Annotated in this window: 107 protein-coding genes, 1 tRNA gene, 2 pseudogenes and 1 other annotated feature (2 of these 111 cut by a window edge); of the genes and pseudogenes, 22 read left to right on the forward strand and 88 right to left on the reverse strand. The window is 48.0% G+C overall.

The features are described from left to right. The 8 genes from DESLBE_RS04340 to proC form a co-directional block, all read right to left on the reverse strand. Positions 1 to 632, reverse strand: the 5' portion of a protein-coding gene (locus DESLBE_RS04340) for a sigma 54-interacting transcriptional regulator (protein ID WP_144675261.1). The gene continues 1,459 nt to the left of window position 1, outside the view; the window shows 632 of its 2,091 coding nt (coding positions 1–632); it begins with the start codon at positions 630 to 632; the stop codon falls past the left edge of the window. Between the two features lie 257 nt (positions 633 to 889). Beyond that, the gene (locus DESLBE_RS04345) at positions 890 to 1,201 is read right to left on the reverse strand and encodes a hypothetical protein (RefSeq protein ID WP_144675263.1); all 312 of its coding nucleotides are present in this window, start codon (positions 1,199 to 1,201) and stop codon (positions 890 to 892) included. A gap of 250 nt (positions 1,202 to 1,451) precedes the next feature. Then, positions 1,452 to 3,152, reverse strand: coding sequence for an FAD-dependent oxidoreductase (locus tag DESLBE_RS04350; protein ID WP_348981680.1), 1,701 nt, complete (start codon positions 3,150 to 3,152; stop codon positions 1,452 to 1,454). A 541-nt stretch (positions 3,153 to 3,693) separates the two neighbouring features. Beyond that, positions 3,694 to 4,692 (reverse strand): hypothetical protein, encoded by a 999-nt coding sequence (locus DESLBE_RS04355; protein ID WP_005816680.1) that lies wholly within the window; start codon positions 4,690 to 4,692, stop codon positions 3,694 to 3,696. 73 nt (positions 4,693 to 4,765) lie between these two features. Next, a complete protein-coding gene (locus DESLBE_RS27225) occupies positions 4,766 to 4,894 on the reverse strand; it encodes a hypothetical protein (RefSeq protein ID WP_015944067.1) in 129 nt (42 codons plus the stop codon). Between the two features lie 126 nt (positions 4,895 to 5,020). After that, positions 5,021 to 6,274, reverse strand: a complete 1,254-nt coding sequence (locus tag DESLBE_RS04360; protein WP_058491323.1) for a glutamate-5-semialdehyde dehydrogenase — start codon at positions 6,272 to 6,274, stop codon at positions 5,021 to 5,023. 119 nt (positions 6,275 to 6,393) lie between these two features. After that, complete coding sequence (gene proB, locus DESLBE_RS04365) at positions 6,394 to 7,503, reverse strand: glutamate 5-kinase (protein ID WP_144675267.1); 1,110 nt, start codon at positions 7,501 to 7,503, stop codon at positions 6,394 to 6,396. Then, positions 7,500 to 8,303, reverse strand: coding sequence for a pyrroline-5-carboxylate reductase (gene proC / locus DESLBE_RS04370; RefSeq protein ID WP_144675269.1), 804 nt, complete (start codon positions 8,301 to 8,303; stop codon positions 7,500 to 7,502). The genes proB and proC overlap by 4 nt, the downstream gene beginning before the upstream one ends. Before the next feature lie 49 nt (positions 8,304 to 8,352). Then, positions 8,353 to 8,545: a binding site (T-box leader), on the reverse strand. Between the two features lie 209 nt (positions 8,546 to 8,754). On the opposite strand from proC, the gene DESLBE_RS04375 reads away from it, so the two are divergent. The 6 genes from DESLBE_RS04375 (at position 8,755) to DESLBE_RS04400 (ending at position 16,205) form a co-directional block, all read left to right on the forward strand. Continuing rightward, on the forward strand, positions 8,755 to 12,003 hold the full coding sequence (locus DESLBE_RS04375; protein WP_144675271.1) for a DEAD/DEAH box helicase: 3,249 nt from the start codon (positions 8,755 to 8,757) through the stop codon (positions 12,001 to 12,003). Positions 12,004 to 12,029: 26 nt separating this feature from the next. Then, a complete protein-coding gene (locus tag DESLBE_RS04380) occupies positions 12,030 to 12,749 on the forward strand; it encodes an ABC transporter ATP-binding protein (protein WP_018307285.1) in 720 nt (239 codons plus the stop codon). After that, positions 12,746 to 13,975 carry an ABC transporter permease gene (locus DESLBE_RS04385; RefSeq protein ID WP_144675273.1) on the forward strand — a complete coding sequence of 410 codons (1,230 nt, stop codon included), beginning with the start codon at positions 12,746 to 12,748 and terminating at the stop codon, positions 13,973 to 13,975. The genes DESLBE_RS04380 and DESLBE_RS04385 overlap by 4 nt, the downstream gene beginning before the upstream one ends. A gap of 278 nt (positions 13,976 to 14,253) precedes the next feature. Continuing rightward, positions 14,254 to 14,463 carry a helix-turn-helix transcriptional regulator gene (locus tag DESLBE_RS04390; protein WP_018212895.1) on the forward strand — a complete coding sequence of 70 codons (210 nt, stop codon included), beginning with the start codon at positions 14,254 to 14,256 and terminating at the stop codon, positions 14,461 to 14,463. Next, positions 14,453 to 14,899, forward strand: coding sequence for a DUF6773 family protein (locus tag DESLBE_RS04395; RefSeq protein WP_005816706.1), 447 nt, complete (start codon positions 14,453 to 14,455; stop codon positions 14,897 to 14,899). Before DESLBE_RS04390 ends, DESLBE_RS04395 begins: the two co-directional genes overlap by 11 nt. Positions 14,900 to 15,041: 142 nt before the next feature. Continuing rightward, positions 15,042 to 16,205: a DUF4317 domain-containing protein gene (locus DESLBE_RS04400; RefSeq protein WP_144675275.1), complete on the forward strand. Its 1,164-nt coding sequence runs from the start codon at positions 15,042 to 15,044 to the stop codon at positions 16,203 to 16,205. 231 nt (positions 16,206 to 16,436) lie between these two features. Here the strand turns inward: DESLBE_RS04400 and DESLBE_RS04405 are convergent, their stop codons facing one another. Genes DESLBE_RS04405 through DESLBE_RS04420 form a run of 4 tightly spaced genes read right to left on the reverse strand, consistent with a single transcriptional unit; the run spans position 16,437 to position 18,806 of the window. Beyond that, positions 16,437 to 16,829, reverse strand: coding sequence for a VOC family protein (locus tag DESLBE_RS04405; RefSeq protein ID WP_005816710.1), 393 nt, complete (start codon positions 16,827 to 16,829; stop codon positions 16,437 to 16,439). A gap of 59 nt (positions 16,830 to 16,888) precedes the next feature. Beyond that, positions 16,889 to 17,797, reverse strand: coding sequence for a YafY family protein (locus DESLBE_RS04410; protein WP_015944061.1), 909 nt, complete (start codon positions 17,795 to 17,797; stop codon positions 16,889 to 16,891). Between the two features lie 44 nt (positions 17,798 to 17,841). Continuing rightward, entirely contained in the window at positions 17,842 to 18,471 is a 630-nt protein-coding gene (locus tag DESLBE_RS04415; protein WP_005816714.1) for a DUF2812 domain-containing protein, read from the reverse strand. Then, positions 18,468 to 18,806, reverse strand: a complete 339-nt coding sequence (locus DESLBE_RS04420) for a helix-turn-helix transcriptional regulator (protein ID WP_015944060.1) — start codon at positions 18,804 to 18,806, stop codon at positions 18,468 to 18,470. Before DESLBE_RS04420 ends, DESLBE_RS04415 begins: the two co-directional genes overlap by 4 nt. Before the next feature lie 1,068 nt (positions 18,807 to 19,874). Between DESLBE_RS04420 and DESLBE_RS04425 the strand changes: the two genes are divergently transcribed. Both DESLBE_RS04425 and DESLBE_RS04430 read left to right on the forward strand, forming a co-directional pair. Further along, entirely contained in the window at positions 19,875 to 20,324 is a 450-nt protein-coding gene (locus DESLBE_RS04425; RefSeq protein WP_144675277.1) for a hypothetical protein, read from the forward strand. A 34-nt stretch (positions 20,325 to 20,358) separates the two neighbouring features. Continuing rightward, on the forward strand, positions 20,359 to 21,747 hold the full coding sequence (locus DESLBE_RS04430; protein ID WP_144675279.1) for a 4Fe-4S binding protein: 1,389 nt from the start codon (positions 20,359 to 20,361) through the stop codon (positions 21,745 to 21,747). A 176-nt stretch (positions 21,748 to 21,923) separates the two neighbouring features. On the opposite strand, the gene leuB is transcribed toward DESLBE_RS04430, so the two are convergent. The 8 genes from leuB to ilvE all read right to left on the reverse strand — a co-directional run bounded on the left by leuB (position 21,924) and on the right by ilvE (position 31,071). Beyond that, the gene (gene leuB / locus DESLBE_RS04435) at positions 21,924 to 22,982 is read right to left on the reverse strand and encodes a 3-isopropylmalate dehydrogenase (RefSeq protein ID WP_144675281.1); all 1,059 of its coding nucleotides are present in this window, start codon (positions 22,980 to 22,982) and stop codon (positions 21,924 to 21,926) included. Then, positions 22,975 to 23,463, reverse strand: coding sequence for a 3-isopropylmalate dehydratase small subunit (leuD, locus tag DESLBE_RS04440; RefSeq protein WP_144675283.1), 489 nt, complete (start codon positions 23,461 to 23,463; stop codon positions 22,975 to 22,977). The genes leuB and leuD overlap by 8 nt, the downstream gene beginning before the upstream one ends. Then, positions 23,463 to 24,728: a 3-isopropylmalate dehydratase large subunit gene (gene leuC / locus DESLBE_RS04445; RefSeq protein ID WP_144678610.1), complete on the reverse strand. Its 1,266-nt coding sequence runs from the start codon at positions 24,726 to 24,728 to the stop codon at positions 23,463 to 23,465. Before leuC ends, leuD begins: the two co-directional genes overlap by 1 nt. Before the next feature lie 248 nt (positions 24,729 to 24,976). Continuing rightward, complete coding sequence (gene ilvC / locus DESLBE_RS04450; RefSeq protein WP_005816729.1) at positions 24,977 to 25,978, reverse strand: ketol-acid reductoisomerase; 1,002 nt, start codon at positions 25,976 to 25,978, stop codon at positions 24,977 to 24,979. A 231-nt stretch (positions 25,979 to 26,209) separates the two neighbouring features. Continuing rightward, positions 26,210 to 26,689 carry an acetolactate synthase small subunit gene (gene ilvN / locus DESLBE_RS04455; protein WP_005816731.1) on the reverse strand — a complete coding sequence of 160 codons (480 nt, stop codon included), beginning with the start codon at positions 26,687 to 26,689 and terminating at the stop codon, positions 26,210 to 26,212. Between the two features lie 5 nt (positions 26,690 to 26,694). Next, the gene (gene ilvB / locus DESLBE_RS04460) at positions 26,695 to 28,380 is read right to left on the reverse strand and encodes a biosynthetic-type acetolactate synthase large subunit (RefSeq protein WP_005816732.1); all 1,686 of its coding nucleotides are present in this window, start codon (positions 28,378 to 28,380) and stop codon (positions 26,695 to 26,697) included. Positions 28,381 to 28,386: 6 nt separating this feature from the next. Continuing rightward, complete coding sequence (ilvD, locus tag DESLBE_RS04465) at positions 28,387 to 30,078, reverse strand: dihydroxy-acid dehydratase (RefSeq protein ID WP_144675285.1); 1,692 nt, start codon at positions 30,076 to 30,078, stop codon at positions 28,387 to 28,389. 111 nt (positions 30,079 to 30,189) lie between these two features. Beyond that, positions 30,190 to 31,071 (reverse strand): branched-chain-amino-acid transaminase, encoded by an 882-nt coding sequence (gene ilvE / locus DESLBE_RS04470; protein WP_018212906.1) that lies wholly within the window; start codon positions 31,069 to 31,071, stop codon positions 30,190 to 30,192. A gap of 357 nt (positions 31,072 to 31,428) precedes the next feature. On the opposite strand from ilvE, the gene DESLBE_RS04475 reads away from it, so the two are divergent. Both DESLBE_RS04475 and thrB read left to right on the forward strand, forming a co-directional pair. Then, positions 31,429 to 32,724 carry a homoserine dehydrogenase gene (locus DESLBE_RS04475; RefSeq protein WP_144675287.1) on the forward strand — a complete coding sequence of 432 codons (1,296 nt, stop codon included), beginning with the start codon at positions 31,429 to 31,431 and terminating at the stop codon, positions 32,722 to 32,724. Between the two features lie 39 nt (positions 32,725 to 32,763). Beyond that, complete coding sequence (gene thrB, locus DESLBE_RS04480) at positions 32,764 to 33,657, forward strand: homoserine kinase (RefSeq protein ID WP_005816738.1); 894 nt, start codon at positions 32,764 to 32,766, stop codon at positions 33,655 to 33,657. A 146-nt stretch (positions 33,658 to 33,803) separates the two neighbouring features. Here the strand turns inward: thrB and DESLBE_RS04485 are convergent, their stop codons facing one another. From DESLBE_RS04485 to DESLBE_RS04495, 3 genes are all read right to left on the reverse strand, one after another. After that, on the reverse strand, positions 33,804 to 34,514 hold the full coding sequence (locus DESLBE_RS04485) for an SDR family oxidoreductase (protein WP_144675289.1): 711 nt from the start codon (positions 34,512 to 34,514) through the stop codon (positions 33,804 to 33,806). A gap of 43 nt (positions 34,515 to 34,557) precedes the next feature. Next, the gene (locus DESLBE_RS04490; protein ID WP_144675291.1) at positions 34,558 to 35,241 is read right to left on the reverse strand and encodes a YjjG family noncanonical pyrimidine nucleotidase; all 684 of its coding nucleotides are present in this window, start codon (positions 35,239 to 35,241) and stop codon (positions 34,558 to 34,560) included. A 242-nt stretch (positions 35,242 to 35,483) separates the two neighbouring features. Next, entirely contained in the window at positions 35,484 to 36,365 is an 882-nt protein-coding gene (locus tag DESLBE_RS04495) for an FAD-dependent oxidoreductase (protein WP_005816742.1), read from the reverse strand. Positions 36,366 to 36,609: 244 nt separating this feature from the next. Between DESLBE_RS04495 and DESLBE_RS04500 the strand changes: the two genes are divergently transcribed. After that, positions 36,610 to 36,981: a potassium channel family protein gene (locus DESLBE_RS04500; RefSeq protein ID WP_144675293.1), complete on the forward strand. Its 372-nt coding sequence runs from the start codon at positions 36,610 to 36,612 to the stop codon at positions 36,979 to 36,981. Positions 36,982 to 37,009: 28 nt separating this feature from the next. Here DESLBE_RS04500 and DESLBE_RS27230 read toward each other — a convergent pair whose 3' ends face one another. From DESLBE_RS27230 to polA, 16 genes are all read right to left on the reverse strand, one after another. Continuing rightward, positions 37,010 to 37,141, reverse strand: coding sequence for a hypothetical protein (locus tag DESLBE_RS27230; RefSeq protein ID WP_282433410.1), 132 nt, complete (start codon positions 37,139 to 37,141; stop codon positions 37,010 to 37,012). Further along, a complete protein-coding gene (locus tag DESLBE_RS04510; protein WP_243131225.1) occupies positions 37,142 to 38,116 on the reverse strand; it encodes a (4Fe-4S)-binding protein in 975 nt (324 codons plus the stop codon). A 16-nt stretch (positions 38,117 to 38,132) separates the two neighbouring features. After that, positions 38,133 to 39,086 (reverse strand): cysteine synthase A, encoded by a 954-nt coding sequence (gene cysK, locus DESLBE_RS04515; protein WP_144675297.1) that lies wholly within the window; start codon positions 39,084 to 39,086, stop codon positions 38,133 to 38,135. A 73-nt stretch (positions 39,087 to 39,159) separates the two neighbouring features. Next, positions 39,160 to 39,939, reverse strand: coding sequence for an ABC transporter permease (locus DESLBE_RS04520; RefSeq protein WP_005816751.1), 780 nt, complete (start codon positions 39,937 to 39,939; stop codon positions 39,160 to 39,162). Positions 39,940 to 39,958: 19 nt separating this feature from the next. After that, positions 39,959 to 41,032, reverse strand: a complete 1,074-nt coding sequence (locus DESLBE_RS04525; protein ID WP_144675299.1) for an ABC transporter substrate-binding protein — start codon at positions 41,030 to 41,032, stop codon at positions 39,959 to 39,961. A 46-nt stretch (positions 41,033 to 41,078) separates the two neighbouring features. Beyond that, on the reverse strand, positions 41,079 to 41,969 hold the full coding sequence (locus DESLBE_RS04530) for an ABC transporter ATP-binding protein (protein ID WP_072774227.1): 891 nt from the start codon (positions 41,967 to 41,969) through the stop codon (positions 41,079 to 41,081). 68 nt (positions 41,970 to 42,037) lie between these two features. After that, the gene (locus DESLBE_RS26885) at positions 42,038 to 42,706 is read right to left on the reverse strand and encodes an ABC transporter ATP-binding protein (RefSeq protein ID WP_243131226.1); all 669 of its coding nucleotides are present in this window, start codon (positions 42,704 to 42,706) and stop codon (positions 42,038 to 42,040) included. 3 nt (positions 42,707 to 42,709) lie between these two features. After that, positions 42,710 to 43,918, reverse strand: coding sequence for an ABC transporter permease (locus DESLBE_RS04545; protein ID WP_243131227.1), 1,209 nt, complete (start codon positions 43,916 to 43,918; stop codon positions 42,710 to 42,712). Continuing rightward, the gene (locus DESLBE_RS04550) at positions 43,890 to 44,336 is read right to left on the reverse strand and encodes a DUF4418 family protein (protein WP_243131228.1); all 447 of its coding nucleotides are present in this window, start codon (positions 44,334 to 44,336) and stop codon (positions 43,890 to 43,892) included. Before DESLBE_RS04550 ends, DESLBE_RS04545 begins: the two co-directional genes overlap by 29 nt. A 212-nt stretch (positions 44,337 to 44,548) precedes the next feature. Beyond that, positions 44,549 to 45,718: a mandelate racemase/muconate lactonizing enzyme family protein gene (locus DESLBE_RS04555; RefSeq protein WP_144675305.1), complete on the reverse strand. Its 1,170-nt coding sequence runs from the start codon at positions 45,716 to 45,718 to the stop codon at positions 44,549 to 44,551. A gap of 462 nt (positions 45,719 to 46,180) precedes the next feature. Continuing rightward, the gene (locus DESLBE_RS04560) at positions 46,181 to 46,780 is read right to left on the reverse strand and encodes a lytic transglycosylase domain-containing protein (protein WP_005816766.1); all 600 of its coding nucleotides are present in this window, start codon (positions 46,778 to 46,780) and stop codon (positions 46,181 to 46,183) included. A gap of 181 nt (positions 46,781 to 46,961) precedes the next feature. Beyond that, entirely contained in the window at positions 46,962 to 47,564 is a 603-nt protein-coding gene (gene coaE / locus DESLBE_RS04565; RefSeq protein ID WP_005816768.1) for a dephospho-CoA kinase, read from the reverse strand. A gap of 29 nt (positions 47,565 to 47,593) precedes the next feature. After that, positions 47,594 to 48,250, reverse strand: coding sequence for a sporulation membrane protein YtaF (gene ytaF / locus DESLBE_RS04570; RefSeq protein ID WP_015944052.1), 657 nt, complete (start codon positions 48,248 to 48,250; stop codon positions 47,594 to 47,596). A gap of 67 nt (positions 48,251 to 48,317) precedes the next feature. Next, on the reverse strand, positions 48,318 to 50,180 hold the full coding sequence (locus DESLBE_RS04575) for an ABC-F family ATP-binding cassette domain-containing protein (RefSeq protein WP_144675307.1): 1,863 nt from the start codon (positions 50,178 to 50,180) through the stop codon (positions 48,318 to 48,320). Between the two features lie 744 nt (positions 50,181 to 50,924). Beyond that, a complete protein-coding gene (gene mutM / locus DESLBE_RS04585) occupies positions 50,925 to 51,746 on the reverse strand; it encodes a bifunctional DNA-formamidopyrimidine glycosylase/DNA-(apurinic or apyrimidinic site) lyase (RefSeq protein WP_005816814.1) in 822 nt (273 codons plus the stop codon). A 97-nt stretch (positions 51,747 to 51,843) separates the two neighbouring features. After that, entirely contained in the window at positions 51,844 to 54,465 is a 2,622-nt protein-coding gene (gene polA, locus DESLBE_RS04590; protein WP_144675311.1) for a DNA polymerase I, read from the reverse strand. Between the two features lie 220 nt (positions 54,466 to 54,685). Between polA and DESLBE_RS04595 the strand changes: the two genes are divergently transcribed. From DESLBE_RS04595 to DESLBE_RS04605, 3 genes are read left to right on the forward strand one after another with little or no spacing between them, the layout of a single operon-like run. Beyond that, on the forward strand, positions 54,686 to 55,192 hold the full coding sequence (locus tag DESLBE_RS04595; protein WP_005816820.1) for an RNA polymerase sigma factor: 507 nt from the start codon (positions 54,686 to 54,688) through the stop codon (positions 55,190 to 55,192). Then, the gene (locus tag DESLBE_RS04600; RefSeq protein WP_015944050.1) at positions 55,185 to 55,733 is read left to right on the forward strand and encodes a zf-HC2 domain-containing protein; all 549 of its coding nucleotides are present in this window, start codon (positions 55,185 to 55,187) and stop codon (positions 55,731 to 55,733) included. The genes DESLBE_RS04595 and DESLBE_RS04600 overlap by 8 nt, the downstream gene beginning before the upstream one ends. Before the next feature lie 6 nt (positions 55,734 to 55,739). Then, a complete protein-coding gene (locus tag DESLBE_RS04605) occupies positions 55,740 to 56,519 on the forward strand; it encodes a hypothetical protein (protein WP_005816824.1) in 780 nt (259 codons plus the stop codon). 61 nt (positions 56,520 to 56,580) lie between these two features. Here the strand turns inward: DESLBE_RS04605 and DESLBE_RS04610 are convergent, their stop codons facing one another. Beyond that, positions 56,581 to 57,060: an HD domain-containing protein gene (locus DESLBE_RS04610; protein WP_144675313.1), complete on the reverse strand. Its 480-nt coding sequence runs from the start codon at positions 57,058 to 57,060 to the stop codon at positions 56,581 to 56,583. Between the two features lie 196 nt (positions 57,061 to 57,256). Here DESLBE_RS04610 and DESLBE_RS04615 point away from each other — a divergent pair, with 196 nt between their 5' ends. Then, the gene (locus DESLBE_RS04615; protein WP_018307279.1) at positions 57,257 to 57,634 is read left to right on the forward strand and encodes a RidA family protein; all 378 of its coding nucleotides are present in this window, start codon (positions 57,257 to 57,259) and stop codon (positions 57,632 to 57,634) included. A 184-nt stretch (positions 57,635 to 57,818) separates the two neighbouring features. Here DESLBE_RS04615 and DESLBE_RS04620 read toward each other — a convergent pair whose 3' ends face one another. The 10 genes from DESLBE_RS04620 to DESLBE_RS04665 all read right to left on the reverse strand — a co-directional run bounded on the left by DESLBE_RS04620 (position 57,819) and on the right by DESLBE_RS04665 (position 71,006). Then, on the reverse strand, positions 57,819 to 59,054 hold the full coding sequence (locus DESLBE_RS04620; RefSeq protein WP_144675315.1) for an MFS transporter: 1,236 nt from the start codon (positions 59,052 to 59,054) through the stop codon (positions 57,819 to 57,821). Between the two features lie 164 nt (positions 59,055 to 59,218). Further along, on the reverse strand, positions 59,219 to 59,692 hold the full coding sequence (locus tag DESLBE_RS04625; RefSeq protein WP_144675317.1) for a MarR family transcriptional regulator: 474 nt from the start codon (positions 59,690 to 59,692) through the stop codon (positions 59,219 to 59,221). Between the two features lie 230 nt (positions 59,693 to 59,922). Then, complete coding sequence (locus DESLBE_RS04630; RefSeq protein WP_144675319.1) at positions 59,923 to 61,344, reverse strand: tryptophanase; 1,422 nt, start codon at positions 61,342 to 61,344, stop codon at positions 59,923 to 59,925. A gap of 97 nt (positions 61,345 to 61,441) precedes the next feature. After that, positions 61,442 to 62,830, reverse strand: coding sequence for an amino acid permease (locus DESLBE_RS04635; protein ID WP_144675321.1), 1,389 nt, complete (start codon positions 62,828 to 62,830; stop codon positions 61,442 to 61,444). A gap of 225 nt (positions 62,831 to 63,055) precedes the next feature. Further along, entirely contained in the window at positions 63,056 to 64,090 is a 1,035-nt protein-coding gene (locus DESLBE_RS04640) for an ABC transporter substrate-binding protein (RefSeq protein WP_172625368.1), read from the reverse strand. A 71-nt stretch (positions 64,091 to 64,161) separates the two neighbouring features. Next, entirely contained in the window at positions 64,162 to 64,959 is a 798-nt protein-coding gene (locus tag DESLBE_RS04645) for an ABC transporter ATP-binding protein (RefSeq protein WP_144675325.1), read from the reverse strand. 17 nt (positions 64,960 to 64,976) lie between these two features. Further along, positions 64,977 to 66,062, reverse strand: a complete 1,086-nt coding sequence (locus DESLBE_RS04650; RefSeq protein WP_144675327.1) for an iron ABC transporter permease — start codon at positions 66,060 to 66,062, stop codon at positions 64,977 to 64,979. After that, positions 66,037 to 67,842, reverse strand: a complete 1,806-nt coding sequence (locus tag DESLBE_RS04655; protein ID WP_144675329.1) for an ABC transporter ATP-binding protein — start codon at positions 67,840 to 67,842, stop codon at positions 66,037 to 66,039. Before DESLBE_RS04655 ends, DESLBE_RS04650 begins: the two co-directional genes overlap by 26 nt. Positions 67,843 to 67,861: 19 nt before the next feature. Continuing rightward, positions 67,862 to 69,613 (reverse strand): ATP-binding cassette domain-containing protein, encoded by a 1,752-nt coding sequence (locus DESLBE_RS04660; RefSeq protein WP_144675331.1) that lies wholly within the window; start codon positions 69,611 to 69,613, stop codon positions 67,862 to 67,864. A 19-nt stretch (positions 69,614 to 69,632) separates the two neighbouring features. After that, a complete protein-coding gene (locus DESLBE_RS04665) occupies positions 69,633 to 71,006 on the reverse strand; it encodes an ABC transporter substrate-binding protein (RefSeq protein ID WP_144675333.1) in 1,374 nt (457 codons plus the stop codon). A gap of 522 nt (positions 71,007 to 71,528) precedes the next feature. Between DESLBE_RS04665 and DESLBE_RS04670 the strand changes: the two genes are divergently transcribed. The 3 genes from DESLBE_RS04670 (at position 71,529) to DESLBE_RS04680 (ending at position 76,653) form a co-directional block, all read left to right on the forward strand. Continuing rightward, positions 71,529 to 73,262, forward strand: a complete 1,734-nt coding sequence (locus DESLBE_RS04670) for a radical SAM protein (RefSeq protein WP_144675335.1) — start codon at positions 71,529 to 71,531, stop codon at positions 73,260 to 73,262. Positions 73,263 to 73,336: 74 nt separating this feature from the next. Then, positions 73,337 to 75,511, forward strand: a complete 2,175-nt coding sequence (locus DESLBE_RS04675; protein WP_172625369.1) for a YcaO-like family protein — start codon at positions 73,337 to 73,339, stop codon at positions 75,509 to 75,511. Between the two features lie 17 nt (positions 75,512 to 75,528). Next, positions 75,529 to 76,653: a radical SAM protein gene (locus DESLBE_RS04680; protein WP_172625370.1), complete on the forward strand. Its 1,125-nt coding sequence runs from the start codon at positions 75,529 to 75,531 to the stop codon at positions 76,651 to 76,653. An 88-nt stretch (positions 76,654 to 76,741) separates the two neighbouring features. On the opposite strand, the gene DESLBE_RS04685 is transcribed toward DESLBE_RS04680, so the two are convergent. The 12 genes from DESLBE_RS04685 to DESLBE_RS27390 all read right to left on the reverse strand — a co-directional run bounded on the left by DESLBE_RS04685 (position 76,742) and on the right by DESLBE_RS27390 (position 88,580). Continuing rightward, entirely contained in the window at positions 76,742 to 77,251 is a 510-nt protein-coding gene (locus tag DESLBE_RS04685) for an N-acetyltransferase (protein WP_144675342.1), read from the reverse strand. A gap of 129 nt (positions 77,252 to 77,380) precedes the next feature. Then, the gene (locus DESLBE_RS04690) at positions 77,381 to 78,331 is read right to left on the reverse strand and encodes a GGDEF domain-containing protein (RefSeq protein WP_144675344.1); all 951 of its coding nucleotides are present in this window, start codon (positions 78,329 to 78,331) and stop codon (positions 77,381 to 77,383) included. A gap of 448 nt (positions 78,332 to 78,779) precedes the next feature. Continuing rightward, on the reverse strand, positions 78,780 to 79,415 hold the full coding sequence (locus DESLBE_RS04695; protein ID WP_005816849.1) for a TetR/AcrR family transcriptional regulator: 636 nt from the start codon (positions 79,413 to 79,415) through the stop codon (positions 78,780 to 78,782). Between the two features lie 59 nt (positions 79,416 to 79,474). Beyond that, on the reverse strand, positions 79,475 to 80,650 hold the full coding sequence (locus tag DESLBE_RS04700) for an efflux RND transporter periplasmic adaptor subunit (protein WP_144675346.1): 1,176 nt from the start codon (positions 80,648 to 80,650) through the stop codon (positions 79,475 to 79,477). 31 nt (positions 80,651 to 80,681) lie between these two features. Then, a complete protein-coding gene (locus DESLBE_RS04705; protein WP_144675348.1) occupies positions 80,682 to 83,060 on the reverse strand; it encodes an ABC transporter permease in 2,379 nt (792 codons plus the stop codon). Further along, the gene (locus tag DESLBE_RS04710; protein ID WP_144675350.1) at positions 83,060 to 83,764 is read right to left on the reverse strand and encodes an ABC transporter ATP-binding protein; all 705 of its coding nucleotides are present in this window, start codon (positions 83,762 to 83,764) and stop codon (positions 83,060 to 83,062) included. Before DESLBE_RS04710 ends, DESLBE_RS04705 begins: the two co-directional genes overlap by 1 nt. Before the next feature lie 456 nt (positions 83,765 to 84,220). After that, the gene (locus DESLBE_RS04715; RefSeq protein ID WP_144675352.1) at positions 84,221 to 85,447 is read right to left on the reverse strand and encodes a histidine kinase; all 1,227 of its coding nucleotides are present in this window, start codon (positions 85,445 to 85,447) and stop codon (positions 84,221 to 84,223) included. A gap of 239 nt (positions 85,448 to 85,686) precedes the next feature. Continuing rightward, positions 85,687 to 86,070 carry a hypothetical protein gene (locus DESLBE_RS04720; protein WP_144675354.1) on the reverse strand — a complete coding sequence of 128 codons (384 nt, stop codon included), beginning with the start codon at positions 86,068 to 86,070 and terminating at the stop codon, positions 85,687 to 85,689. A gap of 229 nt (positions 86,071 to 86,299) precedes the next feature. Then, the gene (locus DESLBE_RS04725; protein ID WP_144675356.1) at positions 86,300 to 86,740 is read right to left on the reverse strand and encodes a GNAT family N-acetyltransferase; all 441 of its coding nucleotides are present in this window, start codon (positions 86,738 to 86,740) and stop codon (positions 86,300 to 86,302) included. A 291-nt stretch (positions 86,741 to 87,031) separates the two neighbouring features. Further along, positions 87,032 to 87,982, reverse strand: coding sequence for a hypothetical protein (locus DESLBE_RS04730; RefSeq protein ID WP_144675358.1), 951 nt, complete (start codon positions 87,980 to 87,982; stop codon positions 87,032 to 87,034). 269 nt (positions 87,983 to 88,251) lie between these two features. Beyond that, the gene (locus tag DESLBE_RS27385) at positions 88,252 to 88,425 is read right to left on the reverse strand and encodes a hypothetical protein (RefSeq protein ID WP_348981617.1); all 174 of its coding nucleotides are present in this window, start codon (positions 88,423 to 88,425) and stop codon (positions 88,252 to 88,254) included. Beyond that, complete coding sequence (locus DESLBE_RS27390; RefSeq protein WP_348981618.1) at positions 88,422 to 88,580, reverse strand: hypothetical protein; 159 nt, start codon at positions 88,578 to 88,580, stop codon at positions 88,422 to 88,424. Before DESLBE_RS27390 ends, DESLBE_RS27385 begins: the two co-directional genes overlap by 4 nt. Positions 88,581 to 88,719: 139 nt before the next feature. Here DESLBE_RS27390 and DESLBE_RS04740 point away from each other — a divergent pair, with 139 nt between their 5' ends. Continuing rightward, a complete protein-coding gene (locus DESLBE_RS04740) occupies positions 88,720 to 89,136 on the forward strand; it encodes a hypothetical protein (RefSeq protein ID WP_144675360.1) in 417 nt (138 codons plus the stop codon). 77 nt (positions 89,137 to 89,213) lie between these two features. Continuing rightward, positions 89,214 to 89,786 (forward strand): annotated as a pseudogene (locus DESLBE_RS26890) (site-specific integrase). Positions 89,787 to 89,924: 138 nt separating this feature from the next. On the opposite strand, the gene DESLBE_RS04755 reads toward DESLBE_RS26890, so the two are convergent. From DESLBE_RS04755 to DESLBE_RS04810, 11 genes are all read right to left on the reverse strand, one after another. After that, a tRNA-Leu gene (locus tag DESLBE_RS04755) sits at positions 89,925 to 90,011 on the reverse strand. A 68-nt stretch (positions 90,012 to 90,079) separates the two neighbouring features. Further along, the gene (locus tag DESLBE_RS04760) at positions 90,080 to 91,039 is read right to left on the reverse strand and encodes an acetyl-CoA carboxylase carboxyltransferase subunit alpha (protein WP_005814659.1); all 960 of its coding nucleotides are present in this window, start codon (positions 91,037 to 91,039) and stop codon (positions 90,080 to 90,082) included. Next, the gene (gene accD / locus DESLBE_RS04765) at positions 91,039 to 91,953 is read right to left on the reverse strand and encodes an acetyl-CoA carboxylase, carboxyltransferase subunit beta (RefSeq protein WP_144675366.1); all 915 of its coding nucleotides are present in this window, start codon (positions 91,951 to 91,953) and stop codon (positions 91,039 to 91,041) included. The genes DESLBE_RS04760 and accD overlap by 1 nt, the downstream gene beginning before the upstream one ends. A gap of 2 nt (positions 91,954 to 91,955) precedes the next feature. Further along, positions 91,956 to 92,156, reverse strand: coding sequence for a hypothetical protein (locus DESLBE_RS04770; RefSeq protein ID WP_011459626.1), 201 nt, complete (start codon positions 92,154 to 92,156; stop codon positions 91,956 to 91,958). A 139-nt stretch (positions 92,157 to 92,295) separates the two neighbouring features. Next, on the reverse strand, positions 92,296 to 92,787 hold the full coding sequence (gene coaD, locus DESLBE_RS04775) for a pantetheine-phosphate adenylyltransferase (RefSeq protein ID WP_144675368.1): 492 nt from the start codon (positions 92,785 to 92,787) through the stop codon (positions 92,296 to 92,298). Positions 92,788 to 92,813: 26 nt separating this feature from the next. Further along, positions 92,814 to 96,386, reverse strand: a complete 3,573-nt coding sequence (locus tag DESLBE_RS04780; protein WP_144675370.1) for a DNA polymerase III subunit alpha — start codon at positions 96,384 to 96,386, stop codon at positions 92,814 to 92,816. Between the two features lie 151 nt (positions 96,387 to 96,537). Further along, positions 96,538 to 97,851 (reverse strand): DRTGG domain-containing protein, encoded by a 1,314-nt coding sequence (locus DESLBE_RS04785; protein WP_005814651.1) that lies wholly within the window; start codon positions 97,849 to 97,851, stop codon positions 96,538 to 96,540. A gap of 136 nt (positions 97,852 to 97,987) precedes the next feature. Continuing rightward, positions 97,988 to 98,194, reverse strand: a complete 207-nt coding sequence (locus tag DESLBE_RS04790; protein WP_144675372.1) for a small, acid-soluble spore protein, alpha/beta type — start codon at positions 98,192 to 98,194, stop codon at positions 97,988 to 97,990. 335 nt (positions 98,195 to 98,529) lie between these two features. Then, a complete protein-coding gene (locus DESLBE_RS04800; RefSeq protein WP_015944010.1) occupies positions 98,530 to 99,231 on the reverse strand; it encodes a metal-dependent hydrolase in 702 nt (233 codons plus the stop codon). 42 nt (positions 99,232 to 99,273) lie between these two features. After that, the gene (locus tag DESLBE_RS04805; protein WP_144675374.1) at positions 99,274 to 100,320 is read right to left on the reverse strand and encodes an MraY family glycosyltransferase; all 1,047 of its coding nucleotides are present in this window, start codon (positions 100,318 to 100,320) and stop codon (positions 99,274 to 99,276) included. A 56-nt stretch (positions 100,321 to 100,376) separates the two neighbouring features. Continuing rightward, a complete protein-coding gene (locus DESLBE_RS04810; RefSeq protein ID WP_015944009.1) occupies positions 100,377 to 100,844 on the reverse strand; it encodes a tRNA (cytidine(34)-2'-O)-methyltransferase in 468 nt (155 codons plus the stop codon). A gap of 278 nt (positions 100,845 to 101,122) precedes the next feature. Here DESLBE_RS04810 and DESLBE_RS04815 point away from each other — a divergent pair, with 278 nt between their 5' ends. Continuing rightward, positions 101,123 to 101,620, forward strand: coding sequence for an Lrp/AsnC family transcriptional regulator (locus DESLBE_RS04815; protein ID WP_144675376.1), 498 nt, complete (start codon positions 101,123 to 101,125; stop codon positions 101,618 to 101,620). Beyond that, a complete protein-coding gene (locus tag DESLBE_RS04820) occupies positions 101,617 to 102,780 on the forward strand; it encodes an aminotransferase class I/II-fold pyridoxal phosphate-dependent enzyme (RefSeq protein WP_144675379.1) in 1,164 nt (387 codons plus the stop codon). The genes DESLBE_RS04815 and DESLBE_RS04820 overlap by 4 nt, the downstream gene beginning before the upstream one ends. 142 nt (positions 102,781 to 102,922) lie before the next feature. On the opposite strand, the gene DESLBE_RS04825 is transcribed toward DESLBE_RS04820, so the two are convergent. From DESLBE_RS04825 to DESLBE_RS04895, 15 genes and pseudogenes are all read right to left on the reverse strand, one after another. Beyond that, positions 102,923 to 104,137 carry a hypothetical protein gene (locus tag DESLBE_RS04825; protein WP_144675381.1) on the reverse strand — a complete coding sequence of 405 codons (1,215 nt, stop codon included), beginning with the start codon at positions 104,135 to 104,137 and terminating at the stop codon, positions 102,923 to 102,925. After that, complete coding sequence (locus DESLBE_RS04830) at positions 104,118 to 105,011, reverse strand: ABC transporter ATP-binding protein (RefSeq protein ID WP_144675383.1); 894 nt, start codon at positions 105,009 to 105,011, stop codon at positions 104,118 to 104,120. Before DESLBE_RS04830 ends, DESLBE_RS04825 begins: the two co-directional genes overlap by 20 nt. 153 nt (positions 105,012 to 105,164) lie before the next feature. Beyond that, entirely contained in the window at positions 105,165 to 105,857 is a 693-nt protein-coding gene (locus DESLBE_RS04835; protein ID WP_144675386.1) for a response regulator transcription factor, read from the reverse strand. Next, on the reverse strand, positions 105,854 to 107,254 hold the full coding sequence (locus DESLBE_RS04840; protein ID WP_144675387.1) for a HAMP domain-containing sensor histidine kinase: 1,401 nt from the start codon (positions 107,252 to 107,254) through the stop codon (positions 105,854 to 105,856). Before DESLBE_RS04840 ends, DESLBE_RS04835 begins: the two co-directional genes overlap by 4 nt. Before the next feature lie 303 nt (positions 107,255 to 107,557). Then, complete coding sequence (locus DESLBE_RS04845; RefSeq protein WP_172625373.1) at positions 107,558 to 108,067, reverse strand: DinB family protein; 510 nt, start codon at positions 108,065 to 108,067, stop codon at positions 107,558 to 107,560. 59 nt (positions 108,068 to 108,126) lie between these two features. Next, the gene (locus DESLBE_RS04850) at positions 108,127 to 108,444 is read right to left on the reverse strand and encodes an SRPBCC domain-containing protein (protein WP_144675391.1); all 318 of its coding nucleotides are present in this window, start codon (positions 108,442 to 108,444) and stop codon (positions 108,127 to 108,129) included. A 142-nt stretch (positions 108,445 to 108,586) separates the two neighbouring features. Beyond that, entirely contained in the window at positions 108,587 to 109,642 is a 1,056-nt protein-coding gene (locus DESLBE_RS04855; protein WP_348981619.1) for an acyltransferase family protein, read from the reverse strand. An 83-nt stretch (positions 109,643 to 109,725) separates the two neighbouring features. Further along, a pseudogene (locus DESLBE_RS04860) lies at positions 109,726 to 109,884 on the reverse strand (DUF3102 domain-containing protein); the annotation flags it as partial. A gap of 155 nt (positions 109,885 to 110,039) precedes the next feature. Further along, on the reverse strand, positions 110,040 to 110,666 hold the full coding sequence (locus DESLBE_RS04865; RefSeq protein WP_144675395.1) for a C39 family peptidase: 627 nt from the start codon (positions 110,664 to 110,666) through the stop codon (positions 110,040 to 110,042). 175 nt (positions 110,667 to 110,841) lie between these two features. After that, the gene (locus DESLBE_RS04870) at positions 110,842 to 111,540 is read right to left on the reverse strand and encodes an amino acid racemase (protein WP_144675397.1); all 699 of its coding nucleotides are present in this window, start codon (positions 111,538 to 111,540) and stop codon (positions 110,842 to 110,844) included. 72 nt (positions 111,541 to 111,612) lie between these two features. After that, a complete protein-coding gene (locus DESLBE_RS04875) occupies positions 111,613 to 112,314 on the reverse strand; it encodes a hypothetical protein (protein WP_144675399.1) in 702 nt (233 codons plus the stop codon). 216 nt (positions 112,315 to 112,530) lie between these two features. Further along, a complete protein-coding gene (queG, locus tag DESLBE_RS04880) occupies positions 112,531 to 113,628 on the reverse strand; it encodes a tRNA epoxyqueuosine(34) reductase QueG (protein WP_243131230.1) in 1,098 nt (365 codons plus the stop codon). A gap of 153 nt (positions 113,629 to 113,781) precedes the next feature. Next, positions 113,782 to 114,141 carry a DUF5412 domain-containing protein gene (locus DESLBE_RS04885; RefSeq protein ID WP_015944004.1) on the reverse strand — a complete coding sequence of 120 codons (360 nt, stop codon included), beginning with the start codon at positions 114,139 to 114,141 and terminating at the stop codon, positions 113,782 to 113,784. Between the two features lie 28 nt (positions 114,142 to 114,169). After that, positions 114,170 to 114,820, reverse strand: coding sequence for a flavin reductase (locus DESLBE_RS04890; RefSeq protein ID WP_015944003.1), 651 nt, complete (start codon positions 114,818 to 114,820; stop codon positions 114,170 to 114,172). A 5-nt stretch (positions 114,821 to 114,825) separates the two neighbouring features. Beyond that, a protein-coding gene (locus tag DESLBE_RS04895) for a CCA tRNA nucleotidyltransferase (protein WP_144675403.1) crosses the window boundary here: on the reverse strand, positions 114,826 to 115,343 show its end. The gene runs 1,078 nt beyond the window's last position; the window shows 518 of its 1,596 coding nt (coding positions 1,079–1,596); the start codon falls outside the window, past its right edge; its stop codon occupies positions 114,826 to 114,828.

The following is a 115,343-nucleotide window of genomic DNA, read 5'->3' on the forward strand; positions in this document are numbered from 1 at the left end:
GAGTCGTGGGACAAGGGAAAATCAATATGGTAACTTACAACCAGGTAGCCGATTATTTCGTTATCCTCATTGGTCAGAGGTGCTGCAGATGTACAGGAATTTTGAAAGACAGTACAGTAGTGTTCGGGCCCGACAATATATACCGGCTTCTTTAGATGCATACTTAAAACATGAGCACAGGTACCGACGGTTGCTTCCGACCATACCTGGCCTACTATGGAGCTCTCCGGGTGATCCTCAGAAATTAACTTGATCTTTTCTCCTTCATGACTCAGCAAGACACCATTCTTATCAAATAAATAAAGTGCATAATTGGAAGTCATAATATCCTTTATTTTTAAATCAACAAAAACGGCTTTGGTAATGCCAATCAGGTCTTTGTTTTCAGCCAGGATCCTGGCTATTTCGTTGGAATTCAAATGCTCGGCAAGACTGCTTTTATAAGGATTGACTCCTAAATCATGAGAGCGCAACCAGGATTCGGCTACTTCAAGCCTAATACAAGCGTATTCCCTGGGATCAAGGGTCTGGTTTTTTAAAAAGAATTTTTTACATTCCAGTAGTTGCTCCCAACCTGTGTTGGTTAGAATTAAATTATGTGCATCATGCAAATTTTCTTTAGTATCTGGCATTCCTTATCCCCCTTAAATTTTTTCGATACTCTACAAAATGCATGGCCATCGTGAAAGTTATCTCTAGTTCAATGGCGAAGAATATTATCCCGCTCATTGTTTATTTTTAATTCTAACATAATTTTTGGACTTTTTACAAAAAACTTACTAATGTGTTGCATGTTATTGAGACAGGTGCTGTTGCCACAGAGTAAATAAACCAGACCTTTAACTATGAGTTGAAAGGTCTGGTTTATCGTTATTGTTTCATCTAGGTTCTACTCAGTCAGCCAGCCATCACCAAAAACCCACTTGATGGCGTCTAATACAGATGGGCTAAGTCTAGCTCTCTTAAATTCATATCGTTTGGTTAATTCCACAAACTGATCGGCTTCACTTTTGAGAACTTTGGCAAAGAAAGCGTTTTCATGATCAGCATCCCTAATAATCAGCGGATTAAGAGAGCTCTCGTTTAACGCTGACTTTAGCTTGTAGAAACTTCTCCGATTTTTTCCTACAAAATACCCGTAATTGGGGTGATCCCTTACACAGTCTTCCTGAAAGTCTGAGCGACTCAGAACTTCTGGCATATGATTCACACACCTTCCCAACATGATCTTGACCATGACAGAAACTAAAAAATGCTCTATTCCATTATACCTATCTTTTGTAAGATAAATGTTATGTGTTTTTTAAGATTGGTTGAAGCATTACAAAATGAAAACCAGACCTCAGATTGCTCTGAGGTCTGGTGATAGTCCTTTAGAAGGGAATTTGAAACTTATTTTCTTCTGATAACTTTGATGAACCATCACAGCCTCACTAAAGACTCGTCAGCTGCTACTCCCAAGAGCTCTCTTTAGCGGCATTCTCCCCGGCGATGCGGGCAACAGTGGCATAGTTCCCCAAAGAACCATGAGGACGTCTCCACCCCATGACATTGCCTAACTCCCCTGCAGCATAGAGATGAGGAATGACTTTTTCCTGGTCAATAGAGATGCTTTCGTCAACTGCTTTGCCGCTGTATCCGGCAAGTTGGTCAGCCTGTTCAATGACCTGGGATTTTGTATTAACCCGGACACCATTGCGTTGGGTATGACGGATCAAGGATGCTTTCAACCCGTAAAAAGGTGGTTTGGCAATTTTAAACAGGGCGGTTTTGCCAAAGTCTTCATCCTTGCCTGCACCCACGAAACCGTTGTAACGGCTGATGGTCTTTTCCAATTCTGCCGCAGGAATTCCCATCTTTTCAGCCAGTTCAGGAATACTGTCGGCTATGGCGATGCAAGCCGGGTCAAACATAAGACCCTTTTTGGGGTTAGGATTCTTCAAATCCTCAATTGGCCACTTCAAGGCTGCCGCACTTTCGGAGTCGGCTATCGCCCAGACATTCCGAGGATGGGGCAGACTAAGATATTTCGCAGTATAGGGCCATTCGGGGTTCTCATTAATACTTCCCGCTTCACCTTTAGCAGGATCAGCTTTTCTGGCCCCTTCCATTTCGTTAATATAACGGACACCGTCATTCTTCACCAAAATAACCCGCTCAAAGAATGCGGCAGGACGGGGAATTCCCTTGCCATCGGCATAATACGCTGCTGTTTTAAAATCGGGCGGTTCCCATCCCCAATAGGACCGGGAGCCGTAAAAGAGATAAATATAGGAAGTAAAGGACATATCGCTGAAACCGGCTCCTACTTCCGCAGCGGCAAAGTGACCGTCCCCGGCGCTGTCCACAAACAGTGTGCCGTCAGCCGGGGTGCCGCCGTCACCGAAGCAATCCGGCCCCACGACCCGCGGATCCCAGGCCTGAGCCATGCGATGATTGTCGGTCCAGGTTCCTGTACAAAGGATGACCCCTTTACGGGCTTTGATATTAATCGTACCTTCGGGAGTTTCTGCAGATACGCCCAGAACCGGACCGCCGGGCTCGCGATAAACTTTCTTCATCCGGTGTTTGAAAAGAATCGGAACCCCCATTTCCTGCAGCTTTTTCTCCCAGACTGTGGTCCAGGCCAAACCAAAGCTCATGGGGCTGTTGGGTTTAGCATCATAAACATCAGGATTGGCTGCCGGATAGTGGGAGCGGCCCACCCGGTGCACTTCCGGACTGGAATTCCCTACAGTGGGGTACCATTTAAAGCCCATAGATTCCATCCATTCGATGAGCTCCGGCCCTCTTTCAACATACGTGCGAATCAGTTCCGGAACGCCCCGGTATCCACTGGCTTTCATTTCATCCTCAAACCAGTCTTCCAACGAATCCTGCATTCCCGCTTCCTTTTGAATCCGTGTACCGCCCAAAATAGCATGACCTCCGGCGGTTTTATACAGTCCGCCTACCCAGTCATTTTTTTCAAGGATGATCACATCTGCTCCCGCATTTTTAGCCTCAATCGCCGCGGCTAAACCGCAACCGGTACCGACAACGACGACATCCGTCTCCTTATCCCATTTTTCCGGCAGCCAGGGCTTTGCTTCAGCGGCTTGAGGTTTTGCTTCGGTTCCCCCTTGTGCGTCCTGGCTGCAGCCCGAGAGCAGGAAGCCGGCACCGACAGCTGTACCGGCAGTCATAATACCTGCATTCTTTAAGAAATCCCGACGAGAAAGTCTTTCCCTTTTCAGTTCTTCTTTCTTTTCTTTAGACATTGTTAAGCCTCCCTTATCTTTTTAGGTACCCGTTGCCACGTCCTTGACTTCCGGCCACCACCTCCATTCATCGTCAATTCATTGCCAAAGAAGGCGAATCAGGGGCTCTTTACCATCATGTTCACTAAAACTATTGATAATTTATAGAGGTTCGGTTCTTAGAATAATTAGTGATTGATTTAATTTTCACATGAACTTTATTGTATATGCCATAACCAATACTTTTAAGATTAGGATTCAATACTATTTATTTTGATTTTAAGCAGCGATTAAAGTTGATTATTTAGAAATTGTTGCTAATCTGAAACTTTACATGATGAAGATACACTATCCTTGCCGATAAAGTCAATATTACCTAGTTAAAAATTTCACACAATATGTGTTGTTTTAACTGACAATAGTTTTCTTTTCTGCATCATTTGCTAATTCTCTATTAATTCAAACAAGAGTTGCCATCTTTCTTCACTTCTTTACTGCTCTTTATTTGATTAATACTAAAGGGATCCAGGGTGCTTACCCGATTGATAAAGCGCTCTTCAAAGGAGTAGGGATAAATATTTAAACTGGTATCCTTTTTGCCTGAAAACTCTTCGATATAGAACTCAGCGGTCACCAAGCCCTGCTGACTTAAAATCTCCAGAGTAATCAAAATATCTTTGTGCCTGTTTTGATGATGATCGAGAATCTTGACCGGATACCAGCAGTAGTCATCTTCCAGGATTTCAAACTTCTCTGAGTCGAGCCGTGTATAGCTGGACATGCATTCTTTAAAGGTCAGCCGGGAGCCAATATTGGGGAAGCCTCCCTCTTTGGAATCAAAAAAAGAAAGGTTGATACGCAGGTTTTTAAAGGGCAGCGGAAAACCCAAATAGACCTTGGAATCCACCATCCGAATACAGGAGGAGATGGCGGCCAAAGTTACCACACTTACCCCTAAGTTGACGCGATCCGCATCCACGATTTCCTCCACGGTTGGCAGGCGGCCTACTTTGCTGGTACTTTTAAGCTCCTCAAAGATTTTCAGAATAAAGTAAAGGGTAAACGAGACCGTTAAAAGCCAGCCGCTGAAGATGAAGGCTTTTTCAAAAAGAGGGCGCTCCGACATAATTAAACTGAAACCCATCGTGGTCCAGATCAGGATGCAAAACCCCAGGGCGTATTGGACAAATTGGATGATAATCTTGGAAAAGCCATGTTTTTGGTTGATGATTTGTTCATAGAGAATGAAGCTGCGGAAGACTTCTTTGCCAATAGTGCCTTTCTCATGAAATAAATTCTTCTCATAGGGCAACGCAGCCAGGGTCCAGAGGATTTCCCGGCTGCGCTGCACATTATGTTGACTGTTCATGGAGATAAAGATGGACATAAGCCCTACCAGGGACAAAATCCCCGTCCCAAAGCTAAGCAGAATAGTAAGTGTTGAACCAGTCATGACTGTACTCCTTCAAAAACGGCATAGTATAATAACTTTCCTAGTCTTTCCGAAGGTGAGTCATGTCATCCATCTAGTTTCTATAATTGCCCTCCTGCTCTTCAGGCAGGTTAACAGGATACGGGATCAGGTCCAAGAAGAATTCTTGCCCTTTAACATTTTTGTAGAACTCTTTGACGCTTTCCAGGATTCTCTTATCCATTTCAATTCCTCCTTAATCAATAGACAAGACACCCATATGAAATGAAACTCTAAAAATAGTATGGGTGAGTCTGAGTTCTATTATTTAGGGAATTGAACCCATGGTAAGAGTCTCCATGGAAATTTTTTAAGTTACAATTTGATCCTCACCATAGATCATATATTTCATAGTGGTCAGCGCTTGCAGCCCCATAGGTCCCCGGGCGTGAAGCTTCTGGGTGCTGATGCCGATTTCCGCTCCGAAACCGAAGCGGCCGCCGTCGGTGAAACGGGTAGAGGCATTGACATAAACAGCCGCGGCGTCCACCTCATTTAAGAATCGCTGAGCTGTGGTGTAGTTCTCGGTGATAATCGTCTCTGAATGCTTGGTTCCATACTGATAAATATGGTCCATGGCTTCATCCACACCTTGAACCACCTTGGCACTGATGATCAGATCCAGATATTCTGTTCCCCAATCCTCTTCCTTGGCTTTGGCAGCGTAAGGCAGGATGGCACAGGTCTTTTCACATCCCCTTATTTCCACCCCATAATCCCGGAATTTTTCCCCCAGCAGAGGCAGAAATTCCTGAGCTACCGCCTCATTCACCAAGACAGCCTCCAGAGCATTGCATACGCCGGGTTTTTGGGTTTTGGCATTGAAGACAATGCTGACCCCTTTAGCCAGATCGGCTTCCCCATCGACATAAGCATGGCATACTCCGGTACCGGTCTCAATGACGGGAACAGTGGCTTCCTTGACTACAGTCTCAATAAGCCCTGCCCCCCCTCTGGGGATGATGACATCCACATACCCGTTCATTTTCATGAGCTGCTGAACCCATTGCCGATCCGTATTCTCCAGGAGTTGAATGCAGGCTGTGGGCATGCCCTGGCTTTCCGCTGCCCCAGCGATCACCTTGCTCAGAATCTTATTGCTCTCAATAGCTTCGGAGCCTCCCCGGAGAATGACCGCATTGCCGGACTTCAGGCAGAGAGCCGCCGCATCCACCGTCACATTGGGGCGGGCTTCATAGATCATAGCCACCACACCTAAGGGGACCCGGGTACGCTGAATGCGCAAACCATTGGGACGGGTCCAGAACTCCCCTTCCCCTACCGGATCGCCTAAATTCACCACTTCTTTAAGGGCATCACTCATTTGGCGAATTCCTTCAGAGGTCAAAGCCAGGCGATTGACCAAGGATTTTTTGGTTCCCTTTTGAATAGCTGCCTCTACATCTTTCCGATTGGCCTCCAAAATTTCTTGTTCATGATTCAGCAGAGCCTCCGCCATCGCCAGAAGAGCCTTGTTCTTAGCGGCGGTGCCGGCATAAGCCAGCTTGCGGGCGGCATCTTTGGCTTTTTGGCCGATTGTGATCAGTTCCGGTGCAAAATCCATCCTCATCGACTCCTTTCAATCTGAATTCAGTTACCCAACCCCAGCAGTTTTTCCATCCCCTGCTGGTATATCCTCGGCAGGTACAAAGAAAACTGAAAAACGGGACCTGTCCCCTTGATTCATTCGATCATCAAGGTCATATTATCGCGATGAACGACCTCTTCACCCTCTAGATTGGGGATGGTGGCCAACATCTCTTCCGAGTGCTTGCCACGGACTTTCTCTAACTCTTCACTGCTCAGCTCCACTAAGCCGCGAGCCACCTCAATTCCGTCCGGGTTATTGATGCGTACCAGCTCTTTTCGTTCCCAGATGCCGTCGATGCCGGTAATGCCTGAAGCCAGCAGGCTTTTTCCTTTGAGTAAAGCCTTTACGGCCCCCTCATCAATAAAGATGCTCCCTTCGGATAGGCCGCCATAGGCGATCCAGCGTTTCTTGCCCATAATGCGGTGGGCGGCAGGGAAAAAGTAGGTACCTAAAGGCCGTTCTCCTTGAATCAATTTGGTGATTTCTTCTATGCGCTTGGAGTGCAGGAGGAACATCCCCATACCAAAACGGGTGGCGATCTCCGCTGCCTTTAGTTTGGTCACCATCCCGCCTGTACCCATGGAGCTGCCCGCACCTCCGGCGATGTGCATAACTTGGGTCAAATCCTCCACTTCCTCAATGAGCTCTGCCTGAGGATTGAGTTTGGGATTGGCCGAATAGAGTCCGTCCACATCCGTGAGAATCACCAGCAAGTCTCCATGAACCAAACCCGCCACCAGGGCGGAAAGGCGGTCATTATCCCCGAAACACAGCTCTTCCACCGCCACAGTATCATTTTCATTGATAATCGGAATCACCTGATAACGCAGCAGCTGCTCTAAGGTGTTTTGAGCATTGCGATAACGGGAGGCCTCAGCTAAGTCAAGGCGGGACAGCAGGACCTGAGCGCAGACCAAGCCCCGTGCCTCCAAAGCAAGGGCGTATTTCTCAATCAAAACCCCCTGACCTACAGCGGCAACCGCCTGTTTGCCGGCCATATCCTTAGGCTTGGTTTTTAGACCCAGCTTCCCCACCCCGGCAGCCACTGCACCCGAGCTGACCAGGACACATTCTACACCAAGCTGGCGGATCCCGGCAATGACCCCGGCAATCCTCTGAATAGCTTGATCATCAAGACCGCCTTCAGGATGGTTTAAACTGCTGCTCCCCACCTTGATCACGATTCTACGCAGGTCACTCACCCCAAATACTCCCTTTCCATTGCTTGTGCACGATGCTTGCAGGCTTTAGCGGCCTGGGCCACAAGCTCTTCTAACCCCTGCTCCCGGAAGACCTCCAAAGCCTCCTGGGTGGTTCCTTTGGGCGAGGTTACGGCCACCCTCAGTTCACCGGGGGATTTCCCGCTCTGAGCCAGCATCTTAGCTGCTCCCATTAAGGTTTCTTTGGCCAGGTTCTCGGCTACCTCCTGGCTGAAGCCCATATCAACCCCTGCCTTGACCAAAGCTTCAGTAAAAAGATAAAAATAAGCCGGCCCGCTTCCGCTCATGGCGATGAGGGGATTAATCTGTTCCTCAGTTATCCAGATATATTTCCCAACCGCCCCAAAAATATCTTCCACATCCCTCTGCTTCTCTTCATTGACACCCTGACCTTTGACCAAGCCGGTCATGGAATGCAAGACGGCGCTTGAGGTATTGGGCATAGCCCGAATAATGGGACAATGAGGCAAATGTTTTTCCAGCAAGGCCAGGGGAATTCCTGCCGCCACGCTGATCAGGAGCTGGTTTGAGCTTATATCCTCCCTGATTTGGGCCAACGCTTCCCCAACATCCTTGGGTTTCACTGCTAAAAGGATGATCTCCGAATCCTTGACCACTTCCCTAAAAGAGACGGGAATGACCCCATAGTCCTCTTTCATTTGGGCCAGCTTAGCCTGGTTAGAGCGATTGGTCACCCGAATTTCGTAGCTTCCCGTCACCATCAGCCCTTTGATAATGGCCTCAGCCATGTTTCCTGCCCCGATAAAACTGATCTTTTTCATTCGAACCGCCCTCCCTTTCTATGTAAAAAAAAGACCCTTTCATCCCTTTGCCAAGGACGAAAGAAGTCTTCCGCGGTACCACCTTTATTGCCATACGCCACTTAAACCCGATAACGGCGGGAACCGTTTGATTCATCATCAAAGCCTCACGATTGGGTTCAGCCACCACATTTCAGGAAGTCGCACCAAACCTTCCCTCTCTTGCCAAATGAGTGACCTACTGGATCGTTCCTCGGCAGTATACCTCATTAAATTAGATCTATTGTAGCATAACACCTTGTTATAATCCAGTACTCTGTACCACCTAATTCTAATTCCTCATATTCCTCACATTTCCGACGGTTAACTTCCCGTGACTGCATTGTCGTAATTTCCATTTAATTTGACTGGCTTAAGTGTGCTGAGGTATGCTATTTCTATAGTTCTTAAAACACTTGGAGGAATCCATAACATGCCTTTTCCTATTATTAACGAACTGGAGATACGCACCCTGGCCTCCAGCAAAAAAGCCTACGAGCTGGGAGTGGCCTATGCCCTTAAGGGCAGGGTAAGCCAATTGTCTCACGATGGGGAAAGAAACCTGATTTCTGCCGTCGTCATGGGCACCTGGCTTTACGAGGTTGAGATTATCCTGAGCAGAAATGGTTCAATTCATTCCTGTCATTGCACTTGTCCGGCCTTTGCCGAATATCCCGGAGCCTGTAAACATGTGATAGCCGCCCTGAAAGCCGTCCAAAGAAAGCTGACCGGTTCTCAGCCAAGATTGGCTGTTGTCAAAGAATCCGTAGCTGATTTTATGGCCTTATTTGCGAACCCCGACCCCAAATCTGTTCGCGAAACTTTAAATCTTGAGTTTGAACTCCAAATAGAAATCCATCGTCGGGTCCACGCTCAGCTGCAAATCAAGGTAGGGCAAAACCGTCTTTATATTGTAAAGAATTTAGAAGAGTTCTTAGCCGCAGTCCAAGGGGGACACCTACTGACATTCGGCAAGCAATTCACCTATGATCCCTTCCTGCACACCTTCAGTGATGAGGATCATACCATTATCCACATGCTTCAGGAAATGTCAAAGCAATATGAAGCCTTCAATGAGCAGCGGAGCTTCCACTACGCATCCCCCTTCAGCCAAAAACCTTTCGTTTTGACTGAATATTACTTAGGCAAATTCTTTGATGCTTTAGGCGCTAAACACTTCTCTTTAGCCCTCACCTCCTCAAGAGGCGGGTTACCTGAACTTTCCCCCTCCCTCCAGATCATACGCCAGGATATTCCCTTGGATTTTGCCGTCCAGTCTAAAGAACAGGACCTGACTCTGGCTTTGCAAAGCAAGCTTCCCCTGCAGCTTACCGATGATGGACGCTACTATCTTTACGATCAGAATATCCACCAGGTCTCACCCGTGCAACAGTCCTACCTGCCTAACCTCATTAAAGTTATGTCGGGAAAAAAACACCAAACCCTTACCTTTCCAGATCATCAGAAAGATTTTTTTGCTTCTGAAGCGATACCCCTTATCGAACAGATGGGTTCTGTTGCCATCGACCCCCAACTGGCTGAAAAATTCGTACGGGAAGAACTGCAGGCCAGGATCTATTTTGATAGGATGGGTGAATACGGCATCCGAGCCCGCCTGGAATTCCATTACGGGGATCATATAATCAATCCCTTTACCTCTCAAACAGGGGCTAATCGCCAGGAGGCGGCTGACTCGCAAATTCTTATCCGCAATATCGAGAGAGAAAGAAAAATACTGGGGATCTTTGAGCAAGCAGAATTTATCGTTTCTCAAGGGGTAATAAGCTTGGAAGATGATGAAAAGCTCTTTGATTTTATTACCACCTGGCTTCCTCAGCTGCAGGATTGTGCGGAAACTTTCTATTCCGATGACTTCAAGCTTACCATTCGCACCTCCACCAGCTTTTCCGGCCGGGTGCGTTTGGATGAATCATCAGATCTGCTGGAGATATCCTTTCAATATAGTGATATCGACCGGGATGAGCTGACCCAAATCTTTCATTCTTTGCAGGTGAAGCGGAACTATTACCGGCTGCGGGACGGCTCCTTTCTCGACCTGAGGCAGCCTGAACTGGAATCCATGGCCATGTTTCTTGAGCATTTAAACCTCAGGGGGGAGGATTTGAACGAACAGACCCTAAGGCTTCCCAAGTTCAGAGCCATGTATATCGACAGCTTTTTGCGTCAAGCCAATTTACCTGGAATTCAGCGCAATAAAGCCTTTAAACAATTAGTCCAAAGCATTCTTGAGCCCCAGGACGGGGAATATGATCCGCCGCCATCCCTTATGAGTGTACTGCGGGATTACCAGAAGACGGGATTCCGGTGGCTTAAAACCCTGGCTGCTTATGGTCTGGGCGGCATTCTGGCCGATGATATGGGACTGGGAAAAACCTTGCAGACCCTGGCCTTTATCTTGTCCGAAAAGCTTTCCTCCCCTGCTCTGGTGGTTGCCCCCACTTCTCTCATCTATAACTGGCAGGCGGAAGGGGAAAAATTCGCGCCGGGCTTGCATATCCTGGTGGTCGATGGCTCACCCCAAGAACGCCAGGAGCAATTAAAGGGCCTCGTTCAAGCTGATTTAGTCGTCACCTCCTATGCTCTGCTCAGACGGGATATCGAGACCTTTGCCCAGGTTGACTTTTCCTACTGCTTCCTGGATGAAGCTCAGAATATCAAGAATCCCCAGACCTTGAACGCCAAATCTGTTCAGAGAATTAAAGCGAAGAGTTATTTTGCCCTGACCGGCACGCCCATAGAAAATTCTCTTGCCGAACTTTGGTCCCTCTTTAATTTTTGTCTGCCGGGCTATCTGCTCTCTCACCAGGAATTTCAGAAAAAGTACTCCACGCCGATCATTAAAGACGGCGATCCCCTGGCCCTTAGGGAATTAAGCCGGCATATCAAGCCTTTTATCCTGCGCAGGCTTAAAAAAGACGTTCTGAAAGAACTGCCCCCGAAGATCGAGACGGAAATCAAAGCCGCCTTAACCGAGGAGCAGCGCAAAATCTATCTGGCCTATCTTCAGCAGACCAAAAGCCAGATTGCTCAAGAACTTGCCACTCATGGTTTTGCCAAAAGCCAGATCCAAATTCTCGCTGCCTTAACCAGACTAAGGCAGATCTGTTCCCATCCGGGAATGTTCATCGACAATTATACGGGGGAAAGCGGAAAAATGCTCCTCTTCCAGGAACTCTTAGAGGATAGTTTAGCCGGCGGCCACCGGGTGCTGGTTTTTTCCCAGTTTACCTCCATGCTGGATATCATCGGGGAGTATCTCCACTCTGAAAACATCGACTATTTTTATCTCAGTGGGTCCACAAAAGCTCTTGAACGTTCACGTATGGCCGCTTCGTTCAATAACGGCGAGGGTCAGGTTTTCCTGATCTCCTTAAAAGCCGGTGGAACGGGGTTAAATCTGACCGGTGCCGACACCGTAATTCATTTCGACCCCTGGTGGAATCCGGCTGTTGAAGATCAGGCTACAGACCGGGCCCATCGCATTGGACAGCAGAATTCTGTCCAAGTGATTAAGCTCCTCACCCAAGGGACTATTGAGGAAAAAGTCAACGCCCTGCAAGCTAAAAAGAAAAAGCTCATTGATTCCGTCATCCAACCCGGTGAAACTATGCTCTCGAAATTGACGGAGGAGGAATTGCGAGAGCTTTTCGAGTTAAACTAAATAAGTGAAGCCAAAGAAAGGAGGCTGTGCCGAGATTGAATTTAGTTCAAGCCAACATCACGTCCGGCGGATACCTAAAGAAGGACCTCATCCTCAAGGATATTTCCTTTGAGGTAAAGCCCGGTGAGCTTGTCGGATTAATTGGGCCTAACGGTGCGGGAAAAAGCACGATCCTCAAGGCGATTATGGGACAGCTTCCTTATCTGGAGGGAAAGGTTGAATTTGAGAATGCCCACACCCATTATGCCTATATTCCGGAACAACCGGTCCTCTATGATAATCTCACCTTGTGGGAGCATTTAGAGTTCGCCGCAGCCGTGGGAAAAATGAGCCAGGAAACCTTTGTGCCCAGAGTTGAAGAATTGCTGAAGCTCTTCCGCCTCCATAAGGAGAAACACCAACTCCCTGTCACCTTTTCCAAAGGAATGCAGCAAAAAGTCATGCTCATTCTCGGCTTTTTGCTGCGCCCTCCTTTATATATTGTAGATGAGCCTTTCATTGGCTTGGATCCCCACGGCATGCGGGACTTTCTCCAGCTCGTGGACCAAGTGCGTCAGGATGGGGCGGGTATCCTGATGTCCACCCACTCCCTGGATACGGCGGAAAAGATCTGCACTTCTTTCATCCTTATTCATGAAGGAACCATCATCAGTCAGGGAAATCTGGAGGATATACGCCGGCAGAGCCGCTTGCCGGAAGGCTCTCTCTTCGACTGCTTTATCAACCTCCTGGAGATACAGCCATGAACAATGTCCACCGTCTTTTCCGGCATCGCCTTTTTGCCGACTGGAAATTTCAATATTCTATTTGGAAGCTGGTGGTGGATTGGATCGTAGCCCTCTATATCGTCATCCCCGGCTTAGCTCTTTTCCTGGATACCTATGTGGACTGGTGGCAGGAACCCCCTTCCCTCTTTTTCGCTTTGCCTTTGACCATCCTTTTGCCCATTGCTGTGGTGTTTTGCCGGTCAGGCACCTTACGAATCTTTGTGGAAGAAGCAGATCAGCTCTTCCTCTTTCAGCACCGTTCCTGGCTCAAGGGGCTCGTGGCCTACAGCATCGCTTTTCAGATCTTAGCCAATCTCCTCATCACCGGTTTGCTGGCTTTTCTCTGTGCACCTTTTCTGCTGGCTGTCCATCATGTCGATCTGGCCGGTTTCTTTTGGTTCTTTCTCCTCCTCTTGATTTGCCGCATCAACTCTGGTCTCTTCAAGCAATGCCTTCAGCATCGCTGGGAAGGCTGGCGCTACATTCTGGCCCAGATCCCCTTGCTCGGGTTTTATACGGCTCTCTTTTGGGCAGCCCTTGCTTCTATAGGCAACCGGCCCCTTTATTTTCTGCTCACCTTCCTTCTCCTTCTGCTGCTGATCCTGCTGATCTTTTACAGGCTGTCTCTGCCAGCCACCTTACTTAAAGATATTTCCCTGGCTCAAACCGAAAAAATGAAATTTGCCAATGTGTTCTTGAAATACATGGGGACCTATACCAAAAAGCCAATACGCTTAAAAAAGCATCCCTGGCTGTTTAAAAACTCCGGCCGGCTCTTTAAAGAACGAAGTGCTGATAAAGTCCTAACCGAAATTGGCCTCAAGGGATTTTTGCGCCACCGTTCCAATATGCTCTTTTATCTGCAAGTCGTGGGTATCTATGGAGCTTTTCTCACCATCTTGCCTTCTCTATGGCAATGGATCCTCTGGGGTGGGGCCATCTTCTTTTTGGCCTCCCTGGGAAAACTACAGTGGCTTGAGTGGATCAACTCTCCCTTCGTCTCCTTATTTGTCCTGGACCGGAAAATAAAGCAAAAAGCCGCCGGCCGGTTCCTCTTTTTCTTCATTTGTCCCGGGCTTATCTTTTTGGGGTTGGCGGTCACCCTCTTGACACAACAATGGTTTTTAGGGCTGGTGTTGCTGCCCGTTGGGATTTTCCTCAGCAAAATTACTGCGGATAGCCTGACGTTCTTTCAAAGCAACTAGACATTCAAGGCTCCATCTATAGTACAAAAGGCATTGCTCTATCTTGATAATAGCCCTCTTGGGCTTCGATAATATTCTGGAGATCCAGCCGTCCTAGGTCACTGGATCTTTTTCTTTTCTCTTTTCAGCCTTTCTTAAAGTCTTTACCTTTACTTTAATTCTTTAATTGAACATCGAATTTCTTTCTTCTTTAATTGACTTTGACTTACTATAATGCAATATATATTTGACATTAAGATTATTTTACTATACTATATGTATTAAAGGGGGAGTGACTATTGAAGAATCTTCGCTTAAAAGCGGCACGTGCCGGCTTGGATATGTCCCAGGAACAATTGGCCACAGCCGTGGGGGTAACGCGCCAGACCATCGGCATGATTGAAGCAGGTAAATTCAACCCATCTTTGCAGTTATGCATAGCCATTTGTAAAGCGCTTGGCAAAACCTTAAATGACCTTTTTTGGGAGGATGATAAAAATGAAAGATGAACGAATCCAACAAGCCCAGAATAAAGTTCGCAGTGAACTGGCTGTGATCACCTATCTGGCCATAGTCTTATCTTTTCTTGTCAAAACCTTAGCCTTTGACATGAGTCTTGCTGAATGCCTCACGGAATATCTGATCCTGATCCTCTTTCCCCTTTATCAGTTTATCCGTATGCATACCATGAAGATCAGCCTCTATAGCTCTCCCGGCAGTAAGCAATATCGTCATAATCTCTTGTTCGTTGCTGCAATCTTGCTGATTACAGCCGCTTTGTCTGTTTTCAGCATGTTAAACCGCTCCACTATCGTCGATTTTCATAAGCCAGTCCTTTTCCTGGTTTTGTTTATGGTCCTGTTCGTTGTTGTTTACTTTATTGCCAACGGATACAATCGGCACAAAGCCCATAAGTATGAAGCAGAGTTTGATGAGAAAGATTAACGCTGAGCACCTCCTGGTCTGTGCATACCACTGTCACAGACTGAGAGGTGCTTCTTTGTTCCCCCATGATAAGGTGACTATTGACTAGAATCCCTAAAATTTGCTACCTTTATAGGAGTGCTAAACAGAAGGAGCAATCGAGATGAATAAGAATGATGTAGCAAGTATCCGCAAAGAATTTAAAGTGGATAATACGAAACTAAAGATCGCCGAAGTCGTGAGCATTTATGTCAAAGGGGATTTAAAGCAGGTCATCGGCATCGAAAAAGAGTATTTCGAAAGAATGGATGCCCAAAAGCAGGATCTCTATCTTAAGAATTTTAAGAAACTCCTCACCGGGCCTCTTGATGCTAAAGTTTTTGAGCTGGAATTTACCGATAACAAATTGGGGCAAAATCCCAACCAAAGGGCGCTCATCGAAACCTTACAACCCCATCATTTCGCTAAGGGAACTGAAGAAATCGCTCATAGAATTATTGAAAACTGCCATTATGAAGGGGATTATATGCTGACCTTTTTACGGGGTGAGGTCTATAAGCCCTCGAAAAGAAGCTCTGCCGGGGATGATTCAGGGCTGGATGACGTGGTGTTTTCCTTTGAATTTTTCATGGGGAGTATTAATCCCGTCATGCTTCCCAAGACCGCTCTTAAATTCGATTTTGAGGACAGGGTGTTCAAAGCCGATATCCCCATGGATGTAACCATCAATCTATCGGCTCCTTTGGATGGGTTTATGTTCCCGGCCTGGCATGATGATGCGGCGGATGTGAATAAAGTGGTTTATTATTCCAGCAAAGCCAATGCCCCCAACCCGGAGTTTCTCTCCCAAGTGTTGGGATGCGATTTTCAGAGGACGGCACAAACGGAAAAGGAGCAATTCCTGGAGATCGTTCAGGAAGTGGCGGGAAAAGAAATCGAAGCGGAGAAGATCGCTGATATCTATGAAAATCTCAACACCCTGATCACCAGGAATGAAGAAGAGGAAAACCCTGAAGCAGCCAGTGTTGGGGTAAAGGATATGGAAAAAATTCTTCAGGCCAGCGGGGTGGGCAACACCCAGGGACTGGAAACCGCTTTCCTGAAGGTTACGGGTACGGAGAAATACGAATTTAAGGCGGCCAATATCGCACCTAACTTTAAGGGAAAATCCCTGAAAATCGAGAACAACACCGTGAGTATTTCTGTAAACCCTCAGGATTTACGCTATATCAAACAGGTCAAGCGGGACGGCAAACGGTATTTGCTGATTGAAATTGATGAGACCGTCAATCTTGAGGGCTTTGAATTAAGCACCGAAACATTTTAAACTGAAAATTTGCTTTATGTAAATTATAAACCGGCCAAATTCTAAGGAGTTGTCAGGCAACAACATCTGCCCGGTTAACGCAAAAAAAGAGAGGGTGGCTTAGCATCCACACTCCTGATTAAAGAAATATTTCTACAGCAAAACAGCCTGGCCGGTTTTGGCTAGGCTGTTTTGCTGTCTGTTACATTCATGGGGTTCTTATTCTTGGCAATGATACTATGTTTTTTTCAGTTATGCCTTTACAAAAGAGGAGATTTCAATCAAATTTCCATCCGGGTCAGCAACATAACTGGTCCTTTGCCCCCACGGTTCATCCGTAGGAGGAAATACCGGCGTAGCCCCGGCGTTTACGATTCTTGCATACTCAGTATCGACTTCGGCAAAATCAGCAACATCAAAGGCCAATTCTACCGTACCGTTTAATCCAGTGGGATAGGTATAGCTTTTTGATGTCATTTCCTCAAAGTCTTTTCTGCTGAACATGATTAACCGGAATTCGCCGGAATACAACTCAGCATTGGCTTCTCCCGCCCAATCTGTTTTCATGCCCATCACATCCCGATAGAAAGAAACCATTGTTTCCATATCCTTTACAAATAGGCCGATTGCATCTAGTTTAAGCATTTTTCATCCCTCCTTCTAAACACAATATAACAGCAGTAACCGGACAGCAGTATGTCTTGTTAGTCATCTTGCCTCAGCATATTTTTGGCATGTTCCTGGATGTTTGCCTTTAATTCGGGGGGCTCGATCACTCTCACCCTATCTCCGAAACTCAAGAGCCATTGCAGCAAATACTCTGGATTAGAAAACGATCGTTGAAACAACAGTTTATCAGGTTCGGAAACAGTAAAACATTCCGGTCCATATTCTTCTATCAATCGGTATTTCGCTCTTGCGTCAAACAGGGCTGTCAGTCTGATTTCTTCTGTTTGAAAATATCGCTCAAATTCCAATTTTCCTTCCGGAATATTTCGTGGGATATAAGTAAGGTTGGTGTTTTTTAGTTTCCATAAACGATTTAATTTAAAAAGCCGATATTCGTTTTTCGTAAGGCAATAACCATAGACATACCAGGCCGCCCATTTGAAGAGGATAAGATAGGGTTCGATCAAACGTTCACTTTCACCTTTATCTGAATAGTACACGAAAAATACCTTTTCCCGATTAAAGATCGCCTGTCTAAGTTGTTCTATTTTATCTGAGAGGCTGTCCTGATACCATGATGCCAAATCAATTAAAATCATGTCCTGTTCAGCTAAAACAGCCGCTTTTCCGTTGGCGAATTTCTCGATAAGGGTTTGTCCATATGTGGTTTTGGAAATGCTGTCAATGCTCCTGATACCTGTTAAGATCGCTTGCAATTCTTTTTTGGTAAGGACGGTTTTATCAAGTTTATAGCCATCCGCGATGGAAAGCCCCCCGCCATATCCTTGCCTGGATACAATAGGAATACCGGCTTGACCTATAGCATCAATATCACGCTGGATAGTCCTGCATGAAACCTCAAATCGCTCCGCCAGCTGTGGAATCGTTGCTCTTTCTTTTTGCAAAAGGATTGTAATGATTCCGATCAGACGGTCTATTTTCATATGCCCACCTCTTTGCCATTATGGCCAAAGCCGCCAAGCCCTTCCTATTCGAACAGTTTGCTTTCCTCTTTTAATCTGCCGACTAATGAAGCATAGCTTATCGCCGGGATAATAAACAAAACGCCAAGGCCGGCCAGGAGCATTCTGAACACCCATGTCATAGTACCAGACATTGACGATACATTGGGGATAAAGGTTATGGCAACCAGCCCAAGCAGCAAAAGAACAGTCCAAGCATAAGCGTACACAACATTCTTGTAAGTATGCAATGTATCACTCACATCGGTATGCAACTCAAAGGGTTGGCCATCCCTCTTTTTTTCCAAAATCAAAAGCTCTTTGTTGTACCCTCCAGGCGCTGTGGCAATCTGCCCCATGCCCTTCCCATAGGGCCGCCACCTTACTTTCCCTAATGAATAATTGAGATTGATGTTTTTGGTAAAGGTACGAAAACCCATGCTTTCAAGATATTCACGATAAGCTTTGGCTTTGGTATAGGCTTTCTCCCCGACAAACTCAACGGCATATTCATATTCATTTGGTTGGCACTGGTCGAAAGTATAGGCTATCCTGCCGCATTTCTTTAACCGGTAGCCGCGCCCGGCCATGCTGTTCAACCATTTCTCCTGTCCGTCTAAAAAATCAAAAAAGTAACGAAAGAAGGTTTTGCTCATTGATCCTCATCCTCCCTTATTATTGTGGATGCCAACCGCAGGACTTCGTCCATACGTCTCAACTCTTCTGCCACTTTCTGTTTTCCGGTGTTGGTGATGATATACGCCTTTTTCTTGCCGTCCGCTTCATCACCATAAGGTGCGATCCATTGCTTCTTTACCAAAGCATTGATAGCGCCATATAAGGTGCCTGCACCCAGAGTGACCCGCCCTTTGGTCGCAGTTTCAATAAACCGCATAATACCGTATCCGTGGTTGGGTTGATAGACAGCCAGTAAGACAAGAAATGTTGTTTCTGTCAGCGCACCGCCTTTGATATTGTCTCTGATAGAAATCGCTCCCCTTCCTTATTACGTTTACTGTAATATAAATTATATCACTAAACGTAATAAAATCAATAGCTAACATATATTTGTAGGAAAAACACCTTAATGAGCTCATACTAAGATGTCCCAAAACGCGACAACGTTGTCGTGTTTTGGGACATGCAGCGGGGACTATGGAGTATTTGTTTTTAGAGTAAGATTTGACTACTCTCCTGAATTATTTTGTTTTTCCGATTGCTTGGCATTCTTTTTGGTTTTCTTACTTTTGTCGCTCATCCTAAATCCCCCCCTTTTCAAATTCATCAGTATTCCTAAATATCAATTCGTTCATTCAACCCTCTAGATTGAGCAAATAAATAACCCTCCCCATGTCTAAATAGATAGAATGGAAAAGGTTTTAAGAAGAGCACGCAATGATCTACCTTGCACCAAGTGAGATAACTTATTACCCAAACATAATCTTGCGACTATGGCTAAGCAGAATCGCCACCCCAAATGATGGTTCGTTCGACCATACTGGATATCTACCCAGCCTAATTTAACCTTACGGCTAAACTAGACCGAAAAATTTATATATAGCAATGCACCTTTGGAGTGTATCTCTATATATAAAAAATCTTCCAAAACCCAGCATGATCTTAGCTCGACCTAAGCAGATAAGTTGGAACCCTTAGTTAATCAAGGTTAGTCGACTAACGAAAAGCTTTTCCCTACCCACAAAAATCTTCTCTCCGACAATTTATAAACGGACGCCTATAAATCATCTTTGACCGACCTATATATACCCCTATTACGAAGCACATATAAATCTTGGCTCAACCATTACGTACCCTTCGACATTATAATGTGCTTTTAGCGAGTGAAATATTCAATTCTGCTTAGCCAATAAAAACCATAATTGGTAAACTTCCATGCCATTGAATGCATCTGCACCACGCAAGTTTAAGTATTCATTCCTGGTTTTAATTCCTCAAATCCTCTCTTCATTAAAAAGTCATAGGATATTTACAAGAAAATCAAATTATTAAGATAAAATTCCACTTGTATTTCCTATTATTTTGATCGGAGGAATTAGTTTTGAAGAAAAAAAGGATTCTGATTGGAGGGATAAGCTTAGTGCTGTTGTTTCCATTTGCCTCTGTAGCCATAGCTGAGGAAGTGACTTTCGCGGCAAGTCAAAGCACCGTACAAGTCGTCGCACGAGCAGCAGCACAAGCTCAATCCCCGGCTGAAGCAAATGACCGTATTACCGTGGGAATGGCCGGTATGAAAGGCGGCTCGATTGATAGCAATTCAACGGATATAGACTTAAATGAAACCTCCCATGACATGGATATGGATAAGCCGGATGTGCAGGAAGACGGGCAAAAAGCTGAGGAAGACGGACATGGCCAGTCGGAAAAGACTCAAGGCAAGGAACACGGTGAAGAGGAGCCGGTAGGGGTTAATTGGCCTGTGGTTTGGGGCTTTTTAGGCCTTAACTCACTTGTTATTGTCAGCGCGGGAATTCTCAAGTTTATGAAATAGGTGATAAAATTTTCTAGGTAAAGGAGTAAAATTGATGGCAGTCAATAAAAAAGCAGATCCAGTCAGACATCCGGGTTTACCCAAAAAGAATTTGCTTGATCATAAGATAATCAAAGCTATGCTTAAGAGCCGGTGGTTTCCAGGAATCATTCAGTGGCCGGTTTTATTCGTTTTTGCACTTATTGTTTTTGAGCTTATGGCCGGACCAGGTTCGGCCCATGATAATTTCGGTACGGCAGGAACCTGGGTACTCTGGTGGCCGTTGATCCCGATTATTTTTTTGCTTCTGGGACGTTTTTGGTGTGCTATTTGCCCTTTTGCCACTGTAAGCGACTGGATACAAAAATTTGTCGGCAATAATCGTCCTGTTCCTAAATTTTTAAAGAAATATGGCATCTGGCTGATTGATATTTTCTTTATACTAATCACATGGGCGGACCATACTTTTGGGGTCGTTGAGAACCCCAGAGGCTCGGGTGTACTGTTACTTATCATCACAACGGGTGTGATAATCAGCGGAGCGTTCTTCGAACGACGTACCTGGTGCAGGTATCTGTGTTTTCTCGGCGGCTTATCGGGTAACTATGCCCGGTCGGGTTCCCTTGAGCTTCATGCTACTCCTGAAAAATGTGCACAATGTACGACTCAATCCTGTTATAAGGGAAATGGCAAAGTTGCCGGCTGCCCCATGTTTGAATTTCCCCGTACCATGGATAGCATGGCAAGATGCAATCTCTGTGCCAATTGTATTAAAACCTGTCCCAATGATTCGATTCAATTAAGTACCCGTGTCCCGACCAAAGGATTATGGTTTATTAAAAAACCCAAATTTGAAGAATCTTTCTTAGCCATTATCATTATGGGAATTGTTTTTGTACAGAATATTACCATGCTGGAAGTCTGGGAAAAGATGCTTGCTTCCCTGGAGAACTTTGTTGGAACAGATAATTACTTTGTAACCTTTACCATCACCTTTATTATTGCTATGGCCATTCCGGTATTTGCATTATTTGCCAGCAGCTACTTTGCTAAACTCTCCAACAAGAAAAGCACTATCCAAAACTTTGCTATCTTTGGCTATTCTCTGATACCATTGGATCTAGCCGGGCACATTGCCCACAATCTGTTTCATCTTCTGGCTGAAGGCAAGTCGATCATCTTCACCTTCCTGGCCTTATTCGGAGTTGAAACTCACGGTGCTTCAGCTGCTATCTTCAGTAATTCAACCATTCAAATACTTCAGTTTGGTTTAATTGGACTGGGTACCCTGGGATCAATCTATACAGCTTATCGAATCTCGAAATACAATTTTGCAGCAGAAGGAAAAACTTTTGCCAGCTTTATGCCTTTCGCGGTACTAAGTGTTATTCTGGGGATTGTCAATGTCGGTCTGTTTATCCTCCCCATGGCTATGCGCATGTAAATGAAGCTAAGGGGCCAACGACGGACGAAGCACAAGCGAACCGGGGTAAATCCGAGGTGAATCGAAAGCCCCAGGGATAATGACCCTGGGGCTTTGCGGTGAGCATATTATATTGATATGGAGATATGGAAGTTTGTTTTATAACTTCTTTGTCGGCAAAAGGTACTAAATAAGCTTTACAGTGCAGCCAGCACTGCATCGCCCATCTCTATCGTTCTCACAACCTTATCCCCTGCCTGGGCCAGATCCCCGGTCCGATACCCTTGCTCCAGGACCTTTTCCACAGCGCTCTCAATGCGTAATGCTTCGGCCTCCATACCAAAAGAATAGCGAAGCATCAAAGCTGCGGAAAGAATAGTGGCCAGAGGATTAGCCAGGTTCTTACCGGCGATATCGGGGGCAGAACCATGAGCCGGTTCATACATCCCCTGGGTGCCGCTCAAGCTTGCTGAGGAGAGCATACCGATGGAGCCGCCCAACATGGAGGCCAGATCGGTGAGAATATCCCCGAACATGTTCTCCGTGACGATGACATCGAATTGCTTGGGGTTGCGGACCAATTGCATGGCCGCATTATCCACATACATATGCGTGAGCTCCACTTCAGGATACTCTTTAGCTAATTCATTGGCTATCTCTCTCCAAAGGCGGGAGGTTTCCAGAACATTGGCCTTATCCACGGAGCAAAGCTTTTTGCTGCGGAGCATAGCTGTCTCAAAGCCTTGGATCAGGATGCGCCGAATCTCTTCTTCTGAATAGGTCATCTTATCGTATGCTGAACGAGGGTTATCTGAACGGCCTTTTTCCCCGAAATAAACCCCTCCGGTCAATTCCCGGATAACCACCATATCCACCCCGTCCAGCACGTTCTCTTTAAGGGTAGAAGTGGCCAGCAGGCTGGGAATCATGCGCACAGGGCGGATATTGGCATAGAAGTTCAGCCCTTTGCGCAGACCTAAAAGAGCCGCTGTTTCCGGACGTTCCGAGGCAGGGAGATGATCCCATTGATGTCCCCCTACGGCACCTAACAGAACCGCGTCAGCTTCCCGGCAACCCTGCAAGGTCTCATCCGGCAGGGCTTTCCCCACCAATTCGATGGCCGCTCCCCCGACGGGATAGTCCTGGAATTCAAAGTCAGCATCCGTTTCAGCCAAGACTGCTTTCAGCACCCGTACGGCCTGGGGAATAATTTCCTGCCCGATGCCATCGCCGGGCAATACTGCAATTTTAGGCATGTTCTTGTCTCCCCTTCACATATGGAATAAGTCCCCCTGCTTTGATCAGATCCTGCATAAAGGGTGGGAAAGGCCGGGCTTCAAACTCAGTATTTCTGGTCAGATTAACGATCTTTCCGGTCTCCAAATCCACAGAGACCTCATCCCCTGCTTCGATTCCTTGAACTGCCTCAGGGCATTCCAGAATAGGCATACCGATGTTAAGGGAGTTCCGGTAAAAAATCCGGGCATAAGAATCGGCGATGACCGCTTTTACTCCTGCCGCCTTAATGGCTACCGGAGCATGTTCCCGGGAAGAACCGCAGCCAAAGTTTTTGCCGCCGATGATCACATCTCCGGGCTTTACCTCTTTGGCAAAATTGGTGTCGGCGTCTTCCATGCAATGAGCCGCTAAATGCTCGGGAGTGTTTTGATTTAAATAGCGTGCCGGTATAATGACATCGGTGTCGATATCATCTCCGAATTTCCAGGCCTTGGCCATTATAACACCTCCTCTGGATGTGAGATTTCCCCGGTCACTGCCGACGCTGCCGCTACAGCCGGTCCGGACAGATAGACTTCACTTTCCGGATGTCCCATCCGTCCGACAAAGTTCCGGTTGGTGGTGGAAAGCGCCCGCTCCCCTTTGGCCAGAATTCCCATATATCCGCCCAAGCAAGGTCCGCAGGTAGGAGTGCTGACCACAGCTCCCGCATCGATAAAGATATCGATCAGTCCTTCCTGCATGGCTTGCTTATAAATATCCTGAGTTCCGGGTATGACAATTAAGCGTACATCCCCATGGACTTTTTGGCCCTTGAGGATCTGAGCCGCCACTTGCATATCTTCCAGACGGCCATTAGTACAGGAACCGATGACCACTTGATCGATTTTAATTCCTTTCCCTTCACTGACGGGTCTGGCGTTCTCCGGCAGATGAGGAAAAGCCACTTGCAAAGGAATATCTGCCACATCCCATTCATAGACTTCCACATACTGAGCATCGGGATCGCTGTGATAGACTTTATAAGGGCGTTTGGCCCGTTCATTCACATAAGCCAGGGTCTTTTCGTCGGGAGGGATAATACCGTTCTTGGCTCCCGCTTCCACAGCCATATTGCACATGGTTAAACGGCCGTCCATGGACAAGGCGGCGATACCTTCCCCGGTGAATTCCATGGCCCGGTAGCGGGCGCCGTCCACCCCGATTTTGCCGATGGTGTAAAGAATCAAATCTTTACCGCTGACCCAGGGCTGGAAGTTCGTTCCTTTAAATATGAATTTTATGGATTCCGGAATTCTGAACCAGGCTTCCCCGGTAGCCATGCCGGCGGCTAAATCTGTGCTGCCCACTCCTGTTGCAAAAGCACCCAAAGCGCCGTAGGTGCAGGTATGGGAATCGGCGCCGATGATCACATCACCGGGCAGGGTCACGCCTTGCTCAGGAAGAAGACAGTGCTCAACACCCACTCTTCCCTGCTCCCAATAATGAACAATCCCTTGTTTTTTGGCAAATTCTCTTAAAGCTTTGCTTAATTCTGCAGAAGCGATGTCTTTGTTGGGGGTAAAGTGGTCGGGAACCAAGGCGACCTTGGTCTTATCCCAAACGGTTTCCACACCAAACTTCTCAAATTCCCGGATGGAGACCGGACCGGTTATATCATTGGCCAAGGCCAGGTCCAGCTGGGCGGTAATCAATTGACCGGGTACCACCTTATCCAGACCGGCATGCTCGGCAAGAATTTTCTCAGTGATGGTCATTGCCATATCTCTCATTTCCTTTCCTCTTGTATAGAACCACTTATATAGAACCATGCGCTTTGTCATTACAAACAAAGCGCATGTCATTATCTGATAAACAAGTTTGATGCAATGAGCAAATAAATTTCGTAACGCTCCGTGGGTCGGGTCAAACTCTTTCCGGGAGAAAGGTGAGCTGTGGTGGTTGGGGTGGGAGACGGCTAAAGGTCCGGGTCGCTGAAGGAGACTTTCCCCCGAAGGAGATTCATGTAGGATTATTCACCGGGCTTCTTAATAAAGGGCATCATGGCACGAAGCTCAGCTCCCACTTTTTCGATAGGATGCTCGGCGTCTTTACGCTCGATAGCATTAAAGGAGGGGCGGTTGATTTGGTTCTCTAAGAGCCAGTTCTTGGCAAAGGTGCCATCCTGGATTTCCGCCAGGACTTTTTTCATTTCTTTGCGGGTTTCATCGGTGATGATGCGTTTACCGATCATCATATCCCCATACTCAGCGGTGTCGGAGATGGAATAACGCATCCGGCTGATGCCGCCTTCATAGATGAGGTCGACAATCAGCTTCAATTCATGCAAGCACTCAAAATAAGCGCTCTCCGGCTGGTAGCCGGCTTCCACTAAGGTATCAAAGCCTGCTCGGATCAATTCGGATACCCCGCCGCAAAGTACGGCCTGCTCACCAAAGAGGTCGGTTTCCGTTTCTTCCTTGAAGGTGGTCTCCAGAACTCCGGCCCGGGTACAGCCGATTCCTTTGGCATAAGCCAAGGCCAGATCATAAGCACGGCCGCTGGCATCCTGGTGAACGGCTATCAATCCGGGTACGCCGGCTCCTTCTTCATAGGTTCTGCGCACCAGATGTCCGGGGCTTTTGGGAGCGACCATGAAAACATCCACATCAGCGGGAGGTACAATCTGACCAAAATGAATATTAAAGCCGTGGGAGAACACCAAGCATTTGCCTGCTGTAAGATGGGGTTTGATTTCTTTCTCATAGACGGAGGCCTGGCGCTCATCAGGGAGAAGGATCTGAATCAGATCGGCTTGAGCTGCAGCTTCAGCCACAGTTGCAACTTTCAAACCGGCTGCTTCAGCTTGTTTCCAGCGGCGGGAATCGGCACGAAGACCGATGACCACATTGAGACCGGAATCTTTTAAGTTCTGAGCCTGAGCATGACCTTGGCTCCCATAACCCATCACTGCAATGGTTTTGCCTTGGAGTAATTCCAAGCTTGCATCAGAATCATAATACATTTTTGCCATGATAAAACGCTCCTTTTTGAATCCCCTGAAGATTACCTTTTAACCTGAGGATTACCTTATTAATATAATGTTTTGCCAGCCTAAGCCGCATTTCTAAAATAGTGAAATGTACGGATGTGATGTACTATCTCATGATAGCACAAAGAATCCTGTTGTACAACAGAAAACGGCAACTTAGGCGGTTTTATAACAACTCTGTATATTAGAAATATTTAGATAAAGACAGTCTGATTAGCTTTCCAAACGGGTTATAGCAATCTTCCCAGTCCTCACCAGTTCCATCAGCCCAAAGGGGCGTATGGTTTTCACGAAGGCATCGATTTTTTCTTCGTCCCCGGTGAGTTCTACGGTCAGGTTGCTTCGTCCCATATCCACTACCCGGCCCCGGAAAACGTCCACGATTTGCAGGACTTCCAGGCGGGTATCCGCTTTCACCTTGATGCGGATTAAAGCCAGCTCCCGATCCACCACCGTCTCATTGGTCAGGTCTGTTACTTTATGGACCACCACCAGCTTATGCAGCTGTTTGGAAACCTGCTCAATCACTGTATCATCCCCATCGACGACGATGGTCATCCGGGAAATGCCGGGATGCTCCGTCTGACACACTGAGAGACTGTTGATATTGTAGGCCCGCCGGGCGAACAATCCGGCCACTCTGGTCAATACACCAGGGTTATTTTCGACAAGAACCGCTAAAGTATGCAGCATTTTCCTCACCACCCCAACATTTCTGTGAGTCCCTTCCCTGGGGGAACCATCGGGGAGACCACTTCATCTTCGGATATAATGAAATCCATGAGAACCGGACCGGGATGATTAATAGCTTCCAAGAGAGCGTTGCGGACTTCGGAAGTCTCCGTAACGCGAATTCCGCGAATGCCGTAAGCTTCGGCAATCTTGATAAAATCCGGGTTGGCGGTAAGCTGAATCTGACTATAACGCTCATCGCAAAAGACCATTTGCAGCTGGCGCACCATACCTAAAACCCCGTTATTCATGAGGATAATCTTTACCGGAAGCTGGTATTGCACGGCGGTAGCCAGCTCCTGAATGCTCATCTGGAAGGAGCCGTCCCCTGTAACCAGAAAAACGGTGCTTTCAGGAGCAGCGACTTGAGCTCCGAGAGCTGCAGGCAATCCAAAACCCATGGTGCCCAGACCGCCGCTGGTGATAAAATGCCGGGGAGCTGGAACCGGATAGCCTTGGGCTGCCCACATCTGATGCTGGCCCACATCGGTGGTGACGATGGTTTCTTCTCCGGCAATTTCGCCCAGGGTCTCAATAATCACCTGAGGATTAAGATTGGGATTATCGGTCTTGAGTTTTTCTTCCTGCCACAAGCGGATTTGCTCCCACCAAGGAGAAATTTCCGGTTTGCTGACTTTAGAGAGAAGCTCTTCCAAAACCAATTTGGCATTGCCGACAATGGGGACCTTGGTTCTTGCAACTTTGCCGATTTCGGCGGGATCAATGTCGATATGAATGATTTTGGCTTTCGTGGCAAAACGATGGCCTAAACCGCTGGTGACCCGGTCGTCGAAGCGGACCCCTATAGCAATCAGCAGATCACAATCATCTACTGCATAATTTGCCGTCACGGTTCCGTGCATCCCTACCATCCCCAAAACATTGGGGTGGTTTGTGGGCAGGCTTCCTATCCCCATCAGGGTAGTGACCACCGGAAGGTTGGCCCTTTCCACGACTTGCTGAAGGATTTCACTGGCTCCGGCCGTGATCACTCCTCCCCCGGCATAGAGAACCGGCCGCTGGGATTGGGCGATGACCCGGGCTGCTTCTTCGATCTGCCCGGCATTCCCCTTGGTAAAGTATTTATAGCTTTTCAGATTCAATTCTGCCGGGGCCGGGCGGACATCCGTTGCGGCCAGAACGTTTTTGGGCAAGTCGATTAAGACGGGGCCGGGACGTCCTGTGCTGGCAATATAAAAAGCTTCCTTGACAATCCGCGGGATCTGCCGCGGGTCCTTGACCAGATAAGAATGTTTGGTGATGGGAAGGGTAATCCCTGTGATATCCACCTCTTGGAAGGAATCCGTCCCCAAAAGGCTGGTGGGGACTTGCCCGGTTAAGATCACAACGGGTATGGAATCCATATAGGCATTGGCAATCCCTGTGACTAAATTCGTTGCTCCCGGTCCGGAAGTGGCCAGGCAAACCCCTACTTTGCCGCTGACCCGGGCAAAGGCGTCGGCGGCATGAATGGCAGTCTGCTCATGCCGGGGCAGCAGATGCCGGATCGGGCTGTTGATCAGGGCATCATAGATGGGCAAAACAGCTCCGCCGGGATACCCAAACATGACCTCTACTCCTTCCTGGACCAAAGAATCCAGCAAAAGAGCCGCCCCTGTGGCATAGGTAGTACTCTCCTTCTCATTCCCCAAATGTTATCACTCCTTTACTCGTCGTAAGGCCGCTCCTTTAGAAGCAGATTGTACGAAATAGGCGTACCGTCCCAGGTAGCCTTTGCGTAGTTCAGGCTTGAGATGATCGGGCTTAACTGCCATGGCTGCAAATTCTTGTCGGCGCTGTTCTCTTTCTTCTTCAGATACGATCCACTCAAGACGGCCTTTACCAATATCAATGCGAATTTTATCCCCATCCTTTAAGAGAGCGATGTCCCCTCCCAAGGCGGCTTCCGGTGAGACATGACCGATTGATAGACCGCGGCTGGCGCCTGAGAATCGTCCGTCTGTGAGCAAAGCCACATCGGAATCCAGGCCCATACCTGCTAAGGTCGCTGTCGGTCCCAGCATCTCCCGCATACCCGGCCCGCCTTTTGGCCCTTCATAGCGAATGACCACTACGTCGCCGGCTTTGATCTCCAGGTTGCGGATAGCCTCGGCGGCGGGAACCTCTCCATTGAAGACCTTGGCTGATCCTTCAAAGACAAAGTCCTGGCTGCTTAAAGCACCTTGTTTAATGACCGCTCCTTCCGGAGCCAGGTTGCCGAAGAGGATGCGCAATCCCCCTCTTTGGGAGAAGGGGTTAGATTGGGGGCGGATAATTTCTGTGTCCACAACTTTGGCATCCTTTAAGCGTTCAGCCATAGTCACGCCGGACACGGTCATGGTCGATCCGTCGATCAATCCGGCATCCAAAAGCTGTTTGAGAACCGCACTGACTCCGCCTGCTTCATGGAGCGCAGCCAAAGGTGTTTCAGAAGCCGGGGCGAGTTTACAGATTTGGGGGGTTTTTTCACTGACTTCATTAACCTTGCCCAGATCCCAGTCTATATCCCCTTCGTTAGCGATGGCTGGTAAATGGAGGATAGTGTTGGTGGAACAGCCTAAGGCCATATCCACAGCCACGCCATTTTTCAGAGTGCTTTGGGTGACAATATCTCTGGGTTTAAGGTCTTGACGATAAAGCTCCATGACCTGATAGCCGGTTTCTTTAGCAAGTACTAAACGCTCGGAATAGACTGCGGGAATGGTACCATTGCCCGGTAAAGCCATGCCGAGAGCTTCGGTTAGACAGTTCATGGAGTTGGCGGTAAACATACCGGCACAGGAACCGCAGGTCGGGCAGGCTTTAGCTTCCAGTTCATGAAGCCAGGCTTCATCCTTTTTGCCGGCATGGACCTGTCCCACCCCTTCAAAAACTGTACTCAGGGTTACAGGATTGCCTTCGAACCGGCCAGGCAGCATAGGACCGCCGCTGACCACAATGGCCGGGATATTTAAGCGCATGGCGGCCATCAACATCCCGGGAACCACCTTGTCACAGCTGGGGATTAAAACCAAAGCATCCAACTGATGACCCTTGGCCATGACTTCAATGGCATCGGCCACGATTTCACGGCTGGCCAGAGAATAATGCATCCCCTCATGCCCCATGGCAATTCCGTCACAGACCGCTATGGTGGAAAACTCAAAAGGGGTTCCTCCGTTTTCCCTGATCCCTGCTTTCACGGCTTCTGTGACTTGTCGAAGATGCATATGACCGGGCACCAGCTCGGTAAAAGAATTGACCACACCGATAAACGGTTTGCGGAGTTCACGATCCGTCAGTCCCAAAGCTTTTAAAAGGGAACGATGGGGCGCCCGGTCAATTCCTGTTTTTATGGTATTGCTGTTCATAGTTTTTCCTCCACTATTTTTCTGTTCAAACTATCCATATCTATAGTATTTGCCTTTTTTCAGAATTGTCCTTCTTAATCCGTCCTCTGATCGATAACCTTTCGCCGGAGATTATGCTTTATTAATCGGCACCCCGTCCACTAAGGTTAAATCCCGGAAATCCTTGAGAAGATCTTTAAAAATTTCACCAGGCTGACCATCGGCGATGACGCGGCCGTCGGCTTTGACCACAGGAATTAATTCGGCTGCCGTACCTGTTAAGAAGCATTCCTCTGCGTTATAGACATCATGGCGGTTAAACAGCTCTTCCCGGACTTCAAGCCCTCTCTTTTTGGCCAGTTCGATGACGGCGTTGCGGGTAACACCCTCTAAACATCCTGATGACAGAGGGGGGGTGAGCAATGCTCCCCGGCGGAGGATGAAAATGTTATCGGCGGTGCCTTCCACCACATAGCCTTCTTGAGTCAGCATAATGGCTTCCACCACACCGGCTTGGGTGGATTCGATTTTGGCCATAATATTATTGAGGTAATTCAAGGATTTCACCCGGGGGCTAAGGGAATCCGGGTTGGTCCGGCGTACGGCCACGGTTTTGACGTCCAATCCCTGCTCATACATTTCCTGGGGGTAGATTTTAATTTGGTCCGCTATACAGATAATGCTGGCGCCGACACAGTTATTGGGGTCGAGCCCCAAGTCCCCCACTCCCCGGCTCACAACCAGACGGATATAGCCGTTATCCAGGTTATTCTTGCGCAGGGTGCTGCACAGGACTTCTTCCATCTCCTCTTTGGAAATGCCGATATTCAGCATGATGGTCTTAGCCGACTCATATAAACGGTCAAGATGTTCTTTACATTTAAATATGCGGCCATGATAGGCCCGAATACCCTCAAAAATGCCATCCCCATATAAAAAACCATGATCAAATACCGAAATTTTGGCCTCAGCTTGGGTTACAAATTCACCATTAAGATAAATCAGTTTTTCCATACAAAATCTCTCCTTTAAATATCTTAAAACTGTTTATAATAGAAGATTCTCTGAATATTATAGAAAACCGAGCGGTGTTCCTACCCTCTCGAGGAACTTTCCGCTCGGGTATTTTCTGCCCACGGTGTAAATCCATGCTCTGGATTTTGTACCGCTCGGACCAGACGGAGCAGCTCCCGGAACCCTAGGTACACTTCCTGCTGTTATAATACATTCTTTCATTTATAACTAAGTTTATAATACACAGTTGGCAGTGTCAACCCATTTTGAAAAAGTCTTGTCAAAGAAAAAAAACCATATTATAATGTCCACAACGCAAACACATTTGTTTTCACAAAATGGATTGGAGGAGAATTGATGCAGGTCGTTAAGATTGGACTGCTGGGTCTCGGAACCGTCGGCAGTGGCGTAATTCAGATCCTTGAGCAAAATGCTAATGATATACAGAACCGTTCCCTAAGTCAGATTAAAGTCTCCAAGGTCCTGGTGCGGAACCTTAAGGCTCCCCGCTCAATCGCAGGGGATTTTACTCTAACCGATCAAGCCGCCGATGTTCTCACCGACCCCGACATCAGTATCGTCGTCGAAGTGATGGGCGGCATCGAACCGGCCAAAACCTATATATTAGAAGCTTTTAAACAAGGGAAGAATGTGGTGACCGCCAATAAGGACCTTTTGGCCCTTCATGGGCAAGAGCTTTTGGATGCGGCTAAAGAAGCTGGCAAAGATCTTTATTTTGAAGCCAGTGTAGCCGGCGGCATTCCTATTATCGCCGCCCTGAAGCAGTCTCTGGCCGGGAATAGAATCTCTGAAGTCCTGGGGATTATTAACGGCACCACCAACTATATCCTGACCGCTATGACCGAGCAGGGCCGGGATTATCAGGAAGTCCTGACGGAAGCTCAAGAGTTAGGTTATGCGGAAGCCGACCCGACCGCAGATGTGGACGGACTGGATGCCGCCCGCAAGCTGGCCATCCTCGCCTCCATCGCCTTTAACTCCCGGGTCACCGTCAATGATGTCTATGTGGAAGGGATCGCCAAGATCACCTCCGAAGACATCGCCTATGCCCGTGAACTCAATTCCACCATCAAACTTCTGGCTGTGGCTAAAGCTCAGGCCGACGGCATCGAGGTTCGTGTCCACCCTGCCTTCGTCCCCGACAGCCATCCCCTGGCTGCCGTCAGCGGAGTTTTTAATGCCATCTATGTGGTGGGAGACGCCGTTGGCGAAACCATGTTCTATGGCCGGGGTGCCGGTTCCCTTCCCACCGGAAGTGCCGTTGTCTCCGATATCATTCAAGTGGTCCGGAATATCAATGCGGATTCTACAGCCAATATTAATTGCACTTGTTACAATGAATTAGCCATCAAAAGCGAACAGGATTTTAAAAGCGCTTTCTATATCCGGCTGCGGGTCAAGGATGAACCCCGGGTTCTGGCTACCCTAGCCCTGCTTTTCGCCGAAGCCGGGGTGAGCTTTGCTTCCATCATTCAAAAACAGAAAAAACGCCAGGAAGCGGAAATCGTCCTGGTCACCCACCCCACTCAGGAATCCTGCTTGCGTGAAGCTCTGGATTCGGTCCGGGCCTACAGCAAAGTGCTCTCCATCCACAATGTGATTCGTTTTGAATCAGGTGAGCATTACGACTAGGCTCCAGGAGGAAGTCAATAAGAATTAAGGAGGATCATCATGGTTCGTGTCAGAATACCGGCCACCTCTGCTAACTTAGGGCCAGGCTTTGATTGTCTTGGTATGGCCCTTTCTTTATACAATGTTGTCCAAATAGAAGCTGCTGACTCTTTTCAGATCGCTTTAAAAGGGGATTATACTGCAGGCATCCCTGGGGATGAGACCAATCTCGTTTGGCAAAGTATGTGCAACCTATGGGAGGCCATTGGCTTTGAGATACCAACGGTTTCCTTGGAATTGGAAAACAACATCCCCCCCACCCGCGGCATGGGAAGCAGCTCCGCAGCCATCGTCGGCGGCTTGGTAGCAGCCAATGAATATGCGGGAGGAGTCTTGAGCAAGCAGCAAATCCTTCAGATCGCCAATCGGATCGAAGGGCATCCCGATAATGTGGCTCCGGCACTTTTAGGGGGAGTTACCCTGGCCGTCACCGCAGAGGCCTCCGTCATTGCCAGGACAGTGCATTCCCAGCCTCAATTCATGGCCTTAGCCATCGTTCCGGACTTCTATCTGTCCACCGAAAAAAGCCGCAATGTGCTGCCTGCCTCCATTTCCCGGGCAGATGCCGTCTATAATCTATCCCGGACAGCCCTGCTGGTGGAAGCATTGATCCACGAGAATCACGAGCTTCTTAAGGAAGGTATGCAGGATCGGCTGCACCAAAACCAGCGGGCAGGCCTCGTCCCCGGCCTTGGGGAAACCTTGCAGGTGGCACTGGATTCCGGGGCCTACGGTTCCGCTCTCAGCGGTTCCGGCCCTACCATCCTGGCTTTGGTCTCTTCCCACAGGGCTGAGCAGGTTTCCCAAGCCATGGTAGACTCCTTGGCAGCTCATGGCTTGACAGCCAAGGCCTACCTCCTATCCGTCGACTCGGAGGGGGCGGCGGTTATTTAAAGGGTTATCATCTTTATAGAACAGTTAAAAGGCGTCCTGATTTTGACCAGTGCCTGAGAAGAAAGGCAGTTGCCAGTGAACTTTAAAGTTCCTTGGCAACTGCCTTTTCTTATTGGGCAAATTACCAATCGGTTGGTAATTTAAATTTATTTCGAATATAAGCTTGACGAGGATACTCCTCCGTCAACGGGAAAAGCACCGCCTGTTATATACCCGGCCTCCCCGCTCACAAGAAAAGCCACCATGTTGGCAATATCCTCCGGTTCCCCAATCCGCTTTAAAGGCACACGCTCCGCGCAGCGGACAGCGGTTGCTTCATCGGGAAAACTCTTTTGCAGGAGAGGGGTATTGATTGGCCCTGGCAATACACAATTGACCCTCACTCCGCAATCTGCATATTGCTGGGCAAGGCATTTTGTCAGCATAATAAGCCCCGCTTTTGTGGTGCAGTACAGAGGAGATGTTAGTTCGGGCACAAGTCCCAAACACGAAGCGATGATAATGACCGAGCCTTGTCTTTCTTTGATTTTAGCAAGGGCATTGCGTGTCATCAGATATGTTCCTTTAATATTGATATCCACCATGTTGTCTATTTCTTCATTAGTGGTATCCTCCAAATATCTCTCAAAATAGATCCCGGCATTATTCACTAAAATATCCAGTTGAGAGATATGGGATAGTGCTGACTTAATCTGGCCATCATCACGAATATCAACATGATAGAAGGGAAACTCCTCCGGCGGCTTTTGAATATCAAAGATAATGACCTCTATCCCCGCCTCTTTCAGCCTCCCAGCAATGGCCAATCCCATTCCGGAACTGCCGCCTGTGACAACCGCTGTTTTTTTACCTTTCATAACCATCACCTATCATCAAAAATTTCCTGACTGTGAAAATATATCAGATCACCTGCAGTATGTCTTTAAGCTGCAGCAAATCTGAAATAATATAATCAATCTCAACATCAGAATCCGTGTTCCTATGCTTGGGATTATACCAGCAAGAGTCCATCTTGCTGTTTTGGGCCCCGACCATATCCGCTTCAAGGCTATCGCCGATGAGCAGCACCTCGCTGGGCTTCAACCTGCTTCTTTGCAAGCACTCCTCAAAAAACCGGACACTGGGCTTTTCATGGCCGATATGGTCAGAGACAAATACATCTGTAAAATACGGCAATAAGCCGGCTAACTCCAGACGCTTCAACTGGGTTTTCAAAATACCGTTGGAGGTCACAAAGAGTTGGTAGCGAGCGCTTAAATAGCCCAGGGATTCTGCCGCATGGGGTTCAGTGAAAAACTCTTCCGCCAATCTCTCCTGGAACATCGTCTGCAAAGGGATATGAGAACACCCAAGCTGGAGCTGTTTAAATAATTCTTGAAATCTAAGATTGATGACATCTTGAACGGTAAGTTCGCCTTGCTTTTGTTGAAGCCATAATCGCTGGTCTATGCTGCGGAACAGCTCGTAAACGGTGTCATCGTAGTCCATACTGAAATGACGGAATGTCTTGCCCAGTGCTTCCCTGCTGCACTGTTCGAAATTCAGCAGGGTATCATCCACATCAAAGAATAAAGCTTTATACACTGAGCTATCCCCCCTGAGTTATCTATTTTAGCCAATAGCCCCAAGGGCCCTATATCTCATCTTCAGTATAACAGGTATAACCTCTCGGACGAAGCGCTTTTGATCTTCAGTTTTTGGAGCTAAGCACGTTTCCTGACAAGGTAAAAAACAACAGATTTATAGCTAAAAGGCCGCCCCTAATACGAAGGTTTATTCATATTGGGGCGGGCCTTTACTTATGAGAGAGATATTTCGCTCCCGGTCTATCCTTTTTTCATCTCATCCAGATATTTAATGGCACTAAGAGCCGCCGTTCCTCCTTCCCCTACCGCTTTGTTCAGCTGATAGGGCTGTCCGGAGCAGTCCCCGGCGGCAAAGAGTCCCGGGATACCGGTCTCCAGCTCCCGGTTCACCTTGATGGCGCCTTTGTCCATTTCCAAGCCCGGAACGATCTGCTCCGCCGGCAGGCTTTCCCGGAGCACGAAGACACCGTCTACTGAGATCTCTTCGTTATCCAAGACCAGCTTTTCTACCTTTTGAGTGCCGGAAATCTCCTTAACCCTGGCTTTTTTTTGAATGATTCTGGAATCAAGCTGCCCTACCTCTTTGTAGAAAGGCAGATAATAGACTTCAGCGCAGATCTCAGCCATGAAATTGGCTTCGGCTTCTCCTTCGTGGCTGTAGGAAACAATGGCCACCTTTTTCCCTTTGTACAAAGGTCCGTCGCAAGTGGCACAATAGCCCACTCCCCTGCCCAGAAGCTCTGTCTCCCCGGGAAGAAGCTTGGTAGGCGATACCCCTGTGGCCAAAATCACCGCATCGGCTTCAAAGGATTCATTATTGCCCACCAGGGTGAAAGGCGGTCCGGGATAAATATTGAGAACTTTCCAAGGTACAACCTCAATGCCCATGGCTTTTACGTGGTTTAGAAAATTCTGCCGCAAGTCCTCCCCTTTGATTTCATGAAAACCCAGGTAATTATCAATCTGGGGAGCTTTAGCTAATTTGGGACTGCAAAAGTCACTTCCCAAAAGAATAAAGTCTTTATTTCGAATTTTGGCATTTAAGGCGGCAGACATCCCGGCGGGACCGCACCCGACAATAGCCAGTTGATAACGAGATTTTAATTGAAATCCTTCACTCATCTTCTATAACCTCCTTTGTTATCCTTTCATATTCTCCAGAAACTATCGGAATCCCTTTTCTCTCAGCAAGACCAATTTTAAGATTATTTAAAACCAACCTTTGACAATAGTTAGTATCGGCAAAGACGATAAGCACCAACCATAAAAATTTTAATTGTATCGGATTAATCTTTTATGATAAAATTTGTTTTACTGTATTTAACCATTGAAGCTATCACTAAACTTGAGAAAAGGGAGAAACACCATGATTTCTTTTATTCTGACCTTAAAACGATTACTATCCGCTGTTTATCGCATAATGAAGGAAAAAGCCTTTAAATCTTTACTGGTATCCTTGGCATTGATTTTGCTTTCCGGCACTCTTTTCTATAAACAAGTCGAAGGATGGTCCTTGCTGGATTCTTTCTATTTTGCTTTTGTCAGTCTGATTCCCACCAGTGTCTCTACCGGTTTTGTTCCCCAAACCGATCTAAGCAAGTGGTTCACGATGATTTATCTTGTTGTCGGTGTCGGGGTTATGCTGATGATATTAATCATGATCGGCTTTGCCGTTGTTAATTTTGAAAAATCGGAGCAGGAAGAGTTTAAGCAGAAAATAATTGATAAGGTGGATTAGGACTTCTCATCCAGCAAAAAACCACGCTTCATTTGAGGCGTGGTTTTTCATCTTCCGTGTTCAAGTCATTCACCTTGAGCTGCTCTGTGCGAATCCACTGATTAACATGACTTCTTCCCCCATTATAGGTGGCCAGGACCAGCTCGATATCGCTTTTCACTCAGTCCCGAAAAGCATTCTGGAATTTACGTGTCAGAGCTCCGCGCTTTTCCAGATGGGCCAGGCAGGCGCGCAGGCAGCCCTGACCGACGCACAGCCCGGCAGGAGAGTGGAAATACTGCTGGGCGTTGCGGGCATAGCTTACCTTGTCATTGACATTGGCTGCGATTTCCTCTCTGCTTGGGCGCGGCTTTCCGTCTGCGGTATGGGTCTTGGTGCCGTCAATGATATTTTGCGCATAGGCCTTGACTTCGTCCGGTGCGAAGGGGCTGAGGGCCCCGCTGCCATGAGCAAGGGCGCATTTCCCTTCGTCCAGGGAGAAGCGTTTGATAAGGGTTACATTGGGGACGTCCACGTCGTCCTTTTCGTTGCTGAGCAGGGCTTTGGCGGGGCAGTGACGGACGCATTCCCGGCACCCGTCGCAGATGGGCGTTTGCAGGATGGGACTCGGCGTCAACGGGGCGTCTGTGATCAAGAAAAAAATACGCTGGGCAGGGCCAAATTCCGGCGTCAGCAGAACGCGGCTGAGACCGATCTGCCCAACGCCGCACAACACACCCGCGATGCGGTGGTTGATAAAAACATCCGGAGCCGGCTTTGCCGTTCCGTCCCCGCCCAGGGCCGGTTTTCCCGGGGGCGTCGTTAAACGGCTGCTGCTGTACATCACGGTGGTTGCTTCATAGCCGTGGTCTTCAATAAAGTTGGCCAATTTGCGCTGCACCATGGGGGCAAAGATATTATTGATATCTGAAAATCCCGTCAAGGTGTAGGCGCTGAAGTAGGTGCCCTCTTCCACACCGCGATAGGAACCCCTGTGGACCCGAAAACCAATGCAGATCACTGATTTCGCTTTGGGCATAATTGTTCGGGGATGATTTTCAACAGGCGCCTGATCCCAGCGGTCGATGGAGCCGATGCCAACCAGATCCGCTCCGTATTCACGGGCGGCGCGCTTTACCTCTTCTGCATTTAGCATAATCACACCTCTGATCTTAAAAATGGTTGGATCCCTCATCGTACGGAAACAGCGGCGTTGACAAGTAACGTTCACCGGTATCCGGCAGAAGCACAACGATTTTCTTGCCTTCCAGCTCTCTTCTGGCTGCAATCCTGGTGGCCGCATAGAGGGCGGCACCGGATGAGACTCCGACCAGGAGTCCTTCCGATTTCGCCACTTCTCTGGAGGCTTCAAAGGCTTCCTCGTTTTTGACCCGGAATATTTCATCCACGAAGCTTGGGTTGAATACTTTGGGAATAAAGCCGGCGCCAATTCCCTGAATCGCGTGAGGGCCCGGCTGTCCGCCCGAAAGAACGGGAGAATTATAAGGCTCAACAGCCACAACCTTGATTCCGGGATTTACCGCCTTCAGGGCTTCTCCCACGCCGGTAACCGTTCCACCCGTACCTACTCCGGCTACAAAGACGTCTACCTTCCCTTCGGTATCCTCCAGTATTTCCCTGGCTGTCGTCTCCCGGTGAAAGGAAGGGTTGACCGGATTGCTGAACTGATCCGGAATAAACGATTTACTTATTTGTTCTTTTAGTTCTTCGGCCTTGCGGATGGCGCCGCCCATGCCCTGAGTGCCCGGCGTCAGCACCAGGTCCGCGCCCAGCGCCCGCAAAAGCCGCCGCCTTTCCACGCTCATGGTATCCGGCATGACCAAGACAATCCTGTATCCCTTGGCTGCCGCCACAAAGGCAAGGCCGATGCCGGTATTGCCGCTGGTCGGCTCAATAATCGTCGTATCCTGATCGATAGCACCCTGTTTTTCGGCATCCTCGATCATGGCGTAAGCGATTCTGTCCTTAACACTGCTCTGCGGATTGAAGTATTCCAGCTTGGCGATGATTTCAGCGAATAGATTTTTGCCTTTTGAATACCGGTTCAAGCGCAGCAGCGGCGTTTTTCCAATTAAATCCGTCAGATTATCTGCGATTTTTGGCATAGGGTTCCTCCCTCTTTCATTGTTGTGTCCTTACAGGCAAGGTTTTTCAAGGTGGTCGGGCGCCTCCGCAGCCTCATGGCGTATCCGCTCCGTCCCGCCAGCGGAAGCTGCGCTTTTCAACCTTTTCAAGAGTATAATTAAGGGTTACGCCGAACACGGCCATGACGATCAGGACAGCATACATTTCCGGGATTTTAAAATTGGACTGATAGAAGAAAAGCGCATAGCCAAGCCCCTTGCTGGCCCCCATCATCTCTGCGGCGATCAGGATCAGGATGGATACGGTGGCGGAGATGCGCATCCCTGCAAAGATATAGGGCAGGGATGCGGGCAGGACAACGGTTCCGAAGAGCCGCAGGCTGCCGACGCCCATGGAACGCGCCGCCTTAATGAGCTGAGGGTCTACATTGCGCACACCGGCTATGGTGTTGAGGAGGGTCGCCCAGAGAACCCCCCACAAGATGACCATGGTTTTGGAAAATTCCCCGATGCCGAAAAACATGACGAATACGGGCAAAAGGGCCAGGGTGGGCATGTTCCGGAACACTTGGAGAAGAGGATAGAGGAATACCTCTGCCTTTTTAAACCATCCGATGACAAGCCCCAAGGGAATAGCGACAAACATTCCCAGAGTAAAGCCGCTGAGGGAACGCATCAGACTGATTGAGCAGTGTTTCCACAACTCACCGCTGGCGGCCAGGCCGTATAATGCTTTAACCACCTTGGAAAACGGGGGGAAAAACACCGGATTGAAAATCTCAAGGCGCGCGCAGATTTCCCATATCAAGATGAAGACAATAATGGCAAGGGATGAGTTGAAGAGGTGTGTTGCCTTTTTTGTAAATTCTTTCATAGATATACTTCCCTACTGCTTACTTTCCTATAGTGGCATCGGAGACGGGGACGTCCTCGGGAACAAATTGATTGGTGTAAACTTCTTCAGGGCTGATATCCCCGTGTTCCCAAAGCCCCATCGTTTCAGCAATCTCAAACCAATCCTCGATATACGCCGGGTCGATGCTTTTGTTTTGGTCAAAATTGTTGGAGCTTAAATCGGCCGGATCCAGCTTCAGATATTCACCGGCCTCTTGCTTGGCGTAATCCAGGTTGTTATTAATAAATACTCTGGCGCGGTACATGGCGTTAACAAATCCCTGCACAACGTCGGGATGAGCTTCGATAAATTCATCGGAGAAAGCCCGGGCTGAGAAGCCTGCTCCAGGGCTATGGAAAATATCCCAGCTTGTGGCAAGCAGACGTACATCACCCTGTCTGAGCGCCACACCGCCATAAGGTGTATGGGAAGTGGTAACGTCGATCAGTCCCTGGGTGACGGCTTGTTCCGCCTGACCCGGCTGGTTCATCGTCACAAATTCAACGCTGTCAGGATCAAGACCCTTGTTTTTAAGATAATACTTGATGTATCCGTCCGTGCAGACTCCGCTGAAGCTGACGCTCACCTTTTTCCCCACCAGATCGTCCAAAGTCTTAAGGGGGCTGTCTTTTTTGACGAGATACATGATATGGGGGTTATCGGCATCGTCTACAAAGCCGGGGGCCACCTGGGTTATCTTGACACCCGCCAGACGCGCCTTCGCAATATCAGCCGGATGCCCCTGAGTGACCACATCAATAATACCCTGGGCCAGGGCCTGATATTGGGTCACCCCCTGTCCCAGTGAACCGACATACTCGATTTGAATGCCTTCGTCTGCAAAAAATCCCAGCTTATCGGCGATGATCGTGTCGCTAAAGGTGGTCTGCGTAACCACTTTAAGTACGAAAGGTTTGCCCTCCGCTGTCGCTCCCGGTTCTGAAGAACCATGGGGTGCCGGCTGAGGGGCGCTTGCCGACGAAGTGCAGCCTGAAAGTACCAGGGTCAGCGCCATGAAGAAGGTGAGGACGAGAGAGCTGAATCTTTTTTGTTTTAAAAGGGATTTTTTCATTTTAATACCTCATTTCTTTGTCATTGCAGTTTGCATATTGATTAGGTTACAAAAGCGCTGAAGGAGAAATTTCATCAGCAATGCTCCCATGGCTGTGATGTTTCCCGGGTTGCTCCACATCGTTGAGAATTTCCCAGATAAATCGGGTGATGGAGCTGTAATCGGCCGAAGCGCGCATATCTCCTGCAGTGCGCGGACGGGGAAGATTGATATCCAGGATTTTTTTGATTCTGCCTGGATGTTTGGTCATCACCACTACCCTGTCCGAAAGCAGCACAGCCTCCTCAATGCTGTGGGTGATAAACAAAATGGTTTTTTGCGTTTTTTCCCAGATGCGCAAAAGCTCATCCTGGAGAACCTCCCGGGTCTGCACATCCACCGCCGCAAAGGGTTCATCCATCAGAAGAACCGCCGGATCATAGGCAAGGGAACGTGCGATAGCAACCCTTTGACGCATCCCACCGGAAAGTTCATTGGGATAGCGATTTTCGAAGCCGTTCAGCCCCACAAGGTCGATATATTTTTTGACAATAGCCTCCCGCTGCTTTTTCGGTACGCGCTTGACTTCCAGACCGTATTCCACATTCCTCTTGGTGGTGCGCCAGGGGAAAAGGGCGTATCCCTGCATGATAAAGCCGCGGTCCAAGGCGGGACCGGTAGCCCGCTTGCCGTCGATATAAATTTCACCCTCCTTTGACTTGGTAAGTCCCGAAACAATGTCAAGAAGGGTGGATTTCCCGCAGCCCGAGGGACCGACGATGGATACAAATTCCCCCTGCCGGATGGACAGGCTGAAATTTTCCAGTGCCACAAATTCCTCCACACTCTTTTGTCCCGGATTGCGTATAAAGAAACTTTGCCTAAGATCCTTGAGCACGATTTTGGCATCTTCTCCGCTGTTTGAGGCCGAACCTCGCTTCTCCACCGCTACTGACATATACATTCTCCCTTTCATAAGTTTTCTCTGGATAGCCCCGGACGTTAATCCGGAGCCCCCCTCCTTTTTTAAGCGGGCTCAACCAGCCGCCCCCTCTCCATAATCCAATGTCGATTGCCGTATGGGATAAATTCAGGATTATGGGTGACAAGGACGATAGCCACACCGCTCCTCGCTACGGAGGAAAAGAGCTTCATAACCTCACCCCCTGTTTCAGGATCAAGATCTCCTGTCGGTTCGTCTGCCAGAAGCAGAGCCGGAGAGTTGATCAGGCCGCGGGCAATGGTGATCCTGCGCAGTTCTCCACCGGAAAGCTCCCCGGGGTAGGCGTTTCTCAAATGGGGAATGCCCATTTGCTCCAGCAAGCCCCAGGCCTTATCCACGGGCCCTTGCCCAGAGCGGTAAAAGCGGAACGGCAGCAGCACATTATCGAGAACGGTTAAATTCGGGAGCAGGCTCTGGCCCTGGGGAATGAAGCCAATCTGTTCGTTGCGCAGCCGGGACAGCTCATCGTCCCTGAGGTTGGAAAACTTCTGTCCGTTGAAAACAACCGTTCCCTGGGTTGGCGGCAACAGACCTGCCAGCAGGTTTAAAAGCGTACTTTTGCCGCTGCCCGAGCGCCCGGTTATCAAGATAAAATCCTCTTTGCCAATGGCGAGGCTGACATCGTTGAGGGCTAAAAAAGGTTCTCCGCCTCTTTTATATTCCTTCTGGAGATTTTCGGCCTGTAAAAGCATCGGTCAATCACCTCCCGGCCGGAGCGCTTTGTCCGTCAGGCTGCCTATTCTGGCCGAGGAAACAGCTGAGGTAAGAAGCCCCACAGCAACCGCTATCACAAATCCGCTCAAAATAATGAGGAGGCTGCTTAAGTGCCCGGGTGTTATATAAGGCAGTGATAGCTCCCGTTCAATCAGCGGACGGAATGAAAAAGCCAGAACACCGAATACCAGCACACCCGTCCCAGCTCCCGCGATACTGGTCAGGAATGTTTCCGTCAGGATCAGATGGGTCAGCCACTTTCGGGAAGACCCCAGCGCTCTGTAGATGGCAAACTCCCGTTTTCTTTCATTGAGTGTGACGGAAAATACAATCATCAGAACCCCCACGGACACCCCCCACAAGATGAACAGTAACGCGAGACAAAAGGCGAGCAAGGCATTGATATTCTGGGTCAGGCTGCTGATCATGTTTTTCGTGAAGATGAATTCAAGGCCGCTCCCCCTGTATTTGTCGTTGATATAGCGCTGAAATTCGGTGGTATAGCCTCCGGGAATATCGGCGGTCACCACAGATACGGCGTGAGCCTGATCCGGGATCTGAACGTCAGTGTAATAAACGTATTCCTTAAGGGCCGCCCTGGCGGTTTCCATGTTGAAAAAAACTGACGTGTCAAAGCCCATTCCTGTTTGCTCAAGCTTGGCGACCACCTGGTAATAGGAATCAAAAAAAAGCAATTGATCCCCGATATCAGCCTGGATATTCGCGCCAATCACGATATCCCTGAATCCCAGCTTTTGAGGCCTGGCGGAGGATAGCCACGGCCCAATCACAAAGTCGGTATCAGGATCATAGCCGATAAGCTGAACAGGAAAAGCGCAGTGGTCCGAGTCCAGGGTGGCTATAAAAAGCTGTGGCGATGCTTGGGCGAAGTCGCCGCTCTTAAGCACTTGCTCGGCCCTATCCCCATCAATGTAGAACGTACTGGGTTCCCCCTGGAGCAATACACCTTCCGTTTTCTGTTCATAGCCTTTCGGTACAACGAGCACATCCGCTCCCAACCGGGAGGAAACACTGTCCAAACCGTTGAACAGGCCATAGGAGAGCATCCCTCCGGCAATCAGCGAAGAGGACAGAAGAGCGACAAGTGCAATCAGGCCTATGCTGCGAAATGGCCTCCGGCGCAGGTTTTTTAAGGATAGGTCAATCAAGCTTGGGGAAAACATGCGCATCAGGAACGGACTCCTTCCTGTATTTTACGAAAAGAAACCCGGTGCTCCCGGCAGAGATGATGATGGAAAGGATGGTGAGTATGTTCAGGGCCGGAAGAGTTACAACCCGGCAATCCATAGTCGCTTCTCCGCAGACCCCAATCAAAAAATTCGGGATCAGAAAAGCCAAAATACTATTGAACAATATTGCCAAACTAAGTCCGGCCAGAAGGGGTGTGCTTTTCAAAAAGATGACCGCAGCGCCCAGCAAAGCAATGACTCCCCCCACGCCAATAAGAGCTCGTGCCGTCCAAAAGCAGGCTGTTGTTGTACCGTGATGCTGTTCGCAGATCTTGAAAATATACTGCGGACCCAAAGCAATGAGGATACCCAGGATAAGAATGGAGATGCCAAGCACCAGCCGGGAAGTTCTTTTCATAATCATTTTGCCCCCTTTTTCACCTTTGTCTGAAACGAGCCGGTCTGCCCAATAAAATAACCAGAGGACGTTGTGTTGTTCAAGCAACACGCGGGCCTCTGGTCTTTCCAGTCAACTCATTGCATATAATTCATATATGTTTTATATGTATTATATATGTTATAACGTCAAAACTTTGTTTTGTCAATACCTATATTTTTATATATTAGAAATTACTCCACCGTCACCCGAATGCTGTTGGCGTAGACATACTCGGAAATCTCATTGCCAAGCCCCGGCAGCTCAGGTACCGTTAAATAGCTGTCTTCAGGCTGATAATCGTGGATGCAGAGCTTGCGGTTCAACCCATTCGGAAAATGATGCTCGTGAATTAAAAAATTGGGAATCACCGTCTCCAGATGCAGAGCGGCGGCGATGGCAATCGGGCTGCCGCAGACATGAAGCTGTACGCTTACGTCATAGACATAGGCAGCATCGCAGATTTTTTTGCCTTCCGTAATGCCGCCGGTATTGCCCAGGTCCGGCTGGATAACCTGCAGAGAGCTGTTTTCAAAATACGGCGCGTACTGCCACCGGGAATAGATGCGCTCCCCGCTGGCCAGGGGAAGATCCAACCTGCTTGAGATATAGGCAAAAGTCTTCGGATTGGGCGTGGTCGGTTCTTCATAATAGAAAATATTATATTTTTCAATGCGTCGCCCGATCTGAATGGCGGAAAGGGCATCGGTGTTGGCATGATTCTCCACAATGATGTCCACATCCGGCCCCACCGCCTCCCGGGTCGCCGCCACACGCTCCTCCACCAGATTCAGGTAATGGGAGGAGAGCAGGCGGGTCTGCTTTTCACTGGTCAGGCGGACACCCTTTTCATCATAAGTGAAAAAATCCACCTTGACAGCGTTGTAACCCTCCGCCACCACCTCTCTGGCGACCAGCCCGTAATCCTCGGCTTTGTAAAGGGGGCCTCTGGTTTCACTCCATCCGAACTGAAGCTGGCTGGCGTAAGTGCGCAGCTTTTCCCGCTTTTTGCCCCCGAGAAGCTGATAGACGGGCTTGCCGTAAGCCTTGCCCTTAATATCCCACAGGGCGATGTCGATGGCCGAAATGCCTGCAAATACCACCGGACCGCCGTTTTGCCCCCAAAAGGTGCCTTTGTAGAGCTTATCCCAGATGACCTCGTGTTCCAAAGGGTCAAGGCCAATGATCAGGGAGGCGAAATCTTTGACCATGCCGAAAGCCGCCGGTGCCGCCGTCGCATAGGCAAGGGCCGCCTCGCCGTCTCCATAGATGCCTTCATCTGTAAAGATGCGGCAAAGAATGGGTCTCCAGTGCTTATTTTCCGCTGTGTCAAGTTGAAGAATATCAACTTTTATGATTTTCATAGGGGAACCTCCTTTTACTTTTTTCGTTTTTTGCTATTCAATTTTCTCTTCCGGCTTATCTCGTAAAACTATGACTGTCTCGGAGACAAAATCCAGCACTTCCCAATTTACTGTTAACACACTCCCTCCCCCCTTTCCCTCCGGCTCTCGAAGGCAAACAAAAAAGGCTTCAGCATCCTTTCCTGCTTGCCGCATGAAGAATAGTGCAAAGCCTTTGGTTTTCCAATCAGCGCGCCGAATATTCCGTTAATTCTAAGCTAAGCCCCATGTCCGGGTGGTCGGATCGTATTTCATTTCTTCCCTAACTTTTATCTCGTTAACCTAATTGATAAGCATATTTTAGCAAAACATACTTAATCAATATAAATAATATGTTTTTTTAAAAGATAGCAAAAGGACGCTTATGTTGTCAATAGAGTATTGAGCAAAAAGATCATGATATGGGGACTAAAAAACCACGCTTCATTTGAGGCGTGGTTTTTCACCATAAAGATCCTGATACTTTTCGTAGTTATCCATAACCCGCTGCACATATTCCCTGGTCTCCCGGAAAGGAATATCCTCCGTATTCAAGTCATCCACCTTGAGCTGCTCTGTGCGGATCCACTCATTAACATGACCTCTTCCCCCATTATAGGCGGCCAGGACCAGCTCGATATCCTGGAATTCCTTCTGCAGGCTGGCTATGTACCAGGTTCCGTACTGAATATTCTTTTCCGGCTCTCTCAGCTCGCTTTGGTCGAAGGCTCCATCCCCTAAGGTCTCGGCAATCCAGTCGGCTGTATCCGGCATCAGCTGCATAAGCCCCAGGGCGCCCTTATGGGATTGGGAATAGGGCAGGAATTTACTCTCAGCGCGAATGACCGAGATAACCAGCAAAGGGTCCACATGATATTGCTCCGCATAATGCTCGATAAGAGATTTATACGGATAAGGATAGATTACTTTCTTAATGGGGGGAGACGAGAACAAGAATGTAAAAGCAATCACACATAAGACCAGGGTAAACAAAAAGCCTGATCTTTTTTTCTTGCGCCGCACTGTGAACCCTTTCTTTTTCATGGGTACTCCTTGATTTCATCAGTATTTAAGTCTTAAAGCATTCTAAGGTTTGAACAAGGCTTCAGTCCATGGCTGGACTTAACATAGGACATATTATACTTTGAGAGGCTCATATTACGGAATAGAACGATAGACCTAAGTTAGACCTATTGCAAGACCTATTCTGACCCATTGCTTCATTCTATAGTCCTTGCTCCCTATTTATTCTTTCCATTTCTTTCCTTAATTGTACTACTGTTTCTTCCCATTTTCCAGAATTATCTATAACTACATCTGCTTTATTGCGTTTCTCGCCCAATGAATATTGGGCTTGGATGCGCAATGCCACTTCTTCTGCATTTAAGGCATCCCGTTCCATGACCCGTTGTTTTTGAATATCCAGCGGTACCCAAACCACCCATAACTCGTCCATCTGTGACCCATACCCTGCCTCGAAAAGCAAGGGAACATCCCAGACACAGATCCTCTCCCCTGCCTGTTCCAGTGCCTTTTGTTGTTTTTCCATGGCAACTCTGACCCGGGGGTGAAGAATCTTTTCCAATTGTTTACGGGCTTGATCATCGGCAAAAACAATTCTGCCTAAGGCTTTGCGATCGATTTCTTCTGTATCCGTCAGGATATCCTGACCAAAGGCAGCCGTAATGGCTGCCATCGTCTCCGGTTCATGATAAAGCCCATGAACCGTACGATCCGCATCAATAATCGGAACACCTTGTTGGGAGAGCCACCGGGAGACTGTGGATTTTCCGCTCCCGATCCCCCCGGTTAATCCGATAACCCACATAGTATGACACCTCGAATTCATTATTGTAATCAAATTAGCTTTCCCAAAGCGATGAGAATAAGCATGGTTCCCGGCAAAAGGCCCAATTTCCCTAAATACTCTTCGGGAAGTCTGCCTGCTAAAGCCTGACCACATTTGATCATAAAAATTTGCATCAAGGCCACCCAGGCAATAACCGACAAAGAGTTAAAGATTCCCACAGCAAGACCCAATACCAGACCGGAAGCAAAGGCATCCAGGGATAAGGCCGTGCCCAGCAGCACACTTTCCTTGGCACTGATCACACCGGAGCCATCAAGATCGGCCTGTTCCGGAGTTTTGAGAACCTGCACCACAACGCCCAGGATTTTGAATTCCAGCTTAAGGACCGGCTCCCGAACAGCTATTGTGCTGGCAGGCTCAGCCTTTGGCGTCTCTTTTTTAAACAAGTGGGGAATAGCCTTGATCAGCTGATAGCCCCCTAAGGTGAGTAAAATTCCCGCTGCGATAAGATTAGGCGAGACAACTGTAATAACCCCTATGAGGACATCGCCAAAGAACAGTGCTGTTCCCATGGCTACTACTGTACAAAGAGTTATGATCAACATCGAAAGAAGGGGTATGCGGATTCTCCGTATTCCATAAGATACCCCTACGCCAAATCCGTCAAAACTTAAGGCTATAGCGAAGAGTATTGCAGCTCCCATAATCATCCTCCTGTAAGTACCTTTACTTTGCAGGATAATATATGGGTAAACCCTTCTTATGGTGCCCTTATTCTTCTGTTATTTCTAACCACTCCATCATTGTACTATCCAGTAAAACCTTTTTTTCCTCAAAGAGTTTATGGAGCTCCAGAGCTTTTTCATAATTGGAAGTCACTGCAGCCATCTGCTCTTCTAAGGACTGGATTTCTTCCTCCAGTTCAGCTATCTGTGCCTCTAATTGCTGGGCCTTTCTCTGGCGCCGTCTTGCTTCCCGTTCCGTCTCCTTGGATTGTTCATGAGGGCGGGTTCCGACAGCTGTACCGGAGGAGGCGCTCCCGCCCGTGGAAGCGGCTTCTTCTTCCTGGACTTGCGCCTTATACATGCTGTAATCCCCCTCGTAGATTTTAAGCCCCTCAGGAGTCAAACGGGCGATTTTGTTCACGACCCGATCCAGGAAATACCGATCATGGGAGACAACCAAAAGGGTTCCATCATAATCCTGAAGTGCTTCCTCCAAGACATCCCGCATACGGGTATCCAAGTGATTGGTGGGTTCGTCCAGGAGGAGCAGATTTCCCTGAGAGAGGAAGAGCTTAGCCAGGGCCAGCCGGCTTTTTTCTCCCCCGCTTAATACGGAAACCGGCTTAAAGACCTCCTCACCCACAAACCCGAAACGGGCCAGCAGGCTGCGAATTTCCGGATCAAGCAAATCTGTGTCGCCCCGGATTTCATCCATGATGCTGCCCTTGCCGTGCAATTCCTCATGTTCCTGGGAATAATACCCCAGCTTGACATTGGCCCCCAGGCGAATCTCCCCTTGATAGGGCAGCGAACCTTTGATGGCTTTGAGCAGACTGGTTTTGCCGATTCCATTTTCTCCGAGCAGGGCCACCCGGTCCCCCCGGCGCAATTCCACATCAACTCCATGGAACAACCGGCGCCCGGGAAACTCTACAGAGACATCTTCCAGCATAAGGGTTCGATCCCCGCTGCGCCGTCCTGTGGCCAGGGAAATATGCAAAGACTTGGGGGTTTTATTCACCTCAACAGGCTTAATCTTCTGGAGCTGGGATTCCCGGCCCCGGGCTTGCTTGGATTTGATACCGGCTTTATAACGCCGGATATATTCCTCCAGGCGGGCGATCTTTTTGCTTACCCGCTCTGCTTCTCTGACCAGTGTGGTCTCTTCCACCGCCCGTTGCAATTCATACTCGGAATAGTTTCCCGGGTAACTCTTCAGTCCCCCATTCTCCAGATGCAGGACTTTCTGAACCACATGATCAAGGAAGTAGCGATCATGGGAAACCACTAAAATCGCGCCGTCATAGCCTTTCAAAAACCCTTCCAGCCATTCTAAGGCATCCATGTCCAAGTGGTTGGTCGGCTCATCCAGAATCAAAAATTCCGGAGAACGGAGCAGGAGTTTGCTCAAAGCCAGCCTGGTTTTTTGGCCCCCGCTCAAATGTTGAATGGGGTGCTCAGTTTCTTTAGTGAGCCCAAGGCCGGAGAGGATCTTGCGCACCTGGGCTTCCAGGGCATACCCGCCCATAGTCTCAAAGCGCTCCGTGAGAGCACTGTATTGAGCAAAAACTTTCTCGTCCGCGGTATGAGCCATCCGTTCTTCAAGAACATGAAGCTGTTCTTTCATTTCGATGAGATCGGCCCGTTCCGCCAGCATGCTCTCCCAGACGGTTCCCCTATCTTCAACTAAAGGATTCTGGGGAAGGTATCCCCAGGTGCCGATAAGAAATACCTCGCCGCTTTCCAGAGGGTGTTCCCCTAAGCAGGCCCGCAGCAAGGTCGTCTTCCCCGCCCCATTGGGTCCTACCAGTCCCACCTTCTCCCCTTTCTCCACAGCAAAAGTTACTTGTCGGAAAAGGGCTTCTCCGGAAACGTCCACGCCGCAGCTCCGACAGTAAAGAATACTCATATCATAATAACTCCTTTGTAACAACTCTAAGTCGTTTGCTTGGGTCGTTTAGCGTTATGCATGATGAACCTTCGGGTCGCGTAGCTTTACGCACAACGCGTACTCCATAGCTCCAGGGCTGGTCCACTCGCTTTCTTAACAGCTCTGCCAAACCTCCGGGTAATACCTGATGTGAACCGTGGCTCCGCTACGTTAAGAAAGCCTCGTTGACCTGACCGCCCCTCCGCTAAATCCGTCCGCTTTTGTACGTAAAGCTACTGCTTACGGGTATCTTCAAGTTCTTCTCTGGAGCCCCGAGGACCTGATGCTCTTTGTGAGGCGTTGTGAGTATTTCTGGGGCCAGCCCAGCCCTTCTTCAAAGCCCTTCTGAGGTCACCGACCTTGCCGCCTCAAGCGGCGTCGGTAACGACGGAAAAAGCTGCTTGGATAAGATTGCTTGCCTCACAGCTCCCACAACGCCCTGCTTACTCAGACCTGAAAAGCAGCCCAAGGATTTTGATTTACACAAGGGAAGCGACTTTAAGCGAGCGGAAACAAAACTTCGCGAAAAGCACTCTGCGGAGAAAGGTTGGAAACAGGACGTTTCCAACCCGCTATGAGGCAGGAGCCGATTTAGCGGGGAACCTTTCGGAGCAGCGGGCTTTTTGCGTTAGTTTTGTCCGCGCAGCTTATGGAGCGACCGGTGTAAAGCAAAATCCTGGAGACCCCGCTTTCAAATCCTTCTCAGAGCAGCGGAATTCAATCTTACACCTGACAGCAAGGGCAAAACACCGTAGACCTGCCGGCCAGACGAATTCTCACCAGAGTATGGCCGCACTCTTTGCAGGGTTCTCCCCCACGTCCATAGACCTTCAATTCCTTCTGAAAGTCCCCTCTTTCTCCATTAGCATCCTGGTAATCCCGGAAAGAAGTGCCATTGGCGGCGATACCCTCCTCAAGAACCTGACAGATGGCAGGGTAAAGCTTCTCAATCTCCTCTTTCGTCAAGGAATTGGCGCACCGCTCCGGGGCAATTCCCGCTCTGAATAAGGCTTCATCCGCATAGATATTGCCGATTCCCGCCACAAGGGTCTGATCCAACAGAGCTGCTTTAATGGCCAGTTTGCGGGGAGCCAGACGCCGTCCCAGTTCTGCGGCGGAAAAACCTTCCTCCAAAGGTTCCGGACCCAGGCGGGCTAAGGAGGGTTGCTGGAGGCGTTCTTCTGTTCTCACCAACTGCAGCCGGCCGAATTTGCGTGTATCGGTAAAGTGAATCTCCCCGGAAGATAGCTTAAGCACCACATGGGTATGCTTCTCCGGTTCCTGGCTTTGAGCATGGTAAACCATGCGCCCTGTCATGCGCATATGGGCGATGAAGGACCAGCCTTCTTCTAAAGTAAACAAAAGATATTTCCCACGTCTTTCGATACTTTGAAACTTCAGCCCTCTGACAGCATCGGCAAAGGTTTTCTCCTCATATCCTTCCACAGCACCTGGCCAGCGAATTAAGATCTCCTCAATCCTTCGCTCAAGAATATGCTGACTCAGGCTTCTGCGTATGGTTTCTACTTCTGGTAGTTCCGGCATAATTACACCTTCATATATAAGAATTAATGGAATGCTCTATTGACTGTACGACAATTGATGGTACTGCTTTACTAATAGCACTGCTCTTCTGATGGTACTACTCCAAGGAATAAGACTCCATATCATACCAATTCGGCCCGGTCTTACAATCTGCGATCAAGGGCACGGAGAGGGGGAAAGCGCTTTCCATTTCTTCACGGACGACTTTCGCCACTTCTTCCAGGTCCTCCGGAGCTACTTCGATCACCAATTCATCGTGGACCTGCAAAAGGAGGTTGGCCCGATAAGGTTTCAACGCTTCAGCCACTCCCAACATAGCCAGCTTCATAATATCCGCCGCCGTTCCTTGGATGGGGGTATTCATGGCAATCCGCTCTCCGAATTGACGCTGCACCCGGTTAGGATGACGCAATTCGGGAATCCGGCGCAAGCGGTTGAGCAATGTGCGGACCTGTCCTTCTTCTTTAGCCTTGACCACAATCTCTTCCAGATAACGTTTGACCCCTTCATAACGATGGAAGTATGTCTCGATATAGGTTTTGGCCTCCTTGCGGGGTACGCCCAAATCCCTGCCCAAACCAAAATCCGTCAACCCATAGATCAACCCGAAGTTAACCGCCTTAGCCTTGCGGCGCATATCCTTCGTGACTTCTGCCATAGGAATTCCAAACACTTCCGAAGCGGTACGGGTATGCACATCCTGATTCAGAGAGAAGGATTCACACAGCACTTCATCCTGAGAATAATGGGCTAAAATCCGCAGCTCAATTTGGGAATAATCCGCTGATAAAAGCACCCAGCCTTCCTGAGTCGGGGTAAAGACTTTCCGCAGTAAGCGCCCCAGTTCAAGACGGATGGGGATATTCTGCAGATTAGGCTCGGTACTGGAGAGACGACCGGTGGCGGTTACCGTCTGCTGGAAGGTTGTATGGACTCTTCCCTCATGAATCTGAGCCAGCAGGCCGTTGACATACGTAGACATGAGTTTGCTTAACTGGCGATAGTCCAGCACCCGCTCTACGATGGAATGCTGATCCCTCAACTCTTCCAAAGTATCGGCATCCGTGGAATAACCGGTCTTGGTTTTTTTCATGGGGGGAAGCCCCAGCTTTTCAAAGAGGATATGACCCAATTGCTGAGGAGAGTTAATATTGAAGGTTTCCCCCGCGTCGGCGTAGATCTCCTGCTCTAAACGCTGAAGTTCCACGGTCAGCTCCCGGCCAAATTCCTGCAGCCTTTGAACATCCACCGCAATTCCCTGCTTCTCCATCTCTGCCAGGATAGGGCTTAAGGGTTCCTCCATTTCATGGAGAAGAGCACTCAGACCAAGCTCTTCAAGGGTTTCCTTATAGGAATCTGCCACCTGAGCCAGAGCAGAAGCCTCTTCAGCCAAATTTGCGAATTCCCCTGCACCGGGGATGTATTCCTTAACCAGCTCCAGGGGCTCAAATTTGTTGCGGGTGGGGTTAATCAAATAAGCCGCCAGTCCGATATCCAAGCTGACTCCCCGCAGAGTGATCTCTTCATTGAGGAGCAGGCTGTACAGCACTTTGCTGTCGGCAACCTGCTTAGGCACCTCAGAATCTTCCAGCAATTGGCTGAAAGCCAGCCGCACCTCCGGAGCTGCGTCGGTCCAATTCAGGATAAAGGACTCCCCACCGACAGCTATTCCCCAAGCGGTGATCCTCGCCCAATGGGGATTCCCCCCGGTATTAGCGCAAGTTAAAACAAGGGTTCCTTGATCAGCCTGCCATTGGGGGAACCGCACCAACCACTCTTCGCCAGTCAGTTCACGAAGGGGCCAGGGCTTGAGGACTTCTTCCCGAGGGGTATCCTTGCCCTCTTCTCCTGCCCCATGATGTTCATGCCAGATCCGGGCCACACTTTTGAGGACATACTTATCCAAGGCCGCGGTAAAGGTCTTCTCATCCGGGCGGCGATAAACTAATCGATCCAGATCAATCTCCAGAGGTATGTCATAAAGCATGGTGGCCAGCTTCTTGCTTAAGAGGGCCTTATCCGTGTTATTGCGCAAATTCTCCTGGAGCTTCTTGCCGGAAATTTTGTCGATATTATCAAGGACATTCTCCACACTGCCGTATTCCCACAAGAGCTTCAGGGCTGTTTTTTCCCCTACTCCGGGTACACCGGGAATATTATCGGAGGCATCTCCCATCAGTCCTTTAAGATCGATGATCTGGGCAGGCCGGAGCTGATACTTTTCGTAGAGAGCTCCTTCGTCATAAGCATCCACCTCAGTGATTCCTTTACGGGTCAGATAGACCGTAGTGCGGGGAGAAATCAGCTGCAGGGCATCCCTGTCCCCGGTATAAATCTGGGTCTCCCATTCCCGTTGCTCGGCCAGGGACGTAACCGTGGCAATAATGTCGTCGGCTTCATAGCCCGGACATTCCAGAATAGGCATGGCAAAAGCAGTCAACAGTTCTTTGAGGAAATCAAACTGGGGTTTCAGCGCATCGGGAGTCTCTTTGCGCTGGGCTTTGTAATCTGCATATTGCTCTATTCTTACCGTAGCCTTGGTCTTATCAAAAGCCACCACCCAATAATCCGGTTTTTGTTCAAGCAGCAATCGCAAGAGCATGGTCATAAAGCCATGGAGAACATTGGTAGGCTTGCCATCGGCGGTCGTCATCATCGGTAAAGCATAAAAGGCCCGGTTGGCCAAACTGTTCCCATCTAATATAAGGATTTTTGACATATAAAAAAACCCCTCACTTTCCGACTTTACTATACCATACCGAAGGATACCCTGCCAAACCCTTTACCGCTTTTTCCGCCGGTCCCCTCAATTCCGTGAGGCAACAGATTATTGCTGACTGAAACTTCTTTGCTTTCTCATGGAGCTTCTATATAATTTTAAAGGACATTGTAACAAAACCCTGTTCATTTGACACTAAGCTTATGAGAGGGGGAAATCTATGGCTGATTCAGTCATGCAAAAGGTCTACGAACAGCATAAAGATGCCGTCTATGCTTATTTGTTAAGCCTTACCCATAGCAAAACCCTTTCAGAGGATTTGACCTCGGAGGTTTTTATCAGCGCCATCAAATCCCTGCCCGGGTTTAAGGGGAATTCCGATCTTAAAACCTGGCTGTTCTCTATAGCCCGCTATACATGGTATGGGCATTTAAGAAAAAGCAAAAAAGAGCTTACCCCGGAAGATTTGCTGGAAGTCTATTTTTCCGATCCGGCCGGTCTGGAATCAACACTCCTCACCCAGGAGCTGCTGGACAGGATTCATGATTTGCTGAACCGGGAGCCTGACAAAAACAGAGACATCGTTTTGATGCGGATTGAAGGCTACTCCTTTTATGAGATAGCCCGGAAGCATCAGATTTCCGAAAGCTCGGCAAGAGTCCTTGATTTTCGCACCAAGCATAAAATCAGAACGATCCTGCTCAAGGAGGGATATAGCTATGAGTAAGATTTCCTGCTCTGTCTGCCTGGACTTAATGCCTCTGGTCAAGGATGGCGTCGCCAGCGAAGACAGCCGCCTGCTGGTGCAGGAGCACCTTGCAGGCTGTGAACACTGTAACCATAGTTGGGGAGAAAAAACAGGGGCGGAGATAGAAGCAACTACTGCAATGGATGACATTGTGGTGTTAGGCAAAATCAAAAAACAAATAATCGTCTTTCTGCTCTGCATTATGTTAGCCGGAACGCTGCTGGGAATGGTCATCTCCAATGGCATGCTTATGTTTTACAATGGGCTGATCATGCCTGCCATCGGCGGCTTTGGCTATATACTGTTCAAAAGGAAAGCCTATTTTGTTCCTCTGGGCCTGTTCGCCTTTTCCTTTATCTGGGTATCCCTACGTGGACTCATCGACGGAATCCTGACTTACACCGGCATCATTGAATTGATTTCCATGTCCGCCTGGTGGTCCGCCATTCTTTCCGCTTTCAGTGCAGTTGGCGTTCTGATCGCCTGGCTTTTGCATTACGCATTTAAGAAAGAGGTGTAGAATACTATGAACATCAAGAAAATATTAGCCGGTATAACCGGCATCGGCTTAATCGTGCTGCTGTTGCTTTTTGTCAACGCCTGGGTGGGCAACCCTGTCTCCAATCTATTGGCCAAGCAAGCCGCTCAGAAATATATTGACGTCAACTACAGCAACTTAGATTTAGAAATCCAGAGCTCCAACTATAACTTCAAATTTGACGCCTACCTGGTATTTGTGCAATCGTCCCTGAGCGAAGATACCGCTTTCAGCATCTATACCGACAGCTATGGCAAGGTACTGCGTGATGACTATGAATACGAAGTGGCCAATAACTTCACCACCTACAGGCGGCTGGATGCCGAGATGCGGGAGATAGCCAAAAAGTTGATCGGCAGCAGGCTGGATTATGATTTTGACTATATTTCTTTCCAGTTTACCAAAGAGGACCATGATCTCATGAAGCTGGAACGTGACATGAAGCTGGATATCAGCCATCCTCCCCTGCCCCTCGTCGCGGACGTTGTCCTCTACAGTGAGGACCTTTCCTACAGCAAAGTCGCCGAAGTAGCAAAAGCTTTGGAAGCGATTCTCAAAGAAGAGAGCATTCCGGTCAGCCAGTACAGCGTCCGCCTCCTCCCTCTTGCCAATAAGCCTGCCAAGGAAGATCAAGCGGCCCCTTGGGTCAACTCTCTTTCCCTTTCCGATTTCCCCGCGGAGCACATGGCTGAAGACAATCTGCCCCAGGTGATGGAACAGTTTGAAGCGGACCGGGTGGCGGAGCTTAACGCCAAAGATAAAAAGTAAAAAACAAAGTGAGACACTCTGCCCATCCATTCCCTGGAGGAAGCAAAGTGTCTCCTTATTCTTAACTCTCTAAATTCAATTCCCCCATAACCTCTTTGAGCCGGGCCAAATGATAGGGTTTGCTGATTTCATCACCATGAAAATAGCAGTCTAGGACATCCGCATCCTTCACGATTTCGTCTAAAGGACTGCCCACCTTGTCCTTTTCGGAGTGGCGGATTACCGCTTGAACGACGGCTTTTTTATCCTCTTCCTTCAAAGAGGAACTCTCTAAAAAGCGCCGTACCGGCTCTTCTCCCCGGAGGGCGTGATCCCCCTGCAGTCCGGTATACCAGCGGCCAATATCATGAAGAGAACAGGCTAAGGCTGCCAGCTCCAGATCGACACCACGCTTTTGCGCCAGCAACCTGCCCACTTGAGCACAGCTCACGGCATGGGTCCGCTCCCAGGCTATGGGATAATCCCGCTTCATTTCCTCCTGCTCTAAATTCCCCAGAAGTTCATTGATTCTCTCCATATGATTAATGAATGCCCATTTCATCTTGATCCCTCTCTTCCTTTGCCTTCCGTTGTCTTCAATATACCATACCGGGAATAACCTGCCAAACCAATCTCAGCAAGAAAAATATCGCCATGACGGATAGATAGACGGATAGATAAGACGGATACATAATAACGGGACCATTAGGTACAATAAAATCAGAAACTCCACTAAAAGTTACAACAGGAGGTCAGCCATGTCTCTTAAGGTTTTAAACACTGAGAAAGCACCAGGGGCCATAGGGCCCTACTCCCAAGGAATTCAAGCCGGTAACCTGATCTTTACTTCCGGCCAATTGCCCTTGAATCCGACTACCGGAGAACTGGCAAGCGACATTCGTTCAGCCACCAAACAATCTCTGGAGAATGTCAAAAACATCCTGGAAAGTGCCGGTTCTTCTATGGACAAGATCGTTAAGACCCTTATTTTCCTCAAGGATATGAACGATTTTGCCGAGATGAATGAAGTTTACGGCTCCTACTTCCCCACGAACCCTCCGGCCCGTTCTGCCGTACAAGTGGCGCGTCTTCCTAAAGATGCTATCATTGAAATCGAAGCGATTGCTTTAGTTTAGGTTTATGAGGTGTAAACGTTCATACAATGAAAGCTGGATAATGTACTTCGTATGACAAATAGGGATTCAGACTGTAGATAAATAGGGTATCAGAACTTAAGAATAGGTTCTGATACCCTATTTAATTGAACCCTATAATTGAGCACTATAACCCAGGAGCTATACTTTTAAGAAAACAACGAGTTTACATATTTGCCTGAGGTCTTTTATGCAAAACCGGTATTGCCGCTGCAATAAGGAGCATCCCCATAAAAGCGGGTGCAGCATGACCCAGGGATACATAGATTTGCCCGCCAATGATCGGTCCCATCATTCTTGCCAAGGCCTGAATAGACTGACTGCCACCTTGAATCCTGCCTTGTTCACCGGAGGGGACAGATTTGGAGAGCATCCCATTGAATGAAGGCCCAAAGATCGAATCGCCAAAGCCAAAGATAAACATTCCGGCAATTAAAAGAGGATAGAATGAGAACAAAGCCGATGCGGCAATAAAGCTGTAGCCGATAATCTCCGCCGCCATGCCCAGCATGGCGATCTGTTGATCGCTGAGTTTCAGCAAAAGCTTTGGCATGATGAAACCTTGGGCAATGATGTCTTGGAGACCCATAATGGAAAACATAAGTCCGATAAGGGCGGGCTGCCAATGGAAGGTGTCCAGTGTAAATTGTGAAAAAACCGCCTGTAACGATCCGTTGGGCAGCCAAAGCAAGAAGGCTGAGACGAGCAGCCTGGTTAAGCTTTTCATGGAAAGAATGTTGGCAAGCTGGATGAATGGATTCAGTCTTATCAAGGAGATCTCTTGCAGCCGTTTATTCTTATCAAGACTTTCAGGCATATAGAAAAGTCCATAGACAACATTCAATAAAGTGATGATTGCTCCAAAATACATGGGTACAGAATACCCGAACTTAGCCAGCAATCCCCCCAGAGTTGGGCCAATGACGGCGCCTACACCTACAACCGCACTCACCCAGCCAAAGTATTTGGTTCGCTGTTGCGGAGGGATGATATCGGCAAAATAGGCGAAGATCGTGCCGATGCTCCCGCCGGTTATCCCTTCGATGATGCGCCCGGCAAATAGTACCCAAAGAGCTCCGCCGATGCCAAAAACCAAGTATCCGATTGCGGAACCCAACAGGCAGATTAAGAGCAAGGGACGGCGGCCATATCTATCGCTCAAAGCTCCCAGCACGGGGGCGGCCAAAAACACGCAGGCTGCATAAACAGAGGTCAGCAGCGTAACCGCGATCGCTTGCTCTTCCGGATTGCTGATATAAGGCTGCACTAAGAACGGGACGACAGGTGTTATAATACTGAAGCCTATTCCGCAAAGAAATACCGACATAAGGCCGAACAGCAGAGCCTTTTTATCTATGGTTTGCTCTGTGTTCTGTTCATGATTTGATCTAAATTTGAACATTTATCTTCTCCCCTTAGAAGTTCCATTTTTAGAAATTTCATTTTTGAGTCCTAGGAAACATAGTTATAGTATCACTGTTTTGTTTCCCCGTCAACAAAATAATCACAATAAAAGACAGCCCCCCTCACTTGAGTTGGGCTGCCTGTGACTTTTCCTTATGGAATTTACTCCGACTTTATATCTATCTCCAGTTTCTTTATCTCTGTATCCAAATGCCTGCTATACTTTTCCACGAAGCTCAGCATACTGTCAAATTGTTCCTCAGTTACCTGCTCGAATACGGCTTTATCCCGCTCTTGAAACTCTTTGTGCAGTTGCTCATGGGTTTCATAAACCGCTTTCCCTTGGGAAGTCAAGCGAAAATAGATTTCTTTCTTGTTATCCGGTTTCTGGTAGCTTTCGATCAAGTCTTTTTCCATAAGCTTTTTGGTTATTTTACTAATGGCACTTCTCGTCATATAAAAGGATTCCGCAAGTTTTGTCACGTTGGAATCGGCATGTCTGCCAATATACTCGATACAATGTACTTCCGAAGGCTTATAATCCTTAAGACTTACTTCCATCTTGACTTTATTAAGCCAAACCAGCTTATTAAATAAGTCCCTGAAGCTCATTATGACCTGTTCTTCTTTATTCATGCCGGTCCCTCCACCCCTTGGTGCATTAACCATAGTATATTAAACTTTTGTTTCCATTTCAACTATACTAAACATGATTATTGGCAGAATACCTGATAGTCAAACGAACAGATCCATATTGAATTTGACGGAGAATAGACGCAAAGGGGGTTTTGAAACGAAATAATTCGTTCCAAAACCCCCTTTGGCCGACAAGACAAGGTTTATATATAGTGAGGTATGCTTGATTTCTAAGGCACCATCGGATTGACATCTTCTCCCGCTTTGGGGTCGAGGCCAATGGGTTTGAGCTTGCAGAGGAAATGGCGTAGGACCTTGGGTTCATAAACAAAATCAAGACCTTTAATCTGGTCACGACGTTCTGCGATTTTAGCCAATCCATCCACAATAACATCCATATGCCGATCCGTATATACCCTTCTGGGGATGGTCAGGCGCATGAATTCAGCACCGGCAACTTTTTGTTTTCCGGTTTCCGGGTCCCGGCCCAAAAGAAGCGAGCCAACTTCAACGGCACGAACGCCGGTTTCGATGTACAGTTCATTGGTTAAAGCCTGGGCCGGGAATTGGTCACCCGGGATATGGGGTAAAAATTTCTTGGCATCGACGAATACGGCATGGCCGCCCACAGGCCATTGAATGGGGATACCGCGTTTCCGCAGTTCTTCTCCTAAGTATTCTACCTGGCCGATGCGGCTTTCCAGGTATTCTTCATCCAGACCTTCATAAAGCCCCACCGCCAAGGCTTCCATATCCCGGCCTGATAAGCCGCCGTAGGTCACAAAGCCTTCCATAGGCACGCAGGTGGCACTGGCCGCTTGGTAGAGTTCGGTATTGTTTTTAATACCGATAATACCGCCCATGTTGACAATCGCGTCCTTTTTGGCGCTCATGGTGAAGGCATCTCCGTAAGAGTACATTTCGGTGACGATATCCTTAATGCTGGCCCTCTCAAAGCCCTTTTCACGCTGTTTGATAAAGTAGGCGTTTTCGGCAAAACGGGCGGAGTCTATATCAACAAAGATACCGTATTTATCCGCAATCTGCTTCACAGCCCGAATATTCTCCATCGAAACCGGCTGCCCGCCGGCGGAGTTGCAGGTAATGGTGATGATGATAAAAGCAATCTCTTCTTTGCCTTTTTCTTGAATGAACTTCTCCAGCTTTTCCAGGTCGAAATTGCCTTTGAAAGGATGCTCTTTTTGGGTATCAAAGGCATCGTCGATAACCAGGTTAATGGGAACCGCACCGTTGAGCTCGATATGGGCCATGGTCGTATCGAAATGCATATTCCCCAGAACATATTGGCCTTTATGTTTAATCAGGTGAGGAAAAAGAACCTGCTCAGCCCCCCGGCCCTGGTGGGTGGGAATCGTGTATTCATATTTAAAAATATCCGCTACGGCATCTTTAACTTTGTAGAAGGATTTACTTCCGGCATAAGCCTCGTCCCCAAGCAGCATCGCCGACCATTGGCGGTCGCTCATAGCTCCTGTTCCGCTGTCCGTGAGCAAATCAATATAGACATCTTCGGCTTTCAGGGCGAAGGGATTATACCCCGCTTCCTGCAATGCCCTCTCACGCTCTTCTCTGGATATCATGCGCATGGTTTCCACCATTTTTATGCGATAAGGTTCTGCTTTTCTCACCATAACGATCCTCCTTCAGTAGTATTGGAAATTCAAAGTTATCTTCCCCTTGGCTTTCCTATTTATGACCGTCAGTTATTTCCACCCCATAGCCCAGCGGTTACTCTCTGTGGGGCGGCTTTGTTTCAGGATTACGTCTCAGAAACTTATACCCGATGTAGAGAATAATAATCCAAATGGGTCCAATATACAGGGAATAAACCATATCCGGAATATAAGCCATCAGCACCACGACCATAGCCAGAAACGCCAGCGCAATATAGTTGGAAATGGGGTAGAGAGGCATCTTGAATTGCAATTGATCCTCCCGCCCTTTTTCTGCTTCGACTTTTCTGAACCTAAGCTGGGTTACCAGGATCATGGCCCAGTTAAAGATCCCGGCAATGGTGGCAATAGAAATTAAATAGAGGAAAACCTTCCCGGGAACAAGGAAATTAAGGATAACCGCGATTAGGGTGACTGCAGAAGAGGCAAAAACCCCATTAATCGGTATGCCATTGCGGCTTACTTTGGTTAAAAACCTGGGAGCGTTTCCTTGCAGGGCTAACCCGTGCAGCATACGTCCATTACTGTAAATCCCGCTGTTATAAACAGAAAGAGCCGCTGTTAAAACAACAAAGTTTAAGATATGAGCCGCGGCGGGGATTCCGATGGCGGAGAAGATCTCCACGAAAGGGCTTCCTGAGGTTCCGATTTGATCCCAGGGATAAAGAATCATGAGGATGGTCAAGGCACCGATATAGAAGATGAGAATCCGCCAGACGACCTGGTTGATGGCTTTCGGAATGGAGCGCTTAGGATCGTCTGCTTCTGCTGCCGTAATCCCGATCAATTCAACTCCACCAAAGGAAAACATCACAATTACCAGAGATAGGAGCAGCCCCCATACACCATTAGGCAAAAAGCCTCCATGGGTCCAAAGGTTGCTGAATCCTACAGCCCCTTGTTCCCCTAAGCCAAAGAAAATCATGACCAAGCCAAAGGCAATCATCGCCAGAATCGCGACAACCTTAATCAAAGCAAACCAGAATTCGAATTCTCCGAAGGCTTCAACATTGATAAGATTGATTAAGGTGATGATCACCAGGAAAGCCAAGGCCGTTACCCACTGGGGCACATTAGGATACCAAAAGTTGATATACACTCCCACAACGGTTAACTCAGCCATACTGACGGCTATGTAGTTAAACCAATAGTTCCACCCGGAAAAGAATCCGGGGAAGTCACCCAGATATTTATAGGCAAAGTATGAAAAAGCGCCGGCAACGGGCTGATCAACACACATCTCTCCTAATGCCCTGACAATAAAAAAAATGGCCGTGCCGCCCAGGAGGTAGGACACGATAATCGCTGGACCGACCAACTGAATCGTCGTCGCCGAACCATAAAACAATCCGGTTCCAATCGCACCGCCGAGGGCGATCATCTGAATATGCCTGTTCTTGAGACCGCGGTGCAGTTCCACATGATGATCTTTTTCTGAACTCATTTTACATCCCCCTTCTTAAACACAGAGTCGAATCCAGACTTATGTTAACCTTTATCTTATTTTTAAATACACCTGAAGAGATTCAATGATTGAGAAATCTTAAAGAATACCTTTGTTTTGCTCTGTATAAAAAACAGGCCACAGCAGCCGAAACTGTGTGACCCAGGAAAATTCTATACCTTTTCATTCCAAAAGAGTTGAGACTGGTTGCCTCCAAAAATTGCCTTACTGAAACGCTTCAGGATGCAAGGTTTTGGCAATGGCTTCAAGACCATCAAGGCTTTGTAGCCCAGGCCACACCATAAGGCCGGAAAGAATGAGGAAATTATCCTCAGTGACCGCCGTTACCTTGATAAAATCGGCAGAATTTTTGATAGCGTCCTGCTTAGCCTGGCCGTCACCCGAGGTGAAATAGCTTGTGACAACCACATGCTGAGGATTTCGCATAATGATCTCTTCGGCGGACACCTCCGGATACTGTGTCATCAGTTCGGAAAAAATGTTCCTGCCCCCGGCCGTGGCAATCAGGTAATCCTCCAGTGTCGCACCGCCTGTGGTATAATAGACTCCCTCGCCGATATCATCAAGGGTAAACACCAAGACCTCTTCCAGACCAGCAACCGCCTTTTTAACAGCATTTTCCCTGCTGCGGAGCTCCTCCACCAGGGCGGCAGCTCTGTCTTCAATATTAAAAATGATACCGATGTTGGTGATGTCGTTATAGACATTTTCCAGTGTGGGCTGATCCACTACCGTTCCTTCGGAGGCATAGATGTTGATGTTATTGGCCTTGTAATCCCCAGGCTCCCCGCAATTGGCGGCACGAAAATTATAGGAGGTTCCCCATACGAAATCAGGACTTTGGGACAGAACCACTTCCAGATTAGGCACACCGTACTGAGACAGCCTAGTGCTGTCGAACACAGGGAGACCGGCCACCGTTTCCCGATACTTCTCCACCACCTCTTCGATCCGATTCATGCTGGGTGTCAGGGCGACGATTTTGTCTTCAATACCCAAGGCCGCCATGATCTCCGCCTGGGAATAGCTGAGCACAACTACCCGCTCCGGAGCGGCTTCATAGGTGGCAGACATTCCGAAGTTCTGCACCGTTACCGGATAATGGCCTTGTACGCTATCCGCAGTTTCCGGTGCTTTAGGTGCCTGTTCGCCGGGATTTGACTCTGCCTTCTGTGCACAACCGACCAAAATCCCTGTCAAAATCAGGACGGCCAACATCATGGACATTACTTTTTTCATGTACATTCTCCTCACTGTTTTTGTTTATTTTTTAACAGACAAAATATGTTTGCTTTGCCTGTTCACCCACCTTATAATGCGCGCCGGTACAAGATTCTGGCGATACCGTGTTCATCCGGAACAATGTCGGCATCAATCCGGAACACATCGGCCAGCAGCTCCTTTGTGCATATTTCCGACGGATGACCCCAGGCCACAATCCTGCAGTTGTGGAGTATATAAAGGCAATCGCAAAAGGCACAAGCCAGATTCAGCTCGTGGAAAACGGCGAGGACGGTTTTGTTGAGGTTGCGGATGGTTTCCATCAGATGCCATTGGTAGTGAACATCCAAATGATTGGTGGGCTCATCCAGCAGCAATATATCTGCCCCCTGAACCAGGGAACGGGCGATTAGGACGCGCTGTTTTTCGCCGCCGGATAAGGTGGCAAAGCTGCGGTGGGCCGCCTGGCTCATATTGACGCTTTCCAAAGCCTCCATAGCAAGCTTCTTGTCATCGGAGGTATCCCCTTCAAAGAACTTTCTATGGGGAGACCGCCCCATCAGCACCATTTCCATAATGGTGTAGGGGAAGTCGGACCCGTTTTCCTGCCTGAGAATGGTGACTTCCCGGGCCGATTCCTTATAGCTGTAATTCTCAATCTGTCGCCCGTGGACAAAGACCGTGTTTTTATCCGGCGGCAAAGCCCGGTACACATGTTTGAGCAAGGTGGTTTTGCCGCTTCCGTTAGGGCCGATCAGCCCTACAAACTGGTTCTTTCTGACCGAGAGGCTGATTTGATCGAGTATTTTCCGGGAATGGATGGAATAGCTGAGATTTTTTACGTCGACGGCTGCCTGGCCGTCAGTTGCTTTCTGCCTGGTCCTCATACCTCTGTTCACCACCTCTATTTGGATTTTTTGGTCTGCTGGTAAAGCAGCATCACAAAGAAGGGTCCACCGCAAAAAGCGGTTAAAATGCCGATGGGCAGTTCTTGGGGGGCCATGACAAAACGCGCCAACAAATCCATCCACACCAGGAACAGGCTTCCGATCAGAAAAACCAAAGGAAACAGGCGGCGGTGGTTGGTGCCAAGCACGAGTCTTACCGCATGGGGAATGACAAAGCCCACCAGGCCGATAATCCCGCAGGATGATACAATCAAACCTGTGACTAGGGCAATCACCAGTGTGGTCAGCAGCTTTATGCGCACCACATTGACTCCCAGGCCGATGGCCGTTTCGTCGCCCAGTGAAATCAAATTATAAGAGCGGGCATTCCCCAGGAAGAAAAGCAGTCCAATCACACTGCCCAGAAGCGGAATAGCCACATTGTCCCAACGGGCACCGGCAAGACTGCCCATCATCCACATGGTGATGCTTCTCGATGTGTTGGCCGCAGACATGGTAATGAAAAACTGGGATATGGCGTTCAGAATGATGGATATAGCCATTCCCGCCAACACCAGCCGCGTGTTGTTGGAAACGACGTTCCCTGACATGCCCACCAAGTAGACGAGAGCCATGGATAATGCCGCTCCCAGAAAGGCAAACGTCTGCAGCAACCCGGTCTGGGCAAATGCCCCGCCGATGAAAAAGCACAGGCTGACCGCCGCTGATGCCCCGCTGGAGACCCCAAGTATATAAGGGTCCGCCAGGACATTTTGGGTTATGGACTGCATCGCCGCACCGCAGATCGCCAGTCCTCCTCCGGCGGCAATGGCTAAAATGGCTCTCGGCAGACGCAGGTTCCACACAATGTAGACTGCCGATTGGGCATTGACATCATCCTGTATTCCGAACAGCTTCATCTTCAGAATATCCAGCACGGTCCTTAAGGATAATTCCGCAGAACCAAAAGCCGTTGCCACTAAAATGCTGAACACCAGGGAAAGAAACACCAACACCGAGAGAAAAACGAGGCCGAACCTTACCCTGCCGATCAACGACGAACCACTTTCTTCGGTACTATGCTGAATCGGTCTGCTCAGCATAATCACCTCCTAACAGTTGTACAAAATAGGGGCAGCTGGCCATTAATTGCTCATAGGTACCTGTGCCTTCGATTTTACCGTCCTTAATCACCACGATGCGATCCGCACTGCGAATGGTGGAGGCCCGGTGGGCGATAACAATAGTGGCCCTGCCTTTTTTTAAATTGTTGATGGCCTTATTGAGCTGCCGCTCGGTTTCCGAATCCAGATTGGCCGAGGCCTCATCCAGAATCAGGAGGGGCGAGTCTTTTAAAAAGGCCTGGGCAATGGCGATCCTTTGTTTTTCACCGCCGGAAAGCCGTGTGCCCCGTTCCCCAAGGACAGTGTGATGGCCTTTAGGCAGCTTTTGAATAAAGCCCTCGGCAAGGGATTTTTTCAATGCCTCCGCCACCTCCTCCGGCGCAGCATTATGCTTGGCCAGCAGCAGATTGTCCATGACGCTGGCGTTAAACAGGTAGACCTCCTGGGGTACCACCGTGATTATTTCGCGTAAAGCCTCCAAACGAATGGTCCGGATATCGTAGCCGTTAATGGTGATCCGGCCCCCATCCACATCCCAAAAGCGTTGTAACAGCCGGGCTATGGTAGTTTTTCCACTGCCCGACGCCCCCACCAGGGCCACCGTTTCCCCCTTGCCCACCGCGAAGCTGATATCCCGGAACAGCACCTGGTTTGCCGCTTCCCCGTCTTGAGCTGGATATGTGAAGGATACGGACTCCAAAGCGAGGGTGATATCCCCCTGTTGGCCGTTCTCCGTTCCCATGACCTGGGAAGCCCTTGTCTCCCCTTTGTCCTCCACCGTGCTTTCCATCTGGAATAATTCAAACAGGCGTTTCGCAGAGCCAAAGATCATGCCGTAGTTTATACTGGTCAGTAAGGCATCCTGCAAGGGACCGAAAAATATCGAACACAAGATAAACACCGGTAACAGCCAAACCATATCGGCCGCGCCTTTCATAACCAGGAGGACCGCCAGAATCTGGCCGCAGAGGCTGCCGATGCCGATGAACATTTGGAAAAGGCGTTTTTCATCGCCGCCCCGCAGGGCATAGGCCAGCTGTGCCGTATGGTAATCCTGGACCGATTGAGTAAAACGCTGAAAAAATTGCCTTTGCCACTGAAAGGAAATGATGTCCTTCAGCCCTTGAACACCGTCCACTATTCGCGCGTTCAGAATGGAGAAGTTTTCCCGCATGACGTATCCCTGGACGTTTGCTTTTTTGGATGCGGCAACCGGTATACATACGAGCACAATCACAAAGTGAATTAGCACAAGGGGCAACAGCGGCGAGATCAGGCCCATGGCAATCAGAGCGGCCAGGGAGATGAGCACCGCCACGATGATCTGCCCCAAGGTATGGGCGTAAAACCATTCCAACTGCTCGATATCCTCTAGGACGATGCTCGTCAGCTCTCCGCTGTGGCGTCCTTCCAGGGCAGCGGGAGCGATAGCGTCGATCTTGTCATAGGCGGCATTGCGTAATTTCGTCAAAATTTTATAGGTTGTATCGTGTGACACCATGACATCCAGATAAGAAAAAAATCCGGAAAGCACGACCAGCACTGAGACCCAAATGAACATCTGCCAGATATTATGGGCGTTTCCCATGATGGCGATGCTGATCATATAAGAGGTCAGAAGGCTGATGACGATGGGGGTGAGTTTAAACAGCAGATTGCACAGGATGGAGAGAACAATATACTTCCACATCCCTTCAATGTATCTGCACAATTTCAAAGTGTAGCCCACTCGGCCCAGCCCGGATCGGATGTTATCCATGATGCACTCCTTACTAATTTTACTGACATTCCATCTGGGCTCCCATGAGAAGCCGGTAAGGGGCAGACGTTTCCATCAGCTCTTCATGGGTTCCCGAATCGATGATTTTGCCCTGCTCCACAACGCAGATCTGCTCGGCCTGCATGATGGTGGACATTCTGTGGGCGATGACCAGGGCTGTTTTTCCCTGCAACAGCTCATGGAAACTCTGCTGTATCTCTATTTCGTTCCTCCGGTCAAGGGAAGAGGTGGCCTCATCGAAAATAAGGATGGGAGCGTTTTTTAGGAATGCTCTGGCTATGGCGATCCTTTGGCGTTCTCCCCCGGAGAACCGGGCACCCTTTTCCCCCAACAAAGTGTCATATCCTTTGGGCAGCTCCTGAATGAAATCATGGATATTAGCTTTTTTCGCTGCTGCCACAACTTCCTCAAAGGTGGCGCTGTCTCGGCCGATCCGTATGTTGTCCAGCACGCTTCCGTAGAACAGATGGCTATCCTGCCAGACGGCGGAGATCAGGCCCTGGATTTGCGCAACATTTTTTTCGCTGAGAGTGTCATCCCCTATTTGAATGCGGCCGGACTCTACAGGATAAAAACCGGCCAACAGGCTGGTTATGGTGGATTTCCCACTGCCGGAAGGTCCCACAATCGCCGTCATCGTTCCCTTCGGAACTGTAAATGAGATATCGTGCAGCACCTCCCCCTCCGCCTTCGGGTAGGCAAAACACACCTTGTGAAAAACAATGTCGCTGCCCAATGATTCAGGATTCAGACCGGATCCAACCTGGGCCTTTGGCATCAGGGACAGCCGGACCGGCTCCTCCAGCAAAGCATGGATGGAATAGGAAGCGGTGATGCCCCGATACCCCATATGCCAGGAACTGCCAAGCTGCATCATTGGCGAAAAACAGGCGCTCACCAGAAATAAGGTGTAGACAAGATAGGCAGAAGCACCGCCCCCTGCCATGGCTTGCACAACGGCCACGGCAATGGAAAAGGCGCCGCCAAATCTGACCAGAAATTCCATAATCCCTGTTTCCAAAACCGTTATCCGCAATTGAGACATAATGTCCCGGCGCAGTTCTTCCCCTTTGGCGCGGATGTATTCGCTCCGTCTCCGGTTGGCATTAAAGGCCTTGAGGGTCACCATCCCCTGAATGCTGTCAAGGCAGTCGGCATAATACACCGTATGAGCCTGCCATTCCTTTTCCCCCCTCTCTTTGGTCAGGGAATAAAACAGCATCGGGCAGACAAACAAGCCTATACAAGAGAGCAGGCAGATTAGGGCGGTCACTCTGTCCAGCCCCTGTAAAACCGCCAGGATGAGGATGGCGTTGGCCGCCGTGGAAATACAGGTAGGCAGGTACATGACATAGTAATTGCTCAGCCACTCCACCTTGTTGGAGATGGTATTGGCAATATCGCCGGTTCGCTTTTGGGCGGTATAAGCAGGGCCCAGTTGAAATAACTTCATCATCAGGCCTTCCCGCAGCCGGGTTTTGATGCCAATGCTGCTTTGGTTGGCCAGGTAGGTTTTTTGCTTAACCAGCAAAAACCGCATAACCAGAAGAACAGCAATGACGATAAAGGGCTGCCCTATGTGGCTGAAAAAAGGCAGGGGCCGGGCACCGATCATCATCTCAATGGCAAAAGCCAGACATGCGGCAATGCCGGTTCCCATCAGCGTCACCAGCAATTCCAGAACGCTTGCAGCCGCCACAAGGGAGCCGTTCCCCCTGGCGAATTGAATCAGGTTTTTGTTGATGAACATAAGGCAACTCCTTAGGGTTTTAGAGCAAATTCGGGTAAAAGACGTTGATCATTTTTTTGATGGCCCGGGTGTTTTGGGCGCTGGGGAACACCTCCATCAAGGACAATTTCAAAAACCGGTTGTTTCTGACCGCCGACGTGCCCTTCAATTCACTGCGTCTCCGCAGGTAAGCGATCTTTTCCTCCGCCGTCATACTGTCGTCATACTGATGGACGATGATTATTTCCGGGTCCCCTTTCGCGATTTCACGCCAATCTGTGGCAATGTATCCGGATTTTTTATCATGAAAAATGTTCTTGCCGCCGGAAAGATGGATAAGGTCATTTTCCAGGGTGTCCCCGGCGGAAGTGCGGGGAACCGCTTTGCCGCTGTCATAAACAAACACCCGCACATTGCCTTCCTCAGTCAGGCAGCGCCTCAGACAGGCAATCTCCCTTCGCCATTGTTCGACCAGTTGAACGGCTATATCCTCCACCCGAAACAATTTGCCCAGGTTCAGGATATCCCGATAGGTGCTTTCCAGGGTTGCATGGGCGGGAACAGTCCCTTCGTGTATGTATATATTGATGTTCGGCTGCCTGCGTTTGAGGGTTTCCATATTGATGGTCTTTGTTGAATAGAAAGAACCGATCACAAGGTCCGCCTCTAAGTGAATCAGCTCCTCAATGGTGGGCACCCCTTGGTCCTGATAGGTGAGAACAGGTATGGACTCCAGCAGATTCCTGTATTGGGGCAGCACATTGGCCAAGGTGGTTTCCGCCGGCGCCACAGCGATCATCGGCCCGGATACCCCTAGGGCAGCCAACAGCTCCGCCGTTCCATAGGAAAGGGGCACCACCCGCTTGGGAGCTGCAAGAGAGGAGATGATCGTGCCCATATTGACCACTGAACGCTCTGAGCAGCTGTACATGTGGGAGATTTCCTTGGACAAATGCAGATGAAAAGGATCGATCTGTATTTCCTCCAATTTGCTGCGCAGGCGTTCCACATAAGCCCTGCCCACCATAATGCGTTCACCGTTGGACATAATAGCCTCCATTCTATGGTTGTCGGCGTTTCTCACACAATGCAGATAGGCAAGATTGATAATGCAGTTCTTGCTGATCCGGACAAATATCGTGTTGTCCAGCATTTTCTCCAATTCCAGCAGACTGCTTTTGCACAGGAAAACCCGGTGTTCATCGTAAAAAAAGGTTTTCTTGTCAACGCTGTCTATGTAGAGAACGCAGTCCAGGGGAATGTAAAACTGCTTGTCGTCGATATGACCCTTAATGGAAAATGAAAACTGACGGATGTAATCTACCAGATATTTCAGCCGTTTGTCCAGGCAACAACAATTGATGATAACCTCCGTCTCCTTGATGTTCGGATTCTGGTTAATTGTGACTTTCATCCCTTAATACCTCTTTCAACACCTCTTCTATACTTCGTTGCCTGCACTCCACGATGCTTACACAAGAGTTAGCCTAGGCTTACTCTTTGTTCTAATTATATTTCTTCCAGCCGGAATATCAATTCTTTTTTGACAAACTGCCCTAATCCGGCACAGAACAACCAAAATCACTTTGGGGTATTGACGCCTGAAAATAAGTGGTATAAATTGGTGTTAGCCGACTCTAACTTTTTTGTCGGAATGAGCTATGAAGGGAGGCTTATCTATGAATATTGCCATCATCGGTGAAAACGAACAAAACACTACCTCTATCAACAACAGCGATCATCACCTTATTTGCTAGTATGATGATACGGGAACCTGCCTTGGCAAGGATGCCAAGGTAAGGGCTTAGCCGGGGGTCGCCTTCGCCGTGACCTCCGGTTAACTCTATGTCTCCCCCAGGATGTCACTGTGTAAATTAACTATTGTGAAATCATTCATATAAATCCCTTTATATAATGCGTCTCAAGGAGCGAGATCATGAAGACCTCAAAGAAGATTCATATCCTCTGCGTTCCCTTCACCTCCCTTACTATGCCTTCACTTGAAGTCTCAACACTAAAAGCTGTTTTAAAGGAACATGATGTGGATGCCGAAATCCTGACCCCGTTTTATGACTATGCCTGTTGCCTGGGCGGGGATGTATACTGCCGTATTTCCGAGTCGATTGTCGGGCAGGCAATATTCTCCGCATTATTGTTTCCCCACCACCAACCGGTTTTAAAGAAAGGAATCGGGGAGCATATTCCTCCGGATGAATTCCAGCAGCACATACAGAACAGTGAATGCTTTTGCCGGGAGTATGCCGATGGATTTGCCGGCAAGCTGAAGGAAAACGACATCGTTTTGTTTCACCTGTACGTCAGTCAGCTCTTCCCTGCCCTCTATCTGGCCAAGCTGCTGTACAAAAAGTATGGTGTCCAAATCTGGTTCAGCGGTCATCATTGCCAGGGAAAATGCGGCGAAAGCCTGCAAAAGCTGTTTCCCTTTATCCGGCAGGTCATCGACCGGGACCTGGAACACAGGGTATTGCAGCTGCTTGGCAAATCCGGGCTGACGCAACCCCATCAGATGTGGGAATACCCGACTCCGGATTATGAAGATTTTTGGACGGCGATGAACAGACTTCCGGCCGAATTCAAAGAGGGGCATGTGGGACACTTCTGGCTGCAGGTTGAGTTCAGCCGGGGATGCTGGTGGAATCAGTGTTCATTTTGCACCTTAAACTGCCACTGGTCATCCTTTACCCACAAGAGTGTGAACGGGATCATCAGGGACTACAAGTGTCTGCTCTCGAAATACCAAACGACACAAATCCTGGTCAACGAATTCAACAGCGGTGATCAGTGGGAAAGCCTCATCCTGCGGCTCAACCAGGAATTTCCGGGAATGCGGGGCACCTACTACCTTTTGTTTAAAGTGTCTGCCGTCAAAGAGGAACGGGCCATGCAGCTGCTGGCAGAAAACCATATCCCGATCCTGCTCGGAGTGGAAAGCTTTGCCAAAGATTATCTGCGTCTGATCAACAAAGGACACAGGGTGATCGAAAGCATACAACTCTTGAAGTTTGCGGAGCGGCATCATGTGAATTGCAACTACAATATTATGTTTTCCCTGCCTTTTGAGCGGGAAGAGGATTATGACGAAACAAAAAGGGTCATTTCCTATATCAAACATCTGGTTCCCCCCTTTGATCTGGAAGTATTCCGGCTCACCTACGGCTCACCGATTTACGATGATCCGGACCGGTACGGAATTGAGAAGATGATGCTGAGGGAACATTACGAGGGCCTGCTGCTCCCGATGGAGCTCCATGATCACTATACCCCCTTTTTTTATGATTTCGACTCCGTCAACCCCGGAATCCGAGAACGGGAGGCCCGTTGGCGGGAACTGATTCAAGGCTGGAGCGACCTGTATTATAAGGATGCCCAAAAGGGGCGTCCCAAGCTGCATTGCCTTCTGTATAAGCGGCAATGGGACGACCTGCTGGATATCTATGATGCCCGGGAGGGCAAAGGGTATCATGTGCACACTTTATCGGGAATAGAACGCGCCCTGTATGAATACTGCGACCAGGTTCGTGAATACCGCCATATTATAGAACAATTCAATACTGTGGAAGAATCCCGCCTGCAAACCCTGCTGGATGCTTTCGTATCGCAAAAACTAATGTTTAAGGAGGATGCCAACTACTTAAGTTTGGCTGTATAGATATGAATTATAATCCACAAATCGTACCAAGAATCACCCCATCTTTCAGCAGTGTATCCTTGGGAAAGGGGCGTGTGGCAACGACTGTGAACGGTGAGTTCAAGCTCATACAGTGCTCACCCTCCGCCCTCGATTCAGTACTTGCCCTGATTGATGGTCAAAACACTTTTGGGCAGATTGAACAGAACTTGCAAAGCAAGTATCCCTTGGATGGTATCCGGACCTATTTATCCATACTGCTTCAAGAGCAAGTCATTGAAGAGGTTACCGGCAACCGCCCCGGCAATCCGTGCCCGTCAACTGTGCTTGTGGTGGGCGAGGGCAGAATGGCACAGATCTTGAAAGACCAAGCCCCCCAGAGGAATATGAAGCTCCTCTCCTTCCCTGCTGAAAACGCCTCATCTATCCCCGATTCCACGGCCGACCTTGCCGTCATAGCGCCGTCTGCCGCTCATTACGGCCAAATCTTCAAGCTGAACAACGCCTTGATCCACAGGAATATCCCCTTTGTATCCTGCTACTACAATGGTGACACCGTGGTTGTCGGGCCTTTTGTCATTCCGGGCAAAACCTCTTGCCTGGAATGCGCCGCCACCTACCACTTGGAGGATCTCAACCGCAAATTGCGCCCCAATCAACAGCTCCCCATCGCTGAAATTTCCGATTTGCAAATGGCTTACCCAATTCCTGATGCTTTCAGAAACTCATTATTGGAGTATTTGGGGGACATGCTTCTGGAGGAGATCGGCCAATTCCTAAATGGTTCCGATTCCCTTCATTTGCTGGATAGCGAAAAGCACTTCTTTTCTGGGCACTGCGCGCCTCAGGAAATCAAAATAGCCCCTACTACGGCCTGCCGATGCTGCCATGGTCTTAGCCGCACTTATATCAGACAAGGCGAAACCAGCCTCCCAGGTTTTACGGAAGTTTTTTCACCGGGCCACCGGCCGATTCGGTATACAACCGGCGGCTTCCGGTCCTGCAGCCTTGAAGATACACAGAACTTCATCCGGGAAGCCTTGATGAAAACCGGGCTTGACATAAACATCGCGAGAGTACAAAATAATCCCTTTGACCGTTTTCTTCCGGTCTTTCGCGGCAGCGTCAAGGCCAATCATCGCAATCAAACCCCTTATTATTTCAAGGATTTGGTTGTACATGGCAAGGGCCTTCACGAAACACAGGCCTTCTTATCAGCGTCTTATGAAATGGCAGAACGCCTGAGTGCAAAGTTTTACGGCGACATTCCCATTGTGGAAGCGCCCTACCAGGACATAGGGGATCGGGCCATTGATTTGAAGAGCTATGTGGATCGGATTGTCAACCAAGCAACAGGTTACGAGACCTTCCGCGATGATCTTCCTATCGATTGGGTCTGCGCCAAGTCCCTGGTCAGCGGGAAGGCCAAATTCGTACCCGCACACATGGTTTTCCTGGGAGACAATCGTTTCAAAGGGCAGCTCTTCAGCAACGGATCATCCGGCTTGGCGGCCGGGGCAACCCTTGAGGATGCCATCCTGCAGGGATTGTTTGAGGTCATTGAGCATGATGCCTGGATGATCGGGCAGGCCAACCGGTTCACATTGCCCCTGGTAGACCACGACTCATCGAGCAATCAACAGCTGAAAGACCTGATTCATGGGATTCATTCCCTGGGGTATCGTGTCATCACAAGGGATTACTCAAACGACCTTGGCTTTCCGGTATTCCGAACATGGATCGTCAACCCCAACAGCTACACCCATTATGGGTTAAGTGGTTTTGGCGCATCACTATCTGCGGAAATCGCCCTTGAGCGCTCGGTGACCGAAGCCATCCAATCGTCGGACAATCAATCCATGACACGCAAGACCTTTTTCGGCAGACACCGGGCCGCTCATCTCGCCGATGCCTCGGATTCCATTTATTGCCTGGACTACTTTCATCAGCGTGATATTCTGGGGCAGTCTGCCGTCAACAAGGTGCAGGACAGCTTGGCGATCAGGGATAAAAGCGTACGGGATCTGATCGAGATGGCCATTGAACAGCTCAGGAGTAAAATGCCGGACTGCGATGTCCTGTATGTTGACTTGAGCCGGGAAGTACTTAATATTCCAGCTGTGCGGGTGATTGTAACCGGTGACATCCAAATACTTAATTACCCTCTTGTCTTGGTAAGCCCCCGAACCTACCATTTTGGACCCAACATGCAACATTCCCAATCTCCGGCCGAATACAAGGACTTATACCTGGGCCGATATCCTCACTGAACGGGGAGGCGATGGTTGTGGATTTTAAATTTCCCACGAAAACAGAAGAGATCTATGGAAGCTTTGCGCCGGGCACAAAGACTTTGGAGCTCCATTCCCAAACAATGACCTTCCGCCCAAGTTGGAAGGACGAGACCGGCAGACTGTATATCATCTTCTCCACGGAATGCAACCTGAGATGCATCTATTGTTTTCAAAACGGTATGCGGCGTTCCAACGGGGATTTGGCTATTGATCAACTGCAAACCTATATCGGTGAACTGCAAAACGAGATCCAGGAAATCGTTCTGTTTGGAGGCGAGCCTTTACTGCACAGCAATATTGATGTCATCGCTTCTGTTTTGGAACAATTCGATTATCTCAGATTTATTATTTTTACCAACGGCAATTTTGACAGGGAGTATCTGGATTTAATCGATCTATACAGCTATACCATCGCCGGTATCACCATCTCTCTGGATGGCCCCCGGGAAATCCACAACCGCAGACGTGTAAACCCAAGGCAGGATTCCTATGCTGCCATTATGGAAAACCTGCTGGCCCTGGCAAAGCTTGGTGTCAATACCACGGTGTCAATCAATGTTGACCGGTCGAATGCCGAGGCAATCCATCGGTTATTCGATGATATCCTGAAATTCGAAAGCCTCTACAACATGAATTACATCCTCAATCCGGTGAAATATATCCAAAACGCGATCACCTACCAGGATTTATTCGACCTGTACTTTTTGCTGAAGTCCCGCTATCCACTGAAAATCTTCTTGAACAACCGGCTTATCGACAATTTATCCAGCCTGTTTGCCAACAAGCCCTTATCCAGATCCCGCTGCAACCTGGCCAAAACCCTCGTTCTCAACATTCCGGAGGGCAGCATCTTCGCCTGCCCGCAAAACGCCGATACCAAAATCGGGAGCATTACCCCGCAGGGAATCACGGTTAACAGAGCGCCGATTGACCATTATCTCTCTCTGACCAGATACAGCAATGCCAAATGCGGGGCCTGTGATCTGAATTATATCTGTCCCTTCGGCTGCCCTTTCATTGAAACGGAATCGGATTGCCGTCACACGGTGGAGCTTTTGCTGCAAAAGGCCCTGGATCATTTTGAGCTTTTGGTTGATGTAAAGGAGTTGGGTGTGTAGCCGTCCTTGACATTAAAAAAATCATCCCCATCAGGAAGATGAGGATGATTTCATTTTTTTATAGTCGGATTTATAACCGAAATCCGGCTTAAATACCGAATTCTTTGGCATAGGTTACAGCGCCTTTGATCGGCTTGGCATTTTCCTGTAATTTAATGGCCATAAAATTCTCATCAGGCATTCCGACTGGAACTTCAATCCCTAATCGTCTGGCAGGAATATAACCTGAACGCGGGTAATATTGCTCACTCCCCAAAACAAGTGAATACTGGTAACCTAATGCTTGGGCGGCCTTGTGACCTTCTGCAATAAGGGCGGTGCCAATTCCTTGTTGCTGATACTCAGGCAATACGGATAAAGGCGCTAAAACAAGCACTGTATCCTGACCAACTTTCCCTTCAGTAAACATGATATGCCCGGCGATTCTGCCATCAATCTCCGCGACTAATGATAAACCCGGTACAAATGCCTCACTGTTTCTTAAAGCGGTCACTAAATTCTGCTCGTTCCCATCGCTGTGTTCTATTGTTGAAAAAGCTGTTTTTACAAGGTCACATATCTGAGCATAGTCTTCCTTTGTTTCTTGTCTGATTAGCATTAACTTGCCTCCTTATTCTTGCAGGACACCACTCATCCCAACATACAATTCTACCGCCTATAACTATACCAGAAAACATGCATAAAGCCAGCTGCTTTCAATAATGCTATGAGGGTCGTTACCCGGCCATCACTTGAAAACCTGGCTGCTCCCGAAGGCTGTGACTCTGTTTTTCCCTGCCTTCTTTGAAGCGTATAGGTTTTCATCTGCTTCAGCGATAATAGCATCAATGGTCATTCCGGCCATTTTTTTAGTTGAAAACTCTGCGACTCCCACGCTGAATGTAGGTGAAAAGCCGAGTTCGTTCATACAGGCAGTGCGAAATGAGGTTGAAATTCGCTGCAGAGCTTTGATTACAAGCCGGGAAACCATACCAGGAAAGATCAGCATAAACTCTTCACCGCCAAACCTTCCTACAATGTCCTGTTTGCGTGTGTTTGTGAAGGCCACGGAGCAGAACAGGTTGAGAACCCTGTCCCCTGTCAAGTGACCATACCGATCATTTACTAATTTAAAATCGTCAATGTCGATCATGGCCACTGTCAGCCCCTCCTTTCCGGTGGTGAGATTCTTTAGTGAGTTAATAAGAGCATATTTATTCATTGCTCCTGTCGCAGCATCCAGCGAAAGCAGGTTTTTGAGCAATTCCTCATATTCCATTTGGGTTGTGATATCTACAAAAGACAGTATGCCAAGCACTTCATCATCTGTTTCAACACGTGATGCGCTTACCTTAAACCACTTCTTCCGATTGGTCCCATCAATTATGAAATCGTGTTCGACAACCGTTTCCAGGATATTGGCGCCTTCCAGCATGGCCGTACTGAGAACCTTGCGCAGGCCGCAATCGTGGCAATGGCCGCCCTCGCCACAGCTTTTCCCGGTCAAATATATATCAGAACATTGGAACGCGTTACCGAGCATGCGCTCATGAAAGTCCTGGGGATCAATATTGAAGGTTGCAAGCATATAGTTATTAATCCTTTTTAAAGATGTATCTTCGTTCACAACGACCAGCCCGATCGGACTGTTCTCAAACACCACCCGAAACAAATGGGGTGAAATATTACCATTTAGCATTTTATGGTTCACTCCTTTTTGAGCTCAAGCTTTCCGATGGTGCTTCCATAATGGCATCCCTTCTATTCAAAAGGAACCGGCGGTGGGATTTTCTGCTTCCCGCCGCCGGTTCCTTTTCGGATTATTTCCGGATTCTCTCTCTGGAGTTTTGCTTACGCAGGAGGAAATCGGCGGCGAAGAGAGCTGCAAATACTACGGAGAAATAGAGTAATCATGATGCTCTGATTTCCATTAACTATATCAGAGCTTGCTGAACATATTCTGAACATGTAATCATAGAGGGGTTTGCTTCCTAGTAAGAAGCAAACCCCTCTATTAGATTACTCAAGGAAGCGCCGGAATGGGTATGATAATTTCCATACGCTGTTGGACAATTCCTGAATAGATATGACGAGCACCGGGATTATCTTTCGCTTCTTTTTTGCGTATGCGGAGCGTCCACGATTTGCTATCTTTCATAGACTCCATACTTCAGGATATCCACATACTTCGCAAACAGCTCGGCATAGCGTACGATATTCTTATTGATCTCATCCTTGATGATGGTGTTCAGATCCTTGCCCTTCAAATCATTGGTGATTAACTGGCCCACATAATAGGAAACCATATGCAGCAGATCGTCCACCAAGTGAATATCGATGCCCGGCCGGAAACCCTCGTTGTTCATATGCCGGAACAGACTGTCGTGAGCCTGGTTATGCCTGGCGTCGATCTCTTCTTTGAGCTCCGCCGGCGTATTGACAAAGGCCTGCAGCATAAATAAAAAGAGCTCTGGTTTTTTCTGCATCAATTCTTTATAGTACTCACCCAGATTATCGAAGACATTGATATTGATAACCGGGCCGCCCGCGTATTCCTCAAAATAATCCTGGATAAAAAACTCCATGATATACTCGACAAGATAAAGATAGAGATTCTTTTTATTTTTAAAGTAAAGGAACAATACGCCTTTGGAAATTCCCAGCCGTTTGACAATGGTATTGGTGGAAGCGTTTTGATAGCCGTTTTCAATAAATTCTTCGATACAAACCTGGATAATTTGCTCCTTTTTACCGTCCGGCAGCTTCTCGAAGGTTTCATACATGAGGTTCAGCTTTCCTTTCTGTCAGCGATTCATTTCGTCCATTTTATCATAATTTGTGCTTATTGTAATGGACTCAGGATCCGCGTTCCTTCTTCGATGCTGTTATCAGGGGCGGACAATACCGTCTCCCCCTCCTGCAGTCCCTCTGTGATTTCGCACAAGGACTCATTTTGAATTCCCCTTTGCACCGCCCGCAGGGCAGCCTTTCCCTCTTCGACGGTGAAGACGCAGCTTTGGCCCCGGTAGTCGAATACGGCGCCGGCGGGCACGATAACCACGCCGCTCTTTGTTTCGGTAATGACCCTGACATCCACCTCAGACCCCGGCAGCAAAGCAACCTTGGCATCGAGAGGCTTGATGGTTACGGTGACCTTCTTCTGCTTGACGCCAAGAGAGGATACTTCATCCTCAGCAGTGGGTGCGATCTTGACCACAGTTCCCGCCAGCGTCTGCTGCTCTTTCGTGCGGACGGTAAGGGTAGCTTTGTTCCCGACTTGGATGCTGGCGGCATCTTCGGCCAGGATTTTGGCTTGGATCTCCAGGTTTTCCGTATCGCCGATGACAAATGCCACTGTTCCAGGCACGCCGAAGGCATTGACTTCGACCCTTTTTTGCAGAATGGTGCCCTTGAGCGGTGCCAGGACCTGCTGCTTGCTCAGGGCCAGGGAGCTGTTGGCCACGCTCAGTTCAGCCTGTTCCAGCGCCGCCTGATTGCCGGACCGGACTGCTTCGGCACTCTTTAACGCAGCTTCCTTCTGGGTTAGTTCCCACTCACTGGCTGCTCCTGCCTCGGCCAGGGACCTGGTGTTGTCATAATCCTTCAGCGCCATGGTATAGGCTTCCTCTCCGGCAGCAGATTGGGCTTTGGCTTGATTCAGCAGTTCTGCCGCATTTTTCAGGGAAATTTCCAACTGCTCCCGATCCATGCTCAGAAGCAGATCTCCTTTTTGGACCTGCTGACCTGTTTCGACGGCAATGCGCTTGATCAGCCCGCTTCCTTCCAGATAAACCGTCGCGGAGTCGCTGCACTTCACTTCGCCGGTCTCTTCTACATATTTTTGGATATCGCCGAGCTTGGCGGGTGCTGTTTCCGCCGGCGTGCCCCGATTGGAGAGGGTCCAGCCCAGGCCTGCCGCCAGCACGAGCAGGATACCGATGACCCAGAGCAGCTTTTTAGTCAATCTCATGTTCCGTTTATCGTTCTTCACTTTCTGCAAATCCGTTGGAATGTTCATCTTTTTCAACCTCCTTATCTCGTTGGCACCTTCATTCCGCGCTTTTCAGGGATTCGACCATATCGATGGCGGTTATTTTGTTTCTGAGCAGCCAATTGGCGATTGCCGTGAAGGCGATAATCAGGGCGGCAGCGAGCAGGTAATTGGCCGGCTCCATCACCATCGGCAGCTGCATGGTCTCCGTGGCCTGGGTATCGATGGCCACCCCGGCAATAAACCTGCCCAGAGGGGCACCGATCAGTATCCCGAAGGCGCTGATAAAGAAATTCTCATTGAATACCAGGCTCTTCAGTTCCGCGGAAGTGAAGCCGAGTACGGAAAGTGTGGCAATCTCTCTCCGGCGTTCAAAGATATTGATATTCGTAATGTTGTAGATCACGGCGATGGTTAATATACTAGCCCCGAACAGCATGAAAAAGATGATACTGTTCATGGATTGGAGCTGCTTGTTGGTATTGGCGACCACTTCCGCTTTGGACTGGATCGTATTGATCGTCAAAATATCTTCCAGTTTTGCCGTCACTTCTTTTTCATATTGCCCGTCGTCCAGCTTAATATGGGCCCCATTGACCACCGCGCCTTCATCCAGCAGATAATCGATATAATCCATACTGCAAACCGCGCTCTGTCCGATAAATTGCGATGTTTCACCCTTCACGACCACCGTTTTTTTGTCCCTGTCCGTGTTCTTACCCGGATAATAAGAGCGAAGTGTCACCCGGTCGCCCGTATGCAGGCCCAGAGTTTCCATGAGCCGGGCGGGCAGGAGGACCCCGTTCGACGGCAGAATCGCCGCTTTCCCCTTCCGGTCATAGACACCGTATAATTGGGCTTCCCGGTCCAGCGCCAGGACGCCAATATCTTTCTTCTTCCAGCCATAGGTAAGTTCCATTCCGGTCTCCAGCACCGGTTCGACAGACTTTACGTGAGCCAGGTTTCTGATAGTGCTGAGCTCATCGACCGCCAGCATTTGCGTAAAATTGATTTTCAGATCAAACTTCTGAATTTCTTCATACTGCATGGCCATCAGGTTGCCCATGGAGCTCCGGAAGGCCAGGGCGATGAGCAATAAGGCCATGGAAAAGATGACCCCGACGGAGGCCAGGGCTGAGCGCCGCTTATACCTGAACAGGTTGCGGAAGATGATCTTCCAGCTGAAATTAAGGCGCTGCCAAAAGAAGCCGAGGTTTTCCAGCAGCGTCTTTCTGCCGGAAGCGGGCGGTTTCGGCCGCATGGACTCCGCCGGTACCAGGCGCAGCTCCTTGCGGCAGGCATTATATCCGGCGAATACGCAGAAGAACAAGGCTGTAAGCGAAGCCGGCACCACCATGGCCAGCTGGACGGACGAATTCTCCGTCGGCAGATTGTAAAAGCTGTTGAATATGCCGAGCAGAGCTTCGCCGATGAAGAATAACCCGATCAGGGAGCCCAGAATGCTCCCCAGGATTCCCACCAGCAGCGGATAGGTCTGGTAATGCAGCATAATGTCCCAATCGCTGTAACCCAGCGCCTTGAATACGCCCATCAATGTCCGCTGGTTTTCAATCATGCGGGTCATAGTAATATAGATGATGACCGCAGAGGCGATAAAGAACAGCATAGGGAAAATCGCCGCCATGGATTGCAGTCCCGTTTCATCCGAGTGAAACATACTGTAGCTGATCTGATCTTTTTTCTCGACGGTGCTTACCAGGCCGTAAGGAGCCAGCATCTTTTCCAGCTCAGCCTTGACCTTTTTGCTGTCGCCGTCTTTGGTCAGGAGAACGCTGATATCGTTTACCGAGCCTTTGTAATCGAGGATGGTCTGCAAATAGGAGGCTTGAACATAAATAACACCGAACTTTTCATGATCGGGGAACACCTCCGTGGCATCGCGGATTTCATACATGTATTCAGGACCTTTAACCGTTCCCACAATGGAAAGCTTTACCCGTTCCCCGTTCACAATGGGCTCGATGGTCTGGCCGATCACCAGGTGATTGGCCTTGAAGAAATCCTCGGATACAAGGCATTGGTTGGCCGCATCGGCCGAAAAATAGCTGCCTGCTTTGAGCATGATGTCGTTGACAACAGCCCGTTTTTGGTCGGGAAGGGAAATCAGTCTGACCACAGCGTTCCTGTCTTCCATAAAAATCCGGACATCCTGCAAGACCCTTCCCTCCGCCATTTTGACTCCGGGAATCGCCCTTACCCGCTCGATTACCCCTTCCGGCGCCCGGTAAACCGTACTCGACAAATCGGCCAGTCTATATTCCGTGAAGTACTTCTGCCCCGCTCCGGAAAAGATGTCCAGTGCCGAATACAGGCCCGTATAGAACATGACTCCGATGATCACCACCGCCAGGACCGATATAAACTGCCCTTTGGCCTCCTTCAGATCCCGCAAGGATTTTTTCAGGAAGATCAGCATTACCATTCAATCCTTTCAATGGGCAGAGGATTCCGGTTGATTTCAACGGCTTCCACTCTGCCGTTTTTTATTTTGATCACCTTATCCGCCATCTGGGCAATGGAACTGTTGTGGGTAATGATCATCACCGTTTTCTGAAAGTTGCGGCTCACATCGTGGAGCAGTTTGAGAATCGCTTTGCCGGTGACATAGTCCAACGCGCCCGTCGGTTCGTCGCATAAAAGCAAGGTGGGATTTTTGGCCACCGCTCTGGCGATGGAGACGCGCTGCTGCTCACCGCCGGAAAGCTGGGCCGGGAAATTTTGCATCCGTTCCCCGAGACCGACGTTTTCCAGAATCGCGGCCGCTGGCAGCGGCTCGTCGCTGATCTGCGCCGCGATCTCGACGTTTTCCAGAGCAGTGAGATTGGGCATTAGATTATAGAATTGAAAAATAAAGCCAATGCACTTTCTCCGGTATAAGGTAAGCTCGTTGCGGTTGAACTGCGTAATATCCTGGCCGTTGACCACCACCTCGCCGGAGGTGGCGCTGTCCATACCGCCTAAAATATTGAGCACAGTGCTTTTGCCTGCGCCGCTGGGCCCGAGAACCACCACCAGTTCGCCCTGCCCGACTTCAAAAGAAATTCCGTCTGCAGCCCTGATCCTGATTTCACCCATGATATATTCTTTTACTACTTCCGTAAGCCTGATCATCGGTTCCATTTCCCGCCCTCCTCTATGGAAACATCCTGTTCGGCTGGATTCAGTCCAGCAGGCAAAAGTTAGTTTGTTCGAACTTCCGACCCTATGATTTATTGTAAGAGATCTTTTTCCACTTGTAAATGACCATATGGTCATTATTTAATTATTTTTTAGCTGTATATGTTATGGCGCACTTCGGGGCACACCCGGCCGCCGGATCTCCCAACCAATGATCAGGGCTGATCGCGGTAACGGTTTGAGCGTCTTAGCGGCAAACAAAAAAACGGCCTGAACGAAGATCCATCGTTCAAACCGTTGCGATGATTAAACTGATTAGCTTTTGCTTTGACTCCTTCTTCTTGCTTTAAGCGCTGATTCTATGGGCCCGACAACACATATGCAACCATATTTTCTATAATACCAGGTGCAGGCTTTTCGCCGTCAACAATAATTGCGTTAATATATTGCAGCACCTCTTTATGCGATGATGTCTGATAGTGTTATTGTTACCGTAGTTCCTCCTCCTTCTGTGCTCTGTATATCAAGCTGTGCGTCTTGCCAACTTTTTACACGCCTGCTTACATTGAAAAAGCCGACTCCTTCCTTTGACGATTCGCTGTTCTTTAATTTATTGAGCAGCTCCGCCCCCATTCCTATCCCTGTGTCACTGATCTTTATGATAATAGTCCCTTCGCTCTTTTGCGCTGATATAAGGACGGTTCCACCGGCAGCTTTTTTGCACAGCCCGTGCTTTATCGCGTTTTCCACCAAAGGCTGAAGGCAAAACGAAGGTATTTCCATGCTTAGCAGCTCCGGTTCAATCGTATATTCAATACTGATTTGCCCGCCGAAACGGGCTTTTTCTATTGCAACATAAGCCTTAATCAATTCGATTTCTCTCTCTAAGGATACCAGCATCGATTTATGGTCGACGTCAAAAACAAGCCTTAAATATTTACTGAAATTGATAAGCAGACTCGCTGCCCTTTCGCTGTCCGTGTAGCAAAACGATACCATCGTGTTGATAGCGTTATACAAAAAATGAGGCTTGATCTGCGCCTGCAGAAAAGCGAGCTCGTTTTTAGCCGCTTCTTCATGGGAACTGGTAATCGCCGCGAAATTATCGTGATAGTGCTGTATCAGCATTTTCGCCATTAAATATGAGCCAACGAACATTAAGCAGGTAATGAATATCTGCATAACCATACGGCTGTCCATGTTCCCGGTGACATACATTTTAACGCCAAACAGCATAAGTGAAAGCATACTCGCCAGAAAAACCCAACGGGTTATCTTCACTTTTGAAAAAATTGCCGAAATAAATATGGAAAGCATGAAGGTGCATAGTAAAACCACTGCAATCTCATGAGCCATAATCAGGTAGAAGGAATAGATTACGAGGATAAAGCTGCACAAATACTCTTTGGCCTGAATCGGAACCCGAGCAGAGCGAACCAATAAATCGGCTAGTAAATTCAGGGCACAAGTACCTATCGTGGGCGCAATGATAAAGTATTTCAAATAAATGTCGGGAGGATTGACAAGGTAGTCTCTTGCCCCCAAATACCAGGCGACATGGGCGAAGGCCATTAGGGCAACGCAAATATACCCGATATTTACGATATAGCGGCACCATTTGATTGAATCCATGGGTGTTTTGATTTTATATCCGGTGTCTCTGTGTATAACCGCTCTTTTTAACATAGAACATCTCGCCCCTCAAACCTTATCCCTTTGCTCGTCAGAAATAATCTCCAGGCTATCGCTAATATTACATTTTAAGGTAGTGCATAGTTTCCTGTACAAAAAAGATATAACTCCCCTTTGCCGGAAAATTATATCTTTCTGGAAAAATAGTGAACAAAGATTTTTAAGATTAATCCAAGTCCAAACTATGCAACCATCCAACAGATACTTTGGAAATTTTTGCATTTCCCATGTCGTTACTTAGATCTTTCCCATGCATTTGTTTGGCTGTTTTTTTGCAGCTTCAACTTGTATTCATCATTTCCACTGTAAAAATATATTTCATCGCAAGATGGGGATAACTCAACTTGAAATTCATTTTTAGCGCCTATATTACTGTTCAATCCGTATGTTGAATAAAAGGTAATGCGTTTTTTATTGCCGTCTTCACTGGTTTTAAGCGTTCTTACATACCCCATACTACTTGCTACACCAACTTTTAGGGTTATCATCTTGCCATCTTCGGATAGTGAGTAATCAACCAGCATAACACTTGCCATTTTTCCCCCAGTAGATAAAAACAGCAATCCGATTACTATGATTATTGTAAGTACAGCAATAACTCCTAGTTTCTTTTTCATAGAAGCTTCTCCTTAGATTTATCTCGTGAAAATCATATCAAACCCGCGTTTGCGATTCCTGTTCTAAGCATAGGAGCAATAATTTATAATTATTTTAACACTTGGGGAAACAAAAAGAAACCGATAATTTCGGCAGGAAATTTATCGGTTTCTTTGGCGTTATGATGAAAAAAGTTTTTAACGATCATTTGATCTTTAAATTGAATTTATATGTAAATAAGTCATTATCCTAAATTACATCAAGTATCATCTGAATATGAGGAATTCCATCCTCAAGGAATTCTTCCGAAACCTGCTTAAATCCTTGCTGTTCATAGAACTCTTTGGCATATGTCTGTGCTTCTATTTTTATAGCAGCTGCCCCTAACCTATTCTTGGCAACCTTTATTCCTTCTGAGAGGATTCTGCTGCCTATGCCACACCGTCTTTTCACAGCGATCACTCTGCCGATTGATACCTCATTAAAAGAGACGCCCTTATCAACAACTCGTAAATATGCCTGGATTCCGCAATCATCCTTCAGATATATGTGAAATGATTGTTTGTCTTTACCGTCGATCTCCTGATAAGAACAATTCTGTTCAACAACAAACACTGCAACTCTTATTTTAAGAATCTCATACAATTCCTCGGCCGTCAGCTCTTCAAATCTTTTTACTATAAGTTCCATTATTACCCTATCTTTCGTCTTTAAATTCTTGTTTGTATGGATCGTAGTTATTAAAACCAAGACTGCATCTATAATACCAGATTTTTGGGCATGAAAAAAGATATCTCATCTATATGCCTCTGACGAGGGATGTGTGACAAGTTTAAAAAGCAAGAACCCCCGTTCGACCACCGGGAGTTCTTGCTTTTATATTAAAGAAAGGGGCAATGAACTTCACCGCCGCAGCCCACTATACTATATGTCCATAGCGAGTAAAGCGTGACAACCATATAAAAAACAGAAACCCTGCTTCTAATCTCTGATACTTACGTTTCTATTTTTGATTTTATATATGAGCCGTGGATTATAATCTTTTAGATCTTCAATATTGATATATATTCTAGATCCATTTTCACGTCTACCATAGAAGTGCTTGAAAACAAATCTTATGTATAAATACATGGTCATTACATACAGAGAAGCAAATAAGTAGTACATTTCGAACTTAATTTCGTTCTCTTTTTCAAAGTACCCATTCAAGAAAAATACAATATATGCCGTTATTCCCAATATAAAGATAATCATTATAATATGAGTTGTAACTTGTCGTTCAAAATGCTTATACTTTCTCCTTATTATAGCTGATCGTTGCCTTATGTTAATTCTATTAAATGATAAGATAATTAAACTCCAGTCTACTCGCCTATCTCCATTAAAACCAGCATAGTTCCAACACAAGCCAAAAACAGAACCAAATATTGTAACGGCGATAATGAATACTATGCTATGTACTTTCAAACTTATCCCTATTCCATACACGCAATAGCAAGCCACTATTACCGAAACCAAAAAGTAACAAATTGCGCCCCATCTATGTATTCTAAAAAATAAATCTTTAAACCTATTATCAACCTGATCATATATTTTTTTATTTCCTATTCTTTCCGAAGTATCTATTTCTTTTATGCACTCGAACAACCTAGATGAAATCTTAAGGATTGCGGCAATTGAATAGACAATGCAAACTAAAGCTGAAAAAATAAGTGGCACTATTATAACTTGAAGCATTTGTTCATTAGATAAAGGTTCCCGAACAAATAAATCACTTACAAACATGATCATTTCTGCTAAATAGAATGTTAATAACGCTTCCAAAGGAGCTTGAATAACATTTCCTTTGTGATAATAGATAATATCTCTCAAACTGCATTTTTTACTAATCAAGGAGATCTTTTCAAACCAACTTACGAATTCACTGCTCATTTTCTCCCTCCTATAAAATTTCAGACTATTCCATCTTTCGCTGAGTATCTCATATCCAATCTGTCGAAGTCTCGTGAAAAATGTCCGCAAATAGAAAAGCAGAAACCCAGCGCATCAAATTTGCACCGGGTTTTTGCTTGCGGAAAGACATTCACTCACTATACTATATGTCCCTACCGCCATGGATGTGACAGGCACCGATTAGTTTTCGGTGCTATTTTCGTGGGCGATTATCCTATAGACTTACTTCGCGGCTGTTAAGCATCTTTTCAAAAGCCTCTTCTATCATCTTTTGCCGATTTAGTATCATCCATTCCCTTAATAAATGCCTCAACATCTCCTTCTAAACCAGCTTTACGAGCAGCACTATTCCGAAGCATCGTTCGGCTCATATTAAAGCGCTCCGCGATAGATGTATAGTCACCCGACATAAGTTCTTTCAACGAAAAAGCAGCCCCCCTAATCTTTCGGTTGGATTAAGTTTTGGGAGCCGCATTGCCAACCTATTTAATTGTTCTAAATTGCCCGGGTCCATTGTATTGGACATAAAGGACATTGTTCCAGCCAAAGACGCGTCCACATCTTGTCCTAAGTTCAAGGTATTCCTCCTGTTATTTTTAATAAATTGGCAAAAGCGATAATCAAAGCTTGAATCCTCAATCTAAATTATCAGTAGCAATAACCTTATGGTTTGAGTATAATTTTGGTAAAAGTAATACAGATCGGAGGGATTGATATTGCCTGTATTCGGAAGCAGGGATTGGTATGGGAACCTTGCCTGTAACTTCATGTATGTTCAGGGAATTAGCGACTTTGATGATAATAGCAGTGTTAGACTTACTCAAGAAGATGCAGAGCAAAGGCTTTCTATCGCTTTGCGAATAGGGAAAGATAAAACTCCCAAATACCTCTTTTACGATCAGATAGTTTCCATTGAAATTAAGAAGAAGCATGGAACAAGAAATCGCGATTTCTCTATCAGCTATCATCCAGCAAATAACCCTGACGATGTAAAGATTCTTCTATTCGAGATTGTCGACGCTTCTCTCCATTGGAGAAAATTCATTGGGGCACTCAAGAGTAAAATTCCTCAGTCACCTGAACCTGAACAACTTGATTCTCAGCCTGAGCCAGAAGTTTCTCAATATCTCTAGGAAATCATCTTAATAAAGGTAAAAATGCCAGATCATAAAGAACTGGCATTTGCTTTGTAAGAGAGGCTAGAGACGCTGTGACGTTGGCCTTAGAAATTGGCGCCAGAGCCGGCGAGATCCAAGCCCTAAAATGGTCAGACATAGATTTCGATACCTGGATGGTGAATATCTGCAAGTCACGGCAATATCTGCCCGACATGGGCTCCTTTGAGAAGAGCACAAAAAATAAAAGCAGTAACCGTAAAATTCGCCTATCAGCAGGCACTATATTTTTATTGCGCCAACTCAAAGGTGAACAAGATGCCCGATCTGATGAACTTGGCACTAAGTGGGTAGACAGCGATGCCGTATTCATTGGATGGAATGGCCAACAAGTTAATGCCACATGGGCCTCCTGCTGGTGGAGAAAATAGATTCGAAAAACTGATCTACCCATCAAAACCTTCCATAACCTACGGCACACATGCATTAGTTTATTGATGGAAGCCGGGGCCAATCCGCTGGAAATCGCTAGGATGGTTGGCCATTCAAATGCCGAAATGATCTGGAAGGATTATGGCCACGCCACAGAAAAAGAAAGCTTTAACGGTGCCGATATGCGGGGGATAATGACAAAAAAGCAAAGCGAATCCATAAGTAAAGTAAACTAAACTAAAAAAGGCCAACCCCAAAGGGCTGACCTCAGCTTAAATCAAATGTTCCAGTTTTGTTCCACCTAATTTTTATTACTTCGAATGTCGTGGAAAATAAAAAATTCCTGCAAGTATTGCAGGAATTGATTTTTAGCTTGGTGCGAGTGGTCGGAGTCGAACCGACACATCCGTAAAGATAACGGTTTTTGAGACCGTCGCGTCTGCCTGTTCCGCCACACTCGCATGCTGCCTGAGCAGGTCACCTCGGCAATAGGTGACTTAAATATAATAGCATAGAATTTGAAAATGTGTCAAGCCTTCTCTTCAAATTCTCCGTAGTTCATAAGTTTTTCATAACGCATAGTTCGCAGCTCATCCGGTGGGAGTTCTCGAAGTTCCGCCAGGGCTTCGGCAATGGTCTTCTTCATTTCCTCGGCGGTCCGCTCCACACTCCGGTGGGCTCCACCCAGGGGTTCCTTGATAATGCCGTCGGCGATTCCCAGCTCCAGGAGATCCTGGGCGGTGAATTTTAAAGCGGAAGCCGCTTCCTTAGCTTTGCCCGGATCCTTCCAGAGAATTGAGGCACAACTTTCCGGGGCAATGACCGAATAGAAGGAATTCTCCAGCAGCAAGACCTTGTTCCCCACACCTAAGGCCAAGGCGCCGCCGCTGCCGCCTTCCCCGATGACGGTGCAGATAATCGGAACGCTATAGCCTGCCATGGCCTGTAAGCAGCGGGCAATGGCTTCCCCTTGCCCCCGTTCTTCTGCTTCAAGATCGCAAGCCGCACCGGGAGTATCGATAAAGGTGAGGATGGGGCGGTGAAATTTTTCCGCCTGATCCATCAGGCGGAGAGCTTTCCGGTATCCTTCCGGATGGGGCATGCCAAAGTTTCGCTGAATATTCTCCTTAGTCCCTCTCCCTTTGATATGGGAAACCACCGTGACGGGAATCCCTTGAAAGATGGCGATACCGCCCACGATAGCCTTGTCGTCGGCAAAGAGACGATCCCCTTTGAACTCCATAAAATCCTCAAAAAGCAGCGGGGCATAATCGTAAAAATTCGGTCGTTCCATATGGCGGGCAATCTGAACCTTTTGCCAAGGTTCCAGGTTGCCGTAAATTTCTTTTCTTAATCGTACCAGTCTGCGCATGAGCTTGGAGATTTCCGGCGAAAGATTGATATCCTTCTCTTTGGAGAATTCCTGCAGCTCCGCGATCTTCTGTTCAAGTTCAAGAATTGGCTTTTCAAAATCAAAATGTTGAGCCATTAAACTGCCCCTTCCTGATGATAACGCAGCAAACGTCCTAGAACCTTTCTCATCTCTGCTCGTTCCACTACACAATCAATCTGTCCGTGGCTCTGATTGAATTCAGCAGTCTGGGCACCTTCCGGAAGTTCTTTACGCATGGTTTGCTTGATGACACGGGGACCTGTAAAGCCGATCAGTGCACCCGGTTCAGCGATATGTATATCTCCTAAGGAGGCATAGCTGGCTGTGACTCCCCCGAAAGTAGGATCGGTCAATACGGAAATATAGAGCAGCCCTTCCTCGGCCAAACGCCCTAAGGCCGCGCTGGTCTTAGCCATTTGGTACAAGGAGAGGATTCCCTCCTGCATGCGTGCTCCGCCGGAAGTGGAAAAAATAATCACCGGACAGCGCAGTTCGATAGCCCGCTCAATAGCGCGGGTAATCTTCTCTCCGGTCACAGAGCCCATACTGCCCATCATGAAGTTCCCCTCATTAAAAGCCAGAACCACCGGCATTCCTTCGATGCTGGCCTGGCCTGTAAGTACGGATTCCGAAACATCAGATTTCTGATAGGCTTCCGCCAGCTTTTCCTCATAATCGGGAAAGCTCAGCGGATTCGTGGTCTGAAGCTCCTGATCCCATTCTGCGAAACTCCCCGGATCAACCAGATGTTCAAGTCTCTCCCGGGCCGGGATGCGGAAATGATAACTGCAGGTCAGACAGACTCTTTGGTTCTCCACCAAATCCTTATTAAACAGCGCTTCGCCGCATTTAGGACATTTCACCCAGAGACCGTCAGGGAGCTCTTTGCGGGTGGATTCCTGTTCCGGAGAGGGCTCGTCGAAATAAGCCCGCCCCCCTTCCGAATTTTTCGGAGGCAGCGAACTGAGAGTTGCGTATTTGCGTTTTTTACGAAATATATCTTTTAACATACCTAGCTCCCCATATAGCTAGTAATAATTTCATGAGCTTCTTCCGCCTCTGACTCAGGGACCAGGATCTCCACCGATGCGTGATCCCCCAGATGAGCTGAGCCAATGGGTCGAAGCTGAACCAGCATTCCTTCTTCAGAAAGGGCTTTTTTATACTTCTCGGCAATTGCTTTATTGGGCGCAATATAAATAACGGTCCACATGGCAAATCCTCCTTGTTCAAAAAGAGAAACATACCCTTTATTCTGTAGATTAAGCACCATAGGTACTAATTTAAAGACCAGATAATATTTTTCATAATAACACAGGGAAAAGCATCTTGCAAGAAAGCCTGTCCGTGCTCTAGTCATCAATCTCCGGGTGATATTTCTTGTAAATAGCTCTTTCCACATGGGGCGGGACGAATTCACTGATGTTGCCCTTTAAGCTGGCTGCCCATTTGATCGAGCTGGAACTGATAAACGAGAATTCGCTCTGAGTCATTAAAAAAATTGTTTCAATATCCGCAGCCAGCTTTTTGTTCATCAGGGCTAATTGGAATTCATATTCAAAATCCTGCATAGCTCTTAGGCCCCGGATGATGGCATTGGCTCCGCATTGTCTGGCAAACTCCACAGTCAGCCCCTCGAAGCCTCTGATTTTGACCTGGGACAGCTCCTCGGCAGCCATCTCCAGGAGCTGAATACGTTCTTCCAGGGAAAAAAGGGTGGTTTTATTGCTGTCTACAGCTACGGCAACGATCACTTCATCGAAAAATTCCGTCGCCCTTTTCAGTATATCCAAATGCCCATTGGTCACGGGATCGAAGGTTCCGGGATAAATTGCTATTCGCACTTGTCCTGCTCCTTTTCGCATCGTTTTTACATGGCATTGACCTTCCATACCACATTGCTTTCCCCTAGTATGTTTGACAAGGCCTGAACCAATTCCTCCAAATCATTCACCCAAAGTTCCCGGTTTCCTTGAATCAGTTTTTTATCCTGCTCAAAATAGAAGAGCACCGGATGGGTTCCCGAATAATGACGCAGGATCGGCAGGGCCTCTTCGAGAAGAGGCGTCCCTTCGTAAGGAAATCTTAAGTAAAGCTTCCGGGCAGGTACTGCACCGGGCTTCGCGGAAGGTACTGCACTAAGCTTCGGGGAAGACTGAGTTGAGGGCTGAGTTGGCGGCTGGGTTCGAGTCTGAGCTTTCTCCCGGGTCTGAGTTTTCTCGTAGTCCTTGTACCCTATCGGTTTAGTTCGCTCTGCCCCATTCTCCAGATCCGTGATACGCTCCGCAAAAATCTTGCGTTCATCATCCCGGATGTTGTATCTTCCTTCCACCACCACGACCTGATCCTCCGTCAAACGGGCACTTTGGGCAAAAATCCGCGGGAACACCAAAACATCTATGGTTCCGGTTAAATCCTCCAGCACAAAGCTGGCCATCATTTCCCCCCGTTTGGTCACAGTGGTGCGGTATCCGGTGACGATTCCACCCAGGATGACCTTCTTTTCCTCATCTCCTTCGAGACAGGTCAGAATATCCTCAGAGACAGCATTCTTTAGCTTGGGAAGAACACTTTCCAGAGGGTGGCCGCTGAGATAAAGACCCAAATATTCCTTTTCCATCGTCAGGAGTTCTCGAGGAGAATATTCTTCGACATCAGGGAGTTCAATCCCTTCATCCAGGTCGTCCCCAAAATCGAACAGGGAAATTTGTCCGCTCTCTTTATCCCTTTGGCGCTGCTGGGCTATCTCCAGGATAGAATCCAAGGCTAAGAGTCCTTGGGCCCTTTTGCACAGCAAGCTGAAAGCTCCGGCTTTGAGGAGGCTTTCCAGGACCCGCTTATTGAGGACCTTGGCATCCACACGAATGCAGAAATCATAGAGGGAGTCAAAAAGGCCTTCCTGACGGGCCTCAATGATCTTCTCCACCACATTGACTCCCACATTGCGGATAGCCCCTAAGCCAAAGCGAATGCCCCGGCCTTCAATGCTGAAGCCCACCTGACTGTACTGAACATCCGGAGGGAGAATTTCAATCCCGCTTTGCCGGGCTTCATGAATATAAAAGGACACCTTATCCGCCGAGCTCATCACGGTACTGATTAAAGCCGCATTAAACTCCAGCGGATAGTTGGCTTTAAGGTAAGCTGTCTGATAAGAAATCACGGCATAGGCTGTGGCATGCCCCTTATTAAAGCCATATTCGGCAAACTTGGCCATCAAGTCAAAGATTTCCGCAGCCTCCTTTTCCGTAAGGCCGAGTTTTAAGGCACCGGGAATAATCTCCTCTCCGCTGGGGCTCTGCAAACCATAGATAAAGCTTTGCCGCTCTTCTTCCATGATCTCCTTTTTCTTTTTCCCCATAGCCCGCCGCAGCAGATCGGCGCGTCCCAGGGAATAACCTGCTAAATCCCGGGCAATCTGCATGACCTGCTCCTGGTAGACAATCACCCCATAGGTGCTTCTGAGAATGGGCTCCAGCAGGGGATGCAGGTAAGAGACATTTCCCCCATGCTTGCGGCGGATAAACTCTGGAATCTGCTCCATGGGGCCGGGACGGAACAGGGCGACCACCGCGATAATATCTTCAAAACAGGATGGTTTCAATTCTTTAAGTACATTGCGCATGCCCCCGCTTTCCAGTTGGAAAACACCGGTGCTGTTGCCCAGGGAAAGCATGTCAAAGGTGGCCTTGTCATCCAGGGGCAGGCTTTGCAGATCCAGCACTTCCCCCCGATTCCCCTCAATTTGCTTTAAGGTTTCCTGGATGATGGTCAGGTTGCGCAGCCCCAGGAAGTCCATTTTAAGGAGGCCCACTTCTTCCACCGTCTTCATGGGGAATTGTGTCATGGTGAAGCCTCCGTCGGAAGTCCTTTGCAAGGGGATATAGGTATCCAGGGCATCCTTGGCGATCACCACACCGGCGGCATGGGTGGAAGCATGACGAGGCATTCCTTCGAGAGAGCGGGCGATTTCATAGAGCTTCTTAATCTCCCCGTCCTCTTCCAGGAGCTTCACCAAATCGGGGGATACAGCCAGGGCTTTCTCCAAGGTCATCCCTAAGTCACTGGGGATCGCTTTGGCCACTTTATCCACCCGGGCCAGAGGAATTCCCAGCACTCTGCCCACATCACGAATGGCCGCTTTGGCGCCCATGGTTCCAAAGGTAATGATCTGACAGACCTTATCGGCGCCGTATTTTTCCATAACATAGTTGATCACCCGCTCCCGGCCGTCCGGGTCAAAGTCTATATCAATATCCGGCATGCTGATCCGCTCCGGATTTAAAAACCGCTCAAAAAGCAGATCGTGCTGCATCGGTTCTACAGTGGTAATCCCCATCAGATAAGCTACCATACTGGCGGCGGCAGATCCCCTGCCCGGCCCCACGGCAATACCATTTTGACGGGCATACTGACAAAAGTCCGCCACGATCAGAAAATAGCCGGAGAACCCGGTTTGGGCGATGACTCCTAACTCATAATCCAGCCGCTCTTTTTCTTCGGTCCTTTGGTTGGGGTAAAAAAGCGGAAAAGCTTCATAGCATTTTTTTCTCAGATAGGTATCCAGGGTATAGCCTTCCGGAACCTCAAAGACCGGCAAATAATTGTCCCCGAATTTAAAGTCTACCTGACAGCGCTCCGCGATCCGGGCCGTGTTCTCCAGAATCTCCGGATGCTCGCCAAACAGCAGATTCATCTCCGCTTCCGATTTCAAGAAAAACTCCTCGCTGGAAAAGCTCATGCGGCTGGCATCGGTGAGGTTCTTTCCCGTTTGAATGCAGATGAGCACATCCTGGATAAAGGCATCCTCTTTGTTGACGTAATGGACGTCGTTGGTGGCTACCATGGGAATCCCTGTTCGGCGCTGCACCTCAAACATTCCCGTATTAACCCGCTGCTGCTCCTCCAGGCCATGGTCCTGGACTTCCAAAAAGAAATTCCCTTTGCCGAAGATCTCTTCATACTCCAACGCACTCTCTACCGCTGTCTCCAGCTGATTATTGAGGAGATACTCCGAGACTTCTCCCGCTAAGCAGGCACTTAAGGCAATCAGTCCCCGGCTGTGCTTTCTCAGGATATCCTTGTCCACCCGGGGTTTATAATAAAAGCCCTCGATATGAGCCATGGAGACAAGTTTAATGAGGTTTTTGTACCCTTCTTCATTTTCAGCCAGCAGCACAAGATGGCGGTTGTTGTCATCCCGTCCCGGCACCTTCTCCGTCCGCCGGTGGGGGGCCACATAGACTTCACAGCCAATAATGGGCTTAATGCCGGCCTTTTTGCAGGCTTTATAAAAATCAATAATACCATACATGACACCGTGATCGGTAATGGCCACCGAGGGCATACCCAGCTCGACGGCTTTTTTCACCAGTTTCTCAATCCGGGCCGCCCCATCAAGAAGGCTGTATTCCGTATGGACATGGAGGTGAACAAATCCCATAATCAGACCTCCTTTTTGTACTAGTGTCATGACACGTTCACTTTCAGACAAGTCATTTGGCGAAATGTGAGCGGGTCATTACACTATCCCCATTATGAAAGAAAGACCCTGATAACTCAAGGCCTTTTCCCCTATTTAATTCAACTATTAACTAAGAAACTTTTTTATCGCCCATTCTGGCGGTCATCAGGGCTTTTGCTAAAAGCTGGTTATTGGAATAGACATCAATCTCAATATTGCAATGCTTTTTCGCTACCAGCAGCAATTTGACCGTAATGCGGACTTCCGTCCCTACGGGGATGGGCTGCAATTGATAGAAGGTAAAATTCTCTGTAATCGCATCCAGCCGGTATTGCTTGCGCAGGGCAATGTATCCGGCCATATTCATTAAGGTCACTAAAACTCCGGGACTGGCGGAACCAAATTCATTGATCATAAACCGGGTAATCTCGCCCTCGATAGTCAAGTACTCGGGATCCTCCACATAACGGAAACCGCTTAAAATCAGATTATCCACGGTTTCACCAAACTGAGGCTGCTTCTGGATCTGCTGATAGGCTTCCAAGACGTCCTGCAAGCTGATAATGCCGATCAGCACCCCTTGGTCAACCACTGCGGCGATCTCCCAGCCTTCCCAAAGCATAATGCGGGAAATATGGGTTACGGAGTCTTCCCTGCCCACCACATAAGGGTTGGGATTCATCACTTCCACCACGGAAGTATTCATCTCGGCACCGGCTACATCGATGGCCGTAATCATGCCGACCACGATATTCTCCTCGTCCACAACGGGAAAGCGGCTGTGGGTGGTTTGCTGTGAAAGCTCGTGCCAATCTCCTACGGTGGCACGGGTGGTCAAATAATTCACATCCTTGACCATAATGTCCTCAACTAAAATAAGCTCTTTTTCAATCAAACGATCATAAAGGGCCCGGTTGATCATGGTGGTCACGGCAAAGGTATCATAAGGGGTCTGAATAATAGCCAGATGATTGGCTTTAGCCAGTTGGATGATATCCTCCTGGGGTTCAAATCCTCCCGTAATCAGCAGAGGGGAGCCTTTCTGCAAAGCAAGCAATTGGGCATCGTGACGATTCCCTACGATACACAAAGAATTGTCTTCTAAGTATCTCTCCATGGCGTCCAGTTCCATCGCCGCAATCAAAAACTTGTTGGGCGAGTTATCCAGACTTTCAAAACCGCAGAGCACAATCCCTTCAGCAATTTGCGAGACTTCACGCAAGGTTAAATCTTCAATGCGCCGTTCCTTAGCTCCTTCAATACGGATGGTCCCCACTTTGGGGATGGAACGGACATATCCTTTATTCTCTGCTTCTTTAATGGCCCGGTAAGCGGTTCCTTCGCTGACATCAAGCTCTTTGGCAATAAAGCGGACAGAGACCTTGCTGCCTACGGCAAGGCCTTCAATGAAACTTAAAATTTGTTGATGTTTCGTCTGACTCAATCGTAACGCTCCCTACTTTATCAAGCGATTTTCAGACTCAATTATACCACATCCGGTGGTCTGAAAGGCATATTCCCGGTTTTATTTTGAAAAATATTTTGTCGAATCAGCAACTGTTATATAATTCAAAGCCAAGCTAATCCAGGGAATTCTCGTTCTCCTGCTGGTTTCTGCTTTTGATGCGCTGGGTCATTAATCCCCCGATTTTTCCGGCGTCTTTTGCTGAAAGTGAATGCCAGCCCTTTAAGCGAACCTGATCGATAAGGCCTAATTCTGCGGCAATCTCCATTTTCAACGCTTCCAGCGGATCTGTTCTTTTCAGCTTAATATGTTTTCCTTTCATCAAATCATCCCCCTGCTCATCCCTTGTCCCTCGAAATACGGACAAAGGTGCCTTTTCTCAATGGGTTGTTGTTTTAAGCGACAGCGACCCTCAACGTAGTAGTAGCAGTTAGCGGCACAAGGTCTTCGTGTCATTGTGAATCAACTCCTTATCCAAAACTTGCCAGGCGCATAGTGTTTACCGGCAACAGCGTCTGATGAGCTGCGTTATCTATCCATCGCTTATTTAAAGCATCGATAGGTATAAAGAGAGTTTTTCCGAAACACCCATAAAAAATACCCACCCTAAACGGCAGGTATTAAAACAACAACTCTATCAATTATTAAATGATAAGATTAAATGATCAGAGATTGGCCAGGGGCTAAAATCTCCCCTTTGCTAGCCGGGAACTTTCTCTTTAAAAGTTCGATGAACTCCTGAGGGTCCTGCTGGATAACCGGAAAGGTATTATAATGCATGGGAATCAAATAACTGGGCCTTAAGAGGGTAGCGGCATAGACCGCTTCCTCCTGCCCCATGGTGTAGTTGTCCCCAATGGGCAGCATGGCGGCTGCCAAGGGGTGCCGCCGTCCGATCAGCTCCATATCCCCGAAAAGCCCCGTATCCCCCGCATGATAAATCCACTTGCCATCCATCTGGATCAAAAATCCGCAAGCCATACCGGCATAAGTAAAGGATTCTTCTTCTCCCGGCGGTTCAAAGACCGAGCCGTGCAGGGCTTGGGTCAAACGCACCGTGCCAAAGTTAAAGGTATGCTTGCCGCCGATATGCATGGCATGGGTCTTCGCCCCATACCTGGCACAGAGACGGGCCAGCTCAAAGACACAAATAAGGGGAGCTCCGGTCTTTTGGGAGAGTTCGATGGCATCCCCTAAATGATCGGAATGCCCGTGGGAAACCAGAATCCCGTCCAGGTGAGTGAAATGTTCCGGCCCCACATCGGCTGCCGGGTTCCCCTTCAGGAAAGGATCGATCAGTATTCTGCCCTTTTCCCCAATGATTTCGAAGCAAGCATGACCGTGAAAGCGAATTTCCATTTTTACCACTCCTTAAGTGCAACTCATCAACACTCATTATTCTTATTTGCTGTGCTTCCGGCTCATGACACTGAGCAAGGCGGTACGACGCATTAAAATGATCACCAAGAGAGCAAAATCGGCGCTCAAAAGGGCGGCCGCCCAAACCCAGGAGCCCAGGGCGCCTAATACGGCCGCCATGCCAAAGCATCCGCTCATGGCGTAAAGGAGCAGCACAGCCTGTGGCTGGCTAAAGCCGGCATCCAACAAGCGGTGATGAAGATGTCCCCGATCCGCCGTGGCGATGGAATGGCCCCGCAATTTTCTGCGGATGATGGCAAAGGTCATATCTGTCAAGGGCATACCTAAGACAAGGAGAGGAAACACCAGGCCCAGAACTGTGGCTGTTTTCAGCAACCCCATAATCGAGATTCCGCCGATAATATAGCCCAGAAACATACTCCCGGAATCCCCCATAAACACCCGGGCCGGATGAAAGTTAAAGAATAAAAAGCCTAAGGCCGCACCGGCTAAAGCCAAGGTCAGATGGGCTTCCGTTACTTCATTGATGCGGATGGCCGACCAACAGAGCAGCAGGGCGGCTTCAAAGCAGATCCCTGCGGCAAGACCGTCCAAACCATCGGAAATATTCACTGTATTCACCAGTCCTACAATCCAAAAGACTGCTAAGACTAAGCCAAGCCATCCTAAACCAATGGACGCAAAATCCAATTTCATCCCGATGATGGGAAGAGAAATCTGACTCATGGAAAAACCGAAGAAAAGCAAAAGGGCAGCCGCAATAATCTGCCATACCAATTTCACCATGGGGCGCAGGTCAAATATATCGTCCACCACCCCGACGATAACAATAATCGTACTGCCGAAAAACAATCCCCAAATCTGCCTATCCCATATACCCATAATGATCACGGCAATCCAGAAGGCTGCATAGATAGCAATGCCGCCGATCCGGGGAATAGGGGTCTTATGTACGCGGCGGCCTCCCGGGTAATCGATGGCTCCCCAACATCTCCCCAGTTTCATGGACAAGGGAGTGGCGATAACGGCAATGATTAAGGCAATAACAAAGGTTAAAACAAAGGTCATGTCTTTTCCTCCAGAAGTCAAACAATACTACATCTTAAGTGAAACAGTCCTACATTCTATATGAGTCCCGGGTTTCCCCACTGGCGCAAAGCTTCATAGACCACCACAGCTACAGAATTGGAAAGATTTAAGGAGCGGGCATCGGCACGCATGGGCAGGCGCAGAGTCGTCTCCGGATAGCGTGCCAGAATTTCCGGAGAGAGCCCCTTTGTTTCTTTGCCAAAGAGAATATACCCTCCCTGTTGGTAGTGAATATCTGTATGGAGGCGTTGTGCCTTGGTGGTTGCCAGGTAGCGGGGGCCTTGGGGATTCTTGGCTTCGAATTCAGCATAGTTTTCGTAAATGTGAATATCCAGCATATCCCAATAATCCAAGCCGGCTCGTTTTAAGTGCTTATCGCTTATTTCAAAGCCTAAGGGTTTGACCAAATGCAAGGCGGCTCCCGTAGCGGCGCAGAGCCTTGCCACATTGCCTGTATTGGGGGGAATCTCAGGTTCGACTAATACTATGTTAAGATGTGCCATTAATCTACATATCCTTTCGCAATGCGCAATAAATCATCACTCTATTATACCCTAAATCTTGAAAATGCCCAAGAATGTCTCACTAATTTGTCCAAAAAAGGGTTGGATTCTGCTTAAAGTAGATTAACAATAGAGTTTTTTCGTGATATGATATTTTTCAGAGTCTTCTCCCTTTCTTCATTTCTTAATTCTATAGAGCAATTTGCATTATTCTCTCTTGTTGTATTACAGAACAGTATGATATGATGTTTTAAAACTTAATTGAAAGGAGTTTGTTCATGCTCACACATGATGAACGTAAGCTTCTCGAACTCATTGCCAATGATTTCCGCTTATCCCTTGAAGAGCTTTCGATTCAGACCGGTTTGTCGGAAGAATTTATAGAAGAGCGCCTTAAGCAATGGGAAGAAGAAAAAGTTATTGCTCAATACTGTCCACTGATCAATTGGGAACGGACCGGCGAACCCATCGTAACCGCCTTAATCGATGTTAAGGTTCTTCCTCAGAGAGGTTATGGGTTCGATAAAATAGCCCGCCGTCTGCAGAAATTCCCTGAGATCAAAGCGGTTTACCTGATGTCGGGGGGGTATGACCTTTCCCTTTTAATTGAAGGGAAAACCATGCAGGAAGTGGCCTTATTTGTGGCCGAAAAACTTGCTCCCCTGGAGCATGTCACCGACACAACCACCCATTTTATCCTCAGACGCTATAAGCAAAACGGCGTGGAACTCCTTGGGGAAGACGATAATCCCGAGAGGCTGGTGATTTCACCGTGAATCAGTACCTTTCACCGATCGCGGCCAATTTACCGCCCTCAGGGATTCGCAAATTCTTTGATCTGGTCTCAACGATGAAAAATGTAATCTCTCTCGGGGTCGGAGAACCGGATTTTGTCACCCCATGGACCGTGAGAGAGAGCGGCATCTTTTCCCTTGAGCAAGGACAAACCATGTACACCAGCAACTCGGGACTTATGGAGCTGCGTCAGGCTCTCTCCTGGAATATGGAAAAAAAGCTGGGCCTTGAATACAACCCTCATGATGAAATCCTGATCACCGTAGGTGCCAGCGAAGCCGTTGATCTGGCCATGCGCGCCCTGCTCGGCCCGGGGGATGCCCTCCTGCTTACAGACCCTGCCTATGTCTCCTACGGCCCTTGCGCAACCCTGGCCGGTGCGGAAGTTCATTATGTTCCCACCCGGGAAGAAGAAGATTTCCGGGTGCGGGTAGAGGATCTGGAGCGGGTCTATACCCCCAACGCCAAGGTTCTGGTCCTTTCCTATCCTAATAACCCTACCGGAGCGATCATGACCTGGGAAGACTACCAACCCATTGCCAAGTTCGTCCAGGATCATGATTTGATCGTTTTGGCCGATGAGATCTATTCGGATTTGAGCTACGGCGGCAGCCATACAGCCTTCGCCAGCTTGCCCAATATGAGAAACCGCACGTTGCATATCAGCGGTTTTTCCAAATCCTATGCCATGACCGGCTGGAGAATCGGCTATGTGGCCGGACATCATGACTTTATCCAGGCCATGACCCGGATTCACCAATACACAATGCTCTGTGCTCCCATCACCGCCCAGCTGGCCGCTTTAGAAGCGGTCCGCTCTGCTGAACAGGCTATGCAGGATATGGTGGCCACCTATGACCGCCGCCGCCGACTGATGGTACATGGCTTCCGCAAAATGGGCTTATCCTGTTTCGAGCCTCTGGGTGCCTTCTATACCTTCCCCAGCATCAAAGCTACCGGGTTGACCTCGGAGGAATTTGCCAATGAGCTTCTCCAGGAAGAAAAAGTAGCCGTGGTTCCCGGCACAGCTTTCGGCCCCTCGGGAGAAGGACATATCCGCTGCTCCTATGCTTATTCCACGGAACAGATTCAAGAAGCCTTAACCCGGATGGAACGATTCGTCAGCAAGCGCATCAAATAGAGATTTTAAATCGAAGCCTTTCACTTACTGTATAAAACCCAAATACCTAAAGCAAACTACGCTGGATTGTGCCCATGAACATAATGTTCCTGGTACATTCCAGCGTAGTTTTATTGAGGAGGGCATTTTTTGCCTGGTAAAATCAGACTGCCGAACGTTTTTTCTGTGCCAGGTAGGTCAGCAAAACAGCCAGTGTACCAAGAACCAAGCACACTATCAAGGCCATCGTGCCGTATGATACCGGCGTTTCCCCAATAGTGTAGGTCTTAACACCAGCGAAAATGGTATTGAACATGGCGAGAGCTCCGAAATGGAAATCCACAACCGGCCAGAGAATCGAATAGAGGCTCTTCGGAATGCTGCCCGACATCATCCCTGCCAATAAAACGACAATGCCAATGCCAAAGGCGGCGCTTTGATTTTTCATTTTGCATGAGATGAAGGCGAGAGCCAGTCCAAAAACAACTGTAGAGAAAATGAGCCATGCGATTGACATGATGACCAGTGTGCCCACAGTCAGATCAAAGGGGGCCTGGGCATAAATCTCCAGACAGCGTGCCGACGCTCCCCATCCTGAAAAATCGCCGGAGCCGATCATCATGCCGATCAGGGAAGTGCCGAGGTATCCGGCGGCTAAAATTGCCGAGGTAAGTGCTGCCGCCAATAGTTTTGCCGTCACGATTTCCCTGCGGCCTTTGAGGGAGCAAAGCAGGATACTGTCCATCTCGGTTCTCACCTCCTGTGTAAACAGGGGTGAAATAAAGAAGGTCAAGGCCATCAAGAAAAGAAAGACAACGAACACCCAATCATACATTAAGAAGAAGGCCGGCCATATTCCTGTCTTGGCAAAGACGGGTTCCCCGATTTGCCTTTCCAGTTCCAGACGTTCCTGATAATAGTTGTATTCAGAGCTATCCGTCCTGTTTGCCCCTTCAAGCTCCTTGAGCTTTTCCTGTATGGGGTAAACGCCCAGAATATTATCCGCGGCTTGGGACTCAGGACCGTTCCAATAGATATCCACCTGCTTGCCAAAGTTGACGTACTGGGTTGCGAACTTAAGGGATGGGTTTATTCTCAGCTGGTGTTCCATTTCTTCCCCTTTGCCGTACTCCGCCACCGCAGCTTTCACAATTTCCTGGCACTCCCTCAGTGTTTCCTGATTGAATGGGCCTGTATGTTGCTCGATCATCTCTGCGTAAATAACGGCTGCTTCAGGTTCTTGAGGGGTATTTCTCATTTCGCTCTCGGCAGCCAGTACAAACCCCAGAAATCCATATAAAGCAAACAGGAGCACCAATAAGATCAAGCGCGCTTTGTTAAAGAGGATTTTTTTCATCTCATATTTGAAAAGCTTCACCTGACGCCCTCCCTATACTCTCAAATTCATACAGATAGGCATCCTCAAGGTTTGGCTGTGCCGGCTCTGCATCCTTTGCCGGCTTTTCAGCGCTGACCACCCGCACCTCCATGCGGTCGCCCAGGGGCAATACATTGCTGATAATCCGGCTGTTCTGAAAGTCCACCAGTTCATCCACCGTCATCTTCATAAGCCAGACTTTGCCGTTCATGGCCTCAACAAAGCTCTGATTCGTTCCCATCCTGCCCACCTTGCCCTCTTTAATCATCACGGTTTGCTTGGATATGGAGTCGATATCCGTAACAATATGAGTGGATAACAGCACTGTCCTGTCGCGGGAAAAGATCGAAACAAGGTTGCGGAATTTTATCCTCTCATGGGGATCAAGCCCGGCGGTCGGCTCATCCAGGATCAGAATCTCGGGGTCGTTCAGCAGGGCTTGGGCGATGCCCAAGCGCCGCTTCATGCCACCGGAATAGGTGATAGCTTTTCTGCGGATGTCTTCTGTTAAATGGACTTGATTAACGAGATCTGTAATTTTCTGTTCGGCTTTTTCCCCTGCCAATCCTTTGAGGGCGGCCACATAGCGCAGATAGTCAAGACCTGAAAACTCCGGGTAAAAGCCCAATGACTGCGGCAGGTAGCCGATTTTAGAGCGGTACTCCCGGGCGCAGGATTTTCTGTTTCTGCCATTCATGTAAACCTCGCCGCCGCTTGCCTCCATAACGCCGACTAAAATGCGTATCAATGTGCTTTTACCCGCCCCATTAGGACCCAGCAGACCGTAGACGCCATTTTCCATTTCAAAACTCACGCCCTTCAAGGCCTGCTTTTTACCATAGCTTTTGCTGACATTTTCGATGGTGACTTTCATATTGAATCTCCTTTCCTTGAATTCAGGTTAAGTGTAATCGGTATTCCTAAACTGCTTCATGAAAAGAGCTAAACAATTTCTAAAGAAAACCCGGCTAAAAAGCAAAACCATGGGGGATTGTTTCCCATGGTTTCACAGCAGGTAATGACAGGATTACAGATTCAGACGGTATCCCGCGCCCCATACTGTTTCAATGATTTGGGGATTTTGCGGGTTGTCTTCGATTTTTTCCCGAAGTCTGCCTATGTGAACGGTTACGGTGGCACTGTCCCCCACATAATCAAAGCCCCAGATCTTTTCGAAAAGCTGCTCTTTGGAAAAAACAATATTCGGATTTTCCGCCAGAAACAGCAAAAGCGCAAACTCACGGTTGGGAAATTTTATCTCGGCCTTTCCCTTATAGGCTTTCCAACTTTTCGGAAGTATTGTTAAGTCGCCGATGGAGATTTCTCCGTTCTGTCCGCGGCGGACAGAACCCGTAAGCCGGTCGTAACGGCTCAGGTGTGATTTTACCCTGGCTACCAGCTCGGCGGGGTCAAAAGGTTTAGCGATATAATCGTCCGCGCCCAGCCCAAGCCCCCGTATTTTATCTGCAGATTCCGTCCGGGCTGTGACCATGAGGATGGGAACGTCTATAGTCTCGCTGATTTGCCGGCATATGTCATAGCCATTCTGCCCGGGCAGCATCAGATCAAGCAGGATAAGGTCATAGCCTCGTTCCTGCAAAGCCGCCAAAGCCTGCGTCCCGTCCCCTATGACTTCTGCAGCAAAACCGTTGATTTCCAGATAATCCTTTTCCAGCAAGGCGATTTCGGGGTCGTCTTCGATAATGAGAATTTTGCTCATGACCTTTCCTCCTTTGGGCAGGGCAGAGAAATTTGGATCTGCAGGCCGCCCTGGTTCCTAGCCCCTATCTTCCCGCCGTGGGCCTCCACAATGTATTGGCAGATATACAAGCCAAGCCCGCTCCCATCACCGCTTGCAACACGGCGGGATTCGTCACCGCGCCAAAAACGCTTAAACAGATGGGGCAGATGCTCATCAGGGACGCCGCCGCCGTTATCCGCAAACAGCAAGTGCTCCATGCCGTTTTCCCGCCAGACGGCTATGCGTATTTCCGGCGCTTCAGCTTTGTTGTACTTCGTAACGTTTTCGGTCAAATTCATCAGCACACGGCGCATTTGTTCCGCGTCGATCGAAACGGGGTGCGGAACAGAAGTAACCTCGGCGGTAATTTTGATGTTCCGAGCAGCCAGTTCATCACGAACACTTTCGGCAAACTGGCACCCAAACGTCCCCAAATCGTTGTTCTCCGGCATGATGGGCACGTGTCCCGTTTCAAGATTGGAAAAATAGAATAGCTTTTGCAGGAGCACCTCCATGTCACAGGCTTTTTTATAGGCGATGGAGAGATAGTGTTCCCTTTTCTCCGGCGTGTTCGCTACGCCGTCGCGGAGGCCTTTGATGTAACCCTTGACGGAAGTCAGCGGGGTGCGGAGATCGTGAGAAATTCCGGCAATCAGGTCGATGCGGGCTGCTTCATAGGCGGCGGTTTTCTTCCGCTCCTCCAAAAGGGATTCCTGCATATGGTTGAATGCTGCGGCGACCTCCGCAAATTCGTCCTTGCCTTTATGGGCAACCGGCTCCGACAAATCCCCCTTTTCAATGCGTTGAGCGCCGTTGGACAGCGCTTTTAACGGGCGAAGTACGCGCCAGGCCATTTGCCGGGTGAAGAACAGGCTGAGGAGCAAGATAACTACAATGGCCACAAAGCTGACAATCAAGTATGTGGGCAGAAATCCACTAAGCAAGCCGGTGAGCTTTACATCATCTACAGCACCCTTCAAAGCAAAAATCCCATAACCTCCTGCCGGCTTTACGACAAAGGTTACGTCGTTTGTTTTTCCCGTCACGATATTTTCCTGGAGATTCAGCTCTTTAAGACTTGCTATGACTTTGGTCCGGGTATCCGCCAAATCAGAAAAAACCACCTGATTGCCCTTTATAACGAGAAGATGGTATCCGTAGCGATTTAGGTCAGCCCTTAATACACCCCATTCGGCACTGGCGGCATCGAAGTCATTTAATATTTCCTCGGCATTGAAAACGTCCTTATCCAGCATCTCTTTACCATATTCCGGGACGAGGCTGGCAAAGATGATGCTCATAACACCCAGAATAGAGGCAATCGAAATCAACGCAAAGAAGACGCTGGATATGAGGATTCGGTTGATTGTTTTCATGGTCTTGTCCTCTCAGTTTCCTAAGCCTATATAAATAATTATATAAAGCTTACCTAAACACACCCTATAAAAAATCTAAACATTTTATAAATAAAGCCCTTCTATGCCTGATTTTGCTTTTCTGTTCTGGACGTCAAAAGGGCCAGGGCTTTATCTTCAAAAAGCCCCGGCCCCGTATTGTTCTGTATAAAAGCAATAACTGCGCCTACGCGGTTCCTTAGTTTTCATAAGCAGTCAGGTCAAAAAAGATGTCAGCATTTATTCTGCATTACGCTTATAATGACTTGAAATCATATATGAAAACTATTTTGCACAGGTTCTATATAAAAATCGCCCATAACCTATTTCTGCTGCATTTTTCATTAATTCGCCGTTTAACCATAATGCAGTATCTGAAAAGTTCCTATCGGCTAATGGCCATTTGGCATATTGCTTTGACAAATAATCTGCGTCCGACAAATCGATTAAATGTGAAACCCATTTATCGTGCAGGAAGTTTATTGTTGCTTTTGCTTTTTCAACACTTCCTGGCCAAGGAATATCTTCTTTTTTTAAGGTGCCCTTACCAAAATTATAATCCAGTGCAGTGCTCCACCAATATATAATATGCCACAAAGTCCAGGCAATGCTGGGTGGACCAGACTCGTAACTTTCGGTTTCAGGCCAATCTATACACCAGCCTTCTTCCTGCTTGTATACCTGTAGTCCCGCGGAATTGAATACCCATAACCCCTCTGCTTCCTTAAGATCGTTCATATGATAAAGATAAAGCTGCCAGCACATGTCCAGCTGAAATAATATATTCTCTTTCATGATTATACCTCTCTGTTTACACCTGCCCATTATAGAAAAATTGTGATTAGATTTGCATTCTATGTTATTTTCTGATCCGGAAAACGGTCTGATACAAGATTTAAAATAATATTATGCTCAAGCAATGCCTTTAATCCAGAGAGGACTAACGCAAATCCCTCTGTACAGCCAATCACTTGTTCTACAATCTCATCACCATCTCCCTTAAACCCGGTACTCGAAATGCTAACGAAAGTAGCGTTATCTTCTATTGGTGTAAATAACCACTCCACCGTAGTAGACGTGCTAAACATACTCCATTCAACAAGTATACGCCTGTTTTGTTCAATTTTTTTGCACCAAACCTGTACAGATAAATTATACATTTCCCAATCCATATAGATAAGCAAAACCCAAGATTAAATCGGGTTAGTGTTTCATATGGAATAATGAGGTAAAAAAGATTTTTGAATTTGTCCAAACTATACGACCAATCGACCGGATAGCTTGGAATTTCAGCGACATTCTAAATTAGAGCCTTTATTTAATTCCAAATATCCATCGTGTAATACGGTTACTCTTGCAAATATTGTATGTGAGGAACGTTATGGGAACGCTGAACAGCAAAATCAAAGCGATCTGTAAGCCAACGTTTTGCGTGATGCGAAACACGAAGAAAGCGATAACAACGATCCATGATTGATGAAAAAGATAGACACCGAAAGACGATTTCGATAGATATCCGGTCAGCTTGGTCTGAAAATTCAGATGACGCCTTGCCATTCCTATAAAAGCAAGGATAACGATCCATGCATAAAATCCGGCGATTATGTCAAACAAATAGCTGTTTATTTCGTAAATGCCTGTCCCTGTCGCCAATATCAGGATAAATCCTGCAATAAAAATCGCCATAAGAGGCAAACGGCATCGTTCCGTTTTATCGAGCACGCTCTCCTGGGACAACACGAAATAGCCCAGCATGAAAAACGTGAAATACTCTCCGACACTTTTCCCACTGATGTCCAAAACAAACTGCATCAGCAAGGGGACAACAAACAGCACCAACAGCAGCGGCAAAGGGACGTTTTGTATATCAAACCGTTTCCTGTGTTTTTGATGATACAACATGAAAGGTAGCGCCAGCAGCGAAATAACGAACAAATACAGAATAAACCAAAGGTGTCCCGGTGTAAAGCCCCCGGCATATCCAGTTAAATCGGTTACCTTTGCAAAATAATTCCAATAATTTGCTGATCCATAATGAAACATCTCTGCCAAGTAGGTTTGGACGGGGATGATCAGCAGCATTCCAAATAGCAGCGGGACGAGCAGTTTTAGGACACGCTCTTTCAAATATGCGCCGCCTGAACGCTTCTGCAGTGCATAGGCTGAGCTCATACCCGCGATAGTGAACAAAACTGGCATCATCCAAGGCCATAGCGTATGAAGTATTCTGCTTAACCCATCTATTTCAGCTCCATGAATATAAAAACTCTCAAAATTATTATAAATCATAAATATATGATAGGGGAAAAGCAACAATACGACCATCCAACGTAGATTGTCAATATATAATTTTCTTATTTTATCCACCACCTTGATTTGAATAATATATGAATAATCTCAGTCCCAATTTCTGCTTTAAGTATGTGTGTAACAATTTATCTTTATTTTAACACTTAGAGGAATTTGTCGGGTTTCGTTGGTGGGGCTAATGATTTCTGCAATTCGCGGGCGGACATGGTTTCCACCTTGCTGTCTGCCATAAATTGCCCCAACTCTTCATCCGGGAACCCAAAGAGGATGAACCCCTGCATATACCCCAAATGATGCAGCGCTGCAACATTTGAACTTTAAAAGTCAGGGTCAAAAAAGATATCAACTAAAAATGAAATCAAGGCGAGCACTTTCAGACATAAGCGGAAATCAGGCACTAAACAAAAGGGCTTAAATCCCGGGGATTCAAGTCCTGCCAAAAGGCACAGTCCAATCGTCAGATAAAGTACTCTATTGTACTTTCCGCCGTTTTTTGGGTGATTTTATTGTGTAAGATAATCGCTTCCCGGGCATCTTTAGGTCCCAGCGCGTAAATTTCCGAACATTCCTTATTAAAATAGCTGAATGGAACCTTGCGATTCATTTGCATAGGTGCATCGGCAATGAGCTCAATACCCTCTTCCTCAAAAGGCTGTTCACGATAGTATGGATCAAACAGATAAATCCATTCATTCTCGTTATCTATACCTGTCAAAAGGACATAGTGCTCTTCTCCGTAATAAAGACGTACGACGACAACGCCTCCTTGCTGAAGCGCCATAACGATTTTACTTGTCTGGCCGATAAAGACATTTTCTTTAGTCAGATAAGCGATTTCAATGGGGAAATCTTTAGCCTTGCCGAATTGACACAGCCAGTTGCTGATAAACATCATGGCCATGGTGGAGGTCCCCTTTTTGCCGATCTCTCCCTTGTCATTATAGACATCCAGACAATAAAGCATAATATATTTAATGACATCGGGCGGTATTTCTTCCCGTTCAAAAAGAAAGCTGATGGCATTCATCATCGTTGTTGGCCCGCAGTCATATTCGGTCGCTTGATAACTTAACGGAACTTTCATTGGCCTCACCTCAATCCCAGGTAATCATTATTAACTTATTATACAAATATCAAGCCATTGGAACAACCAAGCAACGATAAATCAATCAACAAATCGAAAAAGCTCAGCATGTAGCCAAGCTTTCCATATTTTCCATTCCCGGTTAAACCCGGTGGCGAACATGACAAAGGGCATTTTATGTTTTTGTGCTGTCACCTAAGGTATAATTTAAAGCCATCTCACAATGCAGGTGCAAAGAATTTAACAATAGTATTTTGGCATCCTTGTCGCTTAAGAGCAATGGTAATTCAGTACAGCCCAATATAACTCCATCAACCGGATATCTATTAATAATTGCCAGGAAATCTTCCCTTGACTTATCTAATATAGTATTTAAAACAAGTTCTTTAAAAATAATCTGATCGATCAGATTTTGTTCCTCATCATTAGGGGTAATTATTTCTATACCATAGTTCCTCATGCCGTTTCTATAGAAATCGCTCTGCATTGTATACTTTATTCCTGTTAATAAAAGTCTTTGCACGTTTTTCTTCTGTGCTGCCCTTCCTACTGCGTCTACGATGCTTAATATCGGCGTACCAATGCGTTTCCTTACCTCAGCCAATACAGAATGAGGTGAATTGGCCGCCATAATTATAAAATCAGCACCGGCCTTTTCCAGACAATGCATAGAATACACAATATAGTCCTCATATTCCTGAAGTCTTAATTCATTTTCTAAATCAGTGAAGTATTGAAAATCCAGGCTATGCATAATTATTTCGGGATAATAATAATTGCCAAATCTCTCATAGTAGAGATTCATTAGTGTCTGATAGTATTTAATTGTAGATGTATGGCTGATCCCACCCAGTATACCTATTTTTTTCTTCATATGGTTTTTATCCTCCTATCTTTCACAACCAAAAGATTTATACTCAATTTTTGCCCATTTTTCGTAGTCGGCTTATCTGCTTTCACAGTATTTTTTATAAGCTGCTAAACGCTCACTAAGGTCAGCTGTTTTATCGTCGGTGAACCCCTCCTCCTCATCTAACCACCACAAAGTATCCTGCAAATGGGATTCATCTGCAAACTTCAGATTGCCATCCGTATTGAGCAAAACCACACTGTTTTCGAGATAAGCGTTTACCTTATGCATAAAGGCAGCAATTTCAGCGGGGTTGAAAGAAAGGTGAACCGGGCTGCCAAAATTTATATCAAAATAGACAGCGTTACTGTCGACTATGACTTCGTTGCCGGATGAATCGAGAAAAAACAAATCGTAGCGATAGTGGCACATTCCCTGAGACATATAAGGGGAATAGCGCAAAAGATAGTCTGCCCCATCCCATTGACATAGAAAAAGGGCAAGCCAGCCCATATGAGCCGTAGCAGCCTCTGTTTTCCATAGGATAGGATCTTCGGAATTGCCGATCTGCAATTCAAAATACTGTCCATTATCGAAAGCTATCACTTTTACCGTTTCCTTGATGCCATCGTGATTAAAATCAGCAATGGCTGAGAATTCTTCCGCGATTTCTCCCTTACCGCTGGGCAATTCATCCTGTTGAACATTGCTGTTTACTGTTGTTTCGCTTTGATTATGGCAGGCAGTGAGAGTCACTATTATTGCTACTATAATAATGGATGCAATCCACCGTTTCATATGCGAACCCCTTTGCTTTATATCGGTTTAGACACAGAACAATTCCGGCCATCAAAAAACCTTGCCTTTGATTATGAATATTTTACCATAAAAAAGAAAGCTGTAACATTAAACTTCATATTACAGCTTTCAAGATAATTCCGGCGGACCTGAAGGGCATCACCACGCCGCCCGAACAATCACCGCTGGGTTCACTTCCGGCAAGCCATGTACTGCCTACTCCTTATCCGCCTTACTGTAATAAGGTTGGATCAGCTTAGGGATATCCTGCCCGGCTCGTTCTTCTTCCCAGCTTGGCAGACGGGGATCCTGTAGATTCTTTAAGGCAAGATAAGCATTCCTTTGCAGGATCCCTTTACCCCTCCAGCCGGCTGCTGTGCCTCTCCATTGTTGATTGAATTGGCTTTTCGTCAGGTTCAGGGTATCCCAGAGGTCCACTCCTCTGCGGAAAGCTTTCTCCCCGCTTCCATCAGGCTCCTTTCCCTCCAGCACTGCCTTTCTCAATTCTCCTTGACGATCCCCTTTACTCTCATTCAGGATACTACATTTCCCTTCTTCGTCACATCTTAATCCGTTATGAGGACAGACTTCCTGGCAAGTATCACAACCAAAGATCCGCTTGCCTAAGGCTGTTCTTTGCCGCTCTGTCAGGGGTTCTTTGCTTTGAGTCAGGTAAGAAAGACATTCGTTGGCTTGAAAGTGCCTTGTTCCTAAGATTTGAGCAGGGCAGGCCCTGATACAGCGTGTACAATTTCCGCATTGCCCGGCAAGGGGCTCATCCGGTGGCAACGCTTTATCCAGGAGCATCAGCCCTAAAGCCACAAAGGAACCCTTCCCGGGAATAATCAGCTGCTGATTTTTCCCCAGCCAGCCCAGCCCGGCCCTGGTGGCCAAAGCCCGTTCATTGAGGGGGCCTGTATCCACCTGGATTTGAGGTATTTCCCCCCTCCACCCTGCTTCCCCGAGGGAATTGACCAATTGGTGCAAAGCCCGTTTCACCTGGCTATGATAATCTTCTCCCACCGCTGAGCGGGCCAGAACTCCTTCCCCCTTTTGGGGAGGAGCCGAATAAACCAGGGGATACGCTAAAACCACCACGGTCTCACAGGCCGGCCAAATTGCTTTAGGATCCACCCTTTTACGCAGTTCTTTCTCCTCAAAGGAGGTATGATACCCCTGAGCGCTGCGCTCCGCCAAAAACTCGTACAACCCGGCAACAGGTTCGGCATGAGTAAATCCCACCGCTGCAAAGCCTGACTCCAAAGCCAGGTGTCTAAGGCGCTCTTTCCACAGCATCCCTTCTTTTTGATCCACCGAAATCCCCCCTTTCTTCTGCACGCTAATAAACAAAGGACTCTGAATCCAGCTATTCAAAGTCCTCACTTCTCTCTTTTAATACCTTTATTCTATTTCATTTCAGGAAAAATCTCAAACCAATAGAGTCACGCGCTTGGGCCGAAATGAGCATTATTGTCTTCTGTAATCAAAAACATCATGGCGAACGTCAAGCTCAACTTCATTAATCATTACCGTGACATCATCCACCCAGGCGACGGCGGCAGTTTGACAAGGAGAATTCCAGTAGATATTTTTGGATTTGCTTGTTTGATTATTAGTCACCGTACATAAAACAGCATAATCCGTTGTCGCCCCGCCATTGTTTAGGTAAGCTGTAACAGTATAGGTGTTGTTAGGGGAAGCCAATTCTGTTAGTATGTCCTGCCCATTAATACGCTGTACGTCGAAAAATGCCCAATAGATACCATAGCCGGCTATCCCCATCAGCGCTATGAACATTATCGACACTGTTATTAGTTTATTTTTCATTCTGACTCCCCCCATAATCCAAGCGCATTTACTTGGTCGCCCTAAAATAGGCATAAGTCATTGGTTCAGCCTTTTGCCGAACTTCGGCACTTTTGACTTCTCCCAGGAACAGGGTATGAGTCCCCGCATCCAGCTGGCCAATCACTTCCGCTTCCAAGGTAGCCACAGCATTGTCCAGCAGGAGAACTCCGGATTGACCCCGGTGAACATCGGGTAAATCCTCAAACTTACTCCCCTCCCGTCCGGAGCGGTAACCAAAACGCCGGACATAATCATGGCCTTGCTGATTCAGAACAGACACCCCGAAGCGGCCGCTTTGGCTGATCAGTTCATGGGTATAGTTATCTTTATTGATGCCGATGGCTATCCGGGGCGGTTCGGCTGTGATTTGGAAACAGGTGTTGGCGCATTGTCCATTATCCAAACCATCAAAATGAGCCGTAATGATAAATAATCCATAAGAAATACTGTAGAGGGCCTGAATAATAGCCTGTTCATCGTCCAGAGCCGGTGCCGCCCCAGGCTGGTTCACCTTCCCGCTTACGCGGACTTCAGGCTGTTCAGTTTCTTCAAGTCTTTCAAATTGATCCGGGCCCGCCCCGCAAAGGGGACAACTTTCAGGGGGAGCTTCCCCTTCATGAATATAACCGCAGACGATACATCTCCATTTTGTACTCATACCCTTCACTCTCTTTCTCTCTTGGCATAATTTCTTCCTTTAAAATGCTTATATTCCTTCTCCAGAAATCCCGTGGTCAGAGGAATCCAATCGACACTGACAACACGGGTCTTTCTTAAGCTCTCTTTAAAATCCCCCCATTCTCTTCCCTTGATCTTATGCTCTTGGGCAAATTTCTCCAATTCACCCCACTCCAGTTCCTGGTGACGCTTTTGCACGGCCTTATTGGTCTGATGAAGCTTTTCCAGAAGCTCCTCAAAGATTTGCTCCTCCTTAGGCTCCCGCTTCTTCCCCCCATAAAAATCAGCCCGCCATAGTTCTAAAAGCTGATCAACTCTTGTCAAACGATAGGAGCGGCCGTCCCACCCTTTCTCCCAGACGAATTGCCTCACCTTCTGGTTCAGCTGCAGGGCACTGCCCTCGCCGCGGAGTTCCGCTATAAAGCTCAAGGTTCCACTCATATGATTTTCGATCAGCCATAGCAGCTCCTTTTCACCCCCCTCTCCTTCTTTACCTAAAACCA

Origin of the sequence: Desulfitobacterium sp. LBE (assembly GCF_007830365.1) — a bacterium.
GTDB lineage: Bacteria > Bacillota > Desulfitobacteriia > Desulfitobacteriales > Desulfitobacteriaceae > Desulfitobacterium > Desulfitobacterium hafniense.

Bases quoted from the DNA above. Each gene is read 5' to 3' on its own strand.
- DESLBE_RS04345 (WP_144675263.1), bottom strand. From the start codon at position 1,201: ATGCCAGAAGTTCTGAGTCGCTCAGACTTTCAGGAAGACTGTGTAAGG.
- DESLBE_RS04355 (WP_005816680.1), bottom strand. From the start codon at position 4,692: ATGACTGGTTCAACACTTACTATTCTGCTTAGCTTTGGGACGGGGATT.
- DESLBE_RS27225 (WP_015944067.1), bottom strand. From the start codon at position 4,894: ATGGATAAGAGAATCCTGGAAAGCGTCAAAGAGTTCTACAAAAATGTT.
- DESLBE_RS04360 (WP_058491323.1), bottom strand. From the start codon at position 6,274: ATGGATTTTGCACCGGAACTGATCACAATCGGCCAAAAAGCCAAAGAT.
- proC (WP_144675269.1), bottom strand. From the start codon at position 8,303: ATGAAAAAGATCAGTTTTATCGGGGCAGGAAACATGGCTGAGGCCATT.
- DESLBE_RS04375 (WP_144675271.1), top strand. From the start codon at position 8,755: ATGCCTTTTCCTATTATTAACGAACTGGAGATACGCACCCTGGCCTCC.
- DESLBE_RS04385 (WP_144675273.1), top strand. From the start codon at position 12,746: ATGAACAATGTCCACCGTCTTTTCCGGCATCGCCTTTTTGCCGACTGG.
- DESLBE_RS04395 (WP_005816706.1), top strand. From the start codon at position 14,453: ATGAAAGATGAACGAATCCAACAAGCCCAGAATAAAGTTCGCAGTGAA.
- DESLBE_RS04400 (WP_144675275.1), top strand. From the start codon at position 15,042: ATGAATAAGAATGATGTAGCAAGTATCCGCAAAGAATTTAAAGTGGAT.
- DESLBE_RS04405 (WP_005816710.1), bottom strand. From the start codon at position 16,829: ATGCTTAAACTAGATGCAATCGGCCTATTTGTAAAGGATATGGAAACA.
- DESLBE_RS04410 (WP_015944061.1), bottom strand. From the start codon at position 17,797: ATGAAAATAGACCGTCTGATCGGAATCATTACAATCCTTTTGCAAAAA.
- DESLBE_RS04415 (WP_005816714.1), bottom strand. From the start codon at position 18,471: ATGAGCAAAACCTTCTTTCGTTACTTTTTTGATTTTTTAGACGGACAG.
- DESLBE_RS04430 (WP_144675279.1), top strand. From the start codon at position 20,359: ATGGCAGTCAATAAAAAAGCAGATCCAGTCAGACATCCGGGTTTACCC.
- leuB (WP_144675281.1), bottom strand. From the start codon at position 22,982: ATGCCTAAAATTGCAGTATTGCCCGGCGATGGCATCGGGCAGGAAATT.
- leuD (WP_144675283.1), bottom strand. From the start codon at position 23,463: ATGGCCAAGGCCTGGAAATTCGGAGATGATATCGACACCGATGTCATT.
- leuC (WP_144678610.1), bottom strand. From the start codon at position 24,728: ATGGCAATGACCATCACTGAGAAAATTCTTGCCGAGCATGCCGGTCTG.
- ilvC (WP_005816729.1), bottom strand. From the start codon at position 25,978: ATGGCAAAAATGTATTATGATTCTGATGCAAGCTTGGAATTACTCCAA.
- ilvN (WP_005816731.1), bottom strand. From the start codon at position 26,689: ATGCTGCATACTTTAGCGGTTCTTGTCGAAAATAACCCTGGTGTATTG.
- ilvD (WP_144675285.1), bottom strand. From the start codon at position 30,078: ATGAACAGCAATACCATAAAAACAGGAATTGACCGGGCGCCCCATCGT.
- ilvE (WP_018212906.1), bottom strand. From the start codon at position 31,071: ATGGAAAAACTGATTTATCTTAATGGTGAATTTGTAACCCAAGCTGAG.
- DESLBE_RS04475 (WP_144675287.1), top strand. From the start codon at position 31,429: ATGCAGGTCGTTAAGATTGGACTGCTGGGTCTCGGAACCGTCGGCAGT.
- thrB (WP_005816738.1), top strand. From the start codon at position 32,764: ATGGTTCGTGTCAGAATACCGGCCACCTCTGCTAACTTAGGGCCAGGC.
- DESLBE_RS04485 (WP_144675289.1), bottom strand. From the start codon at position 34,514: ATGAAAGGTAAAAAAACAGCGGTTGTCACAGGCGGCAGTTCCGGAATG.
- DESLBE_RS04495 (WP_005816742.1), bottom strand. From the start codon at position 36,365: ATGAGTGAAGGATTTCAATTAAAATCTCGTTATCAACTGGCTATTGTC.
- DESLBE_RS04500 (WP_144675293.1), top strand. From the start codon at position 36,610: ATGATTTCTTTTATTCTGACCTTAAAACGATTACTATCCGCTGTTTAT.
- DESLBE_RS04510 (WP_243131225.1), bottom strand. From the start codon at position 38,116: ATGCTAAATGCAGAAGAGGTAAAGCGCGCCGCCCGTGAATACGGAGCG.
- cysK (WP_144675297.1), bottom strand. From the start codon at position 39,086: ATGCCAAAAATCGCAGATAATCTGACGGATTTAATTGGAAAAACGCCG.
- DESLBE_RS04520 (WP_005816751.1), bottom strand. From the start codon at position 39,939: ATGAAAGAATTTACAAAAAAGGCAACACACCTCTTCAACTCATCCCTT.
- DESLBE_RS04525 (WP_144675299.1), bottom strand. From the start codon at position 41,032: ATGAAAAAATCCCTTTTAAAACAAAAAAGATTCAGCTCTCTCGTCCTC.
- DESLBE_RS04530 (WP_072774227.1), bottom strand. From the start codon at position 41,969: ATGTCAGTAGCGGTGGAGAAGCGAGGTTCGGCCTCAAACAGCGGAGAA.
- DESLBE_RS26885 (WP_243131226.1), bottom strand. From the start codon at position 42,706: ATGCTTTTACAGGCCGAAAATCTCCAGAAGGAATATAAAAGAGGCGGA.
- DESLBE_RS04545 (WP_243131227.1), bottom strand. From the start codon at position 43,918: ATGCGCATGTTTTCCCCAAGCTTGATTGACCTATCCTTAAAAAACCTG.
- DESLBE_RS04550 (WP_243131228.1), bottom strand. From the start codon at position 44,336: ATGAAAAGAACTTCCCGGCTGGTGCTTGGCATCTCCATTCTTATCCTG.
- DESLBE_RS04555 (WP_144675305.1), bottom strand. From the start codon at position 45,718: ATGAAAATCATAAAAGTTGATATTCTTCAACTTGACACAGCGGAAAAT.
- DESLBE_RS04560 (WP_005816766.1), bottom strand. From the start codon at position 46,780: ATGAAAAAGAAAGGGTTCACAGTGCGGCGCAAGAAAAAAAGATCAGGC.
- coaE (WP_005816768.1), bottom strand. From the start codon at position 47,564: ATGTGGGTTATCGGATTAACCGGGGGGATCGGGAGCGGAAAATCCACA.
- ytaF (WP_015944052.1), bottom strand. From the start codon at position 48,250: ATGGGAGCTGCAATACTCTTCGCTATAGCCTTAAGTTTTGACGGATTT.
- DESLBE_RS04575 (WP_144675307.1), bottom strand. From the start codon at position 50,180: ATGAGTATTCTTTACTGTCGGAGCTGCGGCGTGGACGTTTCCGGAGAA.
- mutM (WP_005816814.1), bottom strand. From the start codon at position 51,746: ATGCCGGAACTACCAGAAGTAGAAACCATACGCAGAAGCCTGAGTCAG.
- polA (WP_144675311.1), bottom strand. From the start codon at position 54,465: ATGTCAAAAATCCTTATATTAGATGGGAACAGTTTGGCCAACCGGGCC.
- DESLBE_RS04595 (WP_005816820.1), top strand. From the start codon at position 54,686: ATGGCTGATTCAGTCATGCAAAAGGTCTACGAACAGCATAAAGATGCC.
- DESLBE_RS04600 (WP_015944050.1), top strand. From the start codon at position 55,185: ATGAGTAAGATTTCCTGCTCTGTCTGCCTGGACTTAATGCCTCTGGTC.
- DESLBE_RS04605 (WP_005816824.1), top strand. From the start codon at position 55,740: ATGAACATCAAGAAAATATTAGCCGGTATAACCGGCATCGGCTTAATC.
- DESLBE_RS04610 (WP_144675313.1), bottom strand. From the start codon at position 57,060: ATGAAATGGGCATTCATTAATCATATGGAGAGAATCAATGAACTTCTG.
- DESLBE_RS04615 (WP_018307279.1), top strand. From the start codon at position 57,257: ATGTCTCTTAAGGTTTTAAACACTGAGAAAGCACCAGGGGCCATAGGG.
- DESLBE_RS04620 (WP_144675315.1), bottom strand. From the start codon at position 59,054: ATGTTCAAATTTAGATCAAATCATGAACAGAACACAGAGCAAACCATA.
- DESLBE_RS04625 (WP_144675317.1), bottom strand. From the start codon at position 59,692: ATGAATAAAGAAGAACAGGTCATAATGAGCTTCAGGGACTTATTTAAT.
- DESLBE_RS04630 (WP_144675319.1), bottom strand. From the start codon at position 61,344: ATGGTGAGAAAAGCAGAACCTTATCGCATAAAAATGGTGGAAACCATG.
- DESLBE_RS04635 (WP_144675321.1), bottom strand. From the start codon at position 62,830: ATGAGTTCAGAAAAAGATCATCATGTGGAACTGCACCGCGGTCTCAAG.
- DESLBE_RS04640 (WP_172625368.1), bottom strand. From the start codon at position 64,090: ATGAAAAAAGTAATGTCCATGATGTTGGCCGTCCTGATTTTGACAGGG.
- DESLBE_RS04645 (WP_144675325.1), bottom strand. From the start codon at position 64,959: ATGAGGACCAGGCAGAAAGCAACTGACGGCCAGGCAGCCGTCGACGTA.
- DESLBE_RS04650 (WP_144675327.1), bottom strand. From the start codon at position 66,062: ATGCTGAGCAGACCGATTCAGCATAGTACCGAAGAAAGTGGTTCGTCG.
- DESLBE_RS04655 (WP_144675329.1), bottom strand. From the start codon at position 67,842: ATGGATAACATCCGATCCGGGCTGGGCCGAGTGGGCTACACTTTGAAA.
- DESLBE_RS04660 (WP_144675331.1), bottom strand. From the start codon at position 69,613: ATGTTCATCAACAAAAACCTGATTCAATTCGCCAGGGGGAACGGCTCC.
- DESLBE_RS04665 (WP_144675333.1), bottom strand. From the start codon at position 71,006: ATGAAAGTCACAATTAACCAGAATCCGAACATCAAGGAGACGGAGGTT.
- DESLBE_RS04670 (WP_144675335.1), top strand. From the start codon at position 71,529: ATGAAGACCTCAAAGAAGATTCATATCCTCTGCGTTCCCTTCACCTCC.
- DESLBE_RS04685 (WP_144675342.1), bottom strand. From the start codon at position 77,251: ATGCTAATCAGACAAGAAACAAAGGAAGACTATGCTCAGATATGTGAC.
- DESLBE_RS04690 (WP_144675344.1), bottom strand. From the start codon at position 78,331: ATGCTAAATGGTAATATTTCACCCCATTTGTTTCGGGTGGTGTTTGAG.
- DESLBE_RS04695 (WP_005816849.1), bottom strand. From the start codon at position 79,415: ATGTATGAAACCTTCGAGAAGCTGCCGGACGGTAAAAAGGAGCAAATT.
- DESLBE_RS04700 (WP_144675346.1), bottom strand. From the start codon at position 80,650: ATGAACATTCCAACGGATTTGCAGAAAGTGAAGAACGATAAACGGAAC.
- DESLBE_RS04705 (WP_144675348.1), bottom strand. From the start codon at position 83,060: ATGCTGATCTTCCTGAAAAAATCCTTGCGGGATCTGAAGGAGGCCAAA.
- DESLBE_RS04710 (WP_144675350.1), bottom strand. From the start codon at position 83,764: ATGGAACCGATGATCAGGCTTACGGAAGTAGTAAAAGAATATATCATG.
- DESLBE_RS04715 (WP_144675352.1), bottom strand. From the start codon at position 85,447: ATGTTAAAAAGAGCGGTTATACACAGAGACACCGGATATAAAATCAAA.
- DESLBE_RS04720 (WP_144675354.1), bottom strand. From the start codon at position 86,070: ATGAAAAAGAAACTAGGAGTTATTGCTGTACTTACAATAATCATAGTA.
- DESLBE_RS04725 (WP_144675356.1), bottom strand. From the start codon at position 86,740: ATGGAACTTATAGTAAAAAGATTTGAAGAGCTGACGGCCGAGGAATTG.
- DESLBE_RS04730 (WP_144675358.1), bottom strand. From the start codon at position 87,982: ATGAGCAGTGAATTCGTAAGTTGGTTTGAAAAGATCTCCTTGATTAGT.
- DESLBE_RS04760 (WP_005814659.1), bottom strand. From the start codon at position 91,039: ATGGCTCAACATTTTGATTTTGAAAAGCCAATTCTTGAACTTGAACAG.
- accD (WP_144675366.1), bottom strand. From the start codon at position 91,953: ATGTTAAAAGATATATTTCGTAAAAAACGCAAATACGCAACTCTCAGT.
- DESLBE_RS04770 (WP_011459626.1), bottom strand. From the start codon at position 92,156: ATGTGGACCGTTATTTATATTGCGCCCAATAAAGCAATTGCCGAGAAG.
- DESLBE_RS04780 (WP_144675370.1), bottom strand. From the start codon at position 96,386: ATGGGATTTGTTCACCTCCATGTCCATACGGAATACAGCCTTCTTGAT.
- DESLBE_RS04790 (WP_144675372.1), bottom strand. From the start codon at position 98,194: ATGAAAGGAAAACATATTAAGCTGAAAAGAACAGATCCGCTGGAAGCG.
- DESLBE_RS04800 (WP_015944010.1), bottom strand. From the start codon at position 99,231: ATGGAAATTCGCTTTCACGGTCATGCTTGCTTCGAAATCATTGGGGAA.
- DESLBE_RS04805 (WP_144675374.1), bottom strand. From the start codon at position 100,320: ATGACCTTTGTTTTAACCTTTGTTATTGCCTTAATCATTGCCGTTATC.
- DESLBE_RS04810 (WP_015944009.1), bottom strand. From the start codon at position 100,844: ATGGCACATCTTAACATAGTATTAGTCGAACCTGAGATTCCCCCCAAT.
- DESLBE_RS04815 (WP_144675376.1), top strand. From the start codon at position 101,123: ATGCTCACACATGATGAACGTAAGCTTCTCGAACTCATTGCCAATGAT.
- DESLBE_RS04830 (WP_144675383.1), bottom strand. From the start codon at position 105,011: ATGAAAGTCACCATCGAAAATGTCAGCAAAAGCTATGGTAAAAAGCAG.
- DESLBE_RS04835 (WP_144675386.1), bottom strand. From the start codon at position 105,857: ATGAGCAAAATTCTCATTATCGAAGACGACCCCGAAATCGCCTTGCTG.
- DESLBE_RS04840 (WP_144675387.1), bottom strand. From the start codon at position 107,254: ATGAAAACAATCAACCGAATCCTCATATCCAGCGTCTTCTTTGCGTTG.
- DESLBE_RS04845 (WP_172625373.1), bottom strand. From the start codon at position 108,067: ATGAAAGAGAATATATTATTTCAGCTGGACATGTGCTGGCAGCTTTAT.
- DESLBE_RS04850 (WP_144675391.1), bottom strand. From the start codon at position 108,444: ATGGATTGGGAAATGTATAATTTATCTGTACAGGTTTGGTGCAAAAAA.
- DESLBE_RS04865 (WP_144675395.1), bottom strand. From the start codon at position 110,666: ATGAAAGTTCCGTTAAGTTATCAAGCGACCGAATATGACTGCGGGCCA.
- DESLBE_RS04870 (WP_144675397.1), bottom strand. From the start codon at position 111,540: ATGAAGAAAAAAATAGGTATACTGGGTGGGATCAGCCATACATCTACA.
- DESLBE_RS04875 (WP_144675399.1), bottom strand. From the start codon at position 112,314: ATGAAACGGTGGATTGCATCCATTATTATAGTAGCAATAATAGTGACT.
- DESLBE_RS04885 (WP_015944004.1), bottom strand. From the start codon at position 114,141: ATGAAAAATAAACTAATAACAGTGTCGATAATGTTCATAGCGCTGATG.
- DESLBE_RS04890 (WP_015944003.1), bottom strand. From the start codon at position 114,820: ATGAGTACAAAATGGAGATGTATCGTCTGCGGTTATATTCATGAAGGG.